This is a genomic window from Streptomyces sp. NPDC052036 (genome assembly GCF_040680495.1).
Classification (GTDB): domain Bacteria; phylum Actinomycetota; class Actinomycetes; order Streptomycetales; family Streptomycetaceae; genus Streptomyces.
Window position 1 is genome coordinate 1 of sequence record NZ_JBFAWW010000014.1, and the last position, 113,561, is coordinate 113,561.

General features: G+C 70.7%; 101 protein-coding genes and 2 pseudogenes (1 of these 103 running past the window's edge). 40 read left to right on the plus strand and 63 right to left on the minus strand.

The window, feature by feature from the left end; genetic code table 11:
* Positions 1-157: 157 nt before the first annotated feature.
* Positions 158-916: a TIGR00730 family Rossman fold protein gene (locus AB0L95_RS20285; protein WP_365163149.1), complete on the minus strand. Its 759-nt coding sequence runs from the start codon at positions 914-916 to the stop codon at positions 158-160.
* Positions 917-1,104: 188 nt separating this feature from the next.
* The gene (gene dapE / locus AB0L95_RS20290) at positions 1,105-2,184 is read right to left on the minus strand and encodes a succinyl-diaminopimelate desuccinylase (protein ID WP_365163151.1); all 1,080 of its coding nucleotides are present in this window, start codon (positions 2,182-2,184) and stop codon (positions 1,105-1,107) included.
* An 86-nt stretch (positions 2,185-2,270) separates the two neighbouring features.
* On the opposite strand from dapE, the gene AB0L95_RS20295 reads away from it, so the two are divergent.
* Positions 2,271-3,284 carry a heavy metal transporter gene (locus tag AB0L95_RS20295; RefSeq protein ID WP_365163154.1) on the plus strand — a complete coding sequence of 338 codons (1,014 nt, stop codon included), beginning with the start codon at positions 2,271-2,273 and terminating at the stop codon, positions 3,282-3,284.
* Between the two features lie 324 nt (positions 3,285-3,608).
* Positions 3,609-4,064 carry an ATP-binding protein gene (locus AB0L95_RS20300; protein ID WP_365163156.1) on the plus strand — a complete coding sequence of 152 codons (456 nt, stop codon included), beginning with the start codon at positions 3,609-3,611 and terminating at the stop codon, positions 4,062-4,064.
* Positions 4,065-4,144: 80 nt separating this feature from the next.
* Here the strand turns inward: AB0L95_RS20300 and AB0L95_RS20305 are convergent, their stop codons facing one another.
* Both AB0L95_RS20305 and fdxA read right to left on the minus strand, forming a co-directional pair.
* On the minus strand, positions 4,145-5,239 hold the full coding sequence (locus AB0L95_RS20305; protein ID WP_365163158.1) for a bifunctional succinyldiaminopimelate transaminase/glutamate-prephenate aminotransferase: 1,095 nt from the start codon (positions 5,237-5,239) through the stop codon (positions 4,145-4,147).
* A 125-nt stretch (positions 5,240-5,364) separates the two neighbouring features.
* Positions 5,365-5,685: a ferredoxin gene (fdxA, locus tag AB0L95_RS20310; RefSeq protein ID WP_043443616.1), complete on the minus strand. Its 321-nt coding sequence runs from the start codon at positions 5,683-5,685 to the stop codon at positions 5,365-5,367.
* A gap of 140 nt (positions 5,686-5,825) precedes the next feature.
* Here fdxA and AB0L95_RS20315 point away from each other — a divergent pair, with 140 nt between their 5' ends.
* Both AB0L95_RS20315 and AB0L95_RS20320 read left to right on the plus strand, forming a co-directional pair.
* Positions 5,826-6,875 (plus strand): GNAT family N-acetyltransferase, encoded by a 1,050-nt coding sequence (locus tag AB0L95_RS20315; protein WP_365163160.1) that lies wholly within the window; start codon positions 5,826-5,828, stop codon positions 6,873-6,875.
* A gap of 17 nt (positions 6,876-6,892) precedes the next feature.
* Entirely contained in the window at positions 6,893-7,744 is an 852-nt protein-coding gene (locus tag AB0L95_RS20320; RefSeq protein WP_365163162.1) for a transglutaminase-like domain-containing protein, read from the plus strand.
* Positions 7,745-7,781: 37 nt separating this feature from the next.
* Here the strand turns inward: AB0L95_RS20320 and AB0L95_RS20325 are convergent, their stop codons facing one another.
* The 10 genes and pseudogenes from AB0L95_RS20325 to AB0L95_RS20370 form a co-directional block, all read right to left on the minus strand.
* A complete protein-coding gene (locus AB0L95_RS20325; protein ID WP_365163164.1) occupies positions 7,782-8,396 on the minus strand; it encodes a response regulator transcription factor in 615 nt (204 codons plus the stop codon).
* Positions 8,393-9,580 (minus strand): histidine kinase, encoded by a 1,188-nt coding sequence (locus tag AB0L95_RS20330; protein ID WP_365163445.1) that lies wholly within the window; start codon positions 9,578-9,580, stop codon positions 8,393-8,395. Before AB0L95_RS20330 ends, AB0L95_RS20325 begins: the two co-directional genes overlap by 4 nt.
* Before the next feature lie 5 nt (positions 9,581-9,585).
* Complete coding sequence (locus AB0L95_RS20335; RefSeq protein ID WP_365163165.1) at positions 9,586-10,329, minus strand: ABC transporter permease; 744 nt, start codon at positions 10,327-10,329, stop codon at positions 9,586-9,588.
* The gene (locus tag AB0L95_RS20340; RefSeq protein WP_365163167.1) at positions 10,326-11,261 is read right to left on the minus strand and encodes an ABC transporter ATP-binding protein; all 936 of its coding nucleotides are present in this window, start codon (positions 11,259-11,261) and stop codon (positions 10,326-10,328) included. Before AB0L95_RS20340 ends, AB0L95_RS20335 begins: the two co-directional genes overlap by 4 nt.
* Before the next feature lie 141 nt (positions 11,262-11,402).
* Positions 11,403-13,769 carry a hypothetical protein gene (locus AB0L95_RS20345; protein ID WP_365163168.1) on the minus strand — a complete coding sequence of 789 codons (2,367 nt, stop codon included), beginning with the start codon at positions 13,767-13,769 and terminating at the stop codon, positions 11,403-11,405.
* Positions 13,770-13,994: 225 nt separating this feature from the next.
* A complete protein-coding gene (locus tag AB0L95_RS20350; RefSeq protein ID WP_365163170.1) occupies positions 13,995-14,414 on the minus strand; it encodes a DUF6113 family protein in 420 nt (139 codons plus the stop codon).
* The gene (gene mshB / locus AB0L95_RS20355; protein WP_365163171.1) at positions 14,411-15,295 is read right to left on the minus strand and encodes an N-acetyl-1-D-myo-inositol-2-amino-2-deoxy-alpha-D-glucopyranoside deacetylase; all 885 of its coding nucleotides are present in this window, start codon (positions 15,293-15,295) and stop codon (positions 14,411-14,413) included. Before mshB ends, AB0L95_RS20350 begins: the two co-directional genes overlap by 4 nt.
* 60 nt (positions 15,296-15,355) lie before the next feature.
* A pseudogene (locus AB0L95_RS20360) lies at positions 15,356-15,612 on the minus strand (Uma2 family endonuclease); the annotation flags it as partial.
* Positions 15,609-16,484: a helix-turn-helix domain-containing protein gene (locus AB0L95_RS20365; RefSeq protein ID WP_365163174.1), complete on the minus strand. Its 876-nt coding sequence runs from the start codon at positions 16,482-16,484 to the stop codon at positions 15,609-15,611. The gene AB0L95_RS20365 and the pseudogene AB0L95_RS20360, both read right to left, overlap by 4 nt.
* Positions 16,485-16,682: 198 nt before the next feature.
* Positions 16,683-17,168 (minus strand): ATP-binding protein, encoded by a 486-nt coding sequence (locus AB0L95_RS20370; protein WP_365163176.1) that lies wholly within the window; start codon positions 17,166-17,168, stop codon positions 16,683-16,685.
* Between the two features lie 156 nt (positions 17,169-17,324).
* On the opposite strand from AB0L95_RS20370, the gene AB0L95_RS20375 reads away from it, so the two are divergent.
* Both AB0L95_RS20375 and AB0L95_RS20380 read left to right on the plus strand, forming a co-directional pair.
* The gene (locus AB0L95_RS20375) at positions 17,325-18,200 is read left to right on the plus strand and encodes a helix-turn-helix transcriptional regulator (RefSeq protein ID WP_365163178.1); all 876 of its coding nucleotides are present in this window, start codon (positions 17,325-17,327) and stop codon (positions 18,198-18,200) included.
* On the plus strand, positions 18,197-18,403 hold the full coding sequence (locus AB0L95_RS20380; RefSeq protein WP_365163180.1) for a DUF397 domain-containing protein: 207 nt from the start codon (positions 18,197-18,199) through the stop codon (positions 18,401-18,403). The genes AB0L95_RS20375 and AB0L95_RS20380 overlap by 4 nt, the downstream gene beginning before the upstream one ends.
* Positions 18,404-18,463: 60 nt before the next feature.
* Here the strand turns inward: AB0L95_RS20380 and AB0L95_RS20385 are convergent, their stop codons facing one another.
* Positions 18,464-18,658 carry a hypothetical protein gene (locus tag AB0L95_RS20385; protein WP_311693133.1) on the minus strand — a complete coding sequence of 65 codons (195 nt, stop codon included), beginning with the start codon at positions 18,656-18,658 and terminating at the stop codon, positions 18,464-18,466.
* Positions 18,659-18,865: 207 nt separating this feature from the next.
* On the opposite strand from AB0L95_RS20385, the gene AB0L95_RS20390 reads away from it, so the two are divergent.
* Entirely contained in the window at positions 18,866-20,986 is a 2,121-nt protein-coding gene (locus AB0L95_RS20390) for a prolyl oligopeptidase family serine peptidase (protein ID WP_365163183.1), read from the plus strand.
* Positions 20,987-21,144: 158 nt separating this feature from the next.
* Here AB0L95_RS20390 and AB0L95_RS20395 read toward each other — a convergent pair whose 3' ends face one another.
* From AB0L95_RS20395 to AB0L95_RS20415, 5 genes are read right to left on the minus strand one after another with little or no spacing between them, the layout of a single operon-like run.
* Positions 21,145-22,248 carry a dipeptide ABC transporter ATP-binding protein gene (locus AB0L95_RS20395; RefSeq protein WP_365163184.1) on the minus strand — a complete coding sequence of 368 codons (1,104 nt, stop codon included), beginning with the start codon at positions 22,246-22,248 and terminating at the stop codon, positions 21,145-21,147.
* Positions 22,235-23,215 (minus strand): ABC transporter ATP-binding protein, encoded by a 981-nt coding sequence (locus AB0L95_RS20400; protein WP_365163186.1) that lies wholly within the window; start codon positions 23,213-23,215, stop codon positions 22,235-22,237. The genes AB0L95_RS20395 and AB0L95_RS20400 overlap by 14 nt, the downstream gene beginning before the upstream one ends.
* A 9-nt stretch (positions 23,216-23,224) precedes the next feature.
* Complete coding sequence (locus tag AB0L95_RS20405; protein WP_365163188.1) at positions 23,225-24,208, minus strand: ABC transporter permease; 984 nt, start codon at positions 24,206-24,208, stop codon at positions 23,225-23,227.
* Positions 24,201-25,124 carry an ABC transporter permease gene (locus AB0L95_RS20410; protein ID WP_365163190.1) on the minus strand — a complete coding sequence of 308 codons (924 nt, stop codon included), beginning with the start codon at positions 25,122-25,124 and terminating at the stop codon, positions 24,201-24,203. Before AB0L95_RS20410 ends, AB0L95_RS20405 begins: the two co-directional genes overlap by 8 nt.
* Positions 25,125-25,157: 33 nt before the next feature.
* Entirely contained in the window at positions 25,158-26,777 is a 1,620-nt protein-coding gene (locus AB0L95_RS20415) for an ABC transporter substrate-binding protein (protein ID WP_365163192.1), read from the minus strand.
* Between the two features lie 339 nt (positions 26,778-27,116).
* Between AB0L95_RS20415 and AB0L95_RS20420 the strand changes: the two genes are divergently transcribed.
* From AB0L95_RS20420 to AB0L95_RS20445, 6 genes are all read left to right on the plus strand, one after another.
* On the plus strand, positions 27,117-27,653 hold the full coding sequence (locus AB0L95_RS20420; RefSeq protein ID WP_365163194.1) for a hypothetical protein: 537 nt from the start codon (positions 27,117-27,119) through the stop codon (positions 27,651-27,653).
* 362 nt (positions 27,654-28,015) lie between these two features.
* Positions 28,016-29,863 carry an ABC transporter substrate-binding protein gene (locus AB0L95_RS20425; protein WP_365163196.1) on the plus strand — a complete coding sequence of 616 codons (1,848 nt, stop codon included), beginning with the start codon at positions 28,016-28,018 and terminating at the stop codon, positions 29,861-29,863.
* A 47-nt stretch (positions 29,864-29,910) separates the two neighbouring features.
* A complete protein-coding gene (locus AB0L95_RS20430) occupies positions 29,911-30,978 on the plus strand; it encodes an ABC transporter permease (RefSeq protein WP_365163198.1) in 1,068 nt (355 codons plus the stop codon).
* Complete coding sequence (locus tag AB0L95_RS20435) at positions 30,975-31,898, plus strand: ABC transporter permease (RefSeq protein ID WP_365163200.1); 924 nt, start codon at positions 30,975-30,977, stop codon at positions 31,896-31,898. The genes AB0L95_RS20430 and AB0L95_RS20435 overlap by 4 nt, the downstream gene beginning before the upstream one ends.
* A complete protein-coding gene (locus tag AB0L95_RS20440; RefSeq protein WP_365163202.1) occupies positions 31,895-32,893 on the plus strand; it encodes an ABC transporter ATP-binding protein in 999 nt (332 codons plus the stop codon). Before AB0L95_RS20435 ends, AB0L95_RS20440 begins: the two co-directional genes overlap by 4 nt.
* Positions 32,890-33,879: an ABC transporter ATP-binding protein gene (locus tag AB0L95_RS20445; RefSeq protein ID WP_365163204.1), complete on the plus strand. Its 990-nt coding sequence runs from the start codon at positions 32,890-32,892 to the stop codon at positions 33,877-33,879. Before AB0L95_RS20440 ends, AB0L95_RS20445 begins: the two co-directional genes overlap by 4 nt.
* Here the strand turns inward: AB0L95_RS20445 and AB0L95_RS20450 are convergent.
* From AB0L95_RS20450 to AB0L95_RS20475, 6 genes are all read right to left on the minus strand, one after another.
* Positions 33,872-34,276: a VOC family protein gene (locus AB0L95_RS20450; protein ID WP_365163206.1), complete on the minus strand. Its 405-nt coding sequence runs from the start codon at positions 34,274-34,276 to the stop codon at positions 33,872-33,874. The genes AB0L95_RS20445 and AB0L95_RS20450 overlap by 8 nt on opposite strands.
* A gap of 98 nt (positions 34,277-34,374) precedes the next feature.
* Positions 34,375-35,523 (minus strand): dipeptide ABC transporter ATP-binding protein, encoded by a 1,149-nt coding sequence (locus AB0L95_RS20455; RefSeq protein WP_365163208.1) that lies wholly within the window; start codon positions 35,521-35,523, stop codon positions 34,375-34,377.
* Entirely contained in the window at positions 35,516-36,562 is a 1,047-nt protein-coding gene (locus tag AB0L95_RS20460; RefSeq protein ID WP_365163210.1) for an ABC transporter ATP-binding protein, read from the minus strand. The genes AB0L95_RS20455 and AB0L95_RS20460 overlap by 8 nt, the downstream gene beginning before the upstream one ends.
* A gap of 48 nt (positions 36,563-36,610) precedes the next feature.
* On the minus strand, positions 36,611-37,534 hold the full coding sequence (locus AB0L95_RS20465) for an ABC transporter permease (protein ID WP_365163212.1): 924 nt from the start codon (positions 37,532-37,534) through the stop codon (positions 36,611-36,613).
* Positions 37,535-37,567: 33 nt separating this feature from the next.
* Positions 37,568-38,494, minus strand: a complete 927-nt coding sequence (locus AB0L95_RS20470; protein ID WP_365163213.1) for an ABC transporter permease — start codon at positions 38,492-38,494, stop codon at positions 37,568-37,570.
* A 183-nt stretch (positions 38,495-38,677) separates the two neighbouring features.
* Positions 38,678-40,333, minus strand: coding sequence for an ABC transporter substrate-binding protein (locus AB0L95_RS20475; protein WP_365163215.1), 1,656 nt, complete (start codon positions 40,331-40,333; stop codon positions 38,678-38,680).
* Positions 40,334-41,071: 738 nt separating this feature from the next.
* Here AB0L95_RS20475 and typA point away from each other — a divergent pair.
* On the plus strand, positions 41,072-42,979 hold the full coding sequence (typA, locus tag AB0L95_RS20480; RefSeq protein ID WP_365163446.1) for a translational GTPase TypA: 1,908 nt from the start codon (positions 41,072-41,074) through the stop codon (positions 42,977-42,979).
* Positions 42,980-43,062: 83 nt separating this feature from the next.
* On the opposite strand, the gene AB0L95_RS20485 is transcribed toward typA, so the two are convergent.
* On the minus strand, positions 43,063-45,198 hold the full coding sequence (locus AB0L95_RS20485) for an ABC transporter family substrate-binding protein (protein ID WP_365163217.1): 2,136 nt from the start codon (positions 45,196-45,198) through the stop codon (positions 43,063-43,065).
* Positions 45,199-45,559: 361 nt separating this feature from the next.
* On the opposite strand from AB0L95_RS20485, the gene AB0L95_RS20490 reads away from it, so the two are divergent.
* Genes AB0L95_RS20490 through AB0L95_RS20505 form a run of 4 tightly spaced genes read left to right on the plus strand, consistent with a single transcriptional unit; the run spans position 45,560 to position 49,476 of the window.
* Positions 45,560-45,850, plus strand: coding sequence for a hypothetical protein (locus tag AB0L95_RS20490; protein ID WP_365163218.1), 291 nt, complete (start codon positions 45,560-45,562; stop codon positions 45,848-45,850).
* A 50-nt stretch (positions 45,851-45,900) separates the two neighbouring features.
* Positions 45,901-46,746 (plus strand): hypothetical protein, encoded by an 846-nt coding sequence (locus AB0L95_RS20495; RefSeq protein ID WP_365163219.1) that lies wholly within the window; start codon positions 45,901-45,903, stop codon positions 46,744-46,746.
* Positions 46,747-46,762: 16 nt separating this feature from the next.
* The gene (locus tag AB0L95_RS20500; protein ID WP_365163221.1) at positions 46,763-48,703 is read left to right on the plus strand and encodes a fumarate reductase/succinate dehydrogenase flavoprotein subunit; all 1,941 of its coding nucleotides are present in this window, start codon (positions 46,763-46,765) and stop codon (positions 48,701-48,703) included.
* Positions 48,700-49,476, plus strand: coding sequence for a succinate dehydrogenase/fumarate reductase iron-sulfur subunit (locus tag AB0L95_RS20505; RefSeq protein ID WP_365163223.1), 777 nt, complete (start codon positions 48,700-48,702; stop codon positions 49,474-49,476). The genes AB0L95_RS20500 and AB0L95_RS20505 overlap by 4 nt, the downstream gene beginning before the upstream one ends.
* Before the next feature lie 36 nt (positions 49,477-49,512).
* On the opposite strand, the gene AB0L95_RS20510 is transcribed toward AB0L95_RS20505, so the two are convergent.
* Entirely contained in the window at positions 49,513-49,845 is a 333-nt protein-coding gene (locus tag AB0L95_RS20510) for a hypothetical protein (RefSeq protein ID WP_365163225.1), read from the minus strand.
* A gap of 88 nt (positions 49,846-49,933) precedes the next feature.
* On the opposite strand from AB0L95_RS20510, the gene AB0L95_RS20515 reads away from it, so the two are divergent.
* On the plus strand, positions 49,934-51,643 hold the full coding sequence (locus AB0L95_RS20515) for a TPM domain-containing protein (protein WP_365163227.1): 1,710 nt from the start codon (positions 49,934-49,936) through the stop codon (positions 51,641-51,643).
* On the opposite strand, the gene AB0L95_RS20520 is transcribed toward AB0L95_RS20515, so the two are convergent.
* The 7 genes from AB0L95_RS20520 to AB0L95_RS20550 form a co-directional block, all read right to left on the minus strand.
* Positions 51,640-54,249: a SpoIIE family protein phosphatase gene (locus AB0L95_RS20520; protein ID WP_365163229.1), complete on the minus strand. Its 2,610-nt coding sequence runs from the start codon at positions 54,247-54,249 to the stop codon at positions 51,640-51,642. The two genes, AB0L95_RS20515 and AB0L95_RS20520, sit on opposite strands and share 4 nt — an antisense overlap.
* Before the next feature lie 198 nt (positions 54,250-54,447).
* Positions 54,448-54,855: an ATP-binding protein gene (locus AB0L95_RS20525; protein ID WP_365163231.1), complete on the minus strand. Its 408-nt coding sequence runs from the start codon at positions 54,853-54,855 to the stop codon at positions 54,448-54,450.
* A 169-nt stretch (positions 54,856-55,024) separates the two neighbouring features.
* The gene (locus AB0L95_RS20530; RefSeq protein WP_365163233.1) at positions 55,025-55,420 is read right to left on the minus strand and encodes a (deoxy)nucleoside triphosphate pyrophosphohydrolase; all 396 of its coding nucleotides are present in this window, start codon (positions 55,418-55,420) and stop codon (positions 55,025-55,027) included.
* Between the two features lie 30 nt (positions 55,421-55,450).
* The gene (locus tag AB0L95_RS20535; RefSeq protein ID WP_355909715.1) at positions 55,451-55,654 is read right to left on the minus strand and encodes an SPOR domain-containing protein; all 204 of its coding nucleotides are present in this window, start codon (positions 55,652-55,654) and stop codon (positions 55,451-55,453) included.
* A gap of 613 nt (positions 55,655-56,267) precedes the next feature.
* Positions 56,268-57,020, minus strand: coding sequence for a GntR family transcriptional regulator (locus AB0L95_RS20540; RefSeq protein ID WP_365163235.1), 753 nt, complete (start codon positions 57,018-57,020; stop codon positions 56,268-56,270).
* 147 nt (positions 57,021-57,167) lie between these two features.
* A complete protein-coding gene (locus AB0L95_RS20545; RefSeq protein WP_365163236.1) occupies positions 57,168-58,340 on the minus strand; it encodes a DUF4190 domain-containing protein in 1,173 nt (390 codons plus the stop codon).
* Between the two features lie 88 nt (positions 58,341-58,428).
* Positions 58,429-60,003, minus strand: a complete 1,575-nt coding sequence (locus tag AB0L95_RS20550; RefSeq protein WP_365163238.1) for a S8 family serine peptidase — start codon at positions 60,001-60,003, stop codon at positions 58,429-58,431.
* A gap of 160 nt (positions 60,004-60,163) precedes the next feature.
* On the opposite strand from AB0L95_RS20550, the gene AB0L95_RS20555 reads away from it, so the two are divergent.
* Entirely contained in the window at positions 60,164-61,306 is a 1,143-nt protein-coding gene (locus AB0L95_RS20555) for a pyridoxal-phosphate dependent enzyme (RefSeq protein ID WP_365163239.1), read from the plus strand.
* Positions 61,307-61,331: 25 nt separating this feature from the next.
* On the opposite strand, the gene AB0L95_RS20560 is transcribed toward AB0L95_RS20555, so the two are convergent.
* Positions 61,332-63,518 carry a DEAD/DEAH box helicase gene (locus AB0L95_RS20560; protein WP_365163447.1) on the minus strand — a complete coding sequence of 729 codons (2,187 nt, stop codon included), beginning with the start codon at positions 63,516-63,518 and terminating at the stop codon, positions 61,332-61,334.
* 499 nt (positions 63,519-64,017) lie between these two features.
* Between AB0L95_RS20560 and AB0L95_RS20565 the strand changes: the two genes are divergently transcribed.
* Positions 64,018-66,579 carry an amino acid permease gene (locus AB0L95_RS20565; protein WP_365163241.1) on the plus strand — a complete coding sequence of 854 codons (2,562 nt, stop codon included), beginning with the start codon at positions 64,018-64,020 and terminating at the stop codon, positions 66,577-66,579.
* 93 nt (positions 66,580-66,672) lie between these two features.
* Here the strand turns inward: AB0L95_RS20565 and AB0L95_RS20570 are convergent, their stop codons facing one another.
* Positions 66,673-67,707, minus strand: a complete 1,035-nt coding sequence (locus AB0L95_RS20570) for an LAETG motif-containing sortase-dependent surface protein (protein WP_365163243.1) — start codon at positions 67,705-67,707, stop codon at positions 66,673-66,675.
* A gap of 666 nt (positions 67,708-68,373) precedes the next feature.
* Here AB0L95_RS20570 and AB0L95_RS20575 point away from each other — a divergent pair.
* Positions 68,374-68,457, plus strand: a pseudogene (locus AB0L95_RS20575) (Uma2 family endonuclease); the annotation flags it as partial.
* A gap of 107 nt (positions 68,458-68,564) precedes the next feature.
* On the opposite strand, the gene ychF reads toward AB0L95_RS20575, so the two are convergent.
* Positions 68,565-69,653 (minus strand): redox-regulated ATPase YchF, encoded by a 1,089-nt coding sequence (gene ychF, locus AB0L95_RS20580; RefSeq protein WP_365163245.1) that lies wholly within the window; start codon positions 69,651-69,653, stop codon positions 68,565-68,567.
* A 203-nt stretch (positions 69,654-69,856) separates the two neighbouring features.
* On the opposite strand from ychF, the gene AB0L95_RS20585 reads away from it, so the two are divergent.
* Complete coding sequence (locus AB0L95_RS20585; RefSeq protein ID WP_365163247.1) at positions 69,857-70,465, plus strand: DUF6542 domain-containing protein; 609 nt, start codon at positions 69,857-69,859, stop codon at positions 70,463-70,465.
* Between the two features lie 154 nt (positions 70,466-70,619).
* Here the strand turns inward: AB0L95_RS20585 and ppgK are convergent, their stop codons facing one another.
* Positions 70,620-71,366: a polyphosphate--glucose phosphotransferase gene (ppgK, locus tag AB0L95_RS20590; RefSeq protein ID WP_365163249.1), complete on the minus strand. Its 747-nt coding sequence runs from the start codon at positions 71,364-71,366 to the stop codon at positions 70,620-70,622.
* Between the two features lie 87 nt (positions 71,367-71,453).
* Complete coding sequence (locus AB0L95_RS20595) at positions 71,454-72,458, minus strand: 4-hydroxy-3-methylbut-2-enyl diphosphate reductase (RefSeq protein WP_365163251.1); 1,005 nt, start codon at positions 72,456-72,458, stop codon at positions 71,454-71,456.
* Between the two features lie 89 nt (positions 72,459-72,547).
* Between AB0L95_RS20595 and xseA the strand changes: the two genes are divergently transcribed.
* The 3 genes from xseA to AB0L95_RS20610 all read left to right on the plus strand — a co-directional run bounded on the left by xseA (position 72,548) and on the right by AB0L95_RS20610 (position 74,808).
* Positions 72,548-73,765, plus strand: a complete 1,218-nt coding sequence (xseA, locus tag AB0L95_RS20600) for an exodeoxyribonuclease VII large subunit (RefSeq protein WP_365163252.1) — start codon at positions 72,548-72,550, stop codon at positions 73,763-73,765.
* A gap of 24 nt (positions 73,766-73,789) precedes the next feature.
* Positions 73,790-74,032 carry an exodeoxyribonuclease VII small subunit gene (locus tag AB0L95_RS20605; protein ID WP_365163254.1) on the plus strand — a complete coding sequence of 81 codons (243 nt, stop codon included), beginning with the start codon at positions 73,790-73,792 and terminating at the stop codon, positions 74,030-74,032.
* Positions 74,033-74,220: 188 nt separating this feature from the next.
* Positions 74,221-74,808, plus strand: coding sequence for a malonic semialdehyde reductase (locus tag AB0L95_RS20610; RefSeq protein ID WP_365163256.1), 588 nt, complete (start codon positions 74,221-74,223; stop codon positions 74,806-74,808).
* 90 nt (positions 74,809-74,898) lie between these two features.
* On the opposite strand, the gene AB0L95_RS20615 is transcribed toward AB0L95_RS20610, so the two are convergent.
* Entirely contained in the window at positions 74,899-75,420 is a 522-nt protein-coding gene (locus tag AB0L95_RS20615) for a DUF4245 domain-containing protein (protein WP_365163257.1), read from the minus strand.
* Positions 75,421-75,547: 127 nt separating this feature from the next.
* Here AB0L95_RS20615 and glpX point away from each other — a divergent pair, with 127 nt between their 5' ends.
* Complete coding sequence (gene glpX / locus AB0L95_RS20620) at positions 75,548-76,582, plus strand: class II fructose-bisphosphatase (protein WP_365163259.1); 1,035 nt, start codon at positions 75,548-75,550, stop codon at positions 76,580-76,582.
* Positions 76,583-76,672: 90 nt separating this feature from the next.
* On the opposite strand, the gene AB0L95_RS20625 is transcribed toward glpX, so the two are convergent.
* Together AB0L95_RS20625 and AB0L95_RS20630 are read right to left on the minus strand one after the other, a co-directional pair.
* Complete coding sequence (locus AB0L95_RS20625; RefSeq protein WP_365163261.1) at positions 76,673-77,044, minus strand: WhiB family transcriptional regulator; 372 nt, start codon at positions 77,042-77,044, stop codon at positions 76,673-76,675.
* Positions 77,045-77,207: 163 nt separating this feature from the next.
* Positions 77,208-77,894, minus strand: coding sequence for a DUF1707 domain-containing protein (locus AB0L95_RS20630; protein ID WP_365163263.1), 687 nt, complete (start codon positions 77,892-77,894; stop codon positions 77,208-77,210).
* A 192-nt stretch (positions 77,895-78,086) separates the two neighbouring features.
* On the opposite strand from AB0L95_RS20630, the gene AB0L95_RS20635 reads away from it, so the two are divergent.
* The 5 genes from AB0L95_RS20635 to AB0L95_RS20655 all read left to right on the plus strand — a co-directional run bounded on the left by AB0L95_RS20635 (position 78,087) and on the right by AB0L95_RS20655 (position 86,142).
* On the plus strand, positions 78,087-79,754 hold the full coding sequence (locus AB0L95_RS20635; RefSeq protein WP_365163264.1) for a fumarate hydratase: 1,668 nt from the start codon (positions 78,087-78,089) through the stop codon (positions 79,752-79,754).
* A gap of 215 nt (positions 79,755-79,969) precedes the next feature.
* The gene (locus AB0L95_RS20640) at positions 79,970-81,355 is read left to right on the plus strand and encodes a class II fumarate hydratase (protein WP_365163266.1); all 1,386 of its coding nucleotides are present in this window, start codon (positions 79,970-79,972) and stop codon (positions 81,353-81,355) included.
* An 84-nt stretch (positions 81,356-81,439) separates the two neighbouring features.
* Positions 81,440-82,132 (plus strand): DUF402 domain-containing protein, encoded by a 693-nt coding sequence (locus AB0L95_RS20645; RefSeq protein ID WP_365163268.1) that lies wholly within the window; start codon positions 81,440-81,442, stop codon positions 82,130-82,132.
* A 289-nt stretch (positions 82,133-82,421) separates the two neighbouring features.
* Positions 82,422-84,530 (plus strand): SpoIIE family protein phosphatase, encoded by a 2,109-nt coding sequence (locus AB0L95_RS20650; protein ID WP_365163270.1) that lies wholly within the window; start codon positions 82,422-82,424, stop codon positions 84,528-84,530.
* Positions 84,531-84,678: 148 nt separating this feature from the next.
* Entirely contained in the window at positions 84,679-86,142 is a 1,464-nt protein-coding gene (locus AB0L95_RS20655) for a catalase (protein ID WP_365163272.1), read from the plus strand.
* A 65-nt stretch (positions 86,143-86,207) separates the two neighbouring features.
* On the opposite strand, the gene AB0L95_RS20660 is transcribed toward AB0L95_RS20655, so the two are convergent.
* Positions 86,208-88,598 carry a transglycosylase domain-containing protein gene (locus AB0L95_RS20660; protein WP_365163273.1) on the minus strand — a complete coding sequence of 797 codons (2,391 nt, stop codon included), beginning with the start codon at positions 88,596-88,598 and terminating at the stop codon, positions 86,208-86,210.
* A gap of 263 nt (positions 88,599-88,861) precedes the next feature.
* Between AB0L95_RS20660 and AB0L95_RS20665 the strand changes: the two genes are divergently transcribed.
* The 5 genes from AB0L95_RS20665 (at position 88,862) to AB0L95_RS20685 (ending at position 93,843) form a co-directional block, all read left to right on the plus strand.
* Positions 88,862-89,797 (plus strand): SPFH domain-containing protein, encoded by a 936-nt coding sequence (locus tag AB0L95_RS20665; protein ID WP_365163275.1) that lies wholly within the window; start codon positions 88,862-88,864, stop codon positions 89,795-89,797.
* Positions 89,794-90,030, plus strand: coding sequence for a hypothetical protein (locus tag AB0L95_RS20670; RefSeq protein WP_365163277.1), 237 nt, complete (start codon positions 89,794-89,796; stop codon positions 90,028-90,030). The genes AB0L95_RS20665 and AB0L95_RS20670 overlap by 4 nt, the downstream gene beginning before the upstream one ends.
* A gap of 278 nt (positions 90,031-90,308) precedes the next feature.
* Positions 90,309-90,833 (plus strand): PadR family transcriptional regulator, encoded by a 525-nt coding sequence (locus AB0L95_RS20675; RefSeq protein ID WP_311698620.1) that lies wholly within the window; start codon positions 90,309-90,311, stop codon positions 90,831-90,833.
* Positions 90,830-91,519, plus strand: a complete 690-nt coding sequence (locus AB0L95_RS20680; protein WP_365163279.1) for an ABC transporter ATP-binding protein — start codon at positions 90,830-90,832, stop codon at positions 91,517-91,519. Before AB0L95_RS20675 ends, AB0L95_RS20680 begins: the two co-directional genes overlap by 4 nt.
* Entirely contained in the window at positions 91,516-93,843 is a 2,328-nt protein-coding gene (locus AB0L95_RS20685) for an FtsX-like permease family protein (RefSeq protein WP_365163281.1), read from the plus strand. Before AB0L95_RS20680 ends, AB0L95_RS20685 begins: the two co-directional genes overlap by 4 nt.
* A 54-nt stretch (positions 93,844-93,897) precedes the next feature.
* Here the strand turns inward: AB0L95_RS20685 and AB0L95_RS20690 are convergent, their stop codons facing one another.
* From AB0L95_RS20690 to AB0L95_RS20705, 4 genes are all read right to left on the minus strand, one after another.
* Positions 93,898-94,326: a hypothetical protein gene (locus AB0L95_RS20690; RefSeq protein WP_365163283.1), complete on the minus strand. Its 429-nt coding sequence runs from the start codon at positions 94,324-94,326 to the stop codon at positions 93,898-93,900.
* Between the two features lie 4 nt (positions 94,327-94,330).
* Complete coding sequence (locus AB0L95_RS20695) at positions 94,331-94,717, minus strand: roadblock/LC7 domain-containing protein (protein ID WP_365163285.1); 387 nt, start codon at positions 94,715-94,717, stop codon at positions 94,331-94,333.
* 95 nt (positions 94,718-94,812) lie between these two features.
* On the minus strand, positions 94,813-95,703 hold the full coding sequence (locus AB0L95_RS20700) for a MarR family transcriptional regulator (protein ID WP_365163287.1): 891 nt from the start codon (positions 95,701-95,703) through the stop codon (positions 94,813-94,815).
* 195 nt (positions 95,704-95,898) lie between these two features.
* Positions 95,899-96,855, minus strand: coding sequence for a LysR substrate-binding domain-containing protein (locus AB0L95_RS20705; RefSeq protein WP_365163289.1), 957 nt, complete (start codon positions 96,853-96,855; stop codon positions 95,899-95,901).
* A 159-nt stretch (positions 96,856-97,014) separates the two neighbouring features.
* On the opposite strand from AB0L95_RS20705, the gene AB0L95_RS20710 reads away from it, so the two are divergent.
* Both AB0L95_RS20710 and AB0L95_RS20715 read left to right on the plus strand, forming a co-directional pair.
* Positions 97,015-97,569, plus strand: coding sequence for a peroxiredoxin (locus AB0L95_RS20710; protein ID WP_365163291.1), 555 nt, complete (start codon positions 97,015-97,017; stop codon positions 97,567-97,569).
* A 3-nt stretch (positions 97,570-97,572) separates the two neighbouring features.
* On the plus strand, positions 97,573-98,106 hold the full coding sequence (locus tag AB0L95_RS20715) for an alkyl hydroperoxide reductase (protein ID WP_365163293.1): 534 nt from the start codon (positions 97,573-97,575) through the stop codon (positions 98,104-98,106).
* A gap of 141 nt (positions 98,107-98,247) precedes the next feature.
* Here AB0L95_RS20715 and AB0L95_RS20720 read toward each other — a convergent pair whose 3' ends face one another.
* From AB0L95_RS20720 to AB0L95_RS20735, 4 genes are all read right to left on the minus strand, one after another.
* Positions 98,248-99,561, minus strand: coding sequence for an AI-2E family transporter (locus AB0L95_RS20720; RefSeq protein WP_365163295.1), 1,314 nt, complete (start codon positions 99,559-99,561; stop codon positions 98,248-98,250).
* Between the two features lie 174 nt (positions 99,562-99,735).
* Positions 99,736-100,452, minus strand: a complete 717-nt coding sequence (locus AB0L95_RS20725) for a transglycosylase SLT domain-containing protein (protein ID WP_365163297.1) — start codon at positions 100,450-100,452, stop codon at positions 99,736-99,738.
* A 396-nt stretch (positions 100,453-100,848) separates the two neighbouring features.
* Positions 100,849-102,174, minus strand: a complete 1,326-nt coding sequence (locus AB0L95_RS20730) for a PhoH family protein (RefSeq protein WP_365163298.1) — start codon at positions 102,172-102,174, stop codon at positions 100,849-100,851.
* A gap of 361 nt (positions 102,175-102,535) precedes the next feature.
* The gene (locus AB0L95_RS20735; protein ID WP_365163299.1) at positions 102,536-103,309 is read right to left on the minus strand and encodes an isoprenyl transferase; all 774 of its coding nucleotides are present in this window, start codon (positions 103,307-103,309) and stop codon (positions 102,536-102,538) included.
* 647 nt (positions 103,310-103,956) lie between these two features.
* On the opposite strand from AB0L95_RS20735, the gene AB0L95_RS20740 reads away from it, so the two are divergent.
* Positions 103,957-104,292 carry a DUF192 domain-containing protein gene (locus AB0L95_RS20740; RefSeq protein ID WP_365163301.1) on the plus strand — a complete coding sequence of 112 codons (336 nt, stop codon included), beginning with the start codon at positions 103,957-103,959 and terminating at the stop codon, positions 104,290-104,292.
* Positions 104,293-104,459: 167 nt separating this feature from the next.
* Here AB0L95_RS20740 and AB0L95_RS20745 read toward each other — a convergent pair whose 3' ends face one another.
* The 11 genes from AB0L95_RS20745 to AB0L95_RS20795 form a co-directional block, all read right to left on the minus strand.
* The gene (locus tag AB0L95_RS20745; RefSeq protein ID WP_365163303.1) at positions 104,460-105,242 is read right to left on the minus strand and encodes a class I SAM-dependent methyltransferase; all 783 of its coding nucleotides are present in this window, start codon (positions 105,240-105,242) and stop codon (positions 104,460-104,462) included.
* A 98-nt stretch (positions 105,243-105,340) separates the two neighbouring features.
* Positions 105,341-106,213: an LLM class flavin-dependent oxidoreductase gene (locus AB0L95_RS20750; protein WP_365163304.1), complete on the minus strand. Its 873-nt coding sequence runs from the start codon at positions 106,211-106,213 to the stop codon at positions 105,341-105,343.
* A 41-nt stretch (positions 106,214-106,254) separates the two neighbouring features.
* Entirely contained in the window at positions 106,255-106,851 is a 597-nt protein-coding gene (locus AB0L95_RS20755) for a dihydrofolate reductase family protein (protein ID WP_365163306.1), read from the minus strand.
* A 101-nt stretch (positions 106,852-106,952) separates the two neighbouring features.
* The gene (locus tag AB0L95_RS20760; protein ID WP_365163308.1) at positions 106,953-107,609 is read right to left on the minus strand and encodes an OmpA family protein; all 657 of its coding nucleotides are present in this window, start codon (positions 107,607-107,609) and stop codon (positions 106,953-106,955) included.
* Between the two features lie 6 nt (positions 107,610-107,615).
* Positions 107,616-108,206 (minus strand): hypothetical protein, encoded by a 591-nt coding sequence (locus AB0L95_RS20765; RefSeq protein WP_365163310.1) that lies wholly within the window; start codon positions 108,204-108,206, stop codon positions 107,616-107,618.
* Positions 108,207-108,221: 15 nt separating this feature from the next.
* Positions 108,222-108,827 carry a pilus assembly protein TadG-related protein gene (locus tag AB0L95_RS20770; RefSeq protein WP_365163448.1) on the minus strand — a complete coding sequence of 202 codons (606 nt, stop codon included), beginning with the start codon at positions 108,825-108,827 and terminating at the stop codon, positions 108,222-108,224.
* A gap of 320 nt (positions 108,828-109,147) precedes the next feature.
* Positions 109,148-109,879 carry a response regulator transcription factor gene (locus tag AB0L95_RS20775; RefSeq protein ID WP_365163312.1) on the minus strand — a complete coding sequence of 244 codons (732 nt, stop codon included), beginning with the start codon at positions 109,877-109,879 and terminating at the stop codon, positions 109,148-109,150.
* Positions 109,872-111,176, minus strand: a complete 1,305-nt coding sequence (locus tag AB0L95_RS20780; protein ID WP_365163313.1) for a histidine kinase — start codon at positions 111,174-111,176, stop codon at positions 109,872-109,874. Before AB0L95_RS20780 ends, AB0L95_RS20775 begins: the two co-directional genes overlap by 8 nt.
* Positions 111,173-112,072 (minus strand): DUF5936 domain-containing protein, encoded by a 900-nt coding sequence (locus AB0L95_RS20785; RefSeq protein WP_365163314.1) that lies wholly within the window; start codon positions 112,070-112,072, stop codon positions 111,173-111,175. Before AB0L95_RS20785 ends, AB0L95_RS20780 begins: the two co-directional genes overlap by 4 nt.
* Positions 112,073-112,085: 13 nt before the next feature.
* Positions 112,086-113,033: a type II secretion system F family protein gene (locus AB0L95_RS20790; RefSeq protein WP_365163315.1), complete on the minus strand. Its 948-nt coding sequence runs from the start codon at positions 113,031-113,033 to the stop codon at positions 112,086-112,088.
* Positions 113,034-113,058: 25 nt separating this feature from the next.
* Positions 113,059-113,561, minus strand: the 3' end of a protein-coding gene (locus AB0L95_RS20795; RefSeq protein WP_365163316.1) for a CpaF family protein. The gene runs 835 nt beyond the window's last position; 503 of the gene's 1,338 nt are visible here — the last part of the coding sequence; its start codon lies off the right edge, out of view — the gene reads right to left on this strand; it ends in the stop codon at positions 113,059-113,061.

Consider the following 113,561-nt stretch of genomic DNA (forward strand, 5'->3'; position numbering starts at 1 on the left):
GGCGGCTGGGAGGTGCCCCCAGGCACGGCACCTCGCCGCGTTGTCGGGGCCGTCCGCGTACGCCCAGTACGCGGACGACCCTCCGCCTTGCGATGCACCGCACCAGACGCCGCGGGCCCCGCCCTTCGGGCGGACGACGCTACTTTCGAAACACGCCCTAGCGGGCCGCCTCCTTGGAGACCAGCGCGACGGCCTCCTCCACGTCGTCCGTCAGATGGAACAGCAGCAGGTCCTTCTCGGTGGCCTTGCCCTGGGCGATCAGGGTGTGCTTCAGCCAGTCCACCAGGCCGCCCCAGTACGACGTGTCGTAGAGGACGATCGGGAAGCGGGTCACCTTCTGGGTCTGGACCAGGGTGAGGGCCTCGAAGAACTCGTCCAGGGTGCCGAGGCCGCCGGGCAGGACCACGAAGCCCTGCGCGTACTTCACGAACATCATCTTCCGGACGAAGAAGTAGCGGAAGTTCAGGCCGATGTCGACGTACGGGTTCAACCCCTGCTCGAAGGGCAGCTCGATGCCGAGGCCGACCGAGATCCCCTTCGCCTCGCAGGCGCCCTTGTTCGCCGCCTCCATCGCGCCCGGGCCACCGCCCGTGATCACCGCCCAGCCGGCCTCCACCAGGCCGCGTCCGAGCCGCACGCCCGCCTCGTACTCCGGCGAGGCCACCGGCGTCCGCGCGGAGCCGAACACACTGATGGCGGGAGGGAGTTCGGCCAGTGTGCCGAAACCTTCGATGAACTCCGACTGGATGCGCAGCACACGCCACGGGTCCGTGTGGACCCAGTCCGAAGGGCCGCCCGCGTCCAGCAGCCGCTGGTCCGTGGTGCTCTTCGTGACCTGCTCCCGCCTGCGCAGCACGGGACCGAGCCGCTGCTCGTCCGGCGGCACCTTCTTGCCCTCGGGGTTGCCAGTGGGCATCTGCGCTCCCTCCGCATCGGGGCCTTTCCCGTCACCGGTCTCTCCCCCCGGCTCGGGCGGGGCCGGAGCCGGGGGGAGACCGACGGGTCGGGGAAAGTCGTTCCACCCCAGCGTAGATCCACGCAGGTTACGGAGGGGGGACGTGTGCATGTCCGCCGTGGGCCGCGGTGCCGCACGGGCGCCGTCGGTCAGGACGTCAGCCAGGCCCGCAGCCGCTCCTCCCCGGCAAGGATCTTCGCGGTCTCGACGCGTTCGTCCCGCTTGTGCGCCAGGTGCGGGTTGCCGGGGCCGTAGTTGACCGCCGGGACGCCGAGCGCGCTGAAACGGGAGACGTCCGTCCAGCCGTACTTGGGCTGGGGGGTGCCGCCGACCGCCTCGATGAACGCCGCGGCGGCCGGGTGCGTGAGGCCGGGGAGCGCGCCGCCGCTGTGGTCGGTCACGACGAACTCGGCCACCCCGCAGTCCGCGAACACCTCGCGGACATGCGCGATCGCCTCCTCCTCGCTGCGGTCCGGCGCATAGCGGAAGTTGACCGTGACCACGCACTCGTCCGGGATGACGTTCCCGGCCACGCCGCCCGAGATCCCCACCGCGTTCAGGCCCTCGCGGTACTCCAGGCCGTCGATCACCGGGTAGCGCGGCTCGTACGCGGCCAGCCGGGCCAGGATCGGGGCCGCCGAGTGGATCGCGTTGGACCCCATCCAGCCGCGCGCCGAGTGCGCGCGCTCACCCTTCGTCTTCAGCTGGACCCGCAGCGTGCCCTGGCAGCCGCCCTCGACCTGGCCGTCGGAGGGTTCCAGCAGCACCGCGAAGTCGCCCTCCAGCCACTCCGGATGGGCCTCGGACACATGCTTCAGTCCGTTGAGGTGTGCCTCGACCTCTTCGTTGTCGTAGAAGACGAACGTGAGGTCCCGGTTCGGCTCGGGGACGGTCGCCGCGATGCGCAGCTGGACCGCGACGCCCGACTTCATGTCACAGGTGCCGCAGCCCCACAGCACACCGTTCTCGTCCAGCCGGGAGGGCACGTTGTCGGCGATGGGGACCGTGTCGATGTGGCCCGCCAGGACGACCCGCTCCGGGCGTCCCAGCCGGGTCCGGGCCACCACGTTGTTGCCGTACCGGTCGACCGTCAGATGCGGCAGGGAGCGCAGTGCCGTCTCGATGGCGTCCGCGAGGGGCTTCTCGGTTCCGCTCACGGAGGGGAAGTCGACGAGCCGCGCGGTGAGCTGAGCGGCGTCCAGCGTGAGGTCAAGCGGGGTATCGGCCATGGAACCGACCCTATAGCGCGCACCCGGACCCCCGGTTGTCCACAACCCCGGGCAAGGCTCTGGAACACCTCCAGTACCTTGTACGCGTGCCAGAGCCGTCCCCCAAACCCAAGCGCCGTGGCCGCCTTCTCCGTTTCGGGGCGGCCCTCGTGGTCCTGTTCTCCGTCGCGGGCTATCTCGCCGTCCAGTACCTCACGGGCCCGGCAGCACCCAGCTGCAAGGTGATCTCCGGCAAGGGCGACGGGGCGTCGTACTCGTTCACCCCCGAGCAGGCGGTCAACGCGGCGACGATCTCCGCCGTGGGCACCACGCGTGGCCTGCCCGAGCGCGCGGTGACCATCGCGCTCGCGACCTCGATCCAAGAGTCCGGTCTGCACAACATCGAGCACGGCGACCGGGATTCGCTCGGTCTGTTCCAGCAGCGCCCGTCGCAGGGCTGGGGCACCGAGAAGCAGATCATGGACCCGACGTACGCGGCGACCGTGTTCTACGACCACCTCGCCAAGGTGCCGGACTACGCCCACCTGCCGCTGACCGTGGCCGCGCAGCGCGTGCAGCGCAGCGGCTATCCGGAGGCGTACGCGAAGCACGAACCGGACGCCACGCTGCTCGCCGCCGCGCTGACCGGGCGGTCGGCGGCCACGCTGACCTGCCAGGGGCGCCCGGCCCCGGCGACCACCGGCGGCGCCGACGCGGTACGGTCCGCGCTGGTGCGGGACTTCGGGCGCGATGTGCTCCAGACGGCCGGCGCGGAGGTGGCCACCGGGACCTCGTCCTCGTCCCGCACGGACACCGACCCGGCCGCATCCACGTCCACGGCCGCGCCCACCGACCCGTCCACGGCGAAGCCGGCCGCCGAGTCCGACGCGCTGACGATCCCGGTGCCCCGGAAGTCCACCGCCTCGGGCACCGCCCGCCAGCGCGGCTGGGAACTGGCGCACTGGGCCGTGGCCAACTCGTCGGCGCTGCACATCGCGCGCGTCTCCTTCGAGGGCCGGGAGTGGTCGCGCGGCGGCTTCGCGAACGAGTGGCGGACGACCACCGGGGGCTCGGCCGCCCATGGCTCGGCCGGCCAAGTCCGGATCGTCACCGGCGAGTAGACCGGCCGACCGTACGAGTCCTCACTCCTCCGGGTCATACGCGGCGCGCCTCGTCGACGGGGCGCGCCGCTCTTCGCTCCGGCGCCGCCGAGGGTGCCGAACTCCTTGGGAACACAGGGAAGTAAGGATTCGGCGGGCCGTCAACTCGGTTGCCGTTTGCCCGATTTCCTCCCCACCCGATAATGCGACACATTACCAACTCTTTGCGCCTGCGCACCGCAACCTTCGGGGGTTTCGAGCGGTAGTCACTGCGTCCGAGCGCGGAACGATCAACTTCCGGGTGCGGTCGGACACTTCACCGTTCTCTTCCGTCTAAGGAGCATCATGTCCCTCCCCCTGACCCGCCGGATCGCCCGTGCCGCGCTGCTCATCGCGGCGGGAGCGGCGCCCGTGGTCGGTGCGGCCGGCTCCGCCAGCGCGGCGACGGCCGGCCTGCCGGCCACCCCCGACCTCGGCGGGCTGACCGCCCTGGACCACGCGCAGGTCGGCCCCACCCTCGACGGTGCGACCCAGAAGGTCGACGGTGCGGCCCAGAAGGTCACCGGGCTCGCGGGTGACGCCGGCGGCCAGGTGGTGAAGACCGGCGGCCAGGCGGTGCCGACGGCGGCCGGAACCGTGGGGGCGGCCGGCAAGAAGGCCACGCCGGTCGCGCAGAAGGTCGCCGGGGACGCGGCCGGTCAGGCCGGCGGACTGCTCGGCGAGACCGCCCGGAGCGGGCTGCCGGGGCAGCAGCTCCCGGTGCAGCAGCTCCCGATGCAGGGGCTGCCGCTGCACGGCTGAGCCTCGGCCTCGTACGCCGGAGGGGTCCAGGGAGCTGTTCCCTGGACCCCTCCGCGCGTGTGATCACGGAACCGTGACGCTCACGCCAGCCGCCGCACCGCCGCCTCGATCCGTTCGTCGGTCGCCGTCAGGGCGACCCGTACGAACCTCTCGCCCGCCGGGCCGTAGAAGTCGCCCGGTGCGACCAGGACGCCCAGACCGGCCAGGTGGGAGACCGTCTCCCAGCAGGACTCGTCCCGAGTCGCCCACAGATACAGGCTCGCCTCGCTGTGCTCGATCCGGAACCCGTGTCCGAGAAGGGCCTCGCGCAGGGCCGTGCGCCGGGCCGCGTAGCGCTCGCGCTGCTCGCGGACGTGCGTGTCGTCGCCCAGCGCCGCCACCACCGCCGCCTGCGTCGGCGCGGAGGTCATCATGCCGCCGTGCTTGCGGATCTCCAGGAGCGGGCCGAGCACCGCCGGGTCGCCCGCGAGGAAGGCCGCCCGGTAGCCCGCCAGGTTCGACCGCTTCGACAGGGAGTGGACGGCGACGATGCCCTCGTACGAGCCGCCGCACACATCCGGGTGGAGCACCGAGACGGGGTCGGCCTCCCAGCCCAGCTCCAGATAGCACTCGTCGGAGAAGACCAGGACGCCGTGTTCCCGCGCCCAGGCGACGATCCGGGTCAGCTCCTCCTTGCCCAGCACCTTGCCCGTGGGGTTGGAGGGGGAATTGAGCCACAGGAGCTTCAGGTTCGCCGGGTCCAGCTCGGTCGGGTCGTCGTAGACCACGTGCTCCGCGCGGGCCAGACGGGCGCCGACCTCGTAGGTCGGGTAGGCCAGGCGGGGGTAGGCGACCGTGTCGCCGGGGCCGAGGCCCAGCTGCGTCGGGAGCCAGGCGACCAGTTCCTTGGAGCCGACGATGGGCAGGACGTGCCGGTGGGTCACCCCGCGGGCGCCGAGGCGGCGCTCCGCCCAGCCCGTGATCGCGTCGCGCAGTTCGGGCGTGCCCCACACGGTCGGATACCCCGGGGAGTCCGCCGCCGCGACGAGCGCCTTCTGGATCAGCTCGGGGACCGGGTCGACGGGGGTGCCGACGGACAGGTCGACGATCCCTCCCGGGTGCGCGGCGGCCGTCTTCTTGTACGGCTCGAGCTTGTCCCAGGGGAAGGTCGGAAGGCGGTCGGTGACTGCGGACAACGGGATCGGCTCACTTTCTGGGACGACGGGCGCCCTCTACGAGGGTAGGGCCGCCAAAACGGCTCGGTCCCGTACGGCGCCGGTGAGCGCCGTACGGGACCGAGACGGCACGGTTGTGCTGTCGCTTACTGGTTCATCGGGGGCAGCGCCGCGATGAAGGGGTGGTCGCGCTCGATCAGCCCCAGCTTGCTGGCGCCACCGGGCGAGCCGAGCTCGTCGAAGAACTCGACGTTCGCCTTGTAGTAGTCCTTCCACTCCTCGGGAGTGTCATCCTCGTAGAAGATGGCCTCGACCGGGCAGACCGGCTCGCAGGCTCCGCAGTCGACGCATTCGTCCGGGTGGATGTACAAGGACCGCTGGCCCTCGTAGATGCAGTCGACCGGGCACTCCTCGATGCACGCCTTGTCCTTGACGTCGACACAAGGCTCTGCGATGACGTAGGTCACGCTGTCGTTCCTCCTCGGTAGGGCGCTGGCGGGCCTCCACAGGCTCCGCCGCCTGGCGCGCGGGAGCGCGGCGTCGTCGATGCCCGCCCCTAGTATCTCCGTTCTTGGGCATGATCCGAACAGGAGGGGTGAACTGACCTGTGGAAATCTCTGCGGGCGGCCGGCTGGAGATCCGAATCACCGCTGCTGACGTGGGAAAACGCGTCTCAGTACGGCGGTGGAGCGAACATGCCGCCGAGGGTGAGAGGTTCACCGACACGGTCGGGGTTCTCACATCATGGGACAACGGTGTGCTAGAGATCATGCGCCGTGACGGCGAGCAGGTCCGGATCGCGGAATCCTCGCTGGTCGCGGGCAAGGTGGCGCCCGCGGCGCCCGCCCGTCGGCGGGGTCCCGCCGCGTCCTGGCAGGAGCTCGCGCGGATCTCCGCGCGGGCCTGGCAGCCGGTGGAGCGGGAGCGGCTCGGGGAGTGGGAGCTGCGCGCCGCGGCCGGGTTCACGCGCCGCGCCAACTCGGTGCTGCCGCTGGGCGACCCCGGGCTGCCGCTGGACGAGGCGCTGACGGCCGTACGGCGCTGGTACGCGGCCCGTGGACTGCCTGCCTACGCACAGCTCGCGACCGGGGCCGAGGACGCCCAGGAACTGCTGTGCGCGGAGCTGGAGGCGCGCGGCTGGTCACGCGAGGTGACCGCCGAGCTGTGGACGGCCGCGCTGGCGCCGGTCGCGGACCGTGAGACGTCCGGGGTCCAGCTGTCCCGGGCGGCCGACGAGGCGTGGCTCGCCCGCTACCAGCGCAAGGGAATGAGCGAGGTGGCGCTGACGGTGCTCGGCGGCGGCTCCTCGGTGTGGTTCGCGACGGTGCCGGGCCCGAAGGGCGCTCCTCCGGCGGCCATCGGGCGGTGTGTGGTGGACGGTCGCTGGGCCGGTTTCGCGGCGGTGGAGGTCGATCCGGAGCAGCGCCGCCGGGGTCTGGCCACGGCGATCATGACCGCACTGGCCCGGCAGGCCCTCGACGAGGGCGCCTCGGCGGCCTGGCTCCAGGTGGAGACCGACAACGCGCAGGCGAGGGCGCTGTACGCACGTCTGGGCTTCGCGGCGCATCATGCGTATCACCACTACCGGGAGCCGGAGGGCTCCCGTGGTCCGGGCGCGGGCGGCCCGTCGGGCACCGGGACCGGTCCGGCGGCATGAGAGGTTTCGAGGCTGCCATGCAAGGTCCCTGTCCCCCGGACCCGGAGCGGGCCGCCGAGGTACGACGGCGGTTCGGCGAGGAGGCGCGCGCCGCGCGGCCCGATCTCGCGGCCCTGTGTCTGCTCGTGGGCGCGGCCGCCGACGGGGGCCTGGACGAGGCCGGGCTCGACGCGGCGCAGATGGAGCTGGACGGGCTCGCCGGGCAGCTGCCGTTCGCGCCGGGCGGGCCCCGGGCCTGGGCGCAGGCGCTGGCGGACCTCCTCGGCGGGCGCTACGGGTTCCACGGCTCGGCCGGTGACTACGAGCGGCTGGAGTCCTCGCTGCTGCACGAGGTGCTGCGACGGCGGCGAGGGCTGCCCATCCTGCTGTCGGTGGTGTGGATGGAAGTGGCCCGCAGGGCGGGTGCGCCGGTGTACGGGGTCGCGCTGCCGGGGCACTTCGTCGTGGGGTTCGGGCCGCAGGAGCAGCAGGTGCTGGCCGATCCCTTCGACGGGGGCCGATTGCTGAGCGAGGCCGACGCCGGACTGCTGGTGGCCGGCGCGACCGGGGCGTCGCTGGATCCCTCGATGCTGACGCCCGCGGATCCGCTCGACGTCGTGCTGCGGGTGCTGAACAACGTCCGCGCCTGGGCCGCCTCCCGGCCGGAGCGCACCGATGTCGCCCTGTGGGCGGTCGAGCTGTCCCTGCTGCTGCCGTCGCATCCGGCGCGGCTGCGCTACGAGCGGGCTCAGCTGCTCGTCCAGCGCGGGGACTTTCTGCTGGGGGCCGCGGAGCTGGAGGCGTACGCCGAGGTCGTGGCGGGCGTGGACGAGACGGCCGCCGAGCGGGTACGGGGGCAGGCGCGGGCGGCCCGGGCGCTGCTCAACTGAGCTGAGTGCTCACCAATGCCCCGACAGGAGAGGAGCACTAGAGCCAGCCCTTCTCGCGGGCGATCCGGACGGCCTCCGCCCTGTTGCGGACCGCCAGTTTCTGTATCGCCGTGGAGAGGTAGTTGCGGACCGTGCCTTGGGACAGATGCAGGGCCGCGGCGAGTTCCGCGTTGGTCGAGCCGTCCGCCGCCGCGCGCAGGACCTCGCGCTCGCGGTCGGTCAGCGGGTTGGCGCCGTCGGCCAGGGCGGCCGCCGCCAGCGTGGGGTCGATGACGCGCTCCCCGGCGAGCACCTTGCGCACCGCCTCGGCGAGTTGGGCCGCGGGGGCGTCCTTCACCAGGAAGGCGTCGGCGCCCGCCTCCATCGCGGACCGCAGATAGCCGGGGCGCCCGAAGGTGGTGAGGACGACCACCTTGAGGTCCGGCAGCTCCCGCCGCAGGACCGCCGCCGCCTCGATCCCGGTGGCGCCGGGCATCTCGATGTCCAGCAGCGCGACGTCCACCTCGTGGGCGTGGGCCGCCGCGGCCACCTCGTCGCCGCGGGCGACCTGGACGACGACCTCCATGTCCTCTTCCAGGCCGAGGAGGGCGGCCAGCGCCTCGCGGACCATCGACTGGTCCTCGGCGAGCAGGACCTTGATCGTGCGGCTCATGGCCCGGATCCTACGGCGGGGGCGGGGACCCGTGCGACCAGCCGGAACCCGTGCTTCTCGCGGCCCGCCCGGAGGGTGCCGCCGACCTTCTCCAGACGCTCGGTCAGGCCCGTCAGACCGTTGCCCGGGCCGTTGCCGGAGCCGCCCGAGCCGTCGTCCTCGACGGACAGTTCCAGCATCGGCCCGTCCAGGGTCTGCCGCCGGAGCACCTCCACCGTGCAGCGCGAGGCGCCGCTGTGCCGGACGACATTGGTGACCGCCTCGCGCAGCGCCCAGGCGAGGGCGGACTCGCTCTCCTCGGGGACGCCGGTGAGGTCGGCCCCCGCGGGGACGTCCGCGACGACCGTGGCCGCCGTGAGGGCGACCTGCGCGCCGGCGAGTTCGGCGGCCAGGCGCGGGCGGCGATAGCCGGTGACCGCCTCGCGCACGTCGACGAGGGCCTGACGGCTGACCCGCTCGATGTCGGCGACCTGCTGGGCCGCCTTGTCGGGATGGTCGGGGAGCATACGGCCGGCCAGCTCGCTCTTCAGGGTGATCAGGGAGAGGGAGTGGCCGAGCAGGTCGTGCAGATCGCGGGCCAGCCGCAGCCGCTCCTCGTTGGCCGCGAGCTGGGCGACGGTGGCCCGGGCCTTGCGCAACTCGATGGTCGTACGGACCAGTTGGACGACGCCGGTCATCGCGAAGCCGATGAGCAGCACCAGGATCACCAGGTCCTGGGCCTCCTGCTCGCCGACGCGCAGTCCGACCAGGAGCATCAGCCCGGCCGTCCCCGGGATCGCCCAGTAGGCCGCCCGCAGCGGGAGGGTCGCCCCGCAGGCCACGGAGACGTAGCAGTAGAGGCCGAGCCAGTGCCAGCCGAGCGTGAGGCACATCAGCGTCGCGAGCAGACCGAGGAAGACGACCAGAACGACCACGAGCCGCCTGGGCAGCGGTGTGCCCATGTTCCGGAAGACCAGTGTCAGATAGGCCCCGACGAAGACAGCCAGGCCCAGCCAGCCGCCCACGGTGCCCGCGGTGCCGTGGCTCCCGGAGGCCAGGTCGTGGACCGGCGCGCTGAGGAAGACGAGCCAGACGCCGATCCACAGCAACTTGCGCAGGAGCAGGTCACGCCCGGTGCGGGGCGGCTGTCCCAGGGGGATCGTCCGCTCCGCACGAACGGTCTCCGTCTGCGGGCACTCGGTCATCGTGCTCACGCCTTCAGCGTGTCCTTCCGGTACAGCCAGGCCGCGCCGCCCGCGAACAGGAGGAAGAAGGCGACGAGGATGGCGATGTCCTTGGTGTGCGGGGCGTGACTCTGTTCGATGGCCTGCCCCAGAGCAGCGTACGCGTGGGTGGGCAGCCACTTGGCGATGTCCTGCAACCAGGTGGGGAAGACCGCCGACGGCCACCACAGGCCGCCCAGGATCGACAGGCCGAAGTAGGTGATCATGGTGATCGGGCGGACCGCGTCCCCGCTGGCGAGGTAGCCGATGGCGACGCCGAGCGCGGCGAAGACCAGGCTGCCGGCCCAGATCGCGCCGGTGAGGGCGACCCACTGCCAGGCGTCGAGGCGGACGTGCTTCAGGGCGGCGGCGACCCCGAAGACGACGACGATGGACGGCAGGCTGACGACGGCGGCGCTGGCGGTCTTCGCCAGGACGTATCCGCGTCCCGGCAGGCTGGTCAGCCGCAGCTGCCGCACCCAGCCGTTCTCGCGCTCCTTGGCGATGCGCTCGCTGTTGCCCATGAGCACGGCGGTCAGGGCGCCGAAGGAGGCCATGGAGACCATCATGTACGTCGGCACGGTCAGTCCGCTGCCGGGGACCTTGGTGTCGGAGCCCCCGGAGGTGCTGGAGATGAGCAGGAACAGGGCCGCGGGGTAGAGCACCGAGAAGAAGAGGAACTTGCGGTTGCGCAGCGCGCGGGTCAGTTCCAGCTTGATCAGGGAGTTCACGACTGCTTGGCCTCCTCGGCCTCGGTGATGGCGACGAACGCCTGCTCGAGTCCGAGCCCGGCGACTTCGAGGTTGCGGGGGAAGACTCCGAGGCCGTACAGGGCGTGCACGGTGGCGTCGGCGTCGGTGGACTGGATCCGGACGGTCTGCCCGGAGCCGTTCGTGGACACCGTGAGCGAGGTCAGGAACGGCAGCGCGCGCAGCGCTGCCTCCTCGACCGGGTTCTGGAGGTCGAAGGAGACCCGGCGGGCGCCGGCCTTCGCCTTGATCTCGGCGGCGGTGCCGTCGGCGAGCAGCCGTCCGCGGTGCAGCACGAGCACCCGGTCCGCTATCGCGTCGGCCTCTTCCAGGTAGTGCGTGGCGAACAGGACCGCACGGCCCTGGTCGGCCTGCTCCCGCATGGTGGCCCAGAACGCCTGCCGGGCGGAGACGTCCATGCCGGTGGTGGGCTCGTCGAGCACGATCAGGTCGTTGGCCCCGGCGGTGGCGAGGGCGAAGCGGACGCGCTGGGCCTGGCCGCCGGAGAGCTTGTTGACCTTGCGGTCGGCGATCTGGTCGATGCCCGCGCGGGCGAGCACGTCGGTGACCTTGTACGGCTTCGGGTGCAGCGCGCAGGCGAGCTTGACCAGCTCGGCGACCGTGACCTCGTCCATCAGCCCGCCGCTCTGCAGCATGGCGCCCACCCGCCCGGCCACGATGGCCTCGCGGGGGCTGGTCCCGAACACCTGCACCGAGCCGCTGTCCGGGTGCTTGAGCCCGAGGAGCAGGTCCAGGGTGGTGGACTTGCCCGCGCCGTTCGGCCCGAGGAGGGCCACCGTCTCCCCCGGGTGCAGCCGGAGCGTCAGCCCGTCCACGGCCCGGACCTGCCCGTAGGCCTTGGTCACCTGGTCGAACCCGACCACCGATTCGGTGGCCGCCACTGTCGTCGTCATGCATTCATCGTGGCGGTGCGGGGGTGGCCCCGGGCAGTGCCGGGTGTCGTCAGTCCCGCATGACAGATGTCATGCCCGGCGGCATGACACGAGGGGGCGCCCGGTCAGGACCGGGCGCCCCCTCGTCGACGGCTGCTACGACTAGCTCGGGTTCGTGTCGAGCGTCGCGATGCGCGCCGCGGCGGTCTTGCCGAGCAGCGCCGGCCGCAGTGTGCCGATCACGTCCTCCACGGTGACCGGCGTCTTCTTGCCGGTGCCGCGGGCGATGAGGACGCCGTCGAAGGCGTGGCCGTACAGCTTCTGCAGGGCCGCCTTGTCGTAGGACTCGACGAGCTTGCCGTTGACGGCCTTCACCCCGAGGAACTTCCACAGCGAGTTCTGCGGGCTGAACGCGACGCCGTGCGTGGCGTCCGCGCGCACCATCACGTTGGCGGACATCGCCGGCTCGGCGAACGCCTTCATCATGCGGTCGACCTCGGCGTTGGGGACCGTGGGCTGCCGGGTGGTCGTGGGCACCCGCACCGGCGTGCTGGTGTCGGTCTCCACCTGGGTGCGGTAGGCCTGCACGACGGCCTGGGTCGAACCGGCGACGTCGATGCCCTTGCCCGCCTTGCCGTACACGGCGACGGCCTTGCCGGACTCGAACTTGATCGTGCCCTCGGTCATCGAGCCGGCGCCGCCCGCGGCGTTCTCCAGCGCGGCCTGGAGCTTCTCCTCGTCGACGGGCATGACGGGTTCGATGACGCGCTGCTGCCCGAAGAGGGAGCCGATCACGGACACCGGGTTGTAGTCGCTCCCCGCGGCGGCGGCGACGGTGGCCTTGCTGTCGAGCTGAAGGCCCGCCTGGTCGGGCCGCAGGGCGACCGTCTTGCCGTCGACCGACAGCTGAAGCGGCTTGTTCATACGGCTGCCGAGCGCGGAGTCCAGCTTCTGGGTCGCCTCGTCGCGGGTGCCGCCGCCGATGTCGACGCCGAGCACGGTGGTGCCCTTGGGCACGTCGGAGTGGTTCATCAACAGCCCGGCGCCGTAGGCGACACCGGCGATGAAGACCAGGCCGCCGACCAGCAGCACCAGCTTGCTGCGGCCCTTCTTCTTGGCCGGCTTCGCCGCGGCGGTGTTCTGCGCCTTGGGCGGGTCGGGAAGCTTCGGGGGCGTGTGCGACACCGAGCCGTCGGAGGGGGCACCGTCGTCGAACGCACCGATCTGGGCCCCGCCGGGCGGAATGACCGGGATGCCGCTGGTGAGGGTGTGTCCGGAGACGTTGTCGCCGGGGCCGCCGAAGCCCGAGAGGCCCGGTTCCGGGACCTGCTTCTGCGGGGTGAGGATCGCGGTGTCGTCGCTGAGGCCGCCGCCGGGACGGCCCTGACCCGCGGCGGCTCCGGGCGCGCCGGGACCGAGCGGCCCGCCGGAGATCCCGGGACCGAGCGGCCCGCCGGGCGTACCCGGGCCGAACGGTCCGCCGGGTGCGCCGCCGGGCGTGCCCGGCATGCCGGGTGCCAGCAGGCCCGGAACGCCAGGGCCGCCGGGGTTCCGGCCGGAGGGGGCCGGAGGGATGACCGGTCCGTCGCCCGTGACGGGGCCGCCGGTGGGTCCGGAGGGGCCGGAACGGCCCGGCTCGGTGAAGTACGGCAGGTCGTCACGGCGGGGTTCGCGGGCCGCGTCGGGATCGATGACCGGGAACGAAGCCGTGCTGGCCGCGACCGCGTCCGACACGTCGAAGGAGCCGGTGCCGCCGCCGTGTCCCGGCGCGACGGGGCCCGCACCGGTGGCGCTCGGGAGCCCCTTGCCGTTCGTGGCACCGGGGCGCGCACCGAACATGCCCGCGCCGCCCGTGGCCGCTCCGGGCCGTGCGCCGGGGGCGCTCGGCGTACCGGAAGCATCAGGGCGCGGACCACCGATGCCGTTCGCGCCGGGAGCACCCGGCCGCGCACCGTTCGCGCCGGGAGTGCCGGGGGCACCGGGGCGTGCACCGCCCGCGCCGGGGCCGGTCGGCGCACCCGAGGCGCCGTTCACGCCCTGCGCGCCGATGCCGGGCGCGCTGGGCGGGCCCTGTATTCCGGAGACCCCGGGCAGACCCGCGCCATTGGTGGCGCCGCCCTGCGGGCCCGGGCCCGCCGAGGCCTTGCGGGGCGCGAACCAGTCGCTCGCCGGCTTCTCCTCGGCCGGGGCGGAGGGCTCCGCCGAGGCGTCAAGGGTGCCGAGCGCACGCACGGTGGTCGTGGTCTCGGCGTCCACGCCCGCGTCGGCCGCGCTGTCGGCGTTCTCGGCGCCCGCGACGGGCTTGCGCACGACGACCGGCGGAATGGGCCGCGACCCAGGGATGTTGATCCGGATACGGGTCGTCAGCGTGGTCTCGGTCTTGCGTTCCTCCGGCTGCGTGGCCGGGCGGCTCGCGTCCATGCCGTCCGAGGAAGCCATGGGGGTCCCGTATGGCGGCGTCCCCGACGGGTACGCGGATCCGCCGCGTCCGTTGGGTCCGGCGGACGAACTGTCAGTTTCACGACTCAAGGCAGGTTCTCCCGGTTGGCTCCACCGCCTGTTTTCGACCCCAACAGGAGGGCCCCCCTGCTCGAACGAAGTCGACAGCGCGCGGGAGGCTCGGCGGCGCGCACCACCATACTGGCCGCTCGGGGCCCGTAAACCTCGCCCTTGAGGGAAACCCGCACGGGACCCTTACGGACGTGCCCCGTTTTCCCGGGGACATCCCATGACCCGGGCGGGCGAAGTGGTACGTCACTTGCCAAGTCGGGCGTCGGGGCCGCCTGTTTGCCGCCCCGGAGCGAGAGTGGCGCAGATCACAGTGAGGGCCATCCCGCCGATCAGGAACAGATACGAGCCGATGCCCGCCCCGAAGACGAAGTCACCTTCCGGACGGCTGGCGGTGAGCAGGACCACAGCGATCATCCAGCCGACGGCGGGCGCGATGGCCCCGGCCCTGGTCCCTGTGGCCAGCGCGCCTCCGACGTACAGCCCGGCCGCGCCGGCGAGCGCGAGCAGCAGTCCGCCGGGGAACAGGCCGCCCTGGACGAGCGCGCCCGCGACTCCGGTCGCCGCGCCGAGCACGAGGAGGCCGAGGTAGGCGGCGACCCGCTTGGGGGAAGGCAGGACGAGCGGCTGTGCAAGCGCACTCTGCTGTTTGCCCGTGGGTGTCATGGGGTCACTCCTTCGAACAGATCGGTCTCACGCTCGCCGCCCCGCCCGCCGCGCGCCAACTCGTAGTACTCCGTGGTGAACAGCGGCTGTGCCAGTGCGTTGGAAAGGGCGAACCAGGGTTCCACGACCTCGATCTGAGTGGTGTGCGCCCGCATCGCCGCGGCCTTCGCGGCAGCGAAGTCGGTGCCGTCGATCTCCGTGGTGACCACGGCGTCGTCGACCACGCCGGGGACGTCGTCGAGGACCGCCGCCCGGGCGAAGGGCGTGGTGCCGAGTGCCTCGCCGAGCCGGGTGAAAGCGGACTCGGCGACCGAGCGCGGCGTCCGGTTCCAGTAGACCTTGGGGATGTCCCAGGGCGCGCCGAGGTCCGGCCGGAAGCCGGGGTCGGCGGCCAGTTCGGCGGCGCGTACGGCCACACGGTGGGCCTGGATGTGGTCGGGGTGGCCGTAGCCGCCGTTCGGGTCGTAGGTGACGAGGACCTGGGGACGGACCTCCCGGACGACCGCCACCAGATGGCCGGCCGCCTCGTCGAGGTCGGCGGACCAGAAGGCGCCCGGGCGGTGGTTCTGCGAGGCGCCCATCATCCCGGAGTCGCGGTAGCGGCCCGGGCCGCCGAGGAAACGGTGGTCGGTGACGCCCAGCTCCTTCATGGCGGCGGCCAGTTCACCGGCCCGGTACGGCCCGAGGGCGTCGTCGCGGTCCGGCGCGAGGTGTGCCAGCTCGGGCGGGATGACCTCGCCCTCCTCACCGAGGGTGCAGGTCACCAGCGTCACCCGGGCGCCCTCGGCCGCGTACCGGGCCATGGTCGCGCCGTTGTTGATGGACTCGTCGTCGGGGTGCGCGTGCACCAGGAGCAGACGTCGGTCCGGCAGATCCGTCATGGCACCACCCTACGAGAGCCCCGGCCCGCCGCCCCGGCACCTCCCGGCGGCCCGGCGCCAGCCCTCGGGTTCGTCCTCGGCATCCGGCCTTCCGGTGTGGGCCACGATGCCCTCCGGCATCACCCTCTCAAGCCGCTTCCGCAGGCGCAGGGTGGTCAGCGCATGTGGCCCCCCGGGCGCCGACAAGTCGTGGACGATCCCCCTCTTCGTGATCTCGAACTTGCCGGGGGCGTGTCGTCCAGGGACCGCACAACCTCCCGCATGGCCCGGTAGACGGGGGAGCCGCCCCGGCGCGTGTCATCGGGTGCGACGGTCATGGTGCTCGCTTCTCGTCCGTGCCCTGGGGATCGCATCGGCAGTCGCGGCAGCGGCCGGGTACGGGCGCGCGGAAGGCGCGGTCGCAGGTGTCGCAGGTCTGGAGCGGATGCCGTACGGGCGGCTGGAAGGGGGGCAGGGGTGGCAGCCGGGCGGTGAGGCGGTGGGCCAGGAGGGCGGCCGGGCGCCGTAGTCCTTCCCCAGGCAGGTCGTCGGTCAGTGCGTGCCGTACGGCGTCCGGGCCGGTGTCCCGCTCGAGCCAGGCCGCGACACCGGGGGCCAGATGGGCCGTGTCGCACGCGGACAGCAGCAGGCGGGGGTCATGGCGGCGGAGGTCCGCGAGGAGGTCGGTGGCGGCCTGGATCAGCGCGGGTGCGGGGTGGGCGGGGCCCGGCACGGCGGGGAGCGGCTTGCGGGACGCGCGCTTCTGCGGGGCCGCCGCCGGTCGGGCCGGGGCGGCGCAGACGGGCTCGTCCGCGTGACGCCTGGCGGCCGACGGCTGGTTGCAGGAGATCGTACGGGTGACGATACGGCCGCCGGGGGCGCGTTCACGGACGCGTCGGAGGTAACCGTGGGCCTCCAGTTCGCGCAGGGCGGCGGCGATCCGGGCCGCTCCCTCCGGGAAGCGCCCGGCGAGGCTCTTGATGTCGACGCGGGCGCCGTTCGGCAGCGACTGGAGGTGGACGCCCAGTCCGATCGCGAGCAGCGACAACTGGGCGTGCTGGGCGAGGTGGTTGCCGATCACCGTGAAGCGGCTGGTGTGGCGGGTGTTGTCGTGGACGAGTCCGCCGGAGTGGGGGCCCCGGTTCGGGTGGCCGTTGCCGGCAATCCGGGACTGGGTGTGCGGGGGCGCGCTAGGGTGCTGGGTATCCATCGGGAAGGGCCTTCTTCCTCGGTGGTCAGGCCCTCGCATTGGGATGCCAGTCCCGGCGAGGGCCGTCGCATGTCTGCGGTGGTGTCGCGCTGAGCGTAGGACAGCCAACGGCCCCCGAATCCAGCCGAGTCGGCGATGTTCACCCACGCGGGTGATCGCGGCCCGCGGGCGGGAGGGGTGGGGCTTGGCCGGGTTCTTTCATCCCTCCGTTCCTTGAGAGAGAGCGCCCCTGGCACCGGAGCCTGCACGGCCGGGTTCCGGTGCGAAGTCGAGTTCCGCCCACACCGTCTTGCGGGGGCGCGGCCCGGGGGCCACACCCCAGCGGTCGGCGAGCGCCTCGACCAGAACGAGACCCCGGCCGGACTCGGCGTCGGCGGCCTGCTGCCGGGCGCTCGGAAGACAGTCACCACGCGTGTCGGCGACCTCGATCCGGAGTGTGCCGCCGACGACGTAGAGCAGGAGCCGGAAGTCGCGCCCGGGGACGCGTCCGTGCGTCGCGGCGTTGGCGGCCAGCTCGGCGACGACGTGCTCCGCGCGGTCCGTGGGCAGTCCCCAGCTCCGGAGCTGTTCGGTGGCGAGCAGCCGGGCGAGGCGGGCACCGCGGGGGGTCGGCGACAGCCGGACATCGAAGTTCGGGACGAACGGGCCGAGTTGGGCTTCCGGCGAGGCGGTTCCTTGATTCACGTCACTCAGCGTGGCGACGTCCGCCTACCGTGAACAGTGACGATGCCCATGCGTACGGTGACTGTCCGGACGTTGTCCGGGCGTGTCCAGCCGGTCCGGAGCGGTCGTACGCGTTGAGGGCATGGAGGTACGACGGTCCGACGGAGGGGTGCGGCGATGCACGTGGACGGTGAAGCGGTCCGGCTCAAGAGCGAGGCGGACGAACCGGGTTGGGAGGTGGACCCGGACGACGACTGGGGAGTGGCGGTCGTCGCGACCGTGGGGCGCCAGCTGAAGCTGCGGCGGGAAGCGGTGGGGATGCGGGCCGCCGAGTTCGGGGTGGCGGTCGGCTACGGCGAGGACATGGTCTACAAGATCGAGAGCGGCAAGCGCATCCCCCGCCCCGAGTACTTGGACAGGGCGGACGAGGTGCTGGGGGCGGGCGGGTTACTCGCCGCGATGAAGGAGGATGTGAGGAGGGTCCGGTACCCGAAAAAGGTACGGGACCTGGCGCAGATGGAGGCCAAGGCGGTTGAGCTTCAGCTCTACGATCCGCTGAACATCCACGGTCTGTTGCAGACGCCGGAGTACGCACGCGCGCTGCTCCTGATGCGGCGCCCCGCATACACCGAGGCGGAGGTGGAGCAGTTCATCGCCGCGCGCGTGGCCCGCAAGGCCGTCTTCGAACGAGACCCGGCGCCTGAGATCAGCTTCATCCAGGAGGAGTGGACGCTGCGACGCCCGCTCGGGGGGAAGGCGGTGCTGCGCCGCCAGCTTGACCATCTGAGGGAGGCAGCCCAGTTCCGGAACGTCGAGCTTCAGGTGATGCCGATGGACCGGGAGGAACACGCCGGACTGGCTGGTGGGATCGAGGTGCTGAAGTTCGACGATGGGTCAGCGGTAGGCCGTTCGCCGGCGCTGGCCAACGGCCGACCGGTCTCCGAGCCCAAGCAGCTCCGTATCCTGGAACTGCGGTATGGCATCATCCGGGCTCAGGCTCTCACTCCGCGTGAGTCAATGGCCTTCATCGAGCAACTGCTGGGGGAATCATGATCCGCAACACCTCGGCCGGGGGCCCCGCCGAACTGGCCTGGTTCAAGAGCAGCTACAGCAGCAGCAGCGAGGGCGACTCCTGCGTCGAGATCGCCGGCAGCCACGACACGGTGCACGTCCGCGACTCCAAAGACATCACCCGCCCCAGCCTGACCTTCTCCCCCGCCACCTGGGCCGCCTTCGTCCCGTACGCAGGCGCGTAACCCGCAGCCGACGGCGGGCCCAGGGGTCCACACATCCCCGAGCCCGCCGTCAGCCGCGCGTCAGAACTTGATGCTCCCGATCATCCCAGCGATGTTCGTCGTCAGATCGTGGATCGTCGGGGCGACCGTCGACGAGGCGAGGTAGAACCCCAGAAGCATGCACACGATGGCGTGCCCGGCCTTCAAACCCGACTTCCTGATCAGCAGGACGACGATGATCGCCAGCAGCACCACCGCCGAAATCGAGAGTGCCACGGCGGTTCACCTCCAAAGATCCACAGGGACGCGGGTGGGTCGGACTATGGGGGCAATGTATCCATGCGGACCCATCAGGGGCAGATAAATCCACATGGATGCCAGCGGGTTCATACCCACTATGCGCTAACGATCATAACTATCCGTACGTGCGCATCGGTCGGCGCACGGCCGCACAAGGGGGCGCATGGCCAATATGGTCGGGGCATGACGACCGAGCCTGCTTCCTTCCCCCGACGGCACGCGCGGACCCAGCGGTTCACGCTCGGCGCGCCGCGCGCCTTCATCGTCGCGCCCGACGGTTCCCGTGTCGCGTTTCTGCGGTCCGCCTCGGGCACGGACCGCGCCCACCAGCTGTGGGTCCTCGACCTGACGGACGGCACCGAGCGCGTGGCGGCCGACCCGGGCGCCTTGCTCGGGGGCGCCGCCGAGCAGTTGGCGCCCGAGGAGCGCGCCCGCCGCGAACGCAGTCGCGAGGGCGGCGCCGGCATCGTCGGCTACGCTACCGACTCGGCCCTGGAGCTGGTGTCTTTCGCCTTGTCAGGGCGGCTTTTCGCGGCGGAGCTGCGGGCGGGCACGGCACGCGAACTCCCCGTACCGGGGCCGGTGATCGACCCCCGCCCGGCCCCCGACGGACGGCACATCGCCTACGCCGCCCAGGGCGCCCTGCGCGTCGTCGGGGCCGAGGGCGAGCACGACCGGGCGCTCGCCGAGCCGGAGTCGGAGGGGGTGTCCTACGGGCTCGCCGAGTTCATCGCGGCCGAGGAGATGAGCCGTACGCGGGGCTTCTGGTGGTCACCGGAGTCCGACCGGCTGCTGGTGGCGCGCGTGGACGACACGCCGGTGCGCCGCTGGTGGATCTCCGATCCGGCGCACCCCGAGCGGGTGCCGCAGCAGGTGGCGTACCCGGCGGCGGGTACCGACAACGCGGACGTCCGTCTGTTCGTCATCGGCCTCGACGGAATGCGCACCGAAGTCTCCTGGGACCGGGCGAACTACCCGTATCTCGCGCGAGTGCACTGGTCAGCGGCGGGTGCTCCGCTGATTCTCGTACAGTCCCGCGACCAGCGCGGCCAGTTGTACCTGGCCGTCGACCCGGACACCGGGGCGACGCGGATGGTGCACGCCGAGGAAGATCCATTTTGGCTGGAACTTTTCGGCGGGGTGCCGTGCTGGAGCCCCTCCGGCCAGCTGGTGAGGGTCGCCGACGAGGGCGGCGCGCGGGTGCTCGCGGTGGGCGAACGACCGCTGACCGGGGCCCAGTTGCAGCTGCGGGCGGTGCTGGACGTGTCGGACGACGATGTCCTCGTGTCGGCCTCGGCCGGCGAGGCCGCCGCCGATCCGGAGGTCGGCGAGATTCATGTGTACCGGGTGAATGAACTCGGTGTGGAGCGCGTGTCGCAAGAGCCCGGGGTGCACTCGGCGGTACGCGCCGGGGGCGTGACCGTGCTCGTCTCCTCGGTTCCGGAGCACCCGGGCGCCCAGGTACAGGTGCTGCGGGACGGCAAGCGCATCGCGACCGTGGCCTCTCACGCCGAACATCCCGGTATGCCCCCGCGCGTGACGCTCACCCAGGGGGGCGCACGGCGGATCCCGTGCGCCGTGCTTATGCCTAGGGACTACTCCGGTGACACCTCCCTGCCCGTCCTCCTGGACCCCTACGGCGGTCCGCACGGGCAGCGGGTGGTGGCCGCACACAACCCGCATCTGACCTCGCAGTGGTTCGCCGACCAGGGCTTCGCGGTGATCGTCGCGGACGGTCGGGGCACCCCGGGCCGCTCCCCCGCCTGGGAGAAGGCGGTCAAGGACGACCTCGCGGACGTCGTGCTCCAGGACCAGGTCGACGCGCTGCACGCCCTGGCGGGCGACTTCCCGCTCGACCTGTCCCGGGTCGCGATCCGCGGCTGGTCCTTCGGCGGCTATCTGGCGGCCCTCGCGGTGCTGCGCCGCCCCGATGTGTTCCACGCGGCGGTGGTCGGCGCCCCGGTGACCGATCTGCGGCTGTACGACACCCACTACCAGGAACGCTATCTGGGACACCCGGGCGAGCAGCCCGAGGTCTACCGCCGCAACTCCCTGATCGACGACGCGGGCCTGGTGGACGCCGCCGACCCGGCCCGCCCGATGATGATCATCCACGGTCTGGCGGACGACAATGTGGTGGTCGCCCACTCACTGCGGCTGTCCTCCGCCCTGCTGGCCGCGGGCCGCCCCCATGAGGTGCTGCCGCTGTCCGGGGTGACCCATATGACCCCGCAGGAAGCGGTCGCGGAGAACCTGCTGCTGCTCCAGCGGGACTTCCTCCGCAAGGCCCTCAACCTGGGCTGAGCCGTAGGCAACAGCGACGGGCCGGGATCACATGGCGGATCCCGGCCCGTCTACGGCACCCGCACGGCCGTACGCTGTTCACTCTCCTGCGTCCGTATATCGGAACCGCGTCGGTCAAGTTGCCTGTGTGTTAACGAAGTTCCTCCGCATTCATGTGCTTATGCGGGCTCCTCGTGCGGCTGATCTCCCGGCGCCGGAGGCTGGAGGGGCGGCCGGCTCCGTGCCGCCTCCTCCGGCGGCACCACCCGCTTCTCCTCCGCGAAATGGCAGGCCGAGTCGTGCGCGGCCGGTCCCCCCGCCGCCCGGAACCCGTCGGGGACCGCGAGCGGCGGCACCTCCAGGGCGCACCGCTCCTGGGCCTTCCAGCAGCGGGTGCGGAAGCGGCAGCCGGAGGGGATGTCCGCCGGGGAGGGCACATCGCCGCTGAGGATGATCCGCTCCCGGTGCTCCCGTGCGTCCGGGTCGGGCACCGGCACGGCGGAGAGCAAGGCCTGGGTGTAGGGGTGCGTGGGATGGTCGTAGATCTCCGTGTCCCGGCCGGTCTCCACGATCCGTCCGAGGTACATCACCGCGACCCGGTCGGAGATGTGCCGGACCACCGACAGATCGTGCGCGATGAAGACGTACGACAGCCCGAACTCGCCCTGGAGCCGCGCCAGCAGGTTGATCACCTGTGCCTGGACGGACACGTCGAGCGCGGAGACCGGCTCGTCGGCGACGACGATCTCCGGGCGCAGCGCCAGCGCCCGCGCGATGCCGATGCGCTGGCGCTGGCCGCCCGAGAACTGGTGGGGATAGCGGTTGATGAACTCGGGGTTCAGCCCCACCACGTCCAGCAGCTCCCGCACCCGCCGGCGCCGGTCCCCCTTGGGCGCGGCCTCGGGATGGATCTCGTACGGCTCCCCGATGATGTCGCCCACGGTCATCCGGGGGTTGAGGGAGGTGTACGGGTCCTGGAAGACCATCTGGATGTTGCGCCGCACCGCCTTCAGGCCGCGCCCGGACAGCCGGGTGATGTCCTCGCCCCGGTAGCGGATCGCCCCGGAGGTCGGCCGCTCCAGGGTGACCAGCATCCTGGCGAGCGTCGACTTGCCGCAGCCGGACTCGCCGACGATGCCGAGGGTCTCGCCCCGGCTCAGGGTGAAGTCGACGCCGTCGACCGCCCGGACCGCGCCGATCTGCTTCTTGAAGAGGATCCCCCGGGTGAGCGGATAGTGCTTGACCAGCCCGGTCACCTCCAGGATCGGTTCAGGACCGGCCATCCAGGCACTCCCTCCAGAAGTGGCAGGCGCTCCTGCGCTCCGCGGAGACCTCGTGGAGCGGCGGCACATCGGTGAGGCACACGTCCCGGGCCAGCGGGCAGCGGGGGTGGAAGGCGCAGCCCGGCGGGATGTCCATCAGGTTCGGCGGCAGGCCCTTGATCGCGTACAGCTCCCGGCCCTTGCGGTCCAGCCGCGGGATGGAGTCGATCAGGCCCCGGGTGTAGGGGTGGGCGGGCGCCTTGTAGAGGTCGTGCACGGGGGCGGTCTCGACGATCCGGCCCGCGTACATGACCGCGATACGGTCGGCGACGTCCGCGACCACGCCGAGGTCGTGGGTGATGAGGACGAGGCCCATGCGGTACTCGCGTTGCAGCTCCGCGAGCAGATCCATGACCTGGGCCTGCACGGTGACGTCCAGGGCGGTGGTGGGCTCGTCGGCGATGATCAGGTCCGGTTCGAGCGCGAGCGCCATGGCGATCATGATGCGCTGGCGCATACCGCCGGAGAACTGGTGCGGATAGTCGCGCACCCGCTGGGCGGCGGCCGGGATCCGTACCCGCTCCATCAGTTCCACGGCCCGAGCCCGGGCGTCCCTCCGCGACATCCCGCGGTGCACCACGAACATCTCGCCGAGCTGGTCGCCGACGGTGAGCACGGGGTTGAGCGCGGACAGCGCGTCCTGGAAGATCATGGCCATGGCGGCACCGCGGATCCTTCTGCGCTCCTGCTCCTTCAGGGTGAGCAGGTCCTGCCCCCGGAAGAGCACCTGGCCGCCGGTGATCCGGCCGGGCGGCACATCGAGGATCCCCATGACCGCCTGCGCGGTGACGGACTTCCCGGAGCCGGACTCGCCGAGCACCGCGAGGGTCTCGCCCGCGTCGACGCGGTAGCTGACGCCGTTCACGGCCCGGGCGATGCCGTCCCGGGTCCGGAACTCCACGTGCAGATCCCGCACTTCGAGCAGCATGACGACGGCTCACCTCAGCTTGGGGTCGAGGGCGTCGCGCACCGCGTCGCCGAGCATGATGAACGCGAGCACGGTGATCGCGAGGGCGCCGGAGGGCCACAGCAGCGCGTGCGGGGCGTTGCGGACGTAGGGGGAGGCGGTGGAGATGTCGATCCCCCAGGACACGCTGGGCGGCCTCAGGCCCACCCCGAGATACGACAGGGTCGCCTCCAGCGCGATGTAGGTGCCGAGCGCGATGGTCGCGACGACGATCACCGGGGCGACGGCGTTGGGCGCGATGTGCCGCAGCAGGATCCGGGCGGGGGACGCGCCGAGGGCGCGGGCGGCCTGGACGTAGTCGTTCTGCCGGGCGGTGATGACCGAGCCGCGGGCGATGCGGGAGATCTGCGGCCAGCCGAGCAGCACCATGAACCCGACGACCGGCCAGACGGTGTTGCTGGTCACGACCGAGAGAAGGACCAGGCCGCCCAGCACGACCGGGATCGCGAAGAAGATGTCGGTGGTGCGGGAGAGGATCGCGTCCCAGCCGCCGCCGAAGAACCCGGCGAGCCCGCCGAGGACCGAGCCGAGGAGCGCGACGCCGAGGGTGGCGCAGACACCGACCGTGACCGACGTACGGGCGCCGTGGACGGTCCGGGTGTACACGTCGCAGCCCTGCCCGTCGAACCCGAACGGATGCCCGGGCTGGGAGCCCTCCTGGGCCTTGGCCAGATCGCACTGGAGGGGGTCGCCGGGGGCGATCAGGTACGGCCAGAGCGAGATCAGCACGAGGAAGAGGATCACGAGCGCGGAGACGAGGAAGACGGGGTTGCGCCGCAGATCGCGCCAGGCGTCCGACCACAGGCTTCTCGGCCTGCCCGCCGGGCCCGTGCCCCGCGGTGCGCGCGGGGGCCGCTCCAGCGTGGTCGCCTCGCTCGCCGCCAGGTCCATGGCACCGCCCATCCCCGTCCCCGCCACGGCACCCTCCGGCTCGTAGGGCTGCTGCTCAGGCATAGCGAATCCTCGGGTCGAGTACGGCGTACAGAAGATCGACGAACAGGTTGGCGGCCAGGAAGACCAGCACGAGGACGGTCACGAAGCCCACGACCGTCTGGGTGTTGTGCCGAAGGATCCCCTGGTAGAGCTGGTAGCCGACGCCGTGGATGTTGAAGATCCGCTCGGTGACGATGGCGCCGCCCATCAGGGCGCCGATGTCGGTGCCGATGAAGGTGACCACGGGGATGAGCGAGTTGCGCAGCAGATGCCGGGTGATCACCCGGCGGCGCGGCAGCCCCTTGGCGACGGCCGTACGGACGTAGTCGGACCGCCGGTTCTCGGCGATGGAGGTCCGGGTCAGCCGGGTGACGTAGGCGAGCGAGACGGAGGCGAGGACGAGACCGGGCACGATCAGCTCGTCGACGGGCGCCAGGGGGGACACCGACGGTCTGACCCAGCCCCACTTGACCCCGAGCAGCAGTTGGAGCAGCAGACCGGTGACGAAGGTCGGCACCGAGATCACGACCAGGGTGAGCAGCAGGACCGAGGTGTCGACGGGCCGCCCGCGGCGCATGCCGGTGACCACACCGAGCGCGATCCCGATGAGGACCTCGAAGACGATCGCGACCACGGTCAGCCGGATGGTGACCGGGAAGGCCGTCCCCATCAGCTCGGTGACCGGCTGTCCGTTGAAGGCGGTGCCGAAGTCGCCGGTGAAGACATTGCCCATGTAGGTCGCGTATTGCCGCCACACGGGCTTGTCGAGGCCGAACTCCCGGCGCAGCTGGGCCGCCGTGGCGGGATCGCACTGCCGCTCGCCGCACAGGCCCGCGACGGGGTCGCCCATCACGTTCACCATCAGGAAGATCAGCAGGGTGGCGCCGAGGAAGACCGGGATCATCTGCAGCAGACGCCGGATGACATACCGTCCCATGGGGCCTCCGGGGGTAGGGCGTGGCCGTGGGGCTCAGCCGACCTTGATCTCGTTGTAGACGGGGACGCTGAACGGGTTGAGCGCCACATGGGACAGACGCTGCGCATAGCCGGCGCTGCCGTTCTGGTACCAGAGCGGGATGGCGGCCATGTTGTCCCGTACGACCCCCTCGGCCGTCTGGAACAGCTTCACGGCCTGGGCCCGGTCCGCCTCCGCGTTCGCCTGGTCGACGAGCTTGTCGAAGCGCTTGTCGGACCACTTGCCGTCGTTGGAGGAGGCGCCGGTGTAGTAGAGCGGCTGAAGGAAGTTCTGGATGAGCGGGTAGTCCATCTGCCAGCCGGCCCGGAACGGGCCCGGCATCTTGTGCCCGCCGATCTGGTTGCGGAAGTCGGCGAAGGTGCCGATCGGGTTGCCGACGCACGCCTTGTCGTCGCCGAGGGCGTTGTCGATGGAGTGGCACACGGCGTCCACCCACTCCCCGTGGGAGCCGGCGTCCGCGTTGTACGCGATCCTGACCTGGCCGCCGGGCAGTCCGCCGCCCTCCCGGACCAGCTTCTTGGCCTGGGCGGGGTCGTAGGTGCAGGCGCTGCCGCACAGCCCCGCCTGGAAACCGCCGTCGACGCCGAGCACCGGGGAGGTCCAGTCGGAGGCCGGGGTGCGGGTGTCGTGGAAGATCGTGCGGGTGATCTGGTCGCGGTTGATCGCCATGGACAGACCCGTGCGGACCTTCTCCATGCCGGGCTTGTTCCACCGCGGGTCGTAGAACGGGAAGGCGAGGGTCTGGATGATGCCGGCCGGGGTGTTGATGTACCGGCCCTGAAGGTCCGCCTTGACGTTCTTGAGCTGGGCGGCGGGCACGTCGTCGACGAGGTCGAGGTTGCCGGACAGCAGATCGGTGTAGGCGGTGTTGCCGTCCGTGTAGACCTTCAGGTCCACCCCGTTGTTGCGCGCCGGGTCCGGGCCGGGATAGCCGTCCCGCTTCCGCAGGGACATCATGAAGCCCCTGGCGTAGGACTTGACCAGGTACGGGCCGTTGCCGACGGGCTTCTTCAGCCAGTCCGCGTGGTGGTCGAAGAACGCCCGGGGCAGCGGGGCGAAGGCCACATAGCCGAGGGTGTCCGGGAACGTCGAGAACTTCTGGCTGAGCCTGATGGTGAAGGTGCGGGGGCCGGTCACCCTGAGCCCGGAGAGGGTGTCGGCGCTCTGGGTACCGTTCTCGGGGTGCACTTTGTCGTAGCCGTCGATGTATCCGAAGAAGTACGCGTTCTTCTGGTTGTTCTTCAGGCCGGCGCCGTAGTTCCAGGCGTCGACGAAGGACCTGGCGGTGACGGGCTCGCCGTCGCTGAACGTCCAGCCGTTCTTGACGGTGACGGCGAAGTTCTGCGAGTCGGAGGTCTCGATCTTCTCGGCGAGCATGTTCTCGGCCGCGCCGGTTCTCGGGTTGTAGCGCTTGAGCCCGCGGAAGAGCATGTCGAGGACCTTGCCGCCCTGCACCTCGTTGGTGTTGGCCGGTTCCAGCGGGTTCGGCGGGTCGCTCCAGGACGCGCTGAGCACCCCGGGGCCGCCCTCCACCGCGCCCCCGCCGCAGGCCGCCGCCGAGAGGACCGCCGCCATCGCGGCCGCCGCCCGTCCGGTGTGCCTAGTGCCCCGCATGGGGTGCCTCCTCATGACCGCTCCCGACCGGCGCCGCGTCACTGACGTCGGAGCACTGATCCACTATCGGCCACTACCAGCCCATATCGGACGAGGCACGCAGTCCCCCGACCCGTCCGGACCGACCGTCCCCCGTCTGGCGGCATCCGCGCGCGGCCCCCGGCTCGGGTGCCCGTCCCGGAGGGTCCCCTCGTCCACCCGGTGATCACGCTACGAAGCTCAAACGTCACTCAAATCGCTTTCGACTCAGCCGAGTTGGCTGGAAAGATCTGTCGTGTATCGAACAACGGGGGCCGAACGGAACGCCGCGTCGCCCTTTTCCTCCACCGAAAGGTGATCATGAAGCGTGCCATGGGTGCGGTCCTGTCGACCGCGCTGATCAGTGCCGGTGCCGTGGCGATGTCCGCTCCGACGGCGTCCGCGGGCATCAAGTGCGACGACACCCCCATCTACACCATCGGCGACAAGAAGTCGGTGTGGGAGCCGACCAACGTCCACAGCGACTGGGCGAGACCCGGCGTGACCATCAGCTACGCCAAGAACAAGACGGGCAGCTGGTCGGCCACGGGGACCGTGCAGCTCGGCACCGAGGCCGGGGTCATCTTCGCCAAGGCCTCGACCTCGTTCAGCGTCTCGGTCGGCAAGACCTGGTCCAAGTCCGACACCTGGACCTACTCGGCGAAGGTCGAGAAGAAGAAGGGCAAGACCAAGGGCCGCCTCATGATGTACCACGAGGCCAAGGGCTTCAGCGTCACCAAGTACCACCTGGAGCCCAACGGCCGGCAGCAGTGCGTCAAGCACAAGATCTGGAAGAAGACGGGCATCGTCGCGCCGGCCAAGCGCAACAACAACCTGTGGGGCATCCAGTACGGATGACCGGTGACCCGACGGGCACGACGTCCGCCGGACCCTTCCCACGAGGGAACCGCTGTGCACGGAGGACATCGGTTCCCCGCTCCGCCCCGCTGGACTTCTCCAGCGGGGCGTTGTGCTGCCCGGGGGTCGACGACAAGGGGAGCGTCCGGCGCCAGGGCTCCACCAGCGAGACTTCACCGGTGTGGACCAATGACTGCACATGCGTGCGTCAACTTGGCTTTTCCGCAGGCCAGATGGGGTGCACGCGCCGTTGACGCACGCAGACGGCCGCTGATAGACACACCTTCACCCGCCAGGCCGACCGATACCGATCAAGCAGTCCAGCAAGCCGTCCTGCACGAGCGATGACGCGAGGTCGATCGATGAGCACGCAAGAACTGCACGACAGCAAACCCCCTCGCCCGGCCCGACCACGGCTTCGCATCCCCCGGATCCTGGCCGCCGGCCTGACGCTCGCGACGGCTCTCGCGACCTCCCTCGCCCCCGCACCGCAGCAGGCCGAAGCGAAGGACAAGAGGGTCCTCACCGTGGCGGTCGCCCAGAGCGTCGACTCGCTGAACCCGTTTCTCGCGACGCGCCTGGTCAGTACGAGCATCCACCGGCTGATGTACGAGTACCTCACCGACTACGACCCCGGGGACGCCCATGCCGTCCCGGGCCTGGCCACCGCGTGGAAACCGTCGCCGGACAAGCTGACCTGGACGTACACCGTCCGCTCCGACGCCAAGTGGTCGGACGGCCGGCAGGTCACCGCCGAGGACGCGGCCTGGACCTTCCAGAAGATGATGACCGACGAGGGCGCCGCCACCGCCAACGGCAGCTTCGTCGGGAACTTCGCGAAGGTCACCGCGCCGAGCCCCACCAAGCTGGTCATCGAACTGAAGAAACCCCAGGCCACGATGACTGCGCTGGATGTGCCGATCGTCCCCAAGCACATCTGGGAGAAGGTCAAGGACATCTCGAAGTTCACCAACGACAAGACGTTTCCCATCGTCGGCGACGGACCGTTCGTGCTCACCGGCTACAAGCCCGACAGCTATGTGCGCCTCGAACCCAACAAGACCTTCTGGCGCGGCGCTCCGAAGTTCGACGAGCTGGTCTTCAAGTACTACAAGGACGGTGACGCGGCGGTCGCGGCGCTGCAGAAGGGCGAGGTGTCCTTCGTCAGCGGCCTGACGCCCGCACAGACCACCGCGCTGCGCGGACAGTCGGCCATCAAGGTGAACGAGGCCCCGGGCCGCCGCTTCTACGCACTGGCCACCAACCCGGGCGCGCAGGCCAGGAACGGCCAGAAGTTCGGCGACGGAGACCCCTCCCTGCTGGACGAGCGCGTACGGCACGCCCTGTTCATGGCGGTCGACCGCACCACCCTCCTGGACAAGGTCTTCCAGGGCCACGCGGTCGAGGGCCAGGGGTACATCCCGCCGCGCTTCTCGACGTACTTCTGGAAGCCGTCGGCTGCCCAGGAGCTCTCCTACGACCCGGCCAAGGCCGCCCAGCTTCTCGACGAGGCGGGCTACCGGAAGAACGGTGACGGCAAGCGCACGGGCAAGAACGGCAAACCGCTCACCTATCGTGTGCTGTGCCACGCCACCGACCCGAACGACAAGGCCGTCGGCCAGTACCTCAAGGAGTGGTGGGGCAAGCTCGGCATCGGAGTCACGCTCGACTGCCTGGACAACGTGACCGACCCCTGGCTCGCCGGCACGTACGACCTCGCGATCGACGGCTGGTCCGTCAACCCCGACCCGGACTTCGTCCTCTCCATCCACACCTGCGCCGCCCTCCCCGCGACCCCCAAGGACACCGGCGCGACCGACAACTTCATCTGCGACAAGAAGTACGACGAGCTGTACGCACAGCAGCTCGCGGAGTACGACCCCGTCAAACGGGCGGACCTCGTCAAGCAGATGGAGTCAAGGCTGTACGACCTCGGGTACATGAATGTCATGGCGTATCCGAACGCGATGGAGGCCTACCGCACGGACCAGATCGAGTCGATCACCACCATGCCGGAGAAGAGCGGCAACATCTACGGCCAGGACGGCTACTGGAGCTGGTGGTCGGCGGTTCCGGCCGACGCCGGCAACTCACCCGACAACAGCTCGACCGGCACGGTGATCTGGATCGGTGCGGGCGTCGTGCTCCTCGGCGGCGCCGGGCTCCTCTTCACGACGCGCCGCCGAACCTCCGCAGACGACCGCGAGTAGCCCATGAACAGACCCACCGCACCGGCCCCCCACCCGGCAGGGGCCTCATGACCGCCGAAGCGGCGTCCGCGCCCACCGCCGGGCCGGACGCCCCGCCCCCGGGCCCGCCGCCGGACCGCGGCCCGCGGGCACCCGGCGCAACCGCCTATCTGCGCTACGCGGCGGGGAAGACGCTCGGCGCCCTTGTCTCCCTGCTGGCCGTCCTCGTCACCGGCTTCTTCCTGTTCCGGCTGATCCCCGGCGACCCGGTCAAGTTCATGACGGGCGGCCGTCCGGTATCGGCGCAGCAACTGGCGGCCTACCGAAGGGAGTTCGGCCTCGATCTGCCCCTGTGGGAGCAGTTCACGGACTACTGCGGGAAGGCGCTCACCGGGGACCTCGGCACCTCGTACCAGTTCCGGGAACCCGTCATCGACAAGATCACCGAGGCGCTCCCGAACACCCTGTTGCTCACCGGCACCGCGTTCGTCCTGTACAGCGTCCTCGGCATCGTCCTCGGCACCCGGTCGGCATGGCGCCACGGAAGCATCGGCGACCGGGTGAACACCGGACTGGCACTCACCCTCTACTCCGTCCCGTCGTTCTGGCTGGGCCTGCTGCTCATCATCGTGTTCGCGGTGGGCGCGGGACCCGTCCCCGGACTCTTCCCCACAGGAGGCATGGAATCGGGCGGCGAGGAAGGACTCGCCTACGCCGTCGACGTCGCACACCACCTCGTGCTGCCGGTGCTCACGCTGATCGCGGTGCAGTACGGGGAGACGCTGCTGGTCACCCGCTCGGCACTGCTCGACGAGATGGGCGGCGACTACCTGACCACCGCGCGCGCCAAGGGCCTCAGGGACGACCTCGTCCGACGCAGGCACGCGGTACCCAACGCGCTGCTGCCGACCGTGACGCTGATCTTCGTCAACCTCGGCCGGACCGTCGCCGGAGTGATCCTCGTCGAGACCGTGTTCTCCTGGCCGGGCCTCGGCGGACTCTTCTACCAGGCCCTGAGCGTGCCCGACCTCCCCCTGGTACAGGGGCTCTTCTTCGTCTTCGCCGCGGCGGTGATCGTGATGAACACACTGGCCGACCTCCTCTACCCCCTGCTCGACCCCCGGGTGGGCCGATGACGACCGAGACCACTCCCCCGACGACTGGGCCCGGTCCCCGGGCACTCGCCCGGCAGCGTCGCCGGCACTCCGCCGCCCGGTTCTGGCGGCAGTACCGCACCCATCGCGCCGGTGTCCTCGGTCTGGTCACCCTCGCCCTCTTCGCACTGGTCGCGATGACCGCACCGCTGACGGTGGGCTCGGACGTGTCGAGCGTGACCGCCGCACCGGGCCGCCCCCTGGAGGGGCCGAGCGGGCACCTCCTCCTGGGCGCCGACCGGTTCGGACGCGATCTGCTGGGCCTGCTGGTGTGGGGGGCGCGGGTGTCGCTGCTGGTCGGGCTGCTGGCGGCGGTGCTGTCCGTGTCCATCGGCACGCTGGTCGGGGTCACGGCCGGGCACTTCCGCGGCACCTACGCCACCGTGATGATGCGCGTCACGGACTGGTTCCTGGTGATGCCGACCCTGGTCCTCGCCATCGCGCTCGCCACCGTCATGTCCCGCTCCCTGGGCACCGTGATCCTGGCGATCGGCGTGACCACCTGGCCGACCACCGCCCGGCTGGTACGGGCGCAGACCCTGGCGGTGGAGTCCCGGCCGTACATCGAACGGGCCCGGGCGCTCGGCGGCGGGCACGGGCACATCATGGTCCGGCATGTGCTGCCCAACGTCATGCCGCTGGTGCTGGCCCAGACGACTCTGATGATCTCCTCGTCGATCCTCGCCGAGGCCACGCTCGCCTTCCTCGGTCTCGGCGACCCCACGGTCGTGTCCTGGGGCGGACTGCTCCAGGACGCGCGCGAGGCGGGCGCGGTCAGCTCCGGGGACTGGTGGTACCTGGTGCCGCCGGGCATCGCCATCGCCGTGGTCGCCCTGGCGTTCACGCTGTGCGGTCGCGCGGTGGAGTCCGTTCTCAACCCCAGGCTGGGGGTGGCGCGTTGACCCTGCTGGAGGTCCGGAACCTCGAAGTGACCTATCCGGGCGGCGCCGCCGCGGTGCGAGGCGTGGACCTGGCGCTGGACGCGGGCCGGAAGCTCGGCATCGCGGGCGAGTCGGGCTGCGGCAAGTCCTCGCTGGCGCTCGCACTGCTCCGGCTGCTGCCGGCCGGCACCCGGATCACCGGGGAAGTCCTGCTGGACGGCGAGGACGTACTGACCATGCGGTGGGGACGGGTGCGGGCGGTCCGCTGGGCGGGCGCCTCGATCGTCTTCCAGGGCGCGATGCACTCCCTCAACCCCGTCCACCGTATCGGCGACCAGATCGCCGAGCCGATCCTGCTGCACCGCAGGGCAACCCCGGCCACGGCCAGAAGGCGGGCCGGGGAGCTGCTGGAGCAGGTGGGCCTTCCGGCCGCGCGGGCAACGGCGTATCCGCACGAACTCTCGGGCGGCCAGCGCCAACGAGTCATGATCGCCATGGCCCTGGCCTGCGATCCCCGGCTGGTCGTCGCCGATGAACCCACCACCGCCCTGGACGTGATGGTCCAGGCACAGATCCTGCGGCTGATCGGGGACCTCGTCACCGAACAGGACCTGGGCCTGATCATGATCAGTCACGATCTGGCCGTGCTCGCCGACACCTGCGACCGGCTCGCGGTGATGTACGCGGGCCGCGTGGTGGAGGAGGGGGCCGCCAGGACGGTCTACGAGGACGCCCGCCACCCCTACGGCAACGCCCTGTCGGCCGCCTTCCCGCGCATCGGCGACCCGGCCTCCCGGTTCGCCCCGCGCGGACTTGCCGGGGACCCTCCGGACCCCTCCGCCCTGCCCCCCGGCTGCGCCTTCCACCCGCGCTGTCCGGTGGCACTGGACCTGTGCGCCACACAGGACCAGGCGCTGCGGGACCTCGGGCAGGGGCGCCGAGCGGCCTGTGTGCACGTGGCGGACACGGACTCCGGCACGGCGGCCGCGGCCGAGGACACGAGGAGCACGGCATGACCACACCACCGCCCCTGCTCAGCGCCCGGGGACTGCACGTGGCCTTTCCCGGGCGGCACGGCGATGCGCCGAGCCGGGCCGTGGACGGCGTGGAACTCGACATCCGGCCCGGGGAGATCGTGGCGCTGGTGGGCGAGTCGGGCTGCGGCAAGACGACCCTGGCCCGCGCGCTGCTCGGCCTGGTGCGGCCGACCGCGGGGCACATCGGCTTCGGCGGGAAGCCGCTGGAGTACACCTCGCGCTTCCTGAAGGCCTACCGCAGACGCGTCCAACTGGTGCTCCAGGACCCGAGCGGATCACTCAACCCGCGGCACACGGTGTACGACGCGGTGGCGGAAGGGCTGCGGATCCACGGGTACGCGGGGGACGAACGGGCGGCGGTCGCCGAGGCCCTGGCCAAGGCGGGGCTGCGACCGCCCGAACGGTTCTTCCTGCGCTATCCGCACGAGTTGTCGGGAGGCCAGCGGCAGCGCGTGGTGATCGCGGGAGCGCTCGTCCTGGAGCCCGAACTCATCGTCGCCGACGAGCCGGTGGCGTCGCTCGACGCGTCCGTGCGCGGTGAGATCCTCGCTCTGCTCCTCCGGCTGCGGACCGAGTTCGGCCTCGCCGCCCTGGTGGTGACCCATGATCTGGGCCTGGCGTGGAACATCGCCGACCGGGTCGCGGTGATGTACCTGGGCCGGATCGTGGAGACCGGCCCGGTCGAACAGGTGCTGACCGCGCCCCGGCACCCGTACACCCGGGCCCTGCTCTCCGTCCTGCCGGAGACGCCGGGCGAACCCGTGGTGCTGACCGGCGAGCCCCCGGACCCCTCCCGCATCCCCGCCGGCTGCCGCTTCCACGTCCGCTGCCCGGTCCTGGCGAGCGGCGCGGCGGAGCAGGCTGGTGTCGCCGGCGCGTGCCGGGGCCAGGACCTGGAGATACTCGACGGGGGCAGCGGGGAACAGGTGGCGTGTCACTGGGCCGGGGCCCAGGTGGTCAACTGATCTGCGGCGCGGGCCGGTCGCCGGCGACCAGCTCGACCTCGAATCCGTCGGTGTTCACGAGGTAGGCCGCGTAGTGCTGTGGACCCCCGGCATGGGGGTAGCGCTCCGCGAAGAGCGGATTCCAGCCGTGCCGGGGCGCCTCACCGGCCAGGGCGTCGACGTTCTCGCGGGTTCCGGCATGGAACGCGAGGTGGTTCAGCCCCGGACGCATCCGGTCGTGACGGGTGCCGTCCATCGCGGGCGACTGCTCCACGACGAGATACGACGGCCCCTGACGCCAGCTACGGCCGTGCTGCCACTCCTGGTAGGGCAGATAGCCGAGCCGGCCGAGCAGCCAGCCCCATTCCCCTGCCGCGCGCGGCAGGTCCGGTACCCACAGCTCGATGTGATGGAGCATCTCGCCCTTCCTCGGTGTACGGGGTCGTACGGGCCCGGAAAAGCCGGTTCCCGGCACCTCGCGCGAGGTGCCGGGAACCGAGCGGAGCCGCGAAGCCGTCAGGCCGCGTTCACGACGTCCTTCTCCTCGGCGAAGTGGCAGGCCGACTCGTGGGCCACCGGGGAGTCCTCGTTCTTGAAACGCTCGGGGATCGCCAGGATCGGCGTCTCCACGGAGCACTTGTCCTGGGCCTTCCAGCAGCGGGTGCGGAACCGGCAGCCCGAGGGCGGGTTGGCCGGGGACGGCACGTCGCCGGAGAGGATGATCCGCTCGCGGTGCTCGCGGGCATCCGGGTCCGGCACGGGGACCGCCGACAGCAGCGCCTGGGTGTAGGGGTGCGTCGGGTGCTCGTAGATCTGCTCGTCCGAGCCGATCTCGACGACACGGCCGAGGTACATCACGCCCACCCGGTCCGAGATGTGCCGGACGATCGACAGGTCGTGCGCGATGAAGACGTAGGAGAGGTTGAACTCGTCCTGCAGTCGCTCCATCAGGTTGATGACCTGCGCCTGGACGGACACGTCCAGCGCGGAGACCGGCTCGTCGCAGATGATGACCTCGGGGTTGAGCGCGAGGCCGCGGGCGATGCCGATGCGCTGGCGCTGACCGCCGGAGAACTGGTGCGGGTAGCGGTTGATGTACTCGGGGTTGAGGCCGACGACGTCCAGCAGTTCCTGGACCTTGCGCCGCCGGTCGCCCTTCGGGGCCACCTCGGGGTGGATGTCGAAGGGCTCGCCGATGATGTCGCCCACCGTCATCCGCGGGTTGAGCGAGGTGTACGGGTCCTGGAAGACCATCTGGATGTTGCGGCGCACGGCCTTCAGGGCGCGTCCGGACAGCTTGGTGATGTCCTGGCCCTTGTAGAAGATCTCGCCGGCCGTGGCCCGCTCCAGGTTCATCAGGAGCTTGGCCACCGTCGACTTGCCGCAGCCGGACTCGCCCACGATGCCCAGGGTCTCGCCCTGGTACAGGTCGAAGGACACACCGTCGACGGCCTTGACCGCACCGAGCTGCCTCTTGAACAGGATGCCCTGGGTCAGCGGGAAGTGCTTGACCAGGTTGCGCACCTGAAGAATCGGCTCGCCGCGCTCGACCGGCGCCTCGACGGCCGCGACCGCCTCGTCCTCGGTGCGCGCGTCCACGACCTCGACGTCGGAGACGTTGGGCGTGGCGTCCGTGACGTCCTCCTTCTTACGGAGCTCAGCCATGGATCGTCTCCTTCCAGAAGTGGCACGCGGAGGCGCGGCCCACCAGTTCCGTACCGTCCTGCTCGGTCACCTGGACCAGTGCCGGGGCGTCGGTACGGCATATGTCCTGCGCCTTGGTGCAGCGGGGGTTGAAGGCGCAACCGGACGGGATCTGCTGCAGGTTCGGGGGCAGACCCTTGATCGCGAACAGCTCGTGCCCCTTCTGGTCGAGGCGCGGGATCGAGTCGAGCAGGCCTCGGGTGTAGGGGTGGGCGGGCCGCTTGTACAGCTCGTGCACCGGGGCGGTCTCGACGATCCGGCCCGCGTACATGACGGCGATCTTGTCCGCCACGTCGGCGACCACGCCGAGGTCGTGGGTGATCAGGATCAGACCCATGTTGTACTCGCGCTGGAGATCCGCGAGGAGGTCCATCACCTGGGCCTGGACGGTCACGTCGAGGGCCGTCGTGGGCTCGTCGGCGATGATCAGGTCCGGCTCCAGGGCCAGCGCCATGGCGATCATGATGCGCTGGCGCATACCGCCGGAGAACTGGTGCGGGTAGTCGCCCACCCGCTGGGCGGCGGCCGGGATACGCACCCGGTCCATCAGCTCGATGGCCTTGGCCTTGGCGTCCTTGCGGGACATGCCCTTGTGCGCCCGGAACATCTCGCCGAGCTGGAAGCCCACCGACAGCACGGGGTTGAGCGAGGACAGGGCGTCCTGGAAGATCATCGCCATCTTGGCGCCGCGCAGCTTGCGCCGCTCGTTCTCCGACAGGGTCAGGATGTCCTGTCCCTGGAAGAAGATCTGTCCCTGGCTGATCCGTCCGGGCGGGCTGTCCAGGATGCCCATGATCGCCTGGGCGGTGACGGACTTGCCCGAACCCGACTCACCGAGAACGGCGAGCGTCTCGCCGGCATTGACGCTGTAGTTGACGCCGTTGACCGCCTTGGTCACCGAGTCCCGGACCTTGAACTCCACGTGCAGGTCACGGACTTCGAGCAGTGGGGCGGTCCCGTCCGGCCCGGTGTTCGCCGGGGCCATGTCGAGGCTGGTCATGCCATCACCTTCGTCTTGCTTCAAAAGGGGTCGACTCACGGCGGTGCCTCACCGGAGCTTCGGGTCGAGGGCGTCGCGCAGGCCGTTGCCGAGCAGGATGAAGCCCAGCGCGGTGATGACGATCGCAAGGCTCGGGTAGGTCCACATGAAGTCCTTGACACCCATGAAGTTGCGACCGGCCGAGATCATGTTCCCCCACTCGGCCACCTGCGGGTCCACACCCACGCCCAGGTACGACAGCGACGCCTCGGCGACGATCGAGATACCGACGTTGCTCGTGCCGTACACCAGCACCGAGGTGATGGAGTTGGGCAGGATGTGCTTGCGGATGATCCGGCCCTGGCCGGCGCCCAGCGCCTTCGCCGCGTGCACATAGTCCATCTCGCGCACGGAGAGGATCTGGCTGCGCAGCAGGCGGGCGAACGTGGCCCAGGTGAAGACACCGAGGGAGATCACGACGGGCAGCACACCGCGGCCCATCAGCAGGATGATCACGATGGCGCCGACGAGCAGCGGGAAGGCGAAGAATATGTCCGCCATGCGCATGATCACGGTGTCCACCCAGCGGCCGTAGTAACCGGCGAGGGCGCCCAGGGTGACACCGATGACGAGTGCGAGCAGGATCGAGGCGAGGCCGACGATCACCGCGATCTGGCTGCCGTAGATGAGGCGGGACAGCTGGTCCCGGCCGAGCGCGTCGGTACCGAGCAGATGGCTGCCGCCCGGGGACTGCAGCGTCGCGTTCAGGTCCTGCTTCAGCGGGTCGTACGGCGCGATCACCGGGGCCAGCACGGCGACGAGGACCAGCACGCCGATGATGGCCAGTCCGACCACGGCCAGCTTGTTGGCGAAGAAGCGGTGCCGGATGTCGGCCCACTGGCTGACCCGGGCGACGCTGGGTTCCGCGCCCGGCTGTGCCGCGGCGGGTTCGGCCTGTGTCGGCCCTCCCGTGCCCGTGACGAGTTCGGTCATGGTGTGACTCCTAGATGAGGGCGACCCAGCCGGTCAGGCGAGCCGGATACGCGGGTCGAGGGCGGCGTACAGCAGGTCGACGACCAGGTTGAGCACGACGAAGATCGCCACGCTGATCGTCACCACACCCACGATGACGGGGTTGTTGTTCTGCTGGATCGCCTGGACCAGCGCGAGACCGATGCCGTTCCAGTTGAAGATCGTCTCTGTGATGATCGCGCCGCCGAGCAGAGACCCGAACGAGATGCCCAGGTACGTGATGACAGGGATGACCGAGTTCCGCAGGACGTGGCGGAAGAGCACGGTCCGGCCCGAAAGCCCCTTCGCCACCGCGGTCTTGACGTAGTCGGCGCGCAGCACTTCGAGCATGGCGCTCCGGGCCAGCTGCGCGACGAGCGCCGCGTCGATGATCGCGAGGGTCACCGCGGGCAGCACCATCGACTTGAAGCCGCCGTCCGCGATGAGCGGGAACCAGCCCAGCTCCACCACGAAGACACGCTGCATGATCATGCCGAGCACGATGGAGGGGACGCCGATGGCCAATGTGGTGACGAAGGTGGCCGACACGTCCCAGATCGAGTATCTGCGAATGGCCGAGACGATGCCCACGGCCAGACCGATCACGATGTCGATCGCGATGGCGAACACCGCCAGCTTCGCCGTGTTGGCCAGCTTCGGCTTGAGGATCTCCGTCACCGGCCGACCCTGCGTGTAGTCCGTGCCGAGATCACCGGTGACGAGCTTGCCGACGTAGTTGCCGTACTGCACGACGAGCGGCTTGTCGAGCCCGTACTGCTTGTGCAGCTGTGCGATCACCGCCGGGTCACGCGCCTTGTCGCTGCCCGCGATCTGCCCGACCGGGTCACCGGGCAACACGAACAGGCAGGCGAACAGGATCAACGTCGCGCCGAGCGTGACGACGATCAACTGGCCCAGCCTGCGGACCACGTACCTTCCCATGACATGCCTCTCTGCGCCTCGCTGCCGCTTCCCAGCGGCTTCCCAGCCCCGGACGGGGGGTGTGGGGGTGGGGGCGGGAGGGCGGTCACACCCTCCCGACGGTCGTCGGGGGCCGCGGTGTCCGAGCCACAGCTCGGCACCACGACCCCCAATTCACCGGACACCGCTGTCAGCGGCGCCTGACTACTTCAGGCTGATCTCCGGCAGGTTCGGGTCCTCGTGGAAGTCCATCTGGATGTTCCCGAACTTCTTGGTGTTCGCGAGACGCTCCTGGGTGCGGTTCCACAGCGGGATGAGCGCCATGTCGTCCAGGGCCTTCTTCTCCGCCTGCTTGTACAGCGCGTTGCGGCCCGACTGGTCCGCGGTGGCCCGGGCCTTGGCGACCAGGGCGTCGAAGTCCTTGTTGCTGTAGCGCTCCCGGTTGTCACCGGTGACCTTGCCGGACGCGTCCTTGTTGATGGACGCGGTGTCCAGCAGCGGGAAGAGGTAGTTGTCCGGCGTCGGGTAGTCCGCACCCCAGGCGAAGCGGTACAGGCCCGAGGCGCCCGGCTTCTGCTGGTCGGCGAGGAGCTCGGCGAACGGCTTGCCGACGGTCTTCACCTTCAGGCCGAGGACGTCCTGCAGCTGCGCCTGGACGGCCTGGATCCACTCCTCGTGGCCGGCACCGGTGTTGTAGGCCAGCTCGATGGTGTCGCCCGGCTTCAGGCCGCCTTCCTTGGCGAGCTCCTTGGCCTTGGCCTTGTCCTGGCTGATGCAGGAGGTGCACAGGTCCTTCTGGTACACGTCCTTGAAGACCGGCGGCAGGATCGTCGTCGACTTCGTCATCATGCCCTGGAAGACACCCTTGATGATGGCGTCCCGGTCGATGGCGTACGACACGGCCTCGCGGGCCTTGACGCTCTTCAGCGGGCCGTTGTCCATGATCGGCAGCAGGTAGTTCATGCCGTTGGTGTCCTGCTGGATCCACTCACCCTGCGGGCTGTACGTGGCCTTGGCCGACGTCAGCTGCGGGGTGGGCATACGCGCCCAGTCGTACTGACCCGACTGGAAGCCCTGGAGCTCCAGGGTGCTGCTGTTGTTCGGGTTCAGGATGTCGATCTGGACCTTGTCCAGGTGGGCCTTCTTCAGGCCGTACGAGTCGTTGCGGACCAGCGTGATCGACTTGTTGTGCTGCCACGAACCCTGCATCTTGAAGGGGCCGTTGCCGATGGGCGCCTCGTTGTACGCCTTGTTGTGGGCGTCGCCGGCGACCTTGGGAACCGGGCTGAAGACCGTGTGCGTGGTCTTGATGTAGAACTCGAAGTCCGCCGCGGACAGCTTCACCTGAAGCGTGTAGGGGTCCGGCGCGGTGAGGCCGCTCATCGTCTGGGCCTTGCCCGACTGCACGTCGGCGAAGCCCGCGATGCCCGCCATGTGGTAGGCCACGTCGGACGCGGCCGACTTCACCGCGACACGGTTCCAGCCGCGGATGAACGCCGCGGCGTCCACGGGCTCGCCGTTGGAGAACTTGGTGCCCTTCTTGATGGTGAAGGTCCAGGTCTTGCCGTCGGCGCTGACCTTCTTCGAGGTCGCCAGCGCCGGAACGACCTGGCCGTCCGGGGTCGGGTCGTACAGACCCGTGAAGAGGTTGTCCGCGACGAGGGTGCCCTCGGACTCCTGCGCGTTGTAGGGGTCGATGGCTACCGGCTCGGTGATACCCAGCCTGAAGGTGCCGCCGTCCTTGCCGGAGCCACTGCTGCTGCCCTTGCCGCTGTCATCGCTGCCGCCACCACAGGCGGTCGCAGCGAGGGCGACGAGTATCGTCCCGGCGACCCACTTGGCGCTCCTGGCACCACGCATGGGTTCCTCCTCATGAGTCCTGTTGTTCACCGCAAGACGGAGCACACGACATCCCACGGACAGTAAGAACGGGGAAGATCGGGTACACCCGCACGCTCGTGAGTCGGGCGCCTCCGTCGGCGCATGACCCGTTGACCCGAGCTCTACGCGCCTAACTATCTGCCATGGGCTATGGCTGAACCACACCTCCAAGGTCTCGGTTCGATCACACCTGACGGCTACTTCTTCCAAAATCCGGACAAACGGTTTGCCGAAAGATCCCTGCGAAACGGACTTGTTACACAACTATCGATGCGGAGTGTCCGTATAGCGGACAAGGTGCTGTAAAGCAGTTGCGCTGGGCGGAGGGAAAGTGCACTCGACGCCGAGGGTGAGACGAACCGCGACAAACCGCAGGGCGGCAACGGCACAATTCGGCGACCCTAGCGCCGAAGGCCCCGAGACAGGGGCGAACCGACCCCTCGAAGCAGACCGTAGGGAAAACCCTGCATTCGCCGGCCGGGCCGGTCCACAGTCCTCATATACGGCCACGTCATTCCGGCGGTCACAGAGCGTGAGGGAACGCGAGCCCCGGAAGCCCCGGAGCGCCCATACGTCCCGGCCGCGCGACTTGCCGAGGCGCCTCCGTCCGGGCACCCGTACCATGGGGTGAGGCCGTGGCATGTTCAGCCCGGCAGGGCCCGCGTAACACAGATGTACGCGCAGGCCGTCCTCACCACTCCGGGAGTACTGCGCAATATGGCCACGCGCCACGACATCCGCAACGTCGCCATCGTCGCCCACGTCGACCACGGGAAGACGACCATCGTCGACGGCATGCTGAAGCAGGCCGGTGCCTTCGCCGCCCACCAGCTCGACCAGGTCGACGACCGGGTCATGGACTCCAACGACCTGGAGCGTGAGAAGGGCATCACGATCCTCGCCAAGAACACGGCGGTGAAGTATCACCCCAAGGACGGCGGGGAGCCCATCACGATCAACATCATCGACACCCCCGGCCACGCCGACTTCGGCGGCGAGGTCGAGCGCGGCCTGTCGATGGTCGACGGCGTCGTGCTGCTCGTCGACGCGTCCGAGGGCCCGCTGCCGCAGACCCGGTTCGTGCTGCGCAAGGCGCTGCAGGCCCGGCTGCCCGTCATTCTCTGCATCAACAAGACGGACCGCCCCGACGCTCGTATCGACGAGGTCGTGAACGAGACGTACGACCTGTTCCTGGACGTGGACGCGGACGAGGACCAGATCGAGTTCCCGATCGTCTACGCCTGCGGCCGTGACGGCATCGCCTCGCTCACCAAGCCGGAGGACGGCACGGTCCCCGCCGACAGCGACAGCCTGGAGCCGTTCTTCTCCACGATCCTGGAGCACATCCCGGCCCCGAGCTACGACGAGGACGCCCCGCTCCAGGCGCACGTCACCAACCTGGACGCCGACAACTTCCTCGGCCGTATCGCGCTGCTCCGCGTCGAGCAGGGCGAGCTGCGCAAGGGTCAGAGCGTCGCCTGGATCAAGCGCGACGGCACGATCAGCAACGTGCGCATCAGCGAGCTGATGATGACCGAGGCCCTCACCCGCAAGCCCGCCGAGAAGGCCGGGCCGGGTGACATCTGCGCCGTCGCCGGTATCCCCGAGATCATGATCGGCGAGACCCTGGCCGACCTGGAGAACCCCGTCGCGCTCCCGCTGATCACGGTGGACGAGCCCGCGATCTCCATGGTGATCGGTACCAACACCTCGCCGCTGGTCGGCAGGGGCGGCACCGGCAAGGGCGCCAACGCCAAGGCCACGGTCAAGGACCGCAAGGTCACCGCCCGCCAGGTCAAGGACCGCCTCGACCGCGAGCTGATCGGTAACGTCTCGCTGCGGGTCCTGGACACCGAGCGTCCGGACGCCTGGGAGGTGCAGGGCCGCGGTGAGCTGGCGCTGGCCATCCTGGTGGAGACCATGCGCCGCGAGGGCTACGAGCTGACCGTCGGCAAGCCGCAGGTCGTCACCAAGGACGTCGACGGCAAGGTCCACGAGCCCGTCGAGCGTCTGACCATCGACGTGCCCGAGGAGCACATGGGCGCGGTCACGCAGCTCATGGGTGTCCGCAAGGGCCGGATGGACAACATGTCCAACCACGGCTCCGGCTGGGTGCGCATGGAGTTCGTGGTGCCCTCGCGCGGTCTGATCGGCTTCCGTACGGAGTTCCTGACCGGCACGCGCGGCACGGGTATCGCCCACTCCATCCACGAGGGCCACGAGCCCTGGTTCGGCCCCCTCCAGACCCGTAACAACGGCTCGCTGGTCGCCGACCGCTCCGGCAGCGTCACCGCGTTCGCGATGACGAACCTCCAGGAGCGCGGCACGCTCTTCATCGAGCCGGGCACCGAGGTGTACGAGGGCATGATCGTCGGTGAGAACTCCCGCTCCGACGACATGGACGTCAACATCACCAAGGAGAAGAAGCTCACCAACATCCGGTCGGCCACGTCGGACATCGCCGAGTCGATCGTGCCGCCGCGCAAGCTGTCGCTGGAGCAGTCCCTGGAGTTCTGCCGCGACGACGAGTGCGTCGAGGTGACGCCGGAGGCCGTCCGCATCCGCAAGGTCGTCCTCGACCAGCGTGAGCGGGCCCGCTCCGCGAGCCGTGCCAAGCACGGCTGATCGCGCAGACACCCCCGCTGGATCTCTCCGAGGCCCGGCCGCCCTGGGCGGCCGGGCCTCGGCTTTGGGTGCGTGTCGGGGTCTCAGTGCCCCGAGTCGGACTTGGACGGGCTCGCGGACGGCTTCGCGCCCTTCTTCAGGAAGCCCATGTCCTCGTAGACCGGCGTCTGGAAGCCGAAGGCGCCCGCGTTGGCCAGGTCGGCACGGGTCACCGTGAGCTGGGGGCGCTGGTAGAGGGGGATCGAGCCCGCGGCGGCCCAGATGTGGGCGTCGGCCTTGCGCACCAGGTCCCGTTCCTCGTCCTGGTCCAGCGTGGCGATGGCCTGGTCGAAGAGCTGGTCCACCTGGTCGGTGCCGACCCGGGTGTAGTTCTGCTCCACGCTCAGCGAGCCGTCCGACGCCGGCACCGGCTTGGCGTAGATCGGCCGGGCGTCGGTCGCGGGGAACGCGGTCGCCGGCCACGAGTACAGCGCCAGGTCGTAGTCGCCGGACGCGACGTGGTCCTTGAAGAAGGCGTCGTCGGGGACCTTGGTGATCTCCGTACGGATCCCGATCTTGTCCAGCATGCGGACAATACGGTCCCCCACGGTCTGCAGCGACCGCGAACCGGGCCCGGACGGCAGCACGAACTTCAGCTGAAGCGGCTTGCCGTTCTTGGCGAGCACCCCGGCCGCGGCGCCGCCCGGAGCGGCGGTGCCCTTGGGGGCGTAGGCCCCCGGCGGGGGGCCACCCTGCTGGGCGGGCTCCCGGACGGGGTGACGGGGCTTGTCGTCCTCGCCCGAGTCGTCGCGCCGGTCCGAGCCCGCCGTGCTGCCCGCACCCTGTGTCCTGCCCGCGCCCCCCGAGCCCTTGTCGCCCTCGGAGCCGGCCGCCTTCGCCTTGGCCGAGCCGTTCACCCAGCCCGCCTCGGCCAGCAGCTTCTGCGCCTCCTTGGTGTCCTGGTTGCCGATGGCACCGCTGCCGTCGGCGTAGGCGTCCTGCCCCGCGAGCGCGAGATGGCTGCCGACCGGGACCACGGGCAGCCCGAGCGGCTTGAGCACGAGTCCGGCCAGCTGGGTGCGGTCCAGAGACCGGGCCACGGCCCGGCGCACCCGCTCGTCGGAGAGCGGGCCCCGGCCGCCGTTCAGGGCCAGCTGGGTGTAGGCGGGCTCCAGGGACCTGCGGAGCACGAAGCCGTTCAGCGTCTGCTGGTTGTGGGGGCCCGCCGCGCCCGGCGAGGCGCTCCCGCTCGACTCCGACCCCGGCGAGGCGCTGTCGTCCGACTCCGTGCCCGGCGAGGCGCTCCCGCTCGTCTCCGCGCCCGGCGAGGAGCCCTGCAGGGGGGTGCTGCCCTTGTCGCGGGCGGCGAGCGTGATCCGGTCGGCCTCCTCCGGGTCCACCTCCGCCATGTCGAGCTTCCCGTCGGCGAGCGCGGCGGCCCGCTGATCGCGCGGGACGGCCACGAGGACGATCTCGGAGAGCTTGGCGGGCCGGCCCCACCAGCGCGGGTTGCGACTGAGGGTGACGGTGCCGTGGTCGCGGTCGACCGACTGGATGCCGAACGGGCCGGCGGTGACCTTCAGGCCCCCTCTCGCCCCGTCGTTGAAGCTCCCCGGAGTACCCATGACGTCCTTCGGGTACAGCGGCGAGAACAGCGACCTCCAGTCGGCGTACGGCTTGGTGAAGGTGACCTTGACCTCAAGGTTGTTCGCGCCGCGCTCGATCTTCTGGATCCGGTCGTAGCCGGCGTTGCGGGCGGTCCAGTACGCGCGGTTCTTGCCGGACAGGGCGCGCCACTGGGCGGCGAAGTCGTCGGCGCCGATCTCCCGGCCGTCGCTCCAGACGGCCTGCTGGTTCAGGCGGTAGACGACGACCTGCTTGGGCTCGGTCGAGACGACCTTGGCGGACTCCAGATAGGCGGAGTTCACCTGCGGCCGGCCGTTCACATCGAGCCGGAACATCGAGGGCAGCACGGCGCCCGCGATCCGGCTGGTCGCGGCGTCGGCGTCGGCCTGGAAGGCGTTCAGGGTCCCGGGCACGGCGTCGACCGCCCAGCGCAGGGTGCCGCCGTCGCTGACGAGGGTGCGGCCGGCCGGGGCGATGTCCTGCCCGGCGGCCGGTGTGCTCGCCTTCTTCTCGTTGGAACTGCAGGCGGCGAGCGCGGTCACCGCGAGGGCTCCCGCGGTGAGGAAAGCGACCGAGCGCAGCACCGCGCTCCGTCCGACGCCGTCGTGGGACATCACGTCTACCTCCGGGAGCCACTTCACAGATGAGCGGGCGTTGTGATCAGGTTTGTTGCTATTTGGAGCTGATCAGATGTATGGGCCCACTGAAGTGGAAAGAGTCCAGCGGAATGCGGCGACACGGCGACAAGGCCCGGAAACATACCCGTTCGGCGCAAAGATCCCCCTGCTCCCCGGCGCCGGGCCCCCGCATTTGGGACGATGAGGGACGGGAGGCTCGAATCAGGTCCGCACGCCCCCCTGTGCGTCGGCCAATCACTGCACGTCCCTTCACACCGGCAGGTGTGACGCGCAACACTCGCAGGCGCATGAACGTCACCACCTCGGGCCCCTCTGGCCCTGGAAGTGAGGTCACGTCATGTCCGTGTACGACGAACTGACATCGGTCCAGCGGTGCCTCGACGACCTGTACCGGTCGGTGGGACGCCTGGAACAGCAGCTGGGCGGCGGCGGGCTCGAGGTACGCCGGGTCCGTACCGACGCCGACCATCTGCGCGAGAGCGTGGCCCTGCTGCGCGAGGCGGCCGACGCCTCCCGCGCGGCCCCGCGTGTCGAGCTGGTGACGATCTCCGACGCCCCGTACGACAGCACTCTGTGGACGGACTCGGACGACGAGGGACTCGGCGCCCGGGACCGGCACGCGCCCTGACCCCCGGCGCGCCCCGGAGGCGACCGACCCACGAGAAAGGTGCGCTTTCCTTGAGCACTGGGACCACTGGAACGGAACCCCCCGACACCGAACCCCGGCCGCCCGGCGGCGGAGTGCGCACCGGCACCCGCGCCGCGATCGCCGTTCCGCACCTGCGCACCGACCGCTGGTGGCTCGCGCCCGCGGCCACCGCCGCCGGGCTGCTGGCGTTCGTCGTGTACTCGACCTGGCGGGCCTTCGCCGACGCGGACTACTACGCGGCGCCGTACGTCTCGCCGTTCTACTCGCCCTGTCTCGCGGAGCGCTGCCGGACCATGCACGCGGGCCCCAACGCCGATCTCTTCGGCAGCTGGTGGGCGATCTCCCCGGCCATCATCATCCTGATCTTCCCGCTCGGCTTCCGCCTGACCTGCTACTACTACCGCAAGGCCTACTACCGCGGCTTCTGGCTGTCGCCGCCGGCCTGCGCGGTGGCGGAACCGCACCGCACCTACACGGGCGAGACCCGCTTCCCGCTGATCCTGCAGAACCTCCACCGGTACTTCTTCTACGCGGCCCTGCTGGTGGCGGGCGTCCTCACCTACGACACGGTGCTCGCCTTCCGCGACAGCCACTACCGCTGGGGACACATGGGGCTCGGCACCGTGGTGTTCCTGGTGAACATCGTGCTGATCTGGGCCTACACCCTCTCCTGCCACTCCTGCCGGCACATCGTCGGCGGCAGGCTCAAACACTTCTCCCGGCACCCCGTGCGCTACCGGATGTGGGGCTTCGTCAGCAGGCTGAACGCCCGACACATGCTGCTGGCCTGGGCGTCGCTGGTCAGCGTGGCGCTCGCCGACTTCTACGTGTACCTGGTGGCGTCCGGCGCCTTCGACGATCCGCGCTTCTTCTAGTGAGTGGGGCCTTGTGATGTCCGTGGTCGACCGGCAGGAGTGGGACGTCGTCGTGGTCGGGGCCGGCGGGGCCGGCCTCCGTGCCGCCATCGAGGCCCGGGAGCGCGGCGCCCGTACGGCCGTGATCTGCAAGTCGCTGTTCGGCAAGGCGCACACCGTGATGGCGGAGGGCGGCATCGCCGCGGCGATGGGCAACGCCAACCCGCACGACAACTGGCAGGTGCACCTCCGCGACACCCTGCGCGGCGGGAAGTTCCTCAACCAGTGGCGGATGGCCGAGTTGCACGCACGCGAGGCCCCCGAGCGCGTCTGGGAACTGGAGACCTGGGGCGCGCTGTTCGACCGTACGAAGGACGGCCGCATCTCCCAGCGCAACTTCGGCGGTCATGAGTACCCGCGCCTCGCACATGTCGGCGACCGTACGGGGCTGGAGCTGATCCGCACCCTCCAGCAGAAGATCGTCGCGCTCCAGCAGGAGGACAAGAAGGAGACCGGGGACTACGAGTCCCGGCTGAAGGTCTTCCAGGAGTGCACGGTCACCCGGGTCCTCAAGTCCGGGGACAGGGTGTCGGGGGTCTTCGCCTACGAGCGCGAGTCCGGTCGCTTCTTCGTCCTTCAGGCGCCCGCCGTGGTGATCGCGACGGGCGGCATCGGCAAGTCCTTCAAGGTGACGTCGAACTCCTGGGAGTACACGGGCGACGGACACGCGCTGGCCCTGCTCGCCGGGGCGCCGCTGCTGAACATGGAGTTCGTGCAGTTCCACCCGACGGGCATGGTCTGGCCGCCGTCGGTGAAGGGCATCCTCGTCACCGAGTCGGTGCGCGGCGACGGCGGGGTGCTCAGGAACTCCGACGGCAAGCGGTTCATGTTCGACTACGTCCCGGACGTCTTCAAGGAGAAGTACGCGCAGACGGAGGACGAGGCCGACCGCTGGTACGAGGACCCGGACAACAACCGGCGCCCGCCGGACCTGCTCCCCCGTGACGAGGTCGCGCGCGCCATCAACGCCGAGGTGAAGGCCGGCCGCGGCTCCCCGCACGGCGGTGTGTTCCTCGACGTCTCCACCCGTATGCCCGCCGAGGTCATCCGGCGCCGGCTGCCGTCCATGTACCACCAGTTCAAGGAGCTGGCGGACGTCGACATCACCGCCGAGGCGATGGAGGTCGGGCCGACCTGCCACTACGTGATGGGCGGCATCGCGGTCGACTCGGACACGGCGGCGGCCCGCGGGGTCCCGGGCCTGTACGCGGCCGGCGAGGTGGCCGGCGGGATGCATGGCTCCAACCGGCTGGGCGGCAACTCGCTCTCGGACCTGCTGGTCTTCGGACGGCGGGCGGGCCTGCACGCGGCGCGGTACGCGACCGAGGCCGCCGAGCGCCCCACGGTCGACGACGCCCAGGTGGACGCCGCCGCGGCGGAGGCCCTGCGGCCGTTCTCGGCGGAGGGGCCGGCGCCCGGCGAGGCGGCCGGAGGCCCGCCGGAGAACCCGTACACCCTGCACCAGGAACTCCAGCAGACCATGAACGACCTGGTAGGGATCATCCGCCGGGAGGCGGAGATGCGGCAGGCGCTGCAGAAACTGGGAGAGCTGCGGGCGCGGGCGCGCCGGGCGGGTGTCGAGGGACACCGCCAGTTCAACCCGGGCTGGCACCTCGCCCTGGATCTGCGGAACATGCTGCTGGTCAGCGAGTGTGTGGCACGGGCGGCCCTGGAGCGGACGGAGTCGCGCGGCGGGCACACCCGGGAGGACTTCCCGGCGATGGACCGCGCATGGCGCCGCGTCAATCTGCTGGGCCGGCTGGCCGACCCCACGGGCGGTCTGGCCGCGACGGACCCGGTCCGCGGCCAGATCACCCTGTCCCGCGAGACCACCGACCCCATCCGCCCCGACCTGCTCGCCCTCTTCGAGAAGGAGGAGCTGGTCAAGTACCTGGCCGAAGAGGAGCTGTACGAATGAGCGGCTACGAGGCCCGATTCAAGGTGTGGCGGGGCGACACGGAGGGCGGCGGCCTGAAGGACTTCACGGTCGAGGTCCACGAGGGCGAAGTGGTGCTGGACATCGTCCACCGTCTCCAGGCCACCCAGGCACCCGACCTCGCGGTGCGCTGGAACTGCAAGGCGGGCAAGTGCGGTTCGTGCTCGGCGGAGATCAACGGGCGGCCCCGGCTGATGTGCATGACACGGATGTCGGTGTTCGACCGGGACGAGACGATCACGGTGACCCCGCTGCGCGGCTTCCCGGTGATCCGCGACCTCGTGACCGACGTGGGCTTCAACTACCGCAAGGCGCGCGAGATCCCGTCCTTCGTGCCACCCCGGGGCATCGGTCCCGGCGAGTACCGCATGATGCAGGAGGACGTCGACCGGTCGCAGGAGTTCCGCAAGTGCATCGAGTGCTTCCTGTGCCAGGACACCTGTCATGTGGTCCGCGACCACGAGGAGAACAAGCAGGTGTTCGCGGGCCCACGCTTTCTGATGCGGGTGGCGGAGCTGGACATGCACCCTCTGGACGCGGCCTCGGAGACGGGCCTCGACCGCAGGCGCACGGCCCAGGACGAACACGGCCTCGGCTACTGCAACATCACCAAGTGCTGCACGGAGGTGTGCCCCGAGGGCATCAAGATCACGGACAACGCGCTGATCCCGATGAAGGAGCGGGCGGCCGACCGCAAGTACGACCCGCTGGTGTGGCTCGGGTCGAAGATCGGGAGGCGTCCGGCGACCGGGTGAGCGTTTGTTCGCGGCCGTACGGGGCCCGGGCGTCCATCAGGCCCGCACACGGCCGGGGCGCCGCCCGAGCATCTGCAGCACCCCGCCGGTCAGCAGCAGAACGAACCCGCAGGGGGCCACGAAGTCGAGGGCGGTCGTGCCGCTCCCGGGGACGACGAACCTGAACAGCGCCATCCCCGAGACGAAGAGCAGGGCTCCGCAGCCCCACAGTCGGGGCCGCAGCACCCCCGCACGCCACGGCGGCACGAGCATCCGGCCGGTGGTCAGGGCCACGACCCCCGTGGCGGCGTAGAGGGCCAGGACCACCACAACGGCGATCAGAGATATGACGTGCAGCATCGGCCCCCCGGTGTGTGGTGCCCTGATCATGGCACCACCGTCTGCGGATGCTCAGAGCCGCCCCCGCACCGGCACACTCCGCTCGCGGAGCCGCGCCATCCGCCCTACGCTCCGGAATGTGACGCCGCCCACCCGTCGGCGCCGGTCGTGCCGGGCCGCCGCGTTCCGAGCCGTGCGACGGGCCCCTGTCGCGTTCGGGGTGGTGTTGTCGGCGGTCGTGGTGGGAGCGGCGGCCGGGGCCGGACGCGACCGTGCCGCCACCGGTGATCTGGCGCTGCCGCTGATCGCCGCGGTCGCCGCCGTGGCCGTGGCGGTGTACACGTCGGTGCGGCGCAGACGGCGTACGAGGACGCGTACGACGCCCGGCGGACGCGTGCCCACCGTCGTACCGCTGGACGAACTCGACCGGCGGGCGCGGCGGTTGCTCGTCGAGACCGACGACTGTGTGCGCACCAGCCGGGAGGAGTTGCGGTGGGCCGCCGCGCAGCTCGGGGACGAGGCGATACGGGGGCACGAGCAGGCTCTGCAGGACGCCGCGTCGGAACTGGCGGCGTCCTTCGGGATACGGCAACGGCTCGACGACGGGGAAGGCGGGGCGCGGGCGCTGCTGGAGCAGATCGTGGCGCGGTGCAAGGCGGCCGGGCGGAGGCTGGACGCCCAGGCGCCCGGGTTCGACCGGACGCGGGCGCTGGAGCGGACCGCACGGGAGGCGCTGGAGCGTGCCGAGGCACAGGCCCGGGAGTCGGTGGCGCGGGCCGCGGAGACGGACGACACGCTCGCCGGGTTGCGCGAGCGGTACGCGCTGTCCGCGTGTCTGCCGGTGGCGGCCCATCAGGACGTGGCCAAGGACCGGCTGGCCTTCGCCGCGTCCTGCCTCCACCGGGGCCACCGGGCCGTGGAGCGCGGGGAGACCGGGGACGCGACGGCCCTGCTGCGCGCGGCCGAGGCCGCCGTCGGCCAGGCGGACCTGCTGACGGCGGGCGTCGCACGACTGGCCGCGGCCCTGACGAAGGCGGCGCACGTTCTGCCCGCCGCCCTGACGGCGACGGAGACCGACCTCGCTCAGGCCGCCGCGGAACCCGCCCACACGGATCTGCGGACCCGGACCGCCCAGGGCAGGGCGCTGGTGGCCGAACTACGGGGCGAGCCGGGCGCAAAGGCCCCGGCCGACGGTGAGGACACCTCCGGCGACGAGACGGCGGCCGGGGGGCGGCTGAGAGCGCAGGGGCCGGGGGCGGCGGCCGGCGGACGGAAAGCCGAGGGGCCGGGGGCGGTGGGACGGGGCGTGCTCGATCCGGTCAGGGCGTTGCGGCGGATCGAGGAGGTGACCGCGGGGCTGGACCGGGCGTCACACCGGCGGCCGGAGGGGGCCTCGGCCCTCGACCGGCTGGACCGTGCCCTGCTCGTCGCCCGTGGCAGTGTCGGGGCCGCGGCGGACTACGTGACCACGCACCGCGGAGCGGTCGGCTGCGAGGCCCGCACCCGGCTCGCGGAGGCGGAGCGGCGGCTGCGCTCGGCGGAGCGCGCGGGCACTCCCGTGTCCGCCGCCCCGGCCCCCGCGGCGGCCCTGTGCGACGCCCGGGAGGCGGACGCGCTCGGCCGGCAGGCCCGGCAGCTCGCGGAGCGGGATGTGCGTACGTACGGGACGCCGTACGGCGAAGGCCTGTGGACAGGGGGCGCCGTACTCGGCGGGATTCTCCTCGACGCCCCGCGCCGTCCGGGCGCCCCGGGCGACAGCGGCCCCGCGAGCTACGGCGGACCGGGCACGCGGGCGCGCAGGGGCGGCGGGGACCTGTTCCGGCGACCGAAGGCGGACGACCGGATCTAGAACAGACTCAGCAGGGCCTCCGCCGGGTCCACGATCCCGTTCTCGCCGTCCGGAAGCGGCAGTTCGAACCAGACCGTCTTCCCACGCGGCGTACGCCGCGAACCCCAGGCCGCCGAAAGCAGCCCGACCAGTTGCAGACCGCGCCCTCCCTCGTCGGTGTCCCGGGCCCGCCGACGGCGGGGCTGGACCAGGCCCGCGTCCCAGACCTCGCACACCAGCGTCCGGTCGAGCAGCAGCCGCAGTCTGATCTCGCCCTCGCCGTACCGCAGGGCGTTCGTCACCAACTCGCTGACCAGCAACTCCGTGGTGTCCACCAGCGGCTCCAGGTCCCAGGCGAGCAACTGACCGCGCGCGTACTCCCGGGCCCGGCCCACGCTGCGCGGCTCCCGCGGCAGCGTCCAGTCCCCGACGGACTCGGCCGACAGCCCCTGGACACGTGCCATCAGCAACGCGATGTCGTCCTCGCCGTGATGCGAGTCCAGAGTGTTGAGGACGTGGTCGCAGACGTCCTCCAGGGGCTGGGAGGGGTCCGTGAGCGCGCCCACGAACGCCTGGAGGCCCTCGTCCAGCGGATGGTCCCGGGACTCCACGAGTCCGTCCGTGTAGAGCGCGAGCAGGGCGCCCTCGGGCAGTTCGACCTCCACCTCCTCGAAGGGCTCGCCGCCCACGCCGAGCGGCATCCCGGGCGGCACGTCCAGCATCAGCGCGGGCTGGCCCGGTTCCACGACCACTGGCGGGAGATGACCCGCGTTGGCGAAGGTGCAACGGCGCGTGACCGAGTCGTAGACCGCGTAGACACAGGTCGCGAGGTACACCTCGGACAGGTCGGCCTCGCGCGGCCGGCGGGCGGCGCGGGTGGCCTGCTGGACGCCTCCGGGCGCGCCGAGGTTGCGGGCGATCTCGTCGAGCTGGGCGAGGACTTCGGCCGGTTCGAGGTCGAGCTGCGCCAACGTCCGGACGGCTGTGCGCAGTTCGCCCATGGCGACGGCGGCGCGCAGGCCGCGCCCCATGACGTCGCCGACGACCAGGGCCGTGCGGTGGCCGGGGAGTTCGATGACGTCGAACCAGTCGCCGCCGACCTCGCTCGGCCGGCCGGTGGCCGCGTTGCCGGGCAGATAACGGCAGGCGATGTCCAGGCCGGAGGCCTCCGGGTCGCCGGGTGGCAGCAGGGAGCGCTGCAGTATCAGCGCGCGTTCGTGCTCGCGGCGGTACAGGCGCGCGTTGTCGATACAGACCGCGGCGCGCGCGGCCAGTTCGACGGCGAGCGCGTGGTCGCGTTCGCCGAACGGCTCGCTGCCCTTGGTGCGGGAGAACTTGGCGAGGCCGACGACGGTGTCGTGCGCGACCATCGGAACGGCGAGCGTGGACTGGATCAGGCCACCGTCCGCGGCGGGGATGTGCCGGGGCCGGGCGGCCCGCAGGGCGTCCGCGTAAGGGGAGTTGAAGGCGTAGTGGTGGACGGCACCGACGGCGACGGGCTCGGTCCCGCCGGTGAAGGGCAGGTCCGCGACGGCGCTGGAGAACGCGACGCGGCGCATCTCGGCGCTGCCGTCGGCCAGGCCCGGCGGGGTCTCGTCGCCGGCCAGGAGGCCCTGGTAGAGGTCGACGGTGGCGAGGTCGCAGAAGCCGGGCACGACCACGTCGAGGAGTTCCCGCGCGGTGGTCTCCAGGTCGAGGGAGTTGCCTATGCGGGCGCCCGCCTCGTTCAGGAGGGCGAGGTTGCGGCGGGCGGCGGCGGCCTCGCGGGCGGCGGCGCGGCGGGAGGTGACGTCGATGCCGAGCCAGGCGACGCCGATGGGGTGACCGCTGCCGCTGTGCACGCGGTAGAGGTTCACGGACCAGTGCTTGCGCTCCTCGGAGCCCGGGATGAAGCCCGTGACATGCATGTCCGTGATCGATTCGCCGGTCTCCAGGACGCGGCGCAGGGTCGCCGAGACGCGCTCGGCCTCCGGTGACTGCAGATAGTCGTGGACGGAGTGGCCGCGGTGGCGGTCGGGGGTGCCGCCGAAGGTCGAGGCGAACTGCTCGTTGGCACGCCGTACCCGCAGATCCGGGTCGATCAGCAGGAAGCCGAAGGGAGATTGGCCGAAAATCGCCTGCGAGGCGGCGAGATCGGTCTCGATGCTACGGAGCGTACGGACGTCGACGATGATGCACACGGCGGCCCGGTCGCCGTCCTCCGTGACCGTGGGCATCACATAGACCTCGGCGAGCCCCTCGGTTCGCCGCGCGTCGGTCGCCCGGAAGGGGATGACGCCCGTCCACTCCCGGCCGTCGAGGATCTCGGCCATCTTGCGCTGGCCCCGCTCACGCAGCTCGGGGGCGACGAACGCCTCGATGGGGTCCATGCCGACGGCCCGTTCGCGGGGGATGCCGAAGAGCTGCTCGGCCCGCAGGCTCCACTGGTCGACGTGTCCGTCGGGGCCGATGGAGAACGAGGCGACCTTGATGTAGTCGTAGATGGAGCCGGGCGGGTTGCTCTGCCACAGAAGACCGCTCGCCGCGTCGCGCGCTTCGACGGCCACGGCGGAATCCACCGCGGCCCCGTCCCTCGCGCCGCCCGACGGGTCCTCGGACTCCGTGGCCTTCGCTGGTATCTCGCTCACGCGAACCGTCCCCTCCAGCTCACCGCATCCGGCACCGGTCACCGGGGGCGGCTGCCCGCAGTATCCAGCACTACGGTGCCGCACAACACGGTGTTCACGATCACAGCACGGTCCCGATGCTTTTTGGACCGGCCGGGCCATACTCCCAGTCTTCTAACCAGGTGAAGCCCGGTCGAACCCCCCTTGCACGGCCTACGGTCAGCGGGGAACCGCCAGCTCGAACCAGACCGTCTTGCCGGTGTCCGCCGGGCGGGTCCCCCAGCGCCGCGAGGAGTGGGCGACCAGCTGGAGGCCGCGGCCGTCCTCGGACTCGGAGTCGGCGGCGCGCTCGCGGGGCGGGTCGGGCAGGGTGTCGGAGACCTCGACGAGCAGGCTGGGGGCGGCGCCGCCAGAGCGCACGAGGCGGAGCCCGATGGGGCCGGTGGCGTGCCGCAGCGCATTGGTCACCAGCTCGCTGACCAGCAGCGCGGCGACGTCGCAGATCTCGTCGAGCCCCCAGGCGCGCAGCTGGCTCCGGACAACGGCACGAGCCGTCCGAACCGCACCGGGGTCTGCGTGGAACGTCCACTCGGCGCTGGTGCCTTCGGTGTCGAGCACACCGATCACTTCCCGGGCCAGATGCTCATCGTGTCCGGTTTTGGGGGGTTAATTGGCACATACCCGGTATCAGGAGAGCCTTACCGTGCGCCCGGGCGCACTGTGGCACGGACGGCGTACGGCGGGCCGGACGCGGGAGCACCCTGCGCCCCGCCAGCGTCCGTCTTCCTTCGGAGGTCTATCGATTCCACACGGTCAGCACGGCCTTGACCGCCGCCACGTCCTGGTCGAGCCAGTCCACGTCCCAGATCTCATCGGGGGTCAGCCAGCGCAGCTCGTCGTGGTCCTCCAGAGGCTCGGGGCGGCCGGCGAGCAGCCGCGCGGTCCACACCCGCAGGACGTACCCGGGCTTCAGCGGCCACTCCCCCGGCACACGCCCGACCGGCTCCGCGGTCACCCCGAGCTCCTCCCGCAGCTCGCGGACCAGGGCGCGCTCGGGGGTCTCGCCCGGTTCGACCTTGCCGCCGGGCAGCTCCCAGCGACCGGCGAGCTCCGGGGGCGCACTACGGCGCGCGGCCAGCAGGCGGTCGTCGTCCAGCAGGGCGGCGCCGACCACCACGATCGGTTGCGTCATGCGCCGGAGCCTACGGGAGCACGCGGCGGATCACATTCCCGACCGCTCCCCCCGCCGGGCGCCGCCCTGGCCGATGCGCTCGACCCAGTAGAGCTGCTTGTGCCCGCGGTCGTCGAGGCTGTCCACGATCTTCTGAGCCTCGGCGCGGGTGGCGTACCTGCCCACGCTGTAGCGGTTGCCGTTGTCGTCCTGCCGTATGACGAGCCAGGGAAGAGTGACCGTGCCGTCGCTCATCGCGCCCCTCCACTTCCCGCCCCCGGCTCCCGCCGCGCCCCACCCACCAAGGAAACCGCACTGCGCATATGCCCGAGCCTACGCCTAACCTTCACGCAGCGAATACGGCTTTTCACAAAGAGGTACGCAACCAGCCATGCCACAGGGGGCGCACGCCGTCGTTCGCGCCGTCACATGCGCCCCGCGCGCATGCAGAACAGCCTGGAACATCGACGGACCGCGAGGTGAAGGGCGCGAAGAAACGACCGGATTGCGACCGCGCCGGAAGCCGGGGCTGTCGCATGAGCGACTCGGGTCAACTTCCCTTGGCTCCAAGCCACTTGAACGACCTCGCTACCAGCCGCCCGCACCAGGGCGAGCGCGGCCCGGACGCGAACCGGGGGCGTGCGGCACCGAGGGAGGCGCGGGACGGAAGCGATCAGAACCCCAGGCGGAGGGCACTCGAACACCGGCCTGAGGGCGCACCCGGGCCCCCGCGCGCCCCCTGGCTCGCCGACAGGCGGCACGTCCCCGCTTCGCCGGCGGCGGCACACCCCCACTTCACCCGCGGGCGGCACACCCCCACTTCACCCGCGGGCAACACACCCCCACTTCACCGGCAGGCGATACATCCCTACTTCACCGGCAGGTGGTACGACACCCGGTAGCGGTCCGCCGGCACCACCACGTCCGCCGTCTCCACCGGGCGGCCTGACGCGTAGTAGGTCCGCTGGACGACCAGGACGACATGCCCGGGGACGCCGCCCAGCGCGAGCAGCTCCTCCGCGAGGCCGGGGCGGGCGCCGACCTCCTCCGTGACGTTGTCCACGATCACATCGATGGCCGCCATGCGCTCGACGACCCCCATGCCGCCGAGCGGTCCCTCCTCGGGGAGCATCACGGGGGTGCGGCCGGTCAGCGCGAGGGGCTCCCAGGACGTGGAGAGCATCATCGCCTCGCCCGCCTCCCGGAAGACGTACTTCGTACGCATCACGCGGTCGCCCGGCTGGATGCCGAGCCGCTCGGCAATGGCGCCGCTCGCCTCCCACTGCTCGCTGCGCGACTCCCAGGTGCCGCGCACGGAGGCGTCCGTCTGCTCCTGACGGAAGGGGGTGGCACCGCTCTCCGGCCGGAACCCCGAGCGGGCCACCCGGCGCGGCACCGGCCGCTCCCGGACATAGGTGCCGGACCCGGAGCGGCCCTCGACGAGCCCCTCGGCCATCAGGACCTTGCGCGCCTCCAGGGCGACCGTGTCCGAGACGCCGTACTCCTCGCGGATGCGGGCCTGGGAGGGGAGGCGTGTGCGGGGCGGCAGCAGCCCGTCCACGATCTTCTTACGGAGATCACCCGCGACACGCAGATACGCCGGCTGCTCACCGAAAGTCACTGGCCGCTCCCATCAGCTTGTACAGACAGCAACAGCCTGGCAACCGTGGGTTGTGCCACGCAAGTAGTGGCCAGAGAATCACTCGATGTGATGACTTGGCTTGTCCGACGGCTTTACGCAGGCATTTCCTGCCCGGTATGGCGGCCGTCACACCTGCTTTCCGTCGCCCGATGACCCTCCGGAGCCGGAACCGCCCTCCGCGTCACGTGACGGAGGAGTCGTGGCCAGGCCCAGAGCCTTGCGTGCGGTGACCGCCGTCCGGTCCTCCAGGAGCGTGCTGCCCCGGTCGTAGTGCACGTAGAAGGTGTCGGCGTCCGTGGCGGCGGCCGCCCTGCCCCACTCCTCGCGGGCCCGGTCGAGGGCCGCCGTCCGTCCGGTGACCGGCTCCTGGGCACCCTCCGGCCAGGAGCGGGCCCGCAGCCGCCCGTTCTGGTCGGCGAGCGCCGTGGCGACTCGCGCCGCCCATCTGCGGTGGCCCGGCAGGTCGTCCTCGACGTACGCGGAGTCGGGAGCGGTGTCCAGGGCCGCGTACAGGACCGCGTCCGCACGCAGATAGGCGAGCTGGTCGTCGTTGAGAGTGGTGGCGTCGCGGCGCAGCGTGCCGGTGCGGGCACCCCGCCCGTCGGTGCCGCCGAACATGCAGGTGACCTGGCGGTCGCCGTAGCCCCAACTCTCCCGGGTGGGAGTGAAGTAGTAGACGTCGACATCGTCGGGGATCGCCCAGGAGTCCATGGCGTACGTACCGCGAAGCGCGTAGCACCTGTCGTCGGCGGTCTCGGTGATCGCGTCGTCGCCCGGGAAACGGCCGCCCGGAAGCGCGAAGTTCGCGAAGACCTCGGCCTGGTGCCGCCCGGAACAGGGCACCTTGTCCACGTCGTACGCCTCGCCCTGGAGCGAGCCGCCGGGCGCGTTGAAGCACTCGCCCTTGCGTACGGAGAACGTCGCGCCGTCACCGCGCGCCCCGTCCCTGACGCCCTCCCAGAAGTCGTGCGTGCCGCCCGCCGCGAGGGCGGTCCCGAACAGGGCGAGCCCGATCGAGGACATCACGATGCCGCCGATCGCGAGTCCCCGGCCGCGTTCGCCGCGCCGTCGGATCTGCGCGAGCGCGATCAGACCGAGGACCAGACCGACGGCCGGCAGGAAGCAGAGGGTGCCGAGGACGAGCGCGGCGATCGCGAGCCCGTTGACGGGCGCCGGACGGTTGTACGGGGAGTACCCCTGCCCCCAGGGCTGGTACGGCAGCCCGTACGACTGCTGGTAGGGCCCCTGCGGGGACGGGCCCCCGGGCTGCTGGGGCCCGGGGGGCGGGGGTATGGCCACGGGTACCGCTCCTCGTCCGACATGCGCTCAGAACAGATGTACGACGCGCATGGTAGGTGCAGGGCGGCGGGTCTCTTGGGCCGGGGAGTCAGAACTGCAACGCCCAGGAGTCGATCTTCCCGGTGTCGAACATCGCGTAGTCGCCGACCCTCAGCCGCCAGGTGCCGTTCGCCGTCCGGGACGAGGCGTTCACGGTGTACGTGGTGTTGATGTCATGTGTGCTGCCGCCGGCCCCCAGGGGCTTGAGCAGGTACGCGATGCCGTCCGGCGCGATCAGCTGGATCTGCAGATCACCGATGTAGGTGTGCTGGATGTGCACCTCGACGGCGAGGTTCGCGGGCGCCTTGCCGGGGACCCCGGTGACCGTGATCGGCGACTCGGCGGTGGAGAAGTCGCGGATCGGGTAGTCGGTGGTGTTCACGAAACGCGGCCGGGCCGGGGGCGGCGGGACGGGCGTGCCGCTGCCGTCGGCGACATCGAGCAGCCGGTTGGGCGAGCCGGTTCCCGGGGCGGTGACGACACCGGTGGTCGCGGCGCCCGTCAGCGCGGCGGCGACCTGCGCGGGCGTGGCCGTCGGATGGTTCCCCAGATAGAGGGCCGCCGCCCCCGTCACATGCGGCGTCGCCATCGACGTACCGGACAGCGTGTTCGTGGCCGTGTCGCTGGAGTTCCACAGGGACCTGACCGAGGAGCCCGGCGCGAACAGGTCCAGCACCGAACCGTAGTTGGAGTAACTGGCGCGCGCGTCGCCCTGCGCGATGGCGCCGACGGTGATCGCCTCGGCCACCCGGGCGGGCGAGGCGCCGGAGGCGTCGTCGTTGCTGTTGCCCGCGGCGACCGCGATGGTGACGCCCGAGGCGATGGTGTTGCGGACGGCGGTGTCGAGCACGCTGTCGGCGGAGCCGCCGAGGGACATGTTGGCCACGGACGGACCGCTGTGGTGCTGGGCCACCCAGTCGAGGCCCGCGACGACCTCGTCGGTGGTGCCGTAGCCCGAGTTGTCCAGGACGCGGACCGCGACGACCTTCGCCTTCTTGGCGACGCCGTACGCGCCGCCGGCGACCGTGCCCGCGACATGGGTGCCGTGGCCGTTGCCGTCCTGGGCGATGTTGTCGTTGTCGACGGCGTCGTAGCCGTAGGAGGCGCGCCCGCCGAAGTCGCTGTGGGTGACACGGACACCGGTGTCGATGATGTACGCGGTCACTCCCTGGCCCGCCGAGTCGGGGTAGCTGTATCTGCCGTCGAGGGGCGGGGTCTTCTGGTCGATGCGGTCCAGCCCCCAGGAGGGCGGATCGGTCTGGGTCGACGCGATGTGGAAGACATGGCTCTGGACGACGGAGGCGACCGCCGGATCGGCGGCGAACCGCCGCGCCGCCGACGCGGTGGCATGGATCGCGTAGCCGTTGAGCGCCTTGACGTAGGTGTGCCCGATCGTGCAGGCGTACTTCAGGGCAAGGGCCCTGCCGTCGTCGGAGTCGGCCCGCACGCCGTCCTTGAGCAGGACGATATAGCTGCCCGGGACGGTGTTCGCCGCGCCCTCGTACCGGACCGTGCCCTGGGCAGCGGGCGTGGCGTGCGTGGGAGCGGCGGAGACGAGACCGACGAGCACGGCCGCCGCGCCGATCCCGGCCAGTCGCCGCCGAGCATGCCGCATCACTGGCATCCGAGAGTCCTCCTCATCGGTGGAACGTTGATGACGCCTCGGTCGGTGGTACGGGTGCGCGAGGCGTACGACGGTGCGGGCGCGACGCATGCGAGCCCAACACGGGCACCAGGCGGCGATCATGACATACCGTTACCAACCGGACAATTACCCTGGCCGCATGACACTGTTGCCGGACTGTTTCTGCCCGGCGGACGGCACCCGCGTGACCGCGGAGTCGCTCGCCTGGTGCTGTCCCGTCTGCCAGGGGCCGCTGGACCTGGACTTCGCGCCGACCCCCGCACCGCTGAAGTCCCTCAAGGGACGGGTGAACTCCCTGTGGCGCTACGCGGAGACCCTGCCGCTGGCCACCCCCTCGATCAGCCTCGGCGAGGGCCGTACGCCGCTCGTGGAGCTGCGGGACGGCATCTGCGCCAAGCTCGACTTCCTGATGCCGACCCTGTCCTTCAAGGACCGCGGGGCGGTCCTGCTCATCGGGCTGGCACAGCGGCTGGGTCCGCGGCAGGTGGTCTCCGACAGCAGCGGCAACGCGGGCACCTCGATCGCCGCGTACTGCGCCCGGGCCGCGCTGCCGTGCACGGTGTACGTGCCGGAGGGGACGTCCGCCGAGAAGCGGGAACACATCGGCGCGCACGGGGCACGTGTGCACCTGGTCGACGGCGACCGGGAGGCGGCGGCGCAGGCCGCCCGCCAAGCGGCGGACGAGCCGGGGGTGTTCTACGCCTCGCACGCCTACAACCCGTACTTCCTGCACGGCACCAAGACCTGTGTGCACGAGCTGTGGGAGGACTTCGGAGGGCGGCTGCCGGACGTGCTCGTGCTGCCCGTCGGCAACGGCACCCTGCTGCTCGGCGCGGCCCTGGCCGTCGCCGAGCTGTTCGCGGCGGGCCTGATCGACCGCCGCCCGGCGCTGTACGCGGTGCAGGCGGCAGCGGTCGCGCCGCTGGCGCACGCCTGGGAGGAGGGCGCCGAGGACCTGGCGGGCCCCACACCCGTGGCCCCCACGTTCGCCGAGGGCATCGCGATCCCGCGCCCTCCGCGGGCCCGCCAGATCCTGCGCGCGGTACGCGACTCGGGCGGCCGGTTCCTGACCGTGACGGAGGATCAGATCCGGCACGCCCAGCTGGACCTGGCGTCCCAGGGCCTGTACGTCGAGCCGACGGCGGCGGCCGGCTGGGCGGCGGCGCGGGAGGGACTGCTCGAATCGATCCCGCCGTCCCGGCTCCGCTCGGACGGGGGGATCGCCCCGGTGGTGGTGCCGCTGTGCGGGGCCGGACTGAAGACGGGACCGGCCCGGACCTGACCGGCGCAGGTGTACGGGCCCCGCGTCAGACCGGTTCGGCGGCCAGCCTGAGCTGCTCCTCCTCGACGATACGGCGAGCCAGGGTCGCGTCCGAGACGTCGACGGCGTCCGGGGTGGCCTCCGCGACCTCGCTGCGCCGCGCGTAGGCGTCGAAGAGGCGGTCCTTGTTCCTCAGGATGCGCAGCAGCCGGTCGTCCACCGTGTCCGTCGCCAGCAGACGGTGCACCTGCACCGTGCGGACCTGGCCCATGCGATGGGCGCGCGCGACGGCCTGGTGCTCCAGCGTCGGCTTGAGCTGCGGCTCGCACAGGATCACCACGGAGGCCGCCTGAAGGTTGAGGCCGGTGCCGCCCGCCTCGATCTGGGCGAGCAGCACCGCATGTCCGTCGGCCGCGGCGAAGTCGTCCACCAGCCGCTGCCGGCGGGCGGCGGGCACGTCCCCCGAGACGGACCCGACCACCCCGTCCCCGAGGACGCGGCGCACCGTGGCGAGCACCTCGCGGAAGTACGAGAACACCACCACCTTCAGCCCGTTCTCAGCGGCCTCCCGCACCAGCTCGCGCAGCCGCCGCAGCTTGGCGGAGTGCTCGGCGTCGGCGTACGCGGCCCGGCGCATCGCCATGAAGTTCCCCTCGGTGACCGCCTTGCGATAGGCGTCCCGGTCCGCGGCGCTCGGCTCCTCCCAGGCGTCGACCTGCACCAGCGCGGGCAGCTCGGTGAGCACGTCCTGCTGGTTGCGGCGCAGATAGGCGGGGGCTACCGCCGCGCGGAAGGCCCCCGGTCCGCCGCCACCGCCGCCCTGGTGGTCCGCGGGCAGCAGATCGGGGCGGAGATGACGGACCAGGGCGCGGAACTCGTGCACCCGGTTCTCCATGGGCGTGCCGGTCAGGAACAGAACGCGGTCGCAGGCCTCGGTCCACACCGTGACGGCCCGGGCCCGCCGGGTGCCGGGGTTCTTCACGTAGTGCGCCTCGTCCACGACGAGCATCCCGGGGGGCGCGCCGCCGGGCGCGGGCAGGGTGTGCAGCGTGTCGTACGTGGTGACGGCGACACCGCCGCGCTCGCGCCACTCCTCGTAGACCTCCACGCGGTCCGGCCCGTGCACCAGCAGCGCGCGCAGGGTGCTGCGGGCGCCGATCTCCCGGGTCCAGTTGATCAGTACTCCGGCCGGACAGACCACGAGGAAGTGGCGGTGCCCCTCGGCCGCGAGATGGGCGAGCGCGGCGATGGCCTGGACGGTCTTGCCGAGCCCCATCTCGTCGCCGAGCACGACCCGGCGCTGGGCGAGGGCGAACCGGGCGCCGAAGGACTGGTAGCCGCGCAGGGAGACCCGGCGGTGGGTGTCGTCGAGGGGCTGGGCGCGCACCCGCTCGGCCACCTCGGCGGGCAGCGAGCCCTCGCCGGCCGCCGTGGCGGGGCCCTGAGCGCAGACCTCGGCGAGCAGTCCGTAGTACTCAGCGGACCGCACCTCGAAGTCGACCACGGCCTCCAGATCGGAGACGGGGCCGCGCAGCAGGTCGGCGCCGGCCTGCGCGAGCAGCAGCGGTACGCCGCGGGCGGCGGCGTCGGCCAGCAGGTCCCCGATCCCGGCGACCGCGGCGAGCACCTCTTGGCGTCTGCGCCGCCCGAGGAGCGCGAGACGCAGCCGTACGCCGGCGGTCCGCGCCGCGGGCAGCAGGCTGCCGAGCCGCTGGTCGAGCCGCGCGGCGGTGTCCACGGCCCGGTGCAGCTCGGGCCCGGCCTCGACCAGCGGGTACAGGGCGGCCAGAAGGGCGACGGTGCGCGGGGCGGGCTCGTCCACATCGAGGCGGACGGTGACCGTCTCCTCGACGGCCGCCGCGATCTGCCGGGCGGCGGCGAGCGCGCGGTCGGCGGTCTGCTGCCCCACACCGGGCAGCCGGCGCAGGTCGTGGCGGCGGGCCTCGTACACGGACCGCACGGTCGCGAACCCGGCGGCCTCGATCGCCGCGATCCGCAGCCGCCCCTCGGTGGCGTCCTTCAGCCGGGCGACCGGGATGCCCGCCAGCTCTCCGGCGACGAGCTCGGCGCGCAGCGGCGCGAGGGCCGTCCGCACGGCCTCCACCGCACGGGCGTGGTCGTCGAGCAGGGCACGCGCGGCATCGTGCAGCCGCGCCGCCTCGGCCGACAGGGCCCGCGCCCTGCGCCCCACCGGCACCGCGCCGCCGCCCCCGGCCGTCCCGGCCACCTCCATGTCGCCCCTCATGTGCACTCCCGCCCCGATGCGCGCACATCCTTCCACGGGGCACCGACAGGACGGCCTCGCGGGGAAGCCCGGGTCACAGCCGGGCCGCACGGCAGGGCCACCGCCGTCCGGCCCTCCATCGGGGGGATGAAAGCCACTTCTGTTGTTAATCCCGAAGAGGAGGGGCAGGGTGGGTGACAGTGCCGCACAGTCGACCTTGTCCGACATCACGGGTGATAGTCGCGCCTGGAGGGATCATGCCCCACGCACGAACAGGTGGCCGGATCCCGTACGAAAGCATGCGCACCCCCCGGACCGCCGGGCGAGCGGCCGACGGGCCTGCCTTCCGGCGGTTCGCGGCGGCCGACAGGCCTGCCTCCCCGCTGTTCCCGGCGGCCGCCCCGCGCCGCCCGCCCCGGCTCCGAAGCGGGCACCGGGCGTGAGGATCCCCGGTGGAGCCGCGTCCGCCGACCGCCCCGCTCCTGGCTCCGGGGTGGGCCGGAAGGGGTTGAAGAGCGGCGCGCTGGGCCTGTTCTCCTCGGTCGTCATGGGCCTGGCCTCCGCCGGACCCGCCTACAGCCTCGCGGCCACCCTGGGCCTCATCGTGGCGGGGGTCGGGCTCCAGGCCCCGATCATCACCATCATGGCGTTCGTGCCGATGCTGCTGATCGCGTACGCCTACCGGGAACTGAACGCCAGTGACGCCGACTGCGGCACCGCCTTCACCTGGGCGACCCGCGCCTTCGGGCCACGCGTCGGCTGGATGGGCGGCTGGGGGATCATCGTCGCCGACATCCTCTTCATGACCAACGTCGCCGAGATCGCCGGGATCTACGGCTTCCGGCTGCTCGGCTACGAGTCGCTGGCGCACAGCCGGATGTGGACGACCCTGGCGGGCGTCGTCTGGATCGCCGTGATGACCGCGATCTGCTACATCGGCATCGAGCTCTCGGCCGCCGTACAGCGCTGGCTGCTGTGCCTGGAGGTCGCGGTACTCATCCTCTTCGCGGTCGCCGCACTGATCAGGGCCTACACCAACGCTCCCCCGACGGCCCTGCACGTGTCCACCTCCTGGTTCAACCCCTTCGAAGTGCCCTCGGCGAAGGCGCTGACCTCGGGCATCCTCGCGGCGGTCTTCCTCTACTGGGGCTGGGACACCGCCGCCTCCGTCAACGAGGAGACCGTGGACAGCGCGCGCACCCCCGGACGCGCCGTGATCGTCTCCGTCACGCTGCTCCTCATCACCTATGGGCTGGTGTCCACGTCGGCGCAGGCGTTCGCCGGAGTCGGAACCTCGGGCATCGGGCTGGGCAACCGCGACAACGCGGGCGATGTGCTGTCCGGCCTGGGCAACGCCGTCTTCGGCGGCCACGGCGCGGGACCATTCCTGTCGAGACTGCTGATCCTGATGGTGCTGACCTCGGCGCTGGCCTCCACCCAGACCAGCATCCTGCCCCTGGCCCGCACCGTCTTCTCCATGGCGGCCCACAAGGTCGTCCCCTCCCAGCTGGCCCGGGTCCATCGCAGGTTCCTCACACCGACCTGGTCGACCGTCGCCATGGGCGCGCTCTCGATCGTCGTCCTGATCGTGCTGACCTCGTTCAGCCGGAACGTCCTCGCCGACTCGATCGACGCGGTCGGCCTCGCGATCACGTTCTACTACGGGCTCACCGGCTTCGCCTGCGTCTGGTACCACCGCAGGGTCCTCGGCCGCAGCGCCCGGAATCTCGTCTTCAAGGGCGTGCTGCCGGGACTGGGCGGGCTGATCATGCTCCTCCTGTTCCTCTACGCCGCCTTCGGTGTCTACGCCAACCCCCGGTTCGACTCCACCGTCATCACCCTGCCGGTGATCGGACCCACGGGCGGGGCCACGGTGGTGGGCCTGGGCGCCCTGCTGCTCGGCTTCCTGCTGATGCTGGTGGTCACCCGGGAACACTCCGCCACCCTGAAACTCCAGCGGAGCCTGCTCCCGCGCGCCCTGCCCCGGGTGACCGGCCTGGAGGCAGAGAGCCGCTATCTGCCTGCGGACAGCGGATCCGGTGTGGGCGGCGACTGGTTCGACGTCATCCCCCTGTCCGGGACTCGGGTCGCCCTGGTCGTCGGGGATGTGCTCGGTGGCGGCCTGCGGGCCGCCGCCACGATGGGGCGCCTGCGCACGGGCGTCCAGGTCCTGGCCCGGCTGGACCTGGCCCCGGACGAGCTGCTCGCGCGTCTCGACGACCTGGTCGAGCAGACCGCGAACGAACCGGTGACGGCCCACGAGCGGGACCGCACCAAGGCGCACACCGACGCGGCCAGAGGGGTGACCTGCCTGTACGCGGTGTACGACCCGGTCTCGGGACGGTGCAGCCTGGCGCACGCGGGCCAGTCGCTGCTGATGGTCGTCGAACCGCACACCGGCGTCGCCGACTGCCCCCGGCTGCCGCCCGGGCCGCCGCTGGGGGTGGCCGGACCGCCCTACGAGAGCACCGAACTCCGACTGCGGCCGGGCAGTCTCCTCGCCTTGTTCTCGGGCGGCCTCCTCCAGGCGACGAGCAGCACCGAGGCCGGGCTCGCCCAGCTCGCCCGGATCCTCAGCGATCACCGGCGGTCCCTGCGCGAGCTGAGCAACCAGGTGGTGTCCACACTGCTGCCGGGCCCGGTGGACGAGGACGCGACGCTGCTGCTGACGCGCACCCGGATGCTCGACCCGAGACAGTTCGCCCAGTGGGAGCTGCCGGCGGACCCGGCGGCGGTGGGTGCCATCCGCACGACCGTCGGCAAGCAGCTCGACGAGTGGGGGCTGGAGGACCTGGTCTTCACGACCGAGCTGGTCCTCAGCGAGCTGGTCACCAACGCCATCCGCTACGTCGGAGGGCCCATCCAGGTACGGCTGATCCGCGACCAGGCCCTGATCTGCGAGGTCTCCGACACCGGGCACAGCGCCCCCAATCTGCACCACGCCGCCAGCGACGACGAAGGGGGCCGGGGCCTGTTCATCATCGCCCAGATGACCCATCGCTGGGGGACGCGCTACACACCCACCGGCAAGACCATCTGGGCCGAGCAGAACCTGCCTCCTGGGCAGTGAGCCCGGGCTGCCGCAGACACGCGGAGGGGGCCGCGGCGCGCTCGGCACCACGACCCCCTACGACCTACAACGGATCACCGGATCACCGGATCATCAGATGGCGGCACCCGTCCCGGCGGCCCGGCGACGGCGCACCACGAACACGGCTCCCGCGCCGACGGCGACCGCGGCGCCGCCCACCAGGGCGATGGTCGGGAGCGCGGAGCTGGAACCGGTCTCCGCGAGCCGGCCCTCGGGGTCGATCTGCTTGTCTCCGGCCGGCTTGGCCGGCAGCGGCTTGCTGCCGCCCTGCGGCTTGGAGTCATTGACGTCGCCGGGGGCGGAACCAGCCTTCAGGATCTCGAACTCGTAGTAGCTGTCGTCGCCCGAGGCGACGCAGTTGCCCTCGTCGTCGGCGTACATGCCGATGCTGATGGCGAACCCGAGCCCGGCCGGGGCCTTCGCGTCCACCGCGAGGCGCAGGTCGATGGAGAAGGACTCCTTCGCCTTGATGTCGGTGTAACCGAGGTAGCCCGCCCCCTCGTCCTGCTCGTCCAGGGAGATGTCGGTCCACTTGCCGGTGTCCGGGTCCTTGTACTGCAGGGTGAGGTGGCTGGTGTCGACGAAGAAGTCGTCCTCGTCCACCTGGGCGGTGAACACACCGAGGTCGACGCGCTGATAGGTGTGGCTGCCGGTGTTCTTCACGTTCAGCTTGAACCCGTGGAAGCCGCTGCCCGCGACGATCTGCGACGGCAGACCGGAGAGGCCGGTGTGCAGGTCGTCGTCGAACTTGGGGTTCTCGTCGTCGCACTCCACCGGCCCCGACGGCGACGGCGACGTGGACGCGGAAGCGGAGGCAGACGCGGAGGCGGACGCCGACGCGGACGAAGAGGCACTGGCCGGGGCCGAAGCCGCCGGGGTCGTGTCGTCGGACGCAGGGGTGGACTCGCCCGCGGCCGGGGACGTGTCGCCCGCCGCGGGAGTGGTGTCCGTGGGACCGGGCGTCGACGTCCCGTCCGTCGTGGTGGTCTCCCCGGCCGTCGGCGACGGGCTGCCGTCGGACGCGTGGGCGACGGGGGCCACGAGCAGAACGGCCGGGGCGAGTGCGGCGCTCGCGGCCGCGAGGGCCAGGGAACGGCGAATTCTCATGCGAACCTCGGGGACAGAAGTGACTGTTGTATTCGCAAAGAGGACCGCCGAATCCAGCCAAGAGTTGCCCAAGGCGGCGTGTCTTTCTTGAGTGACCTACGTCACTTCGGAGGGCGGGTGCGACCGTGGAGCCGGCGAGCGCACGCGGCCCACGATCTCGGCGTGACACCGATCGCACGCATGCGCTACAGTCGATCTTGCGCCGGTCACCGGAACTCCGGGAAACCGGCCGCGCGTTGGTGGTCCAAGGAAAGACGTCCCGCTTCCTGCGGGGAGATGCAGGTGCAAGGCCTGCCCGGCGCTCGAACACGATCCCCACCCGCTGATGCGGGTGGGGATCGTTGCGTTGCCCCCAAGGCTCGACGCGAGAACTGACCAGGGGCAGACCCGCCACGGGGAGTGAACGGGCCTGCCCCTGCACAAGCCGCCCACGTACCTCCCCCCGGAGAGCAGGCGGCCTGACCCCGCCCGGGGTCACTGCTTTCAGCGTGCCGCGATGATCAAGTGTCACGGGTGACGGCCGATCGTCGCGAGGTCAGCACATCCGTGCGACCCGCCGCACACCTCCGCCACAAGTCGCATACGGCACACCCGCGCACCTACCGGGCGGTCGCATCGCACGACGATCTCGTCGCCCGGCCCCCACCGACTCGCTACGGTTGAGCCATGACCGCACTGCCCGACTGGATGCGCCCGCCGCGCGAGGAAGGCTGGTACGCGGAGGACCTGGACCGCCTCCCCGAGGCACCATCCAGCACCCATCCAGCACGGTGACGACGAAGGGGTCGACTCCCGGAGGAGCCAACCCCTTCTGACTCGCAAGCTGACGAATCACCTAGCTTGCAGTAACGAATCGATCACACATTGAAGCGGAACTCCACCACGTCCCCGTCCTGCATCACGTAGTCCTTGCCCTCCATGCGGGCCTTGCCCGCGGCGCGGGCGTCGGGGACCGAGCCCGTGGTGACCAGGTCGTCGAAGGAGATGACCTCCGCCTTGATGAAGCCCTTCTGGAAGTCGGTGTGGATGACACCGGCCGCCTCGGGGGCTGTGGCGCCCTTCTTGATCGTCCAGGCGCGGGACTCCTTCGGGCCCGCGGTCAGGTACGTCTGCAGGCCGAGGGTGTCGAAGCCGACGCGGGCCAGGGTCGCGAGGCCGGGCTCGTCCTGGCCGACCGACTGAAGCAGTTCCAGGGCCTCGTCCTCGTCCAGTTCGGCGAGGTCCGCCTCCAGCTTGGCGTTCAGGAAGATCGCCTCGGCGGGGGCGACCAGCGCGCGCTGGTCGTTCTTGAAGTCGTCGTCCATCAGCTCGTCCTCGTCGACGTTGAAGACGTAGAGGAACGGCTTGGTGGTGAGGAGGTGCAGGTCGTGCAGCAGCTCCGCGCGCTCGCTGCCCTGGACGATGCCGTGCGCGAAGAGCGTGTCGCCCTTCTCCAGGATCTCCTTCGCCTCCTCGACGGCCTTCACCTTCGGGCCGACGTCCTTCTTGATCCGCGACTCCTTCTGCAGCCGCGGAAGGACCTTCTCGATCGTCTGGAGGTCCGCGAGGATCAGCTCGGTGTTGATCGTCTCGATGTCGTCCTTCGGCGAGACCTTGCCGTCCACGTGCACGACGTTCTCGTCCTTGAAGGCGCGGATGACCTGGCAGATCGCGTCCGACTCACGGATGTTCGCCAGGAACTTGTTGCCGAGGCCCTCGCCCTCGCTCGCGCCGCGCACGATGCCCGCGATGTCGACGAAGTCCACGGTGGCGGGCAGCACGCGCTCCGACTTGAAGATCTCGGCCAGCTTGGCGAGACGGGCGTCCGGGACGCCCACGACACCGACGTTCGGCTCGATCGTGGCGAACGGGTAGTTGGCCGCCAGCACGTCGTTCTTGGTCAGGGCGTTGAACAGGGTCGACTTGCCGACATTGGGCAGACCGACGATTCCGATCGTGAGCGACACGTTGCGACTTCCCGTACGTGAGAGTGGAACTGGACTGGACTGGGCGGTGGGGGCCCGGGTCCGTCAGGAGTGTGTGCGGGCCGATCCACCAGTCTACGGCGTAACGGACCACACTCCGGCGACGTATCGAACGCTTGGCCAAGCTCGTGACAACGGCGTGTCTGAGGGGTCATTCCGCACATAAACCGACCTAAGTTGGTCCAGTGGAGCAACACAGGACGCGACCCCCGCAGCACGGACCGCGACGCAGCGCACCCCTTCCCCCGCAGGGCAGACGGGGCGGAGCCGCATCGGTGCGCTCCGGCACGGCCGCCCGGCCCTCCCCTTCCGGCCCTGCCGGCCGGGGCAACGGCGGGCCCCAGCGGTATCCCTCGGCCGCACGACGGAACGCACCGCCCGTGGACCAGGCGGTACGGCAGCTGCCCGGCCCCCGGCTCACCGGCCTCGGCGGCGGACTGTTCTGCGCGGCCGTGATGCTTGCGATCGGGTGTCTGGACCAGTTGCTGTTCGACTCGTCCCTCACCGTCTACGGCGTGCTGTTCCTGCCGGTGTGCACGCTGACCGCGCTGTGGGTGCGGGGCGGGGACCTGGTGATCGCGCCGATCGTGGTGCCGATCGCCTTCGCCGTCGGCCTGCTGACCGTGGCCGACGGCTCCGGCGGGCTCAGCGGGCGCCTGGTGGCCCTGGTCACCGCGCTCGCCACTCAGGCGGGCTGGCTCTACGGCGGCACGCTCGTGGCGGGTGTCATCTCGACCGTGCGCCGCGTGCGCGTGATGCGCCGCCGGGTCGCACAACGCCGCCGGACGGCCTGAGCGACGCGGTCCGGAAACGGGAAACGAGAACGGCAAGAGGGCCGGGAAACGGGGACAGCGAGAGGGCCGGGAACGGCAAGGGGCCGGGAGCGGGACCTCACGGGCGGGTGCCGCGGCTCACTGAGCCGCGGCTGACCGCCCGTACTCCGGAGTCCTACGCGGACTGCGCCGCCCGCATCGCCGCGCCCACGATGCCCGCGTTGTTCTGCAGCTGCGCCGGGACGATCTCCGCCTTGATGCCCTCGATCAGCGGCAGGAACTTCTGGGACTTGCGGCTGACGCCGCCGCCGATCACGAACAGTTCCGGGGAGAACAGCATCTCCACGTGGGCGAGGTACTTCTGTACCCGGTTCGCCCAGCGCTCCCACGTCAGCTCGTGGTCCTCCTTGGCCTTCGTGGAGGCACGTTTCTCGGCGTCGTGACCGTTCAGTTCGAGATGGCCGAGCTCGGTGTTCGGGACGAGGGCACCGTCGATGAACAGGGCGCTGCCGATGCCGGTACCCAGGGTGAGCACGATGACCGTGCCGTTGCGGTCGCGGCCCGCGCCGTACCGCATCTCGGCCACGCCGGCCGCGTCGGCGTCGTTCAGCACGGTCACGGGCAGACCGCCCAGCCGCTCGCCGAAGAGGGCGCGCGCGTCGGTGTCGATCCAGCCCTGGTCCACGTTGGCCGCAGTGCGGATGGTGGAGCCCCCGGTGACCACGCCGGGAAACGTGACGCCGACCGGACCGGTCCAGCCGAAGTGGCCGACGACCTCCTTCACGTCGTCAGCCACCGCCTCGGGCGTCGCCGGATGCGGAGTGAGCAGCTTGAAGCGCTCCGTCACGAGTTCGCCCCGGTCCAGGTCCACGGGAGCGCCCTTGATTCCGGATCCGCCGATGTCAACGCCGAAGATCTGCATGGGCACCACGGTACGACGTGGGGCGGTCCGTCTCTTCCCGGCCCGTGCCCGTACCCCGAACGCCCCGCGCCGTGCGCGCCGGGGCCGTCAGTGCTCGTCGGTGTGCTCCGCGCCCAGGGTCTCCGCCTCCGCACGCAGATCGCGGCGAAGCTCCTTGGGCAGCGAGAACGTGATGGACTCCTCGGCCGCCTTCACGATCTCGACGTCCTCGAAGCCGCGCTGCGCGAGCCACTCCAGGACCTGCTCGACCAGGACCTCGGGAACGGAGGCGCCGGAGGTCACCCCGACCGTCGACACGTCCTTGAGCCAGCCCTCGTCGATCTCGTCGGCGAAGTCCACGAGGTACGCCGCACGCGCGCCCGCGAGTTTGGCGACCTCGACCAGCCGCTTGGAGTTCGAGGAGTTGCGGGAGCCGACCACGATCACCAGGTCCGCCTCGGCGCCCATCTGCTTCACCGCGAGCTGACGGTTCTGCGTGGCGTAGCAGATGTCGTCGCTGGGCGGGGAGATCAGCTGCGGGAACTTCTCCTTGAGGGCGTCGACCGTCTCCATGGTCTCGTCGACGGAGAGCGTGGTCTGCGACAGCCAGACGACCTTGGAGGAGTCGCGCACCTCGACCTTGGCGACGTCCTCGGGGCCGTCCACGAGCTGGATGTGCTCGGGGGCCTCGCCGGACGTGCCGATGACCTCTTCGTGCCCCTCGTGCCCGATCAGGAGGATGTCGAAGTCCTCGTTGGCGAAGCGGACCGCCTCCTTGTGGACCTTGGTGACCAGGGGGCAGGTCGCGTCGATGGTGGCGAGCCGGCCCTGCCTGGCCTCCTCGTGGACCGTGGGGGCGACGCCGTGCGCGGAGAACATGACGATGTTGCCCGGCGGCACCTCCTCCGTCTGCTCGACGAAGATCGCGCCCTTCTTCTCCAGGGTCTGCACGACGTACTTGTTGTGGACGATCTCGTGGCGGACGTAGATCGGGGCCCCGTACTGCTCCAGGGCCTTCTCGACGGCGATCACGGCACGGTCGACGCCCGCGCAGTAGCCCCGGGGGGCGGCGAGCAGAACACGGCGGCCAGACGAAGCGGTCATGCGCACCATCGTAAGGCCGCCCCGGGCCGCCGTAGATCGCCTCCTCGGGGAGAGGCTGTGGCGACCGTGTTGTCGGACCCGGCCGTTACGCTCGGCGCATGGCTGTGAACACGTCCGCGGAGTCGCCCCTGCCGGTCGGCGAGGTCTCGCGGCTCATCGGGGGGTGGATCGAGCGGCTCGGGGCCGTCTGGGTCGAGGGGCAGATCACCCAGCTGTCGCGGCGGCCGGGCGCCGGCGTCGTCTTCCTCACGCTGCGCGATCCGTCGTACGACATCTCCGTCGGCGTCACCTGCTACCGCCAGGTGTTCGACGCGGTCGCCGACGTGGTGAGCGAGGGCGCCCGCGTGATCGTCCACGCCAAGCCGGAGTGGTACGCGCCGAGAGGGCAGCTGTCGCTGCGCGCCGTCGAGATACGGCCCGTGGGCGTCGGCGAGCTGCTCGCGCGACTCGAACGGCTGAAGAAGTCCCTCGCCGCCGAGGGCCTCTTCGCGCCCGAGCGCAAGAAGCCCCTGCCGTTCCTGCCGCAGCTCATCGGGCTCGTCTGCGGCCGGGCCTCGGCGGCCGAGCGCGATGTGCTGGAGAACGCGCGGCACCGCTGGCCCGCCGTCCGCTTCGAGGTGCGCAACGTCCCCGTGCAGGGGGTGCACGCCGTGCCCCAGGTCGTCCAGGCCGTGAAGGAGCTGGACGCGCTCGACGAGGTCGATGTGATCATCGTGGCGCGTGGCGGCGGCAGCGTGGAGGACCTGCTGCCGTTCTCCGACGAGCAGCTCGTCCGGGCGGTGGCCGCCTGTCGCACGCCCGTGGTGTCGGCCATCGGCCACGAGCCGGACAATCCGCTGCTCGACCATGTCGCCGACCTGCGGGCCTCCACCCCGACCGACGCGGCCAAGAGGGTCGTGCCGGACGTCGGCGAGGAGCTCCAGCGGGTGCAGGCACTGCGGGACCGGGCGCGGCGGTGCGTCCAGGCGGTCGTCGAGCGCGAGGAGCGGGGGCTCGCGCACGCGCTGGCGCGGCCCTGCATGGAGGACCCGCACCGCATGGTCGACGAGCGGGCGGAGCAGATCGCCGCGCTGGCCGACCGCAGCCGACGCACGCTGCGGCATCTGCTCGACCGTGCCGATTCGGAGCTGGCCCACACGCACGCGCGCGTGGTCGCCCTGTCACCGGCCGCGACGCTCCGGCGGGGGTACGCGGTGCTGCAGCGGGCCGACGGGCATGTGGTCCGCTCCCCGGAGGATGTGGCGGCGGGCGAGACGCTGCGGGCACGCGTCGCCGAGGGCGAGTTCACGGTACGGGCCGACAACCAGGGATCTTAGGGAACGCATGACCAGGGAGAACGCATGACCAGCAGAACGGACGAGGCACTCGGGTACGAGCAGGCGCGGGACGAGTTGATCGAGGTCGTACGACGTCTGGAGGCCGGAGGTACGACGCTGGAGGAGTCCCTGGCGCTGTGGGAGCGGGGCGAGGAGCTGGCCAAGGTGTGCCGTACCTGGCTGGAGGGTGCCCGCAGACGGCTGGCTGCCGCGCTGGCCGAGGAGCGGGAGGACACGGGGACGGAGGGCGCCGACGGCGGCGAGTGAACCGGCGGAGTGCCGGGCGGGCGGTCCGGCCGGACGGTCCGCCGCCGGGGTGTGTGAAGCCGATCACCCACCCCCGATTTGGTTGAAGTTTGAACGTATTCGCCACTATCGTCGGGCTGCAAGACGATCCCCCGGGGCCGCAAGACCATCCCCCGGGATCCAGCGCCATTTTGAGGAAGTTCCCTTTCATGTCCCTCGTTCTTGACACCGCCGCCCAGGACCTGCTGTTCCGCGAGGCCCGTACCGCGAACACCTTCACCGACGAACCGGTGACCGACGAACAGATCCAGGCGATCTACGACCTGGTCAAGTTCGGCCCGACCTCCATGAACCAGTCGCCGCTGCGCGTCACCCTGGTCCGCTCGGCCGAGGCCCGCGAGCGCCTCGTCCAGCACATGGCGGAGGGCAACCGGGCCAAGACGGCTGCCGCTCCGCTGGTCGCGATCCTGGCCGCGGACACCGAGTTCCACGAGGAGCTTCCGCACCTCTTCCCGCACTTCCCGCAGGCCAAGGACTTCTTCGGCGACCGCTCGGTGCGCGAGAACAGCGCCCGGCTCAACGCCGCCCTCCAGGCCGCGTACTTCATCGTCGGCGTCCGCGCCGCCGGTCTCGCCGCCGGCCCGATGACCGGCCTGGATTTCGAGGGCGTCCGCAAGGAGTTCCTCGACGACGACCACACCCCGCTGATGGTCGTCAACATCGGCAACCCGGGCGAGGACGCCTGGTACCCGCGCTCCCCGCGCCTGGACTTCGACCAGGTCGTCACCGTCGTCTGACGGGTCCGCCACGTCCGGCACGCACGAGAAGGGCCCCCGTCAATGGCGCCGGGGGCCCTTCCTCACGGGTGGGACGAGTCGGTCGGGGTCTCACCCCGTCTTCAGTGCCTCCGCCATCTTCGTCAGCTGCGCGAACGTCGCCGTACCGGTCACCACGGTCGTGGAGCCCTTGCCCTGCAGAACGAGCGCGTCGTAGCGGCCGCCCGAGTAGCGCTGCCAGGTCTGCCCGCCGATGGTCTGCGTGACCTTCGTCGCGTGCCCGCCCTGGCTGGCGTCGTCGATGAACGCCTGCGCCTTCTGAGTCGACTGCTCGATCGCCACGTACTGGCCCTCGGGGTCCTGGAAACCGAGGTGCCAGGCGTTGTAGGGCTCGCCCTCGTAGCGCACGGAGGTGGCCTTCCAGGAGCCGGACAGGCCCTCGGGCGCTGCCACCGGATAGGCCGCCGCGCGGCGCGCGGTGATCAGTTCGACGCGGTAGTCCACCCGCTTGAGGTCGGGGGCGTGGTCGTCATGGGGGATGAAGAGGAAATAGACGATGCCCGCGACCAGCCCGATGACGCCCAGGGAGAGCACCATGCCCCGGACCGACTGCTTGCGTTTCGTACCTGCCACGCCCCTATCGTCGCAGGTACACGGTCCGCTCATCCGTGGGGCCCCCTGCTCATTTTGTCTGCCTAACGATAGAGTCGGGGGGCACAACCCTCATCCGGCCGTCGTCGTATCAGAAAGGTGCGCTCCGATGACCGAGAATCATCATCTGCCGTCCGAGCTCGAAGTCCCCTCCGAGGCTCCGGACCGGAACCTCGCCCTGGAACTCGTCAGGGTCACCGAGGCCGCCGCCATGGCAGCCGGCCGCTGGGTCGGCCGCGGCGACAAGAACGGCGCCGACGGAGCCGCGGTCCGCGCCATGCGGAACCTCGTCCACACCGTCTCGATGAACGGCGTCGTCGTCATCGGCGAAGGCGAGAAGGACGAGGCCCCGATGCTCTTCAACGGGGAGCGGATCGGCGACGGGACCGGCCCGGAGTGCGACATCGCCGTGGACCCGATCGACGGCACCACGCTCACCGCCAAGGGCATGCCCAACGCGATCGCGGTGCTGGCCGCCGCCGACCGCGGCACGATGTTCGACCCGTCCGCCGTCTTCTACATGGACAAGCTGGTCACCGGGCCCGAGGCGGCGGACTTCGTCGACATCGACGCCCCTGTCTCGGTGAACATCCGCCGGGTCGCCAAGGCCAAGCGCTCCACGCCCGAGGACGTCACCGTCGTCATCCTGGACCGGCCTCGCCACCAGGGCCTCATCAAGGAGGTCAGGGAGACCGGCGCGCGCATCAAGCTCATCTCGGACGGCGATGTCGCCGGTTCGATCCTGGCGCTGCGCGAGGGCACCGGTGTCGACCTGCTGCTCGGCATCGGCGGTACACCGGAGGGCATCATCTCCGCGTGCGCCGTGAAGTGCCTCGGCGGCACCATCCAGGGCAAGCTGTGGCCCAAGGACGACGAGGAGCGGCAGCGGGCCCTGGACGCGGGGCACGACCTCGACCGGGTGCTGACCACGGACGACCTGGTCTCCGGCGAGAACGTCTTCTTCGTCGCCACCGGCATCACGGACGGCGAACTGCTGCGCGGCGTGCGCTACCGCTCCGAGACGGCCACCACCGACTCGATCGTCATGCGCTCCAAGTCCGGTACGGTCCGCCGGATCGACTCGGTGCACCGGCTGAGCAAGCTGCGTGCGTACAGCGCGGTCGACTTCGACCGCGCCAAGTAGCAAGGCTCATCGCCGAGCGGCAAGGGCTCGTACGGGGCGCGCTCTGTGCGGAGAGCGCGCCCTGCCTTGCGGGCCCTGGTCGGACTCCGCTCAGCCGGCGGCCGCTATCGTCCCCCGCGCGGCCTTCTTCAGCTCCATCTCGCGGCGGCGCCGCCGGGCCAGCACCACACGGCGCTCCGCGGCGGTGAGACCGCCCCACACCCCGTACGGCTCGGGCTGCAACAGGGCGTGCTCCCGGCACTCCACCATCACCGGACAACGCGCGCAGACGCGCTTGGCCGCCTCCTCACGGGACAACCGGGCCGCGGTGGGCTCCTTGGAGGGGGCGAAGAACAGGCCGGCCTCGTCCCGCCGGCACACCGCCTCCGTGTGCCATGGGGCGTCCTGATCCCTGTCGCGCACTGGCACCCGCTGGTGCGGAACATCAGCGACCTGCAGGGACGAATGCGGCGGTTGCAGCACGGTCTACTCCTGACGACGGCTTCGCGAGCGAGAGACGATGCAGCAAGGCCTACCCGCTGTGCGCGTGCCTATGCACTGAGTTCCGAACCGCTGGCGCTCCAGGGGCGGTTGAGGCCGTCGGTACGGGACCGGCTCCGCGCCGACGGGAGGGAATTCACGACCGTCAACGGTCCAGGTGTTTGCGCAAAGCCCGGTCCACCCGGTCCGAGACCCGGTCGAGGATGTCCGCGACCAGCTTGCCCCGCTTGGGCCGCGCCTCCACATTGCCGAGGACGGCCCAGCCGTCGACGTAGACGACGGGGGCCTGTGCGTCCTCCGAATCCAGCGTCCGCACCTCGAAGTTGCCGAGGACCCCGCCGCCGGTGCCCCGCAGCGACACGTTCTCCGGGACGCGGATCTGGACGTCGCCGAAGATCGAGACGGCCTTGATCACGACCTGCTGGTACTCGAAGATCGCCTCGCTGAGGTCGATCTCCACGCTGCCGAAGATCGAGTAGGCGTGCACCCGGCGCCCGGCGCGCCAGCGCCCCTTGCGCGTGGCCGAACTGAACACCGCGACCACGTTCTCGTCGGCCCGGGGCGGGAGGGTGCCCTCCTCCGGGCGGTTCGGCGCATAGGGGTGCGCGGGACCCGGGCGTCCCTGGTGGGCGGCGGGCAGGTCCTGGACGAAGACCTCCAGCTCGCCGACCGTCTTGGTGTTCAGCACCCCCTCGACGCGCTCGGCGTGCTCCTCCGCGGTCAGGCGGCCCTCGGCGAGGGCGTCACGCAGCATGTCGGCGATGCGGTCACGATCGGCGTCCGAGGCGCGCAGCTCGGCGACGCGGGGTCCGGTCTGCTTCTGAAGGTCCACGGCAGCAGCGTACCCAAACGCGATAGATCGCGACTACCCCCGGTCGCCGGCCCGGGGAGAACCGTTACGCACCGGGCTGCCCGCCCCGACTGAGCCTTACCTCACAAGTTCACCGCCGCCGGCAGGTTCTACGCTGGTGAACGCCCGCCAATGGAGGCGGGCACCCATCTGTCGAGTGAGGAATGGGCTGAGATGCCTGAGTTCGCGTACACCGATCTGCTCCCCCAGGGAGAGGACACCACCCCCTACCGGCTGGTGACCTCCGAGGGTGTCTCCACCTTCGAGGCCGACGGGCGAACGTTCCTCAAGGTCGAGCCGGAGGCGCTGCGCAAGCTCGCCGAAGAGGCCATCCACGACATCCAGCACTATCTGCGCCCCGCGCACCTGGCCCAGCTGCGCCGCATCATCGACGACCCGGAGGCCTCGGCGAACGACAAGTTCGTGGCGCTGGACCTCCTGAAGAACGCGAACATCGCGGCGGCCGGTGTGCTCCCCATGTGCCAGGACACGGGCACGGCGATCGTGATGGGCAAGCGCGGGCAGAACGTCCTCACCGAGGGCGAGGACGACAAGGCCCTCTCCCACGGCATCTTCGACGCCTACACCAAGCTGAACCTGCGCTACTCGCAGATGGCCCCGCTGACGATGTGGGAGGAGAAGAACACCGGCTCCAACCTCCCCGCCCAGATCGAGCTGTACGCGACGGACGGCGGCGCCTACAAGTTCCTGTTCATGGCGAAGGGCGGCGGCAGCGCCAACAAGTCCTTCCTCTACCAGGAGACGAAGGCCGTCCTGAACGAGGCCTCCATGATGAAGTTCCTGGAGGAGAAGATCCGCTCGCTGGGCACGGCCGCCTGCCCGCCGTACCACCTGGCGATCGTCGTGGGCGGCACGAGCGCCGAGTACGCGCTCAAGACCGCGAAGTACGCCTCCGCGCACTACCTGGACGAGCTGCCGACCGAGGGCTCCGAGCTGGGCCACGGCTTCCGTGACAAGGAGCTGGAGGAGAAGGTCTTCGAGCTGACGCAGAAGATCGGGATCGGCGCGCAGTTCGGCGGCAAGTATTTTTGCCACGACGTGCGCGTGGTGCGTCTTCCGCGTCACGGCGCGTCCTGCCCGGTGGCCATCGCGGTCTCCTGCTCGGCCGACCGCCAGGCGGTCGCGAAGATCACGGCCGAGGGCGTGTTCCTGGAGCAGCTGGAGACGGACCCGGCGCGGTTCCTGCCGGAGACCACGGACGAGCACCTGGAGCAGGACGGCGACGTCGTACGCGTCGACCTGAACCAGCCGATGGACGACATCCTCGCGGAGCTGACCAAGTACCCGGTGAAGACGCGGCTCTCGCTGTCCGGCCCGCTGGTGGTAGCGCGTGACATCGCGCACGCCAAGATCAAGGAGCGGCTGGACCGCGGCGAGGAGATGCCGCAGTACCTGAAGGACCACCCGGTCTACTACGCGGGTCCGGCCAAGACCCCGGAGGGCTACGCGTCCGGCTCCTTCGGCCCGACGACGGCCGGCCGTATGGACTCCTACGTCGAGCAGTTCCAGGCGGCGGGCGGCTCAAAGGTGATGCTCGCGAAGGGCAACCGCAGCAACCAGGTCACGGACGCGTGCGCGGCGCACGGCGGCTTCTACCTCGGCTCGATCGGCGGCCCGGCCGCCCGGCTCGCCCAGGACTGCATCAAGAAGGTCGAGGTCGTCGAGTACGAGGAGCTCGGCATGGAGGCCGTCTGGAAGATCGAGGTCGAGGACTTCCCGGCGTTCATCGTGGTGGACGACAAGGGCAACGACTTCTTCAAGGACCCGGCACCCCAGCCGACGTTCACGACGATCCCCGTCCGCGGGCCGGGGCTGGCGTAACGCGTTCGGGGCGGCGGGAAGGTCTTCGGCCCCCGCCGCCCCTCCCCTCCCCACCCCAAGGGCTCGGTCCCGTGGCCCCCGGCGGGGCTCCGCCCCTGGACCCCACCAGGGCGATTTCGCCCCCGATCGCCGGACAGGCCGCCCCGTGCCGCAGAGCGTCACCCTCATGCGCGCCGCACCGGAACATCCGCCTCCCCCCGTGTGCTGTACCCGGTATGAGCGAATACCGCATCGAGCACGACTCCATGGGTGAGGTCCAGGTCCCCGTCGAGGCCAAGTGGCGCGCCCAGACGCAGCGGGCCGTGGAGAACTTCCCCGTTTCCGGGCAGCGGATCGAGCGTGCGCACATCGAGGCGCTGGCCCGGATCAAGGGCGCCGCCGCCAAAGTCAACGCCGAGCTGGGCGTGCTCGACAAGGAGCTCGCCGGGGCCGTCCAGGAGGCTGCCGCCGAGGTCGCCGAGGGCCGGTGGGACGACCAGTTCCCGGTCGACGTCTTCCAGACCGGGTCCGGCACCTCGTCCAACATGAACACCAACGAGGTCATCGCCACCCTGGCGAGCGAGCGGCTCGGCCGGGACGTGCACCCCAACGACCATGTGAACGCGTCCCAGTCGTCCAACGACGTCTTCCCCTCCTCCGTGCACATCGCCGCCACCGCCGCCGTCAGCCGTGACCTCGTCCCCGCCCTCGACCACCTCGCGACCTCCCTCGAACGCAAGGCCGAGGAGTTCGCCGATGTCGTGAAGTCGGGGCGGACTCATCTCATGGACGCCACCCCCGTGACGCTCGGTCAGGAGTTCGGCGGTTACGCCGCCCAGATCCGCTACGGCATCGAACGGCTCAACGCCTCGCTGCCGCGCCTCGCCGAACTGCCGCTGGGGGGCACCGCGGTGGGCACCGGGATCAACACCCCGCCCGGATTCTCCGCCGCCGTCATCGCCGAGGTCGCCCGGTCCACCGGGCTGCCGCTCACCGAGGCCCGCAACCACTTCGAGGCCCAGGGCGCGCGGGACGGGATCGTCGAGACCAGCGGGCAGCTGCGGACCATCGCCGTGGGACTGACCAAGATCGCCAACGATCTGCGGTGGATGGCCTCCGGACCGCGGACCGGTCTGGCCGAGATCAGTCTGCCCGATCTTCAGCCGGGGTCCTCGATCATGCCCGGCAAGGTCAACCCGGTCATCCCCGAGGCCGTCCTCATGGTCGCCGCCCAGGTCATCGGCAACGACGCGACCATCACCACCGCCGGCGCCTCCGGCAGCTTCGAGCTGAACGTCATGATGCCGGTCCTCGCGAAGAACGTACTGGAGTCGGTCCGGCTGCTCGCCAACGTCTCGCGGCTGCTGGCGGACCGGACCGTCGACGGCATCGTCGCCCACCGGGAACGTGCCCGCGAGTACGCCGAGTCGTCGCCCTCCGTGGTCACCCCGCTCAACAAGTACATCGGGTACGAGGAGGCCGCGAAGGTCGCCAAGAAGGCGCTCGCCGAGCGCAGGACGATCCGTCAGGTCGTCCTGGAGTCCGGCTATGTGGAGCGCGGCGACCTCACGCTCGAACAGCTCGACGAGGCCCTGGATGTCCTGCGGATGACGCACCCGTAACGTCCCGCACCGGCTCACCCGTCCGTGGCGCGAACCATGACGGCCGCAGCAGCGTCGTATGCCTGGGGCACCTAATATCTGTGCATGGCAGAGGGTGGAGCGGTGAGACGAGTGGAAGCGGACGGGTCGACGACGTACTGGGCCCCGGGGGACCAGATCCTGTGGCGCTACCGCGAGAACGCCGGCCCGCGCTTCCACATCGCGCGGCCCGTCACCGTGGTCAGGGACGACGAGGAACTGCTCGCCGTCTGGATGGCCCCCGGCACCCAGTGCGTCAAACCGGTCCTCGCCGACGGCACGCCGCTGCACGCCGAACCGCTCCACACCCGTTACACCAGGCCACGGACCGTACAGCTGGACCGCTGGTTCGGTACGGGCGTGCTCAAGCTGGCCCGTCCGGGCGAGCCCTGGTCGGTGTGGCTGTTCTGGGAGCCGGGCTGGCAGTTCAAGAACTGGTACGTGAACCTGGAGGCGCCGCTCGCGCGCTGGGCCGGTGGCGTCGACTCCGAGGACCACTTCCTCGACCTCTGCGTCTACCCCGACCGCAGCTGGGGCTGGCGCGACGAGGACGAGTTCGCACAGGCCCAGCGGGACGGCCTGATGGACGCTCAACTGGCCGAGCGGGTCAAGGAGGCGGGGCGCTCCGCGCTGGAGGTGGTCCAAGCCTGGGGGAAGCCCTACTCGGACGGCTGGCAGCACTGGCGACCGGATCCGTCCTGGTCAGTGCCGTCGCTGCCGGACGACTGGGACCGCATGCCCGCGTACACGGCCTCATGAGACCCTTGTTGCGCCCCCGCGGTACAACCGTAGGATCGTCCTCCGCAAGGGCACAGCACTGGAACTCCCGCAAGATGCGCTGGGTTTGACCGAACGTCACCGAGGGGCGGCAGGACGTGAGCGAGGGGTACGAGGGCCACACAGGGACGGCTCGGCCGTCGGGTGGATCAGCGACGGCCTGTGACCATGCGGGAATTCCGTTCCTGGGGCACGTATTCCGGGTATCGGCTTCTCGGCGGGACGAACTGCACGCACGGCGTGCAGCCCCGGACGGACGGATTCGACACGCGTGACGGAGCACCCGACCTCCCATGAGCGCCCCCAGGCGGGCGTGGTCCCCGCGGACCCCCGCGGGGCGCTCCTGCGTACCCCGGAGCCGCTTCCCACCGCACCCGGCGCCCCGCCGGCTCCCGCGTTACCCGCTCAGACACGGGCCGGCGGCGTGCCCGCGGTGCCGCTGCCCTGCGCCCAGCACGGAGCGCCGGGCAACCAGGGGGGTACGCCCACCCCGCTGCCCGCCGCGGACGGCACCGAACACTCCCAGCCTGCCGCCGACGAGCCGGACGCGCACCGGCCGCGGCCCGTGCCCGAGGGCGGCATCCCCGTCCAGCCGGGGGCCGGCCAGGACCGGGCCCCGGCGCTGCCCGGGGGCAAGGACCGGCGTACCGGCCAGACGCCGCTGCACGGTCCCATGCCCATGCGGCGTGACGGGGACCGGCTGCGTTTCGTGGGCGCCGCGACCCGGCGGATCGCCCGCGGCATGGACCTCGACGAGATCGTGATGGGCCTGTGCCGGGCCACCGTGCCGACCTTCTCGGACGCGATCCTCGTCTATCTGCGCGACCCGCTGCCCGTGGGCGACGAGCGGCCCACCGGGCCGCTGGTGCTGCGGCTGCGGCGCACCGACCGGATCCCGCAGGAGCGGGACCTGGACGACGGCATACTGCCGGTGCCGGTACCGGAGAACTCCGGGTTCGCCGATCTGAGCAACGAGCTGTGCGAGGTGCGGCCCGGCGGTGCGCTCGCCGAGGTGCTGCGCGGGGTGCGGCCGGTGTTCGCGGACGCCCCCGCAGCTCGGGCCGCGCTGCCCGAGCTGCTCGGCGACGACCTCGCGATCCCGCCGGGCCAGCGCGCGATCCTCGCGCCGCTGCGCGGACGGCGGCGGGTCATCGGCGCCGCGCTGTTCCTGCGCCGTCCCGAGCGGCTCCCGTTCGAGGCGGACGATCTGCTGGTGGCGGCGCAGCTCGCCACGCACAGCGCGCTCGGCATCGACAAGGCGGTGCTGTACGGCCGCGAGGCGTACATCGCCGACGAGCTGCAACGCACGATGCTGCCGGAGACCCTGCCCAACCCGACCGGCGTACGGCTCGCGTCCCGCTATCTGCCGGCCGCCGAGACCGCGCGGGTCGGCGGCGACTGGTACGACGCCATTCCGCTGCCCGGCAGCCGGGTGGCCCTTGTCGTGGGCGATGTCATGGGGCACTCCATGACATCCGCGGCGATCATGGGGCAGTTGCGGACCACGGCCCAGACGCTCGCCGGGCTCGACCTGCCGCCGCAGGAGGTGCTGCACCACCTCGACGAGCAGGCCCAGCGGCTCGGCACCGACCGCATGGCGACCTGTCTGTACGCGGTGTACGACCCGGTCGCGCACCGGATCACCATCGCCAACGCGGGCCACCCGCCGCCGGTCCTGCTGCACCTGGGCGGCCGGGCGGAGGTGCTGCGGGTACCGGCGGGCGCCCCCATCGGGGTGGGCGGGGTCGACTTCGAGGCGGTGGAGCTGGACGCCCCGGCGGGCGCGACCCTGCTGCTGTACACCGACGGACTGGTCGAGTCCCGGCTGCGGGACGTGTGGACCGGTATAGAACAGCTGAGGGAGAAGCTCGCCGCGACCGCCCAGCTCACCGGCGCGGACCACCCGCCGCCGCTGGAGGCGCTGTGCGACGAGGTGCTCGACATGCTCGGCCCGGGCGACCGGGACGACGACATCGCGCTGCTCGCCGCCCGCTTCGACGGGATCGCGCCGAGCGATGTCGCGTACTGGTTCCTGGAGCCCGAGGACGCGGCCCCTGGCCGGGCCCGGCGCCTGGCCCGCCGGGCGCTCGCCCGCTGGGGCATGGAGGAGCTGACCGACTCGGTGGAACTGCTGGTCAGCGAGGTCGTGACCAACGCCGTGCGCTATGCGTCACGACCGGTGACGCTACGGCTGCTGCGCACCGATGTGCTGCGCTGCGAGGTCGGTGACGACGTACCGCAGCTGCCGCGGCTGCGGCAGGCCCGGGCCACGGACGAGGGCGGACGGGGGCTCTATCTGGTGAACCGCTTGGCCCGGCGCTGGGGCGCGACCCGGCTGAGCACCGGGAAGGTGGTCTGGTTCGAGCTGAACCGGGGGTGAGGTCCGGCCGCCGGGGGCCGGACCGCCGACCGGAAGGGTGCCGGAATTAGACCCCGTCCAAATGTTGCCGACATCCCGTCGGCGGAGTTGACTGCTGAGGTGACCGAAGCGACCCGACCGACCCCTTAAGCACGACGGGAGGACGCTCGTGACTCAGGCACCGCAGTCGGTTCCCTACACCACCTCCAATGCGGGCATCCCGGTGGAGAGCGACGAGCACTCGCTCACCGTCGGGTCGAACGGCCCGATCCTGATGCAGGACCACTACCTGATCGAGAAGATGGCCCAGTTCAACCGTGAACGGGTCCCCGAACGGGTGGTCCATGCCAAGGGAAGTGGGGCATACGGAACCTTCGAAGTCACCAATGACGTCAGTCAGTTCACCAAGGCCGACCTCTTCCAGCCCGGCAAGCGCACCGAGATGCTGGCGCGCTTCTCCACCGTCGCCGGCGAGCTCGGTTCCCCGGACACCTGGCGCGACCCCCGTGGTTTCGCGCTGAAGTTCTATACCGAACACGGCAACTACGACCTGGTGGGGAACAACACCCCCATCTTCTTCGTACGCGACCCGATGAAGTTCCAGGACTTCATCCGCTCCCAGAAGCGCCACCCGGTCACCGGGCTGCGCAACAACGACATGCAGTGGGACTTCTGGACCCTCTCCCCCGAGTCCGCGCACATGGTGACGTGGCTCATGGGCGACCGGGGCATCCCGAAGACGTACCGCAACATGAACGGGTACTCCTCCCACACCTACATGTGGGTCAACGGCGGCGGCGAGAAGTTCTGGATCAAGAACCACATCAAGACCGACCAGGGCATCGACTTCCTCACCCAGGAGCAGGCCGACGACCTGGCCGGCCGGGACGCCGATGTGCACCGCCGTGACCTGTACGAGGCCATCGAGCGCGGCGACCACCCTTCCTGGACGATGTATGTGCAGGTCATGCCGTTCGAGGACGCGCCGGACTACCGGTTCAACCCGTTCGACCTGACCAAGGTGTGGCCGCACGGCGACTACCCGCTGATCGAGGTCGGCCGGATGACCCTGAACAAGAACCCGGAGGACTACTTCATCCATATCGAGCAGGCCGCGTTCGAGCCGTCCAACCTGGTGCCGGGCATCGGCCCGTCGCCGGACAAGATGCTGCTCGGCCGGCTCTTCTCGTATCCGGACACACACCGCTACCGCATCGGCCCGAACTACACCCAGCTGCCGCCCAACCGGCCACGGGTGCAGGTGCGGTCGTACGCCAAGGACGGCCCGATGCGCTACGAGCCCGCGCGCACCGCGATGACCTACGCGCCGAACTCCTACGGCGGACCGGCCGCGGACGTGGCGCGGTTCGGCGAGCCGGCCGGCTGGGAGACGGCGGGCGAGATGGTGCGCGAGGCCTACCGGCTGCACCGCGAGGACGACGACTACGGCCAGGCCCACACCATGGTCCGCCAGGTCCTCGACGAGGCGGCCCGTGACCGGCTGGTCTCCAACGTCACCGGGCACCTGCTGAAGGGCGTGTCCCGCCCGGTCCTGGACCGGGCGTTGCAGTACTGGCGCAACATCGACAAGGAGATCGGCGACCGTATCGCCCAGAACGTCAACGGCGCCTGACGTACCCCCATGAGAAGGGCGCCCGGTGAACCTGCCACCGGGCCCCCTCAGCGCTGTCGACGTGCCTACTGCGGCTGACCGTTCGGATTGAGCGGGTCATCCGGAGTCGTCGGCGGCGTGGTGACCGGGGTGCTCGGTGCGCCCGATGTCGGCGACTGGGTGGCGGGCTGGCTCGGGCTCGCCGGAGCCGAGGTCGTCGGCGGCTGCGACGTCGGCTTCTGCGTGGTCGGCGTCGACGACGGCGTGCTGCTCGGCGACTGGGTGAGGCTCGGCGTCAGGCTCGGCTGGACCGCTGCGCCCTGCGTGGTGTCCAGGTCGAACTTGCTGACCTCGTCCATCGCCTCGAAGGTGTACGCGGCCCAGATCTGCGCCGGGTAGCCGCCACCGTTGATACGGCCGCCGCCCAAGGTGATGAGACCGGTGGCGCCCTTCAGACCGACCTGGGCCCCGTTCTTGGCCTCGCCGAACAGGCCGACCGAGGTGACGAGGTCCGGTGTGTAGCCGGTGAACCAGGCCGACTTGTTGTTGTCGGAGGTACCGGTCTTGCCCGCGACCTGCTGCCCGTTGCGCGCCGGGTTCTCCCGGACCGACGTCCGGGCCGTACCGTCGTCGACCACGCCGGTGAGCACCGAGGTGACCGTGTCGGCGGCCGTACGGCTGATGACCTGGTCGCCGACCGGGTTGGGCAGGTTGACCGTGCGGTCCTTGTGCTCGGCCGACTTGATGATCGCCGGGGTGACCTTCCGGCCGTGGTTGTCGAGGGTCGCGTAGACGCCGGCCATCTCCAGCGGGCTCGCGCCCATGCTGCCGAGGGTCTGCGCGGGCACGGCCGGCAGGCCCTTGGTGTCCAGCCCGAGCGAGTTCGCGACCTTCAGCACCTCCGGCATGCCGACGTCGACGCCCATCTGCGCGAAGACCGAGTTCACGGACTTGTTCATCGCCGTCTGAACGGTGATGTTCCCGTAGTCCTGGTCGTCCTCGTTCGGCGGGGAGAAGGGGATCGCGCTGCCCTTGACCGGGCGGCCGCTCGTGCCGTCGTAGATCGTGTTCGCGTCGATCGCCCGGCCGTCCTGCGTCTTGGCCTGCTCCTCCAGGGCGGCCGCGAGGATCAGCGGCTTGAAGGTGGAGGCGGGCTGGTAGTCGCGGCGGAGCGCGTTGTTGCGGAAGTGCTTGAAGTAGTCCAGACCGCCGTACATGGCGAGCACTCGGCCCGTCTTCGGGTCGACCGACACCGCCCCGGGCTGGACAGCACCGTCGACGGAACGCTTCTTCGGGTCGAGCTTGCTGGTCAGCTGCTCCTTGACCGCCTGCTCCAGCTCCTTCTGCTTCTTCTTGTCGATGTTCACGGTGATGGTCCAGCCGCCGGCCTTCACCAGCGCCTCCGCGTCACCGAGGGAGGAGGCGGTGCCCTGGGTGACGAGCTGCTTCTCCAGCTCCGCGTTGGCCGCGTCCACCAGATAGCCGGTCTGCCCCTGCATGCCGGGCGCGCCCTTGGGGGCCTTCGGCACCTCGAACTTCATGGACTGGCGCTGCCCCGCGTCCAGCCAGTGCATCTGGACCATGTTGTTCAGGACGTAGTTCCACCGGGCCTGCACCAGCTTCTTGCCCGTGTCGCTGGCGATGGCCCAGTCGTACTGGTTCGGCGCCTGGAGCAGGGACGCCAGATACGCGCCCTCCTCGACCGTGAGGTCCTTGGCGTCCTTGCGGTAGTACGCCTGCGAGGCGGCCTGGATGCCGTAGGCGCCACGGCCGTAGTAGCTGGTGTTGATGTAGCCCGCGAGGATGTAGTCCTTGGTCTTCTTGCGGTCCAGCTTCAGCGAGATGACCAGTTCCTTCAGCTTGCGCGTGACGGTCTGGTTCTGGTTCAGGTAGTAGTTCTTGACGTACTGCTGAGTGATCGTCGAACCACCCTGGGCGCCCTTGCCGGAGAGGGTGTTGACCAGACCGCGGGCCGTGCCCTTCAGGTCGACACCGGAGTCGTTGTAGAAGGTCTTGTTCTCGGCGGCGACGAAGGTGTGCTGGACACCCTTGGGCACCTGGGCGAGGTCGACGTTCTCCCGGTTGATCTCGCCGGTGCGGGCGAGGATGGTGCCGTCGCTGTACTTGTAGACGTTGCTCTGCAGCCTGGCCGTGGCGTTCCCGGCCGGGATGGGCGTCATCATGTACAGCAGCACGAACGCGCCCATGACCAGCAGGACCAGGCCGAACAGCGAGCCGACGACCTTCTTCCAGGTGAAGAGCCTGCGTATGACGCTCTTCCCGCCCTTGCCGGCGGTTCCGCTCTTCGCGGCCTTGGCTCCCCTGCCGCGGGCAGCGGCCCGGCCGCCGGCCGCCGGAGAGGCCGTGCTCACGGGAGCCCCCGGGGCCCCGTTGGTCCCGGTCGTCCCGGACGAGCGCTTGGGCGCAGCGCGGCGGCCACCGCGCTGCCGCGCTCGTCTCTCTTCCGCTCGTCCCATGAGTGGATGCGCTCCGCTTCGTTCTCGGCTGTCACACAGGTACGTGGCTCAGGTCAGCTCAGAAAGCTAACACCGCGCGGTATGACAAAGGGGCGGCGATCCCCCCTTTTACGGACGTGACAATCAGCACCCGTCGCATCGGAACCAATCAGTGCCCGTCCCATCGGAACCGACGAGCGGGAGGAGTGAAAGGTTGCCAGGGCGGGTAATGTGCTATCACTTAGCTAAGTCAGAGCTATATGAGAAAACGGGGGACACCACCCATGTCGACACAAGACGCTTCCACCACCGCCGACATACCCGAGATGCCGAGCCCGCGCGTCAGGGAGTTCCCCGCGCACAGCGTCGGCGGTGCCACCGCACTGCTGCTCGGACTGGCCGGGCTGACACTGGGGGTGTGCCTGGTGGCCTGGGGCTCGACGGTCACCACGGCCGGCGCCAAGGCCGCACTGATCGTCGTCGGCGTACTGACCGGACTCGGGGCGCTCATCGCGATGGGCGGCCTGAACACGGTGGCGCCGGGCGAGGCCCGGGTCGTGCAGCTCTTCGGGCGCTACCGCGGCACCATCCGCCAGGACGGCTTGCGCTGGGTGAACCCCTTCACCTCCCGCACCAAGATCTCCACCCGGGTGCGCAACCACGAGACCGCCGTCCTCAAGGTCAACGACGCGTACGGCAACCCGATCGAGCTGGCCGCGGTGGTGGTCTGGAAGGTCCAGGACACCGCACAGGCCACCTTCGAGGTGGACGACTTCCTGGAGTTCGTCGCCACGCAGACCGAGACGGCCGTGCGGCACATCGCCATCGAGTACCCCTACGACGCTCACGACGAGGGCGGGCTCTCGCTGCGCGGCAACGCCGAGGAGATCACCGAGAAGCTCGCCGCCGAGCTGCACGCGCGCGTGGAGGCGGCCGGTGTGCAGATCATCGAGTCCCGCTTCACGCATCTCGCGTACGCTCCGGAGATCGCCTCCGCGATGCTCCAGCGGCAGCAGGCGGGTGCGGTGGTCGCGGCCCGGCGGCAGATCGTCGACGGCGCGGTCGGGATGGTCGAGGCGGCGCTCGCCCGGATCGCCGAGCGGGACATCGTGGAGCTGGACGACGAACGGAAGGCGGCGATGGTGTCGAACCTGATGGTGGTGCTGTGCGGGGACCGGGCACCGCAGCCCGTGCTCAACACGGGGTCCCTCTACCAGTGACGGACTCCTCAGGAGGCCGCTCCCCGCAGCAGCGCAAGCAGGTGCTGCTGCGGCTGGACCCGTCGGTGTACGAGGCGCTCGCCCGCTGGGCCTCGGACGAACTGCGCTCCGCCAACGCCCAGATCGAGTTCCTCCTACGCCGCGCCCTGGCGGACGCGGGCCGCCTCCCCGGCACAGCCCGCCCGATCCCCCGCCGGGGCCGGCCCCCGGCCTCGGGAGACCCGGAGACGTAGACCGAGACCGGGGAGCCTGGGACACGGGGCGGCGCGTGACCGGCACGGGTTACGGGGGCGCCCGGCAAGCACGAGTTGCCGGGGGCGCCCGGCGGACCCGGGGGTTCAGGCGGCGCCCCGCGAGCTCGGGACAGGCGTCGGCGCCCGGCGAGTCCGCGCCCCCGGTCGTGTGACGGAACCGTGACAAACGTCCCCCACCTGCACAGACGCACCCCGGACCAAGATCTATACGCGCGATGTATACGTCAGGTGTATACGCGATGTGTACAGTGCTTGCCATGTCCATCGGTCACACCCTCCTAGGGCTCCTGGAGTCCGGGCCCCGCCACGGTTACGACCTCAAGCGGGCCTTTGACGACAAGTTCGGTCATGACCGGCCGCTGCACTACGGCCAGGTCTACTCGACGATGTCCCGGCTGCTGAAGAACGGGCTCGTCGAAGTCGACGGGATCGAGGCGGGCGGCGGGCCCGAGCGCAAGCGGTACGCGATCACCGAGGCCGGGATCACCGACGTACAGCGGTGGCTCGCGACCCCGGAGAAGCCCGAGCCGTATCTCCAGTCGACCCTGTACACCAAGGTCGTCCTCGCCCTGCTCACCCACCGCGACGCGGCCGACATCCTCGACACGCAGCGCGCCGAGCATCTGCGCATGATGCGGATCCTGACCGACCGCAAGCGCAAGGGCGATCTCGCCGACCAGCTGATCTGCGACCACGCCCTGTTCCACCTGGAGGCCGACCTGCGGTGGCTCGAACTCACCGCCGCGCGCCTCGACAAGCTCGCCGAGGCGGTGACCAAGTGACTCCTCCTCCCGGTTCCCTGCTCGCCGCCGAGGACCTGCGCAAGGCATACGGACCGACCGTCGCGCTCGACGGCGCCGAGTTCTCCGTCCACCCGGGCGAGGTCGTCGCCGTGATGGGTCCGTCCGGGTCCGGCAAGTCGACCCTGCTCCACTGCCTCGCCGGGATCGTGCCGCCCGACTCGGGCTCGATCACCTACGCCGGCCGGGAGATGTCCGGCATGAGCGACGCGCAGCGCAGCCTGCTGCGGCGCTCGGAGTTCGGGTTCGTCTTCCAGTTCGGACAGCTGGTGCCCGAACTGACCTGTGTGGAGAACGTGGCCCTGCCGCTGCGGCTGAACGGCACCTCCCGCAAGGAGGCCGAGCAGACCGCCCTGTCCTGGATGGCGCGGCTGGAGGTCGACGACCTCGCGAAGAAGCGGCCCGGCGAGATCTCCGGCGGTCAGGGCCAGCGCGTCGCCGTCGCCCGCGCCCTGGTCACGAACCCGCGCGTGCTGTTCGCCGACGAGCCCACGGGCGCGCTCGACTCGCTCAACGGCGAGCGCGTGATGGAACTGCTCACCGAGGCGGCCCGGTCCACCAACGCGGCCGTCGTGCTGGTCACGCACGAGGCGCGAGTCGCCGCGTACTCCGACCGCGAGATCGTCGTACGCGACGGCAAGTCCCGGGACATGGAGCGCATCGTATGAGGATGCGCCAGGCAGCCAGGGACCTGGTCATGGGGGCGAGGTTCGCGTTCACCGGCGGGCGCGAGGGGTGGGTCCGGCTGCTGCTCACCGCCGTCGGCGTCGGCCTCGGCGTGTCGCTGCTGCTGCTCACCACCGCGCTCCCCGGTGCGCTCGCGACACGGCACGACCGGGAGAACGCGCGCGCCGACCACACCTACGGCAATCCGATACCCAAGGCCGACAACACCCTGGTGATCGCGGACATCGACACCACGTTCCGCTCCCACGACATCCGTGGCCGGGTGATGGAGCCCGAGGGTACCCGCGCACCGCTGCCGCCCGGACTGGAGCGTTTCCCGCAGCCGGGCGAGATGGTGGTCTCCCCCTCGCTGAAGACGCTGCTCGCCTCCGACGAGGGGCGGATCCTGCGGGACCGGCTGCCGTACCGGATCGCCGGCACCATCGCGGAGCAGGGTCTCGTCGGCTCACACGAACTCGCCTACTACGCAGGCGCCAAGGGGCTCGCGGCGCAGATCGCGCCGCCGGACGTGTCGCGGATCGACCGGTTCGGGGATCCCGACCTCGCCCCTGAGAAGTCGGACCCCGTCCTGCTCCTGCTGATGCTCGTCGTCTTCGTGGCGCTGCTCATGCCCGTCGGTGTCTTCATCGCGGCGGCCGTGCGGTTCGGCGGCGAGCGGCGCGACCGGCGGCTCGCGGCGCTGCGCCTCGTGGGCTCCGACAGCGGGATGACCCGACGGATCGCCGCCGGCGAGGCCCTCGCGGGAGCACTGCTCGGGCTGGTCTTCGGCACCGCCTTCTTCCTGCTCGGCCGACAGGCCGCGGGGTCCGTCGAGGTCTTCGACATCAGCGTCTTCCCCAGCTATCTGAACCCCACCCCCGCGCTGGCCCTGCTGGTGGCGGTCGCCGTACCGACGGCCGCGGTGCTGGTCACCCTGTTCGCGCTGCGCGGCGTGGTCATCGAGCCGCTCGGCGTGGTGCGCGCGGCCAAGCCCGCGCGGCGTCGGCTGTGGTGGCGGCTGCTGCTGCCGCTCGGCGGGCTCGCGCTGCTCTACCCGATGGTCGGCAAGGGCCATGATCACGGGAACTTCAACGAGTACCTGGTCATCGGCGGCGTGCTGCTACTGCTCGTCGGGGTCACCGCGCTGCTGCCGTGGGCGGTGGAGGCGGTCGTGGCCCGGCTCGGCTCGGGCGGAGTGGCCTGGCAACTGGCCGTGCGCAGGCTGCAGTTGAGCAGCGGCACCGCGGCCCGCATGGTCAACGGGATCGCGGTGGCGGTCGCCGGGGCCATCGCGCTGCAGATGCTGTTCGCCGGTGTGCAGAGCGACTACACCAAGCAGTCGCAGCACGATGTGACGCGGGCGCAGATGCAGGTCACCCTGCCGAAGGCGGGCCCGGTCGACGCCGTCGCCGAGCAGCTGCGGGCCACCAAGGGGGTGCGCCACATCACGGCCATCGAGGAGTCGTACGCCGGGGACCGGCGCACCGAACCGCAGCGGTCCGCCGAGATGACCGTGGGCGACTGCGCGTCGCTGCGGGAGTTGGGGCGGCTGCCCTCGTGCCGGGACGGCGATGTGTTCGTGGTGGCGGCCGCCGAGAGCGAATCCGACGCCCCGAAGCTGGCCAAGCCCGGCCAGACCCTGTACATCGACCCGGGCTACGCGGGCGAGAAGCACGCGGAGGTCCCGTGGACGGTGCCCCACGCGCTGAAGCAGGCCCAGCCGCGCAAGGCCCCGGACGGGGGGCAGCACGACGGTTTTCTGATCACCAAGGGCGCGCTGTCCGCGAAAGCGGCGCCGGCCTTCCGGGGGGATGTGTACGTCTCGCTCGACCCCTCGGTGCCCGACGCGCGGGAGTACGTCCGTAACACGGCGGCCCGGGTGGCTCCGTACACGGCCCCGCAGACCTGGGCGTCCAGCGAGGAGTCCGGGCGCTTCACCTCCATCCGCACGGGGCTGTTCGTCGGTGCCACCTGTGTGCTGGCGCTGATCGGGGCGAGCCTGCTGGTCTCCCAGCTGGAGCAGTTGCGCGAGCGCAAGAAGCTGCTGTCGTCGCTGGTCGCCTTCGGCACCCGGCGCCGCACGCTGAGTCTGTCGGTGCTGTGGCAGACGGCGATCCCGATCGCGCTCGGCCTGCTGCTGGCGGCGGTGGTCGGACTCACGCTGGGCGCGGTCCTGCTGAGGATGGTCGCCGCGTCCGTGACCGTGGACTGGGCGAGCGTGCTGACGATGACCGGTATCGGCGCGGGAGTGGTGCTGCTGGTGACGGTGTTCAGCCTGCCGCCGCTGCTGCGGCTGATGCGGCCGGACGGGCTGCGCACCGAGTGAGTGCCGGCCGGCCGTGCGGGCCCCTCCCCTCGTCGGGGGAGGGGCCCGCACGCATCACAGGGCGTACTCCTTCACCACCCGGCGGACCTGGGCGAAGAGCATGCCGACGTTCACCGTCTTGCGGCAGACGACCACGGCGACGACGTCCTGCTGCTCGTTCATGCGCACGAACAGATGGGTGAGGTTCTCGCTGTTGACGAGGATCTCCTGAAAGAAGTGGTTGTCGTTGGTGATCCCCCGGCGTTCCTTGAACACGTCCTCGATCATCACGACGGTACGGCCCTGGAACAGGTCGAGGGTGGCGCCCGCGAGGAGGTCGAGGACCTCCGGCGGGTGGTTGTCCACGGTCTCGTACGACAGCAGCATCCCCGTCGACATGTCGACCACGCCGGAGGCGACGCAGTCGGGTGCGTCGGTACGCAGGGACTTGACCAGGCCCATCACCTGGTCGGAGAAACCGGGAGTCATGCGCTTCGTCGCCATCCCTTCACACTCCCTCGGGTGCCTTCGCGGCAAGGATCGAACCGATGCGGTCCAGGGCCGGGCGGGTCGCCCGGTGCAGTCCGTCGACGTCCACGCCCTCGTCGCCGAGCACGACCATGAGCGCGGTGTCGCCGACGGCGTAGAACGCGGCACAGCCCTCGGTGCCGTACGCGACCGTGCCGCGCAGGGCGCCGCGGGCGGTCGCCTGGGTGGTGCGCCGGGCGAGGCCGAGGGCGGCCGCGGCCAGGGCGGCGAGCCCTTCGGGGTCGATACCGCTCGCCGTGTCGGCCGCGATGAGCAGTCCGTCCGCGGCCGCCACCGCGGTGTCCGTGATTCCGGACACCTGTTCGCGCAGGCCGCGCATTTCGAGTGCCAGCGCTTTGTGATCCATGTGTACAACTCCCTACGAATGATCCTTGGGTGATCGCATCGATTCGCCTTTCGTCTGTGTGTGAGGTGTCGGGCCTCTATGAGGTGCCGGGGTGGTCATTTGGCGCTTCCGCTCCGCAGGCGGAAGAACCCTTTCCAGCTCACTCCCTGCTTTTCGGACGGAAGGGTTGCGGTGATGCCGCTGGCGCCGGGTGTGCGCCGGGGCAGGGACGGAGCAGGTTCCGGGGGCCGGCGAGGCGCGGTGCCAATGTCCGGCGACGGGGGTACGGGGTCCGCGGGCGCGGCCGGCACAGGTGCCGGATCCGGGGCACGGGGGCGCAGCCCCTGCGCGGGCACACGGGTCGCGATCCACAGCGCGTGCCCGGCCGACTCGACGCATTCGAGATATCCCTCGTCCAGCAGCCGGGCCATCTCGACGGTGACCGTGTAGACCGCGCGTCCGGTGCGGAAGGCGATGTCCCGGGCCGTCCGGCGGCCGTCGGAGTGCAGGAGCAACTCGCGGCGCACCGCGCTCAGTCGGGTGACGTCGACCTCCAGCGCGGGCAGCGGGCGCTCTCGTCCGGGCCGCACCCGGTGGGGCAGCACGTCGAGTGCGGCCAGCTTGCGTGCGGCCTGGTGCAGCAGCCGCGTCGGCCCCTCGCCGACCGCGAGCGCCTCGGGCGGCTCGACCGGGTCCGGGACGGGCTCGCAGCCGTCCACGTCCCCGGCGACGATCACGAAGACCGCGTCCTGCATCGCCATCACTCGGACGACCCGCAGTTCGGCCGCCCCGGCGCCGGACCGGCCGGAACGCATCAGCAGCGTTCCGGGGCCCGGGGCGCCGGGGCTCGCGACGGCGACGACGAGACCGCCGCGCAGATGGACGACTCCCCCGGGCTGTCCGGAAATCCGGAGCGCACCGTCGCCCTTTTCCCTCGCGTACCGCGTCACCGCATGCGACAGCAGGTCGTAACCGGCCCGTCCAAGGGAATCCCGTATGCCCGCCACAACTCCCCTTGGAATGTCGCACACATGCCTGACGCGTCACACTGAGGGAGTATGTGTATCAGCCGGTGCGCATATTCCAGCGAAATTCGCACTACCTGACGGAAGTTGGCATTTCTCGCCGTTCCCGGGGCGTCATCGGTTCGGCATCGGACATGCGAATGACCGAGTACGCACCCGGGGTTGCCCGGTGCGCGGTCAGGCGTCGGCTGCGAGCACCCGAACCGGCAGCGGCTGCAGGACACCCCGCAGCGCCTCGGCCAGTTCCTCGTACTCGGCGCCCCGGGCGGCGCCCGCGCGCATCGCGAGGGCCACCCGCCGGGTCGGGGCCGGGTCCGCGAAGTAGCCGGTGAGAAGCTGGCTGTTGCGGGTGGTCTCCACCTTGAGGGCGGTGTGCGGCAGCAGGGTCACCCCGAGACCGCCGGCCACGAGCTGGACGAGGGTGGACAGCCCGGCGGCGGTCGTGGTCACGGGCGCGTCCTCACGACCGGCCTCCCGGCAGATGTCCAGGGCCTGGTCCCGCAGACAGTGCCCCTCGTCCAGGAGCAGCAGATTCAGCTCGCGCAGCGCCTCCCGGGGTATCCCCTCCCGTCCGCCGAGCCAGTGGTCGAGCGGCGTGACGAGCACGAAGTCCTCGTCGAACAGCGGGAGTTCGGCGACACCGGGCATACCGAGGGGCACGGCGAGGAGCAGCAGGTCGAGACGGCCGGTGGTGAGACCGTCGAGCAAGCTGGCGGTCTGCTCCTCGTGGACCTGGAGGTCGAGGTGCGGATAGCGGTCGTGCACCAGGTTGAGGACTGTCGGCAGCAGGTACGGCGCCACGGTCGGGATCACCCCGAGCCGCAGCACCCCGGTGAAGGGCGCCCGGACGGCCTCCGCCTCCTCCATGAGGGCGCCGACCTCGTCCAGCACCGCCTTGGCCCGTACAGCGAGACGCTCGCCGGCGGGCGAGAGGAGCACCTTGCGGGTGGTGCGCTCCAGCAGGGTGACGCCGAGCACCTCCTCCAGGACGGAGACGGCCCCCGACAGCGCGGGCTGGCTCATGCCGATCGCGGCGGCGGCGTCCCGGAAGTGCAGATGCTCGGCGACGGCCGCGAAGGCCCGCAGCTGGGCGAGACTGGGCTGGCGGCGCCCGTGGGACTTGGCCCCAGCCATGGCATACCCCTTAACTTATGGTCACTGATAATCCCCACCGATCAACGCGACCGAGTGTAGCTATTTCCCGAATCAATGCACCCTGTGCCAGGATCACGAGAGTCCAACCCATGAGAAATGCCTTGCCTCCGAGGTGTTTCTGTGCTTCAAGGAGAGCGTGTGCTCACTGTCGGTGACAAGTTCCCCGAGTTCGAACTGACCGCCTGCGTCTCGCTGGAGAAGGGCAGGGAGTTCGAGCAGATCAACCACAAGACCTACGAGGGCAAGTGGAAGATCGTTTTCGCCTGGCCCAAGGACTTCACCTTCGTGTGCCCGACCGAGATCGCCGCCTTCGGCAAGCTGAACGACGAGTTCGCCGACCGTGACGCCCAGATCCTCGGCTTCTCCGGTGACTCCGAGTTCGTGCACCACGCCTGGCGCAAGGACCACCCGGACCTGCTCGAGCTGCCCTTCCCGATGATGGCCGACTCGAAGCACGAGCTGATGCGCGCCCTGGGCATCGAGGGCGAGGACGGCTTCGCCCAGCGTGCCGTCTTCATCGTGGACCAGAACAACGAGATCCAGTTCACCATGGTGACCGCGGGCTCCGTCGGCCGTAACCCGAAGGAGGTCCTGCGGGTCCTGGACGCCCTGCAGACCGACGAGCTGTGCCCCTGCAACTGGAGCCAGGGCGACGAGACCCTCGACCCGGTCAAGCTGCTGGCCGGTGAGTGACCCATGTCCCTCGACTCGCTGAAGTCCGCCGTCCCGGACTACGCCAAGGACCTGAAGCTCAACCTTGGCTCGGTCATCGGCAACTCCGACCTGCCGGCCCAGCAGCTGTGGGGCACCGTGCTGGCCACGGCGATCGCCTCGCGCTCGCCGATCGTGCTGCGCGAGCTGGAGCCCGAGGCGAAGGCGAACCTCACGCCCGAGGCGTACACCGCGGCGAAGGCCGCGGCCGCCGTCATGGCGATGAACAACGTCTTCTACCGGACCCGCCACCTGCTCTCGGACCATGAGTACGGCACCCTGCGCGCCGGGCTGCGGATGAACGTGATCGGCAACCCCGGGGTCGACAAGCTCGACTTCGAGCTGTGGTCTTTCGCCGTGTCCGCGATCAACGGCTGCGGCATGTGCCTGGACTCCCACGAGCAGGTCCTGCGCAAGGCGGGCATGCAGCGTGAGGTCATCCAGGAGGCCTTCAAGATCGCTTCGGTGATCCAGGCCGTCGGCGTCACCCTGGACGCGGAGGCTGTCCTCGCCGAGTGACGGCCGCGCGACCGAACGGGCCCGCTCCCAGCTGCCGCTGGGGCGGGCCTCTTCGTATGCGCGGCGGGCCTTCTCCTACGCGCAGTGGGCCTTCTTGTACGCGCGTGGGTGCCGAGCGAGGTCGGACCGGGGCCGTACCGGTCAGGCGGACGGCGTCTCGTCCAGTGGCGGCTTCGCCCGGGTCTCGGCGGAGAGCGTGCCGAGGTCCGGCTCCGACGGCTGGTGCGGCACAGCGTTCGCGTACGACCGCAGATAGCCCACCACGGTGTTCGTCACCGCCACCAGCGGCACCGCCACCACGGCCCCGCCGATCCCGGCGACCATGCCGCCGGCCGTCACCGACAGCACCACCGCCAGCGGATGGACCCTGACGGCCCTACCCAGGATGAACGGCTGCAGGATGTGTCCCTCGATCTGCTGGACCGCGAGCACCACGGCCAGCGTCATGATCGCGGTGAAGACACCCTGGGTCACCAGCGCCACCACCACCGCCAGTGCGCCCGAGGCCACCGCGCCCACCAGGGGGATGAAGGAGAACAGGAAGATGAAGACGGCGAGCGGCACGGCCATGGGGACGTTCAGGAAGTAGATCCCGAGACCGATGAAGATCGCGTCGATCAGGGCCACGATCACCGTGCCCCGGACATAGGCGGTCAGGGTGCGCCACGCCCGCGGGCCCGCGCCCGCCACGCCCGGCCGCGCCGCGGCCGGCACCAGCTTCAGCGTCCACTCCCAGATGCGCCGGCCGTCGTAGAGCAGGAAGAGCGTGGAGAACATCGTCAGGAGGATGCCGGTGAGCGCCTCCACGATGACCGTCACGCCCTCGAGACCCGCCGAGGTGATCTGGTCGGTGTTGGCGCCGATCGCCTCCCGCAGGTTCTTCGCGATCTCGTTGATCTGCTTGTCGGTGACGTGGAAGGGGCTGTGCAGCAGCCACTTGCGCAGTTCGTCGATGCCGTCCTGGATCTGGTTGGAGAGCGAGTCGATGTTCTCCATGACCTGCCAGGTCACGAACCACCCGATCAGACCCATGACGACGAAGCCGAGGACGGCGGTCATCGCGGTGGCCGGGCCCCGCGGCACCCCGTAGCGTCGCAGCCGCGCCACGGTCGGCTGCAGCAGCGCCGTGATGAGCAGCGCGCACACGAAGGCGAACACCACCAGCTGGACGGAGCTGATGACCCGCATCAGCACCCAGACCGTGCCCGCGAGGACGAGCAGCCGCCAGCCCGCCTCGGCCGCGACCCGTACGCCCCACGGGACCGCCTCGACGGGGTGCGGGCGGGTCTGCGGCGCGGCGGGCACATACGTCGACGGCTGCACATGGTCCACCACGGGGGGTGGTTCGGTCTCGATGTGCTCCTTCTCCACCTCGGCTCGGCGTTCGTCCAGCCGCTCACCCACCTGGGTGATCCCGGCGCCGATCCGAGCCAGCCAGCCTGGCACTTGCGACATGATCCGTCCTCTTCCCCCGCGTCCCCGGGTGCGGCCCACCACTCCCCCCTGGAAGTCGTCGCCTCCGACCGTACATGGCAGGCGCCGTCGGCCGTGTGAACAGCCGTAGCCCCTCACCGACAGACGGTGAGGGGCTACGCGAGGTTGAGCGACTGGGTGCGGCGGACCCGCGGCTCAGTACCAGCTGTTGGCCTGCCAGAACGACCACGCGTCACACGGGCTGCCGTACCGGCTGTTCATGTAGTTGAGGCCCCACTTGATCTGTGTGGCCGGGTTGGTCTGCCAGTCGGCACCGACGGACGACATCTTGGAGCCGGGCAGAGCCTGGAAGAGACCGTAGGCACCGGAAGAGGCGTTGACCGCACGGTAGTTCCAGCTGGACTCGTGGTCCACGATGTTGCTGAAGCACTGGAACTGGCCGGCTCCGACCATCGAGCGCGCCATCGCCTGGATCTGCGCGACCGAGTAGGAGCCCTGGACGGGGAAGCTGGACGCGTCGCGGGTCGCGTCGCGGCTGGCCTTCTCCTCGGCCTCCTTGCGAGCCTTGGCGTCCTCCTCGGCCTTCTGAGCGGCCTTCTGCTTGGCGACCGCGTCCGCGGCCGCCTGCTTGCGGGCCGACTCCTCGGCGTCCTTCTTGGCGCTCGCGTCCGCGGCGATGGCCTGGGCATCGGCCTGCTGCGTCAGCGACGCGGTCTGGACCTGGGCCTGCTGTCCTGCGGGTATGTCCGCGAGGAGCGTGGTGTCGCTAGCCGTTGCCTCGGCGTCGCTCGAGGGCTGCCCAGTGCTGCCCGAGGCAACACCAGTGACGGCGCCGACAGCGGTGACCGCCGTGGCCGAGGCCACTGCGAATCCCCGGACCGAAATCCGGCTCACACGGTTTCCTTCCAGCATCGCCCGCTTCGGTGACCCTGGCGGACGCAATCGTGCCCCTGACGCTGGCCTCCCAACTGCGGGGTCACGGGAGGCACGGGCCCGGTGGGCAACTTCCCCGAGGGAAGCGCCGCGTGGTGCTCGGGCGGCATACGACGGCTCTATGGAGTTCTGGTGCTTCAGTTGTGCCATACCGCTGGGGGTACACGTGTGTCGTATGCGGGGCCTGACAGGAGTGAGACTCTGCCGTAACCCGACACCGGGTGGCAATTCTGCGCTGAGTGTGAAAGCTCACACCTCGTTTGGCTCAGGGGAATCGCGGAAATACCCACACACCAAAGCGCCGCCCGGCTAGGCTCTATGCCTTTACCGGACGGCGCCAACTGGTGAGTAACTACCTCACGTTGGACAGGGGACTCAGATCTGCCCCTCTTCGAGCATTTCGGTCACAAGGGCCGCGATCTGGGACCTCTCGGACCGCGTGAGCGTGACATGCGCGAAGAGCGGATGCCCCTTCAGTTTCTCCACCACGGCGACGACTCCGTCGTACCGACCCACCCGCAGGTTGTCCCGCTGGGCCACGTCATGCGTGAGAACAACGCGTGAATTGGAGCCGATCCGAGACAGAACGGTCAGGAGAACATTCCGTTCCAGCGACTGCGCCTCGTCCACGATCACAAACGCGTCGTGCAGCGAGCGGCCGCGGATATGGGTGAGCGGAAGGACCTCCAGCATCCCGCGCGCCGTGACCTCTTCGATGACCTCGCGGGAGGTGACCGCGGACAGGGTGTCGAAGACCGCCTGCGCCCAGGGGCTCATCTTCTCGGCCTCGGTGCCCGGCAGATAGCCCAGTTCCTGCCCGCCGACCGCGTACAACGGCCGGAAGACCATCACCTTCTGGTGCTGCCGGCGCTCCAGCACCGCCTCCAGACCCGCGCACAGCGCCAGCGCGGACTTGCCGGTGCCGGCCCGGCCGCCCATCGACACGATCCCCACGTCCGGGTCGAGCAACAGATCGAGGGCGATCCGCTGCTCGGCGCTGCGGCCCTTGATGCCGAACGCCTCCCGGTCCCCGCGCACCAGGCGGACGGTGCCGTCCGCCGTGACCCGGCCCAGTGCCTTGCCCCGCTCCGACTGGATCGTCAGGCCGGTGTGCACGGGGAGGTCGGCGGCCTCGGGGACATGCACGTGCCCCTCTTCGAAGAGGATGTCCACCCGCTCGGCGGACAGCGTCAGTTCGGACATTCCGGTCCACCCGGAGGAGTCCGTGATGGCCAACTCCGCACGGTACTCCTCGGCGAGGAGCCCGACCGAGGACGCCTTGATCCTCAGCGGGAGGTCCTTCGACACGACGGTGACGTCGAACCCCTCCGCCTGCAGATTGCGGGCGACCGCGAGGATGCGGGAGTCGTTGTCGCCCAGGCGGTAGCCGGTGGGCAGCACGCTGGGGTCCGAGTGATTGAGCTCGACCCTGAGGGTTCCGCCGAGGTCCCCGGTCGGCAGGGGAGCGTCGAGACGGCCGTACCGCACCCGGTAGTCGTCGAGCAGACGCAGTGCCTGCCGGGCGAAGTAGCCGAGTTCGGGATGGTGCCGCTTGGCCTCCAGTTCCGTGACCACGACGATCGGGAGCACGACCTCGTGCTCGTCGAATCGGGTCACGGCGTTCGGATCGGCCAGCAGGACGCTGGTGTCGAGAACATAGGTGCGCCGGTCTGGCTTGTGGCGCTTTGCGCTGGTCACCACGGAAGGACGTACCCCCTCGGATGAGGTCGGGGAGCGACGGAGTGAGATGCCGGATGGGGCTGGGCGGGAGAAGTCCCGACCGGTCCACGGCCGCGATGCACGGGCCGAGAACCGGCCCTCCGTTGCTTCTTCCGTGCCGAGACCGCACGGTCGGGCTGGTGCAAAGGGCCTCCCGGGCGGACGGCCCCGAGCCGTCCGCTGAGATACGACACCCGTGGTTCGGGCGTCGACCTGTTGGGCTTATGCCCTCGAACACGCGCAGCCATGCCAGGGCATACGGCGGCGCCCCGGTGAACTCCTCGTAACGTCCCTCGTCGGGCCCGCACCCAGGAGAGTGGTGCCGGGCCGCGATGAACAGGTGTCAGCCGCCGTAGCGGCGGTGTCGCGCAGCGTAGTCGCGCAGCGCGCGCAGGAAGTCGACCTTGCGGAAGGCCGGCCAGAAGACCTCGCAGAAGTAGTACTCCGAATGGGCCGTCTGCCACAGCATGAAACCGGACAACCGCTGCTCGCCGCTCGTCCGGATGACGAGGTCGGGGTCGGGCTGGGCGCTGGTGTACAGGTGGCGGCCGATCAGATCGACGTCCACGGACTCGGCGAGCTCCTCCATCGAGGTGCCCTTGTCGTGGGCGTCGAGGATCATCGAGCGGACGGCGTCGGCGATCTCCTGGCGGCCGCCGTAGCCGACGGCGACGTTGACGATTATCCCGTCGACGTGCGCGGTGGCCTCCTCGGCCTCCTTCACCGCGGTCCGCACATGGCCGGGCAGCATGTCGAGCGCGCCGACGTGGTGCACGCGCCAGCGGCCGTCGGCGGCGAGCGAGCGCACGGTGTCCGCGATGATCCCGAGGAGCGGGACCAGCTCCTCCTTGGGCCGGTTCAGGTTGTCCGTGGACATCAGCCAGAGGGTGACGACCTCGACGTCCGTCTCGGCGCACCAGCCGAGGAACTCCTCGATCTTGTCCGCGCCGGCCTGGTGGCCCTGTGCGGTGGTCGAGCCCGCCGCCTTCGCCCAGCGCCGGTTGCCGTCCATGATGACGCCGATGTGCTTGGGCACCTGAGCGTGGTCCAGGTGACCTTCCACCCGGCGTGCGTACAACCTGACCAGCAGGCCGCGCAGCTTGTCGCGCAGGTTCACGTGATTGTCAGCCCCTCCGTGCGGATCAGACAGGGTGTGGGCGGGTGCGCTCCCCGTCGGATGGCGGTCCCCGGGGGCGAAGCCTACCCCCGGAGCGCCGGGGCACCGCCCAGGGGTGTCGGCGGCCCGCCTCGGGGCCGTACGGGTGAACGGCGGCTGAACGACAGCCTCGTTGTCGCGTTTTCCGGGCCGCCGGACGCTGCTCCCCCGCACGGCCTGCTGGGTCGACGGGGGCGTCGCGCCCGGTTCGGTCCCTGAGGGTGGGACGCGCATGACGTCCGTTCGGTTTCCGGCGGGTCCGGTCCGGTCGGGGCGGTGCAAAGAAAAACGGGCCGGTCCGTGGGGGGGAGACGGACCGGCCCGAGGGGGGGTTTCCACCATAACCCTTCGTAAGGGCAACCGCGCGCATTGCCGGGAAACAACTACTCTCCGAAGTCGTCCGGCAACGCCCCGATGGCTCCGGAGGCGTGCATTCCGTGCGGCATCATGGCCGAATCACAGGGGATTCAAAGGAAATCCGGGCGAAGCCCTAGGGATCCCTGGGGTTTTCGAGCGATGGCGGGACAGTCGACGACACCGCGCGGCGTACTCCGGGCGGGTGACCCGCACGAAAACAGCCACTTGACGCCACCGCTAACGTCGCTGTCATGGCCACGTTCACCACGGCGGGGACCGCCGCCCCGGTGCCGCTGGAGGTCGCCCGGTCGGCGCGCGACCGGCGGCGCGGGCTGCTCGGGCGGGACGGGATCGAGGGGGCGCTGCTGTTGAGCCCGGCGAGCGCGGTGCACACCCTGGGGATGCGGTTCGCGATCGACGTGGCCTATCTGGACCGGAACTTGCGGGTGGTGGCGGTGCGCACGATGCGGCCGGGGCGGATCGGTCTGCCCCGCCCCTGGGCGAGCCACGTCCTGGAGGCGGAGGCCGGGGCGATGGAGCGCTGGGGCGTACGCCGCGCAACCCGGGTCTTTCTGGAGGACGCCTGACGGCGCGTCGGCGCCGGAAGGAGGGCACCGCGCAGCCCCCTCCACTGCGCGGTGCCGCCCGCGCAGCTTTGCTCACGCGAAATTCCTTGGTCCGAACTTAACGTGGCCCCTGAGGGCGGGGCGAGCCACGCTGGATAACGATGTGGAAACCCCCTGGCACCGACCCCTCACCGGGACAGCGGCGTCCCGGGTTTGCGGGCCTCGACGAGGAATCGGGTGCTGTGGGCGACGAACGGCCCCCGGGAGCGGATCTGCTCGTGCAAGGACCGCAGCCGGGACTCGTACCGCTCCACGGTGAAGCCGGGCACCATCCAGATCACCTTGCGCAGGAAGTGGACGACCGCGCCGATGTCGAGGAACTCCATACGCAGCCGGGCCTCCTGGAGGTCGACGACCTCCAGGCCGGCCGCTTCGGCCTCGGCACGCGCCCGCCGGGGATCCCGGGCGCCGCGGACCTCCGCCGGCTGCGGTCCGAGGAAGTACTCGACGAGCTCGACCGCGCTCGCCGGACCGACCTGCTGGGAGAAGTACGTGCCGCCGGGGCGCAGCACACGGGCGATCTCACTCCAGTACGTCCGCACCGGGTGCCGGCTGGTGACGAGGTCGAAGGCGGCCTCCGCGAAGGGCAGCGGGGCCTCCTCGGGCGAGGCGACCACCACGGCACCGCGCGGGTGGAGCAGGGCGGTGGCCCGGGCGATGTTCGGCGGCCAGCCCTCGGTGGCGACGGTGAGCGGCGGCAGCGCCGGCGCGGAGGCCAGGACCTCTCCTCCCCCGGTCTGGATGTCGAGCGCGGCAGCGGCGCCCGCCAGCCGCTCCGCCATCGAACATGCGTACCCCCACGGAGGCCGCTCCTCCGTCGCCCGTCCCTCGAACCAGGAGAAGTCCCAGCCGTCGACGGATGCCTCGACGGCTTCACGGACCAGCTCTTCGAACGTACGGTCGCCACTCATACCGGTCATGGTCCCAACTAGCAGACGGGGGACGCGACCGAAATAACAGCGGGGCGGGCGGGCCAACGGATCGCGGCGCCGGCGGGCGGGCGGGCGGACTACGGCACCAGCGGGCGGACTTCCCCGGCCGTGAACCGTACGAAGCCCTCGGGGTCCGGCTCGTCGCCCGTGGGCTGGAGGATCACGGTGTCGGCCCCCGCCTCCACCAGGCGTTGGACCGCCTTCGCGACGGCTCCCGCGTCCCCGGCGACACCGAGGTCCGGCACGGAGCCCAGGCCCTCCGCCGCCAGCTCGGCCCGCAGGCGGACCGACGCGTCCGGACCGGTGGCGGTCAGCAGGTAGACCACGATGTGATGGGGGTCGGTGCGGCCGGCCGCCGCCCGCCCCTCGTCGATGAGGGTGCGAGCCCGCCGTACGCCCTCCGGTGTGGTGGCCGCGGTCAGGATCGTCCCGTCCGCCGCCTCCCCGGACAGCCGCAGCGAGCGCGGTCCGGTGACCCCGGCGAGAACGCCGGCCGGTTCCGCGGGCGGCCAGTCCAGCGCGACGCCGTCCAGCTTCACATACCGCCCGTCCGTGGTGACGCGCTCACCGCGGAGCAGGGCCCGCAGGGCGTCGAGGTACTCGCGCAGGAGGGTGACGGGCGACTCGGCACGGGCACCGACCTGGCCCATCCAGCTCTGGACACCGTGCCCGACGCCGACCATCGCCCGGCCGGGGAACAGCCGCTCCAGCGTGGCGGTCTCCATCGCGGTGATCGCGACGTTCCGCAGCGGCACGGGCAGCAGTCCGACGCCGACGCGCAGCCGCTCGGTCCAGGCGAGCGCGGCGGACGCGGCCGAGATCCCGCCCTCCAGGAAGCAGTCCTCCCACAGCCACAGCTCCTCCAGGCCCGACTCGTCCGCGAGCCGCGCCAACGGGCGCAGCCGCTCGGGAGGCAGTTGGGGCCGGAACACAACACCGAGTCCAGTCATACGGCCTTCCTATGCGAGCGGGCCCGAAGCCCACAACACGTTTACCCGCCGTCCGACACCTCCTGGTCCTCGTCGGCCCCGGGGCGTTCGTAGTGCAGCAGTACGACACCGTTGCCGAAGCGGCGGGAGTCGATCAGGCGCAGGGCGGTCAGGGCGTCGCTCTCGGCGAAGAGGCGCTGCCCGCGGCCGACCAGGATCGGATGGACGTACACCCGGAACTCGTCCACGAGATCCTGACGCAGGAACTCGGCGGCCAGGGCGGCACCGCCGAGCGCGAGGTCGCCGCCCTCCTGCTCCTTGAGCGCAAGGATGTCCTCGACGACGACGTCCCGGACGATGGTGGTGTGCCAGTCCGCGTGCTCCAGGGTCCGGGAGAACACGACCTTCGGCATGTTCCGCCAGATCCGGGCGTACTCGACCATCGGCCCCGAGCGGTGCGGATCTGCGTCCGCGGTGGGCCAGAACTCGGCCATGAGCTGGTAGGTGACACGCCCGTTCAGGAACGCGCCCATCTCTTTGAGCACGTCATTGAAGTGCTGGTGCAGTTCGTCGTCGACCAGATGCCAGTCGATCTCACGGTTCGGGCCCTCGATGAAGCCGTCCAGGGACATGGACATCATCAGGACGATCTTTCTCACGGCAGCTCCCGGGTACGACGCCGACCATCCGGACGGCACGAGCATCGCGCAGCGGCGGCGCGCGGACGGGGAGGCGGCTCCGGGTGATTCGTACCCGGATCTCAGCCGCCGGCGGTACCCGCCGAGCCCGAGGCCGAATCCCCGGACGACTCCCCCCGGGGGAACGACACCTCCACGCGACGGTTCTTGCGGCGTCCCTCCTCCGTGGAGTTGTCGGCGATCGGGTAGTCCTCGCTGTAGCCGCGCACCTCGAAGGTGACGGTGCCGCCGAGGCGCGCGGCCAGCTGGTCGTGGACCGCCTCGGCGCGCTGCTTGGAGAGGACGAGACCGTGGGCGTACGAGCCCAGGTCGTCGGTGAAGCCGAAGACACGGACGTTCGTGGCGTTCTGCTTCTTGATCTCGTCCGCGATGGCGTCGATGCGGGAGCGGGCCTCCGGGTTCAGCTTGGGGCTGTCCTTGGCGAACAGCACCTCGGCCTGGAGCGCGAACGTGACGTTCTCGTTGGTGTCCTCGCGCCGCTCCTCACCGCCGAGGTCCTCCACGACGGACTTGATGTCCAGCACCTTGGCGGGCGCGAGGGTGGCCCCGTCGGCGAGCTTCAGCCCCGGACTGGCGGGGTCGACGGAGGGGGGCGGCGAGGTGGTGACGGTACCGGGGGGCGCGCTGGGGTCGTCATCGGCGACGGCCGGGGTGCCACCGGCGAGACCGAGCACGGTGACCAGGGAGAGCGCGGTGACGGCACGCAGGGGGCGGGGCATGGCGGCTCATCCCTGGGAGAGTTCGACGGTGGCGGGGGGCATGGCGCCGACCTGGAAGTCGACGGTGTCGGTGCCTTCGGGCGGGGCGGGGAACTGGGCGAACCAGTCGGCCGACTTCCCGGCCTCCACACCACCGCCGTCGAACTTGGTGCAAAGGCACCGGCCCTGAGTGTCCCGCAGGACGAGGTACTTCTTCTTGCCCTTGCTGTCGACCAACGCGGCCCCCGCCAAGGAGGCCCCGTTCCGGCTCAGCTCCCTCTCATCGCCTCGCCAGTTGGATGCGATCCAGAACTGGCCGCTGTTGTTGGTGACCGTCCCGCTGACCGTCACGAATCCGCCCTGGTCCCGGACCGCAGAGGTGACCGTCAGCGTGATGTCACCGCCCTTCACCTGGGCGAGTACCTGGTCCGCTGCGGGAGCGGAGGACTCCTGTCGCCGACTGCCGCCGCTTTTGGCCGTGGCTTTGGAAGAGGATGTACCCCTGGGCTTCTCACCGCCGCTTCCGCTGCCGCAGCCGGCCACCGCAAGGACCAGCCCGGTCGCAACCGCGACCGCGCTCAGCGCCCTACGGCCCTTCATAGTGCGCGGAAAGTCCATCGGTTCGGCTTCCTTTCACTCGGCCAGATGCACAGAGAACAGCACGGACGCGTCAGGAAGGTCGTCCGAAGGGAAGTGTTCGGGGTCGATGTCGACGGACCGGCCGTCGCAGTCGAGGTGCACGGGCTTCTTCGGATCGACATCCGACGGGAAGGTGCACCGTGGCTCGATCACCGCGACGGCATCGGCCCTCGCGTGTCGCGTCTCCGTGCCCGGAACGATGGACTTACCCACCGTGTAGCGCGTCTGGATCGTCACCCGGTATCCGGAGAAGCCGTTCACAGTGGTTGGAACAAAGGCTTCTACGGTCGAGTCGTTGTCGGCCGCCAGCCGGGCGGCGGCGGCACTCGCTCCTGTTCCCTGCGGGCCTTGGCCGCGAAGCCACTTCGTCCAGTCGTCGTCCTGTCCGATGGCCCCCTGCAGGCCGGTCATCAGCTCGTCGCGGGTGTCCTGTACCGCCGCCAACGCAGCAGCGTCCGCCGCGGACTGAGCTCCATTGCGGGCGGACGCTGCTTGAGCAAAGGCGAAAAAGGCGAACGCGGCGAACAGCAGAATGGCAGTCAGCCAGATGTAGAGCGGGAGCGTCTGCCCCCGATCGTCGGTAGAGCGCTTCGGCGTCAGCCGCCGGTCACTGAGGTGACAGCCGTCCGGATCGCGCCGGAGATCATGCCATCGAGGCCGATCTGGTCGATCAACGTGAAGATCCCCGCGATGATGATCATCAGCCCCGCATACTCCACGAACCCGGCCCCCGCATCCCGCCCGGCCCCCCGCATCCGGAGCGCCACGGTACTCCGCCACGTGCCGATCCTGTGCCTCGTCCTCGTCACCACGGCCCCTGACCTCCCGCCCGATGCGGCTACGACCAACCCACGCACCGTATGTGAAAGAGCCCTCACTCCGAGTGGGTCCAGGGGCCCAACTTCCGTGCCTGCGGGGGGTCATCGGCTCCACCCCTCGCGGGCCGTGCCCAGCCAGTGGGCGATCGCTTCGCTGCGCGTAGAACTGTGCAGCTTCGCGAAGATGCGATTGATGTGATTCTTGACCGTCTTCTCGCTGATGAAGCAGGCGGCGGCGATCTGCCGGTTGTTCATACCGGCCGCGATGAGATCCATGACCTCCACCTCCCTGGAGCTCAGGCCGAAGTCCAGCCATCCCGCGGCACGGTGCCGAGGGCCTCCCGTACGGGCGGTGAGAGCCTTCGACGAATGTGCCACAACTGGTTGCAGGTGCGAAGGGCTTTCGTCTCGTTCGTAGGAAACGCCGAACGAAGACGGGACAGTCCCCCGTCCCTCCCTCAGCTTCCTTACCGCGGCGACCAGTTCGACCGTCGTGAACTCGCCGTGCACCAGATAGCCGGAGGCCCCGCGGCGCAACGCCTCCGCCACGACCTCGGGTTCCCTGCTGTACGTCAGCATCATCACGGGGGCCGTGCGGGCCAGCAGGGGCAGTGCGGTCAGGCCGTCCGTGCCGGGCATACGGACGTCCAGGAGGACGACGTCCGGACGGTGCCGGGCGGCGCACACGAGCGCCTGCTCGCCGTCCGCCGCCTCCGCGACGACCTCGATGTCGGGGTGGACGGACAGCAGGGCGGTCAGGCCCGCCCGTACGACCGGGTTGTCGTCGGCCACGAGGACGCGCAACGGCGGGCCGGGAAGTGCCTGGTCAGGCATGTGCGGCCTCCTCCTGGGGGCTGGGGGGAGAGGTGGCGGGGACGGGGATGTGCAGATGGATCTCGGCGCCGCCCAGCGGTGAGCGGCCGAGGTGGAGGCGGCCGCGCAGGGACGCGGCGCGTTCCGCCATGCCCAGCAGACCGAAGTGGCCGGTTCTCGCCAGGTCTTCGGGCACGGCGGTCGGGGGCAGTCCGACACCGTTGTCCCCGATCCGCAGGTCGAACGCCTCGAACCCGGTGATGTCGAGTGCGATACGGACGCGGGTGGCGTGGGCATGGCGGTGAGTGTTCTCCAGCGCCTCGGAGACGATGGACAAGACGTCGTGCGCGGCCGGATACGGCAGGAGGAGCGGTGCGTCCGGCAGCCTCAGTTCGGTCCCCGCGCCGCCGCGGACCGCGAACGCCCGGCCACGCGAGACGACTTCGGCCACCACGTCCAGGCGGCCCGCCGTGAAGTCGGTACGGCGCCGCAGGTCCGCCAGCAGGTCGCGGGACTCCCCCGCGGCCCGTCGTGCGGCGTCGGCCACCTGGACCGCCTGGCGCTTGAGGGTGGCGGGGTCGCGGTGCTCGGCCGAGGCGGCGAGGGCCTCCGCGGCCAGCGCCAGGCCGTGCAGGGTCTTCGCCACCGAGTCGTGCATCTCCCGGGCCAGCCAGGCCCGTTCGGAGTCGACGGCCTCGGCCGCCGCGAGCCGGGCGTTCGCCTCGGACAGTGCCTCACTGGCCGCGCCGAAGCGGAACATCAGATTGCGCAGGGTCACCCCGATGATCCCCGCGGCCACGCAGAACCCGGCGATGAGGAGGGTGCTGACCCCGGCGCCGGGGCGGTGTTCCCAGGCGCGGAACACCCCCAGCACGACGGCGAGTTGCAGGCCGGTGAGGACTCCGGCACCACGCCAGCCGTAGAGCAGTCCGGACAGCAGCGGTGTGCAGACCGTGGCGTAGGCGAGGGGGGAGACGGGGGACGCGGTCGAGAGGAGCGTGGCGACGAAGAGCAGGTCCAGCGCCATGAGCGTCGGGTGGGCGAGCAACCGTGGGCCGACCCGGTCCCAGTCGCGCAGCAGGGCGTACGACGTCATCACGCCGAGGACGGCGGCGGCGAGGACGGCGTAGCGGAGGGCGCCGGAGGGGGTGTTGGCCAGCGCGAACGGGGCGCCGATCACGACCAGGGCGAGGCGTACGGCCACGGTCTGGCGGCACAGGGCCTGCAGCGCGCTCAACTGGAGGCGGACGCTGGCGGGCGCCGGGGCGTCGTCCTCCAGATACCCGGGGGTGGGGCGAGCGGTCCGGTTGCTCATCATCGGCCCAGGATCGATCCGAAGTTCGTCCCCGAGCCCAGGAACATGCCCGTGGCAATGAGGATCATCGTCGCCGGGAGCATGAAGACCAGCGTGACCATGGTGGCCTTGGGGACCGTCCTGGCCGCGCGGCGGCGGGCGTTCTGGGCGTCCGTGCGCCGCATGTCGGTGGCCAGCTGGATCAGCGTCTCCGCGATCGGGGAGCCCAGTTCCTCCCCCTGTTGCAGGGCGGAGACGAACTGGGAGACCTGCTCGGAGGAGTTGCGCCGGCGCAGCTCGTCGAAGGCCTGGCGGCGGCTGACGCCCATGTCCATCTGGCGCAGGGTGATGCGCAGTTCGTCGGCCCAGGGGCCCTCGTACTTCTCCGCGACCCGGTCCAGTGCCTGGCGGAAGCCGAGGCCGGCCGAGACGACGACCGCGAGGACGTCCAGGAAGTCCGGCAGCGTACGGTCGATGACGTCCTTGCGCTCACGGACGGCCTGCCAGATCAGGGCGTCGGCGGCGAGCAGACCGAAGGCGAACGTGAGCGCCGCAAAGAGCAGTTGCCCGTTCGTGAGGAACATCAGGCCCACGACCAGGCCGAAGACGCCGTACACCGCTCGGCGTGCGGCGTACCGCTGGAGGGTGAGGCCTCCGGGGTTGCCCGCCATGTCGATCCGGCGGCGTTTGGCGTCGACCCGGCGCGGCCCCATGAGGCGCAGCACGAGCGGGGTGAAGCGCATACCGAGCCGGTCGACCGCCGAGCCGGCCGTGGAGACACGGGTGGCGCCCACCTCCAGCGCGAGCGCCAGGTCGCTCGGCAGCTTGGCGTCCGCACGGATCATCCGGATGCCGAAGAGGATCCCCGTGACGGAGACGGCCGTCAGCAGGGCGAGCAGCAGGGGCAGCAGCGCGCTCATCGCGGTCTCCTTCTCACACTTCGATCTTGCCGAGGCGGCGGATGACGAAGAAGCCGACCGTGTAGAGGCCGAGCGCGAGCAGGACCAGGCCCTGGCCCAGCGGGGAGCCGGTGACGCGGGCGAGGGCGCCCTCGTTGGAGGAGTTGACCAGGATGAGGGAGCCGAGGCCGAGCAGCGGGACCGTGAAGGCCGTCGCGTTGACCTCGGAGAGCATCGTGCGGACCTCGCGCCGGGTCTCCTTGCGGTCCTCCAGGGTCTGGGTGAGGTTGCGCAGCGAGTTGACGACCGAGCCGCCCGCCTTGTTGGCCAGGACCAGCGTGGTGACCAGGACGATCAGTTCGCGGGAGGGCAGCCGTTCGGCGAGTTCGCCGAGGGTGTCGTCGATCGAGCGGCCCAGGGTCAACTGGTCCGCGACCCGGGCGAGTTCCTCGCCGGCCGGGGCCTCCAGCTCCTCCGCGGCCATGGCGAGGGCGGTGCGCAGGGCGAGGCCGGCGGCCGTGGCGTTGGCCAGCAGCCGGGCCACGTCCGGTAGTTGGTTGATGAAGGCCTCGATACGTCTCTGCCGCTGCCAGTTGAGGAAGACGGCCGCACCCCACACGCCCACCAGCGCGGCGATCGGGCCGAAGAAGGGGGCCAGCGTCGACGCCGCGATGAGCCACAGCGCTACGACGACGGCGGCGACGTAGACGAAGAACTCCCCCGGCGTCAGATCGAGCCCGGTCGCCGACAGCCGGAGCTGGAGGGTGCGGCCCAGGCGGGTGCGGCGCAGCCGCCGGTCGACGCCGGTGAACCGCCGGAGCCGGCCGGACGCCGTGCGCGAGGGACCCCCCGGGTTGCCGGAGAGCCGGTCGACGAGTGCCTGCCGCTGGGCCCGGCCGGAGGCGTACAGATGGACGCCCGCGACGGCGAGCGTGCCGGTGAGGACGGTGGCGCCGAGGGCGAGGAGGGCGGGGTCGTTCATGGCGCGCTCCTGACGAGTGCGGGGGTCATCCGAGGGCCTGCCGGGTGGGGAGTACGTTGGCCTCCGCGACGCCGAAGGCGGGCGGGAGCGGTTCGTCGGCGACGTACAGCTTCTCCGCGACCGTCCGGGGCAGCGGAAGGTGCTCGAAGCGGCCCCGGACGATCCGGTCGGCGCCGAAGGGCTGGGGCACGAAGCGGGACACCGTGGCGATGCGGAACTGCTCGCGGCCGTGGGAGACCACGAGGGCGATCTCCACGACCTTGCGTGAGCCGTCGGCGTACCGGGCGAGCTGGACGACCACGTCCACCGCCGAGTTGATCTGGTCCTTGAGCGCCTCGAAGGGGATGAGCACCTCGGACATCGAGCCCAGGGTCTGCAGCCGCATGAGGGCGTCCTCGGCGGCGTTGGCGTGCACGGTGGCGAGCGAGCCGTCGTGGCCCGTCGACATCGCCTGGAGCATGTCGAGGGTCTCGCCGCCGCGCACCTCACCGACGATGATGCGGTCGGGGCGCATCCGAAGGCTGTTGC

What these genes read in the sequence shown, in the direction of transcription:
- AB0L95_RS20595 (WP_365163251.1), bottom strand. Translation starts at nt 72,458, where the DNA reads ATGGTGCGCATGACCGCTTCGTCTGGCCGCCGTGTTCTGCTCGCCGCC.
- AB0L95_RS20285 (WP_365163149.1), bottom strand. Translation starts at nt 916, where the DNA reads ATGCCCACTGGCAACCCCGAGGGCAAGAAGGTGCCGCCGGACGAGCAG.
- AB0L95_RS20410 (WP_365163190.1), bottom strand. Translation starts at nt 25,124, where the DNA reads ATGGGACGGTATGTCATCCGGCGTCTGCTGCAGATGATCCCGGTCTTC.
- AB0L95_RS20505 (WP_365163223.1), top strand. Translation starts at nt 48,700, where the DNA reads ATGAGCGGCTACGAGGCCCGATTCAAGGTGTGGCGGGGCGACACGGAG.
- dapE (WP_365163151.1), bottom strand. Translation starts at nt 2,184, where the DNA reads ATGGCCGATACCCCGCTTGACCTCACGCTGGACGCCGCTCAGCTCACC.
- AB0L95_RS20405 (WP_365163188.1), bottom strand. Translation starts at nt 24,208, where the DNA reads ATGCCTGAGCAGCAGCCCTACGAGCCGGAGGGTGCCGTGGCGGGGACG.
- AB0L95_RS20450 (WP_365163206.1), bottom strand. Translation starts at nt 34,276, where the DNA reads ATGCTCCATCACATCGAGCTGTGGGTACCGGACCTGCCGCGCGCGGCA.
- AB0L95_RS20475 (WP_365163215.1), bottom strand. Translation starts at nt 40,333, where the DNA reads ATGCGTGGTGCCAGGAGCGCCAAGTGGGTCGCCGGGACGATACTCGTC.
- AB0L95_RS20740 (WP_365163301.1), top strand. Translation starts at nt 103,957, where the DNA reads ATGGCCACGTTCACCACGGCGGGGACCGCCGCCCCGGTGCCGCTGGAG.
- AB0L95_RS20320 (WP_365163162.1), top strand. Translation starts at nt 6,893, where the DNA reads ATGCAAGGTCCCTGTCCCCCGGACCCGGAGCGGGCCGCCGAGGTACGA.
- AB0L95_RS20715 (WP_365163293.1), top strand. Translation starts at nt 97,573, where the DNA reads ATGTCCCTCGACTCGCTGAAGTCCGCCGTCCCGGACTACGCCAAGGAC.
- mshB (WP_365163171.1), bottom strand. Translation starts at nt 15,295, where the DNA reads ATGACGGATCTGCCGGACCGACGTCTGCTCCTGGTGCACGCGCACCCC.
- xseA (WP_365163252.1), top strand. Translation starts at nt 72,548, where the DNA reads ATGGCTGTGAACACGTCCGCGGAGTCGCCCCTGCCGGTCGGCGAGGTC.
- AB0L95_RS20445 (WP_365163204.1), top strand. Translation starts at nt 32,890, where the DNA reads ATGACCACACCACCGCCCCTGCTCAGCGCCCGGGGACTGCACGTGGCC.
- AB0L95_RS20430 (WP_365163198.1), top strand. Translation starts at nt 29,911, where the DNA reads ATGACCGCCGAAGCGGCGTCCGCGCCCACCGCCGGGCCGGACGCCCCG.
- AB0L95_RS20350 (WP_365163170.1), bottom strand. Translation starts at nt 14,414, where the DNA reads ATGACACCCACGGGCAAACAGCAGAGTGCGCTTGCACAGCCGCTCGTC.
- AB0L95_RS20695 (WP_365163285.1), bottom strand. Translation starts at nt 94,717, where the DNA reads ATGGATCACAAAGCGCTGGCACTCGAAATGCGCGGCCTGCGCGAACAG.
- AB0L95_RS20530 (WP_365163233.1), bottom strand. Translation starts at nt 55,420, where the DNA reads ATGACGCAACCGATCGTGGTGGTCGGCGCCGCCCTGCTGGACGACGAC.
- AB0L95_RS20610 (WP_365163256.1), top strand. Translation starts at nt 74,221, where the DNA reads ATGTCCCTCGTTCTTGACACCGCCGCCCAGGACCTGCTGTTCCGCGAG.
- AB0L95_RS20395 (WP_365163184.1), bottom strand. Translation starts at nt 22,248, where the DNA reads ATGGCCGGTCCTGAACCGATCCTGGAGGTGACCGGGCTGGTCAAGCAC.
- AB0L95_RS20490 (WP_365163218.1), top strand. Translation starts at nt 45,560, where the DNA reads ATGTCCGTGTACGACGAACTGACATCGGTCCAGCGGTGCCTCGACGAC.
- AB0L95_RS20510 (WP_365163225.1), bottom strand. Translation starts at nt 49,845, where the DNA reads ATGATCAGGGCACCACACACCGGGGGGCCGATGCTGCACGTCATATCT.
- AB0L95_RS20720 (WP_365163295.1), bottom strand. Translation starts at nt 99,561, where the DNA reads ATGTCGCAAGTGCCAGGCTGGCTGGCTCGGATCGGCGCCGGGATCACC.
- AB0L95_RS20365 (WP_365163174.1), bottom strand. Translation starts at nt 16,484, where the DNA reads ATGGATACCCAGCACCCTAGCGCGCCCCCGCACACCCAGTCCCGGATT.
- AB0L95_RS20750 (WP_365163304.1), bottom strand. Translation starts at nt 106,213, where the DNA reads ATGACTGGACTCGGTGTTGTGTTCCGGCCCCAACTGCCTCCCGAGCGG.
- AB0L95_RS20685 (WP_365163281.1), top strand. Translation starts at nt 91,516, where the DNA reads ATGAGGATGCGCCAGGCAGCCAGGGACCTGGTCATGGGGGCGAGGTTC.
- AB0L95_RS20560 (WP_365163447.1), bottom strand. Translation starts at nt 63,518, where the DNA reads ATGGAGGTGGCCGGGACGGCCGGGGGCGGCGGCGCGGTGCCGGTGGGG.
- AB0L95_RS20790 (WP_365163315.1), bottom strand. Translation starts at nt 113,033, where the DNA reads ATGAACGACCCCGCCCTCCTCGCCCTCGGCGCCACCGTCCTCACCGGC.
- AB0L95_RS20465 (WP_365163212.1), bottom strand. Translation starts at nt 37,534, where the DNA reads ATGACCGAACTCGTCACGGGCACGGGAGGGCCGACACAGGCCGAACCC.
- AB0L95_RS20785 (WP_365163314.1), bottom strand. Translation starts at nt 112,072, where the DNA reads ATGAGCGCGCTGCTGCCCCTGCTGCTCGCCCTGCTGACGGCCGTCTCC.
- AB0L95_RS20660 (WP_365163273.1), bottom strand. Translation starts at nt 88,598, where the DNA reads ATGGGACGAGCGGAAGAGAGACGAGCGCGGCAGCGCGGTGGCCGCCGC.
- AB0L95_RS20555 (WP_365163239.1), top strand. Translation starts at nt 60,164, where the DNA reads ATGACACTGTTGCCGGACTGTTTCTGCCCGGCGGACGGCACCCGCGTG.
- AB0L95_RS20640 (WP_365163266.1), top strand. Translation starts at nt 79,970, where the DNA reads ATGAGCGAATACCGCATCGAGCACGACTCCATGGGTGAGGTCCAGGTC.
- AB0L95_RS20300 (WP_365163156.1), top strand. Translation starts at nt 3,609, where the DNA reads ATGTCCCTCCCCCTGACCCGCCGGATCGCCCGTGCCGCGCTGCTCATC.
- AB0L95_RS20390 (WP_365163183.1), top strand. Translation starts at nt 18,866, where the DNA reads ATGACGACCGAGCCTGCTTCCTTCCCCCGACGGCACGCGCGGACCCAG.
- AB0L95_RS20635 (WP_365163264.1), top strand. Translation starts at nt 78,087, where the DNA reads ATGCCTGAGTTCGCGTACACCGATCTGCTCCCCCAGGGAGAGGACACC.
- AB0L95_RS20460 (WP_365163210.1), bottom strand. Translation starts at nt 36,562, where the DNA reads ATGACCAGCCTCGACATGGCCCCGGCGAACACCGGGCCGGACGGGACC.
- AB0L95_RS20425 (WP_365163196.1), top strand. Translation starts at nt 28,016, where the DNA reads ATGAGCACGCAAGAACTGCACGACAGCAAACCCCCTCGCCCGGCCCGA.
- AB0L95_RS20375 (WP_365163178.1), top strand. Translation starts at nt 17,325, where the DNA reads ATGCACGTGGACGGTGAAGCGGTCCGGCTCAAGAGCGAGGCGGACGAA.
- AB0L95_RS20435 (WP_365163200.1), top strand. Translation starts at nt 30,975, where the DNA reads ATGACGACCGAGACCACTCCCCCGACGACTGGGCCCGGTCCCCGGGCA.
- AB0L95_RS20340 (WP_365163167.1), bottom strand. Translation starts at nt 11,261, where the DNA reads ATGACGACGACAGTGGCGGCCACCGAATCGGTGGTCGGGTTCGACCAG.
- AB0L95_RS20570 (WP_365163243.1), bottom strand. Translation starts at nt 67,707, where the DNA reads ATGAGAATTCGCCGTTCCCTGGCCCTCGCGGCCGCGAGCGCCGCACTC.
- typA (WP_365163446.1), top strand. Translation starts at nt 41,072, where the DNA reads ATGGCCACGCGCCACGACATCCGCAACGTCGCCATCGTCGCCCACGTC.
- AB0L95_RS20330 (WP_365163445.1), bottom strand. Translation starts at nt 9,580, where the DNA reads ATGACCGAGTGCCCGCAGACGGAGACCGTTCGTGCGGAGCGGACGATC.
- AB0L95_RS20415 (WP_365163192.1), bottom strand. Translation starts at nt 26,777, where the DNA reads ATGCGGGGCACTAGGCACACCGGACGGGCGGCGGCCGCGATGGCGGCG.
- AB0L95_RS20420 (WP_365163194.1), top strand. Translation starts at nt 27,117, where the DNA reads ATGAAGCGTGCCATGGGTGCGGTCCTGTCGACCGCGCTGATCAGTGCC.
- AB0L95_RS20500 (WP_365163221.1), top strand. Translation starts at nt 46,763, where the DNA reads ATGTCCGTGGTCGACCGGCAGGAGTGGGACGTCGTCGTGGTCGGGGCC.
- AB0L95_RS20535 (WP_355909715.1), bottom strand. Translation starts at nt 55,654, where the DNA reads ATGAGCGACGGCACGGTCACTCTTCCCTGGCTCGTCATACGGCAGGAC.
- AB0L95_RS20455 (WP_365163208.1), bottom strand. Translation starts at nt 35,523, where the DNA reads ATGGCTGAGCTCCGTAAGAAGGAGGACGTCACGGACGCCACGCCCAAC.
- AB0L95_RS20605 (WP_365163254.1), top strand. Translation starts at nt 73,790, where the DNA reads ATGACCAGCAGAACGGACGAGGCACTCGGGTACGAGCAGGCGCGGGAC.
- AB0L95_RS20760 (WP_365163308.1), bottom strand. Translation starts at nt 107,609, where the DNA reads ATGCCCCGCCCCCTGCGTGCCGTCACCGCGCTCTCCCTGGTCACCGTG.
- AB0L95_RS20470 (WP_365163213.1), bottom strand. Translation starts at nt 38,494, where the DNA reads ATGGGAAGGTACGTGGTCCGCAGGCTGGGCCAGTTGATCGTCGTCACG.
- AB0L95_RS20485 (WP_365163217.1), bottom strand. Translation starts at nt 45,198, where the DNA reads ATGTCCCACGACGGCGTCGGACGGAGCGCGGTGCTGCGCTCGGTCGCT.
- AB0L95_RS20400 (WP_365163186.1), bottom strand. Translation starts at nt 23,215, where the DNA reads ATGCTGCTCGAAGTGCGGGATCTGCACGTGGAGTTCCGGACCCGGGAC.
- AB0L95_RS20725 (WP_365163297.1), bottom strand. Translation starts at nt 100,452, where the DNA reads ATGCTGGAAGGAAACCGTGTGAGCCGGATTTCGGTCCGGGGATTCGCA.
- AB0L95_RS20690 (WP_365163283.1), bottom strand. Translation starts at nt 94,326, where the DNA reads ATGGCGACGAAGCGCATGACTCCCGGTTTCTCCGACCAGGTGATGGGC.
- ppgK (WP_365163249.1), bottom strand. Translation starts at nt 71,366, where the DNA reads ATGCAGATCTTCGGCGTTGACATCGGCGGATCCGGAATCAAGGGCGCT.
- AB0L95_RS20380 (WP_365163180.1), top strand. Translation starts at nt 18,197, where the DNA reads ATGATCCGCAACACCTCGGCCGGGGGCCCCGCCGAACTGGCCTGGTTC.
- AB0L95_RS20645 (WP_365163268.1), top strand. Translation starts at nt 81,440, where the DNA reads ATGGCAGAGGGTGGAGCGGTGAGACGAGTGGAAGCGGACGGGTCGACG.
- AB0L95_RS20765 (WP_365163310.1), bottom strand. Translation starts at nt 108,206, where the DNA reads ATGGACTTTCCGCGCACTATGAAGGGCCGTAGGGCGCTGAGCGCGGTC.
- AB0L95_RS20550 (WP_365163238.1), bottom strand. Translation starts at nt 60,003, where the DNA reads ATGCCAGTGATGCGGCATGCTCGGCGGCGACTGGCCGGGATCGGCGCG.
- AB0L95_RS20675 (WP_311698620.1), top strand. Translation starts at nt 90,309, where the DNA reads ATGTCCATCGGTCACACCCTCCTAGGGCTCCTGGAGTCCGGGCCCCGC.
- AB0L95_RS20665 (WP_365163275.1), top strand. Translation starts at nt 88,862, where the DNA reads ATGTCGACACAAGACGCTTCCACCACCGCCGACATACCCGAGATGCCG.
- glpX (WP_365163259.1), top strand. Translation starts at nt 75,548, where the DNA reads ATGACCGAGAATCATCATCTGCCGTCCGAGCTCGAAGTCCCCTCCGAG.
- AB0L95_RS20705 (WP_365163289.1), bottom strand. Translation starts at nt 96,855, where the DNA reads ATGGCTGGGGCCAAGTCCCACGGGCGCCGCCAGCCCAGTCTCGCCCAG.
- AB0L95_RS20745 (WP_365163303.1), bottom strand. Translation starts at nt 105,242, where the DNA reads ATGAGTGGCGACCGTACGTTCGAAGAGCTGGTCCGTGAAGCCGTCGAG.
- AB0L95_RS20325 (WP_365163164.1), bottom strand. Translation starts at nt 8,396, where the DNA reads ATGAGCCGCACGATCAAGGTCCTGCTCGCCGAGGACCAGTCGATGGTC.
- AB0L95_RS20780 (WP_365163313.1), bottom strand. Translation starts at nt 111,176, where the DNA reads ATGATGAGCAACCGGACCGCTCGCCCCACCCCCGGGTATCTGGAGGAC.
- AB0L95_RS20775 (WP_365163312.1), bottom strand. Translation starts at nt 109,879, where the DNA reads ATGCCTGACCAGGCACTTCCCGGCCCGCCGTTGCGCGTCCTCGTGGCC.